Raw genomic sequence first — 115,343 nt, 5'->3', positions numbered from 1 at the left:
AACTCATTGGGATTATCGGCTATTTATGACTACGCTGAATGTCAGCGCCTCTCATTTGGGCAGCAGGAGTTGTCCCTCAATAAGGAATTGAATATCATGAAAATACGCCACACACTCTTATTGGTCACACCATTGTTGGCCTATGCAACCCTCTCTTCAGCGGCCAACACCGATGGCTGTGCCCAAAAAGCACAGGCGATTCAAGCACAGGTTGATTACGCCAAGCAGCACGGCAACCGCCACCGCGTGGAAGGTTTGGAAAAAGCACTCCGCGAGGTACAAAACCACTGTACTGAGGCCAGTTTAGCCACAGAACGCCAACAGAAAATCGCTGATAAACAAGATAAAGTCGCCGAGCGCGAGCAAGAACTGCAAGAGGCTCGGCAAGCAGGCAAAGCGGACAAAGTGGCCAATAAGCAGAAAAAACTGGCCGAAGCACAGGCTGAGCTGAAAGCGGCTCAGGCGGAATAATTTTTTTACACCAGCGGATTTATCGATGAGAGCCACGCCTGGCGGGATTTTAGCAGCCTATCGCGTAGTTGGTCAGTGAGATCAACCAGACATAAGCCCTTTGCTCCGACGAATAAATCCGCTATGTTGAAAGTCTGTCGACGTTAAGGAGTTATCGAAATGGCACAAGATTCAAATGCAGAAAATTTACGCGCTGAACTGAAGTCTCTGGCCGATACGTTGGAAGAAGTTCTGAACTCTTCCACCGATAAATCTAAAGCCGAGCTGGAAAAACTGCGCGCCAAAGCAGAAGACACGCTGAAAGATACTCGTGCACGCCTGAGCGATGCTGGCGACAAACTGGCCCATCAAACCAAGCAGATGGCCTGCCAGGCCGACGATTATGTGCGTGAAAACCCGTGGACCGGTATCGGTATCGGCGCTGCGGTCGGCATAGTGTTAGGCGTTCTACTCGCGCGCCGCTGATGATGAGCGAAAAACCGCAAACTCGCGCCCAGGGCCCTGCTAAAGGGGTCCTGGATATCGGCCAACGTATCCTCACTATTCTGGTCAAGATGGTGGAAACGCGGGTGCGCTTGGCCGTTATCGAATTGGAAGAAGAGAAAACCAACCTCGTTCAGTTACTGATGATGGCCGGAATCACTCTTCTGTTCACCGCTTTCGGCCTGATGAGCCTGTTGTTGCTGATTTTCTGGGCGATCGACCCCGCTTATCGCCTGATCGCGCTGGGCACCACCACCGCCGTGTTGCTGTCGCTGGCCCTCGTGGGCATCATCTGGACGCTGTCTAAAGCGCGTCGTTCCACCCTGCTGAGCGCCACACGCAAGCAACTGGAGCTGGATCGTTCCACGCTGGAGGGCAACAATGAATCACCGCCAGTACCGTGAATGGAAAAAACAGCAGTTGATTCAACAGATCCAGCAGCAACGCCTGGATCTGGCGGCAAACAAGACGCTATGGCTGGAAAAGACCGAATGCCTCGATCAAGGCTGGCAAACGCTATTTAGCCTGCGTAAATATGTGGCTATTGCTTCCAGCGTTGTTGCTCTGTATGGCATCCGCCACCCCGGCAAATTTATCCGTTGGTCACGCCGCGCTATTGGCGTTTGGAGCACTATTCGTTTGATCCGCAAAGCATTCCCCTCCAAGTAATACCTCCACCTCTCGTTCAATTATCCCGTAGTAAAACCCTATATTTTGTGCAGTTTCTTCGCATCTATCACCAACATTCTGATTCTTCTCACTTTATAAGCAGGCTTAACATTCAATTTTTTTGAAAAAATATGACAGATTTACTTGCTAACAACCGCAATCATTCTCGTCTAGTATTCATTTCATCAACAGGCCATGGGCAGCTCAACGCTACCAGCCGAACAGATGCCAAGATTGGCGAACAACATCACTTTCGGAGTTAATGATGAAAAAATTAGAAGATACAGGTTTGCTGGTTGCACGTATTTTGATGCCAATCCTGTTTATCGTGGCGGGTTACGGCAAAATGGGGGATGCCTATGCGGGCACTCAACAATACATGCAGGCAATGGGTGTACCTGGTTTTCTGCTGCCATTAACTATTCTGTTGGAACTTGGCGGCGGTCTGGCGATTCTGTTCGGCTTCCTGACCCGCACCGTGGCGCTGTTCACCGCCGGTTTCACCATTCTGACCGCACTGTTGTTCCACACTAACTTTGCTGAAGGTGTAAACCAACTGATGTTTATGAAAAACCTGACCATTGCCGGTGGTTACATCGTTCTGGCCGTTGCTGGCCCTGGTGGTTTCAGCATCGATCGTCTTCTGAACAAGAAATGGTAAGTTGAACATCTCAGCCAAAGGCTCGGTTTTCCGGGCCTTTGGGCTTTTCTCATTCGGCTAATGCCGGGCATGGCGGAGATGGTCAATATGGCGCATATCCGCCATCACTATTACCGCAGCCACACTACCCTCAATCCCCATGGCATTATTTCTATTGGGCCGACGCAGGATCTCAATGCACCGCACAGGCGCGATCGGCATTTTGGTTAACGTTTAACCCCATCCACCGGGCGGGGTTACTGATTTTCCTGCCGGGCAAACAGGCGTGGGATCTCGCGCAGGAACCAGGATTTCGCTTCCCCCATGCTGTCACGCCGCCAGGCCATGATGATCTCGACCTCCTGACTGTATTCCGGGCCAACCACGCGCAAGCGCCCGGCTTCGATGTCTTTTTCCACCATGCTGTACGGCAGGGTGGCTACGCCTAATCCGGCCAGCAGAGCGCGACGTTTATCTTCAATGGTGCTGACCGTCAGGCGTTGCTGCTTATCCAGCAACTGTACGGTTAATACCGGCCGCTCGCGCGCAGTATCGGCCACCGCAATGCCGCGATATTTCACCCTGGTGGTTTCCGACAGCGGTTCCGGTTCCTGGTGGATCGGATGATCCGGCGCAGCCACATAGACGCTCATCACTTTGTACAATTTGCGGGTATTGATTTCCGACGAGGCACGAAAGTGCATATCCGGTGCGATCACGATATCGGCACGCCCCTGCTCCAAACGTTCCCAGGCACCGGCCAGCACTTCGGTAAAAATCGACACCTGGGTGTTGGCTTTCAGCGCCAGTTTGTCGATCAGCGGGAACAGTTTAGCCGCCGGTGACAGTGCCTCACTGACGATAGTCAGATGGGTTTCCCAACCGCGCGCCAACGCTTCAGCATCAGTGGTCAGTTTGTCAGCGGCCTCAAGCAAAACGCGCCCACGCTCAAGTAACATCCGCCCGACGTTGGTAAACTTGGTGCGATGTCCTGAACGATCAAACAGCACCACGTCCAGTTCTTCTTCCAGCTTTTGCATGGTATAGCTTAGTGCTGAAGGCACTCGCCCCAGTTCATCGGCAGCAGCAGCAAAGCTGCCACGGCGGTCAATCGCATCCATTACCCTCAGCGCTTCCAGCGTTAATGCACGATCTCTGGCCATCGAATCTCTCTTTCAGGAAATTTGAATATACCGACCAGATTAACTGGCTAACAATCCGGCGTCCAGATGCTTACCATTCGAGTAATGAATATTTAAAGAGCCGATTGCCATGATTACATGCAGAACAGCACAACAATGCGGGCAAGCTGACTTTGGTTGGCTACAGGCTCGCTATACCTTTTCCTTTGGGCATTACTTTGATCCCAAACTGATGGGCTACGCCTCGTTGCGGGTCTTGAATCAGGAAGTGCTGGTACCGGGTGCCTCGTTCCAGCCACGTACCTACCCTAACGTCGATATTCTGAACGTGATCCTGCAAGGGGAAGCCGAATATCGCGACAGCAATGGCAATAGCGTGCGAGCGGCGGCCGGAGAAGCGCTGTTGTTGGCCACTCAGACCGGGCTCAGTTATAGCGAACAGAACATCAGCAGCACAACACCGCTCACCCGTATGCAACTGTGGCTGGATGCCTGCCCGGAACGCAGCAACGAGCGGGTACAACGCTTGAATCTGCCATCACAGCCGCATCGGTTGCTGGCATCGCCCGATGGCACACAAGGCAGTCTGCAACTGCGGCAACAGGTGTGGATCCATCACCTGGATTTACAGGCCGGTGAGCAGCAAACGCTGGCGCTGAACGGGCCGCGCGCTTACCTGCAATCGATCCACGGCACGCTTTCAGCCAGCGGTGAACACCACGACAGCCAAAAGCTGACCTGCGGAGACGGCGCGTTTATCCGCGAGGAAAATCGCCTCACCGTTCGGGCAGAGACAGCGCTGCGCGCGCTGCTGATTGATTTACCGATTTAGGCAGTAATAAGAAAAACCCCGCGCAGCTCAGGCTACGCGGGGTTTTCTATTGATAGAGGGAGTTGACCGGTAAGCCGGGTTCTGTCGTGGACAGTCATTCCTCTAGGCCAGCAATCGCTCACTGGCTCAAGCAGCCTACCCGGGTTCAGTACGGGCCGTACCATGCGAACCCCTATTTGGCCTTGCTCCGGGTGGAGTTTACCGTGCCACGGACTGTTGCCAGCCGCGCGGTGCGCTCTTACCGCACCCTTTCACCCTTACCTGATCCCGCTTGCGCGGGCCATCGGCGGTTTGCTCTCTGTTGCACTAGTCGTAGGCTTGCGCCCCCCAGGCGTTACCTGGCACCCTGCCCTATGGAGCCCGGACTTTCCTCCCCTCCATCTGTCTCCCCCGAAGAGGACGGCAATGAAGCGGCGACTGTCTGGTCAACTCCGGCGCGGATAGTAGCGTCGTGACCCCGGCAGGTCAACAGCTTTACTGTTCCTGATGTTCCAACGCGTGCTTATACAACGCATTTTTCTTCACGCCGTGGATCTCTGCCGCCAGGGCCGCCGCCTTTTTCAGCGGCAGTTCTTTCTGCAACAATGCCAGCGTACGCAGCGCTTCCAAGGGCAGATCGTCCTCCTGCGTCTTGTGGCCTTCAACAATCAGCACCATCTCCCCCCGGCGGCGGACTTCATCTTCCAGCACCCAGGCCAGCAGTTCCCCCACTGGCGCACCGTGGATCGACTCCCAGGTTTTGGTCAACTCGCGAGCCAGCACCACATAGCGCTGCGGCCCCCACACGGCGACCATATCTTGCAGGCTTTCCAGTAAACGGTGAGTTGACTCATAGAAAATCAGCGTGCGTGGTTCCTCTGCCAGCGCCAGCAGAGTATCCTTACGGCCTTTGGTTTTCGCAGGCAGGAATCCTTCGTAGCAAAAGCGATCGGAAGCCAACCCGGCAGCGCACAGCGCCGTGGTGGCAGCACAGGCACCTGGCAGCGGTACGACGCGGATCCCCGCTTCACGGCAACGGCGCACCAGGTGATAACCGGGGTCGTTGATCAATGGCGTGCCAGCGTCAGAAACCAGTGCTATGCTCTGGCCTTCCTGCAGTTTCGCCAGCAATTGGTCCGCCTTCTGCTGTTCGTTATGGTCGTGCAGCGCAAACAACCGCGCGCTAATTGCAAAGTGTTGCAACAGCAACCCGGTATGACGCGTATCTTCCGCCGCAATCAGATCGACGCTTTTCAGTACTTCGAGTGCCCGATAAGTGATATCCCCCAGGTTACCGATGGGAGTAGGCACCACGTACAGCGTTGAGGCAGAAATGACTGATTGTTGCTGTTGATTCATTGTTTCATCCGGATTGCCGATTTAATATTGAGCATCTTGAAAAAAACATCACTGGATACAGTATGCTTTCCTCATCATTCATTCGTACCAAAGCAGGGCGTTTACTCCCTGTTGTACTGGCCGCCCTGCTGTTAGCAGGCTGCCCGAGTCAGGCGCCACAAACTCCGCCGATAAATATACAAGATGAAGCGAGCGCCAACTCTGATTACTATCTGCAACAGTTGCAGCAAAGCAGCGATGATAACAAGGCTGACTGGCAATTACTTGCTATTCGCGCATTAATCCGCGAAGGCCAGTTACCACAGGCCGCTGCGCAGCTGAACGCTCTGCCGCAAGATATGAACAGCCAACAACAGGTGGAACGCCAGTTGTTGCTCGCAGAGCTGCAAGTTGGCAACAAAAGTTATGACGCCGCGCGTAATGCGCTGAGCAGCATCGACAGCAACTTACTCTCGCCTAATCAATTAGTACGCCTGTACCAGACACAGATTGCCGCCTATCAGGGCCAAGCGTCCCTGCCACTGCTCCGTGCCTATATCGCTCAGGAACCGCTGCTGCCGGTTAATGCGCGGCAGGACAACCTTGATCAGACCTGGCAGGCACTGCTCGGCCTCAAACCGGCAGAGATGAATAGCCTGGTAATCAACGCCAACGAAAACGTGCTGCAAGGCTGGCTGGATCTGCTGCGGGTTTATCAGGAAAGCAAGCAGGATCCAGAACTGCTGAAAGCCGGAATCAAAGACTGGCAAAACCGCTATCCACAAAACCCAGCGGCCAAAAACCTGCCAACCCAATTAAGCCAGGTGCAGAATTTCAGCCAAGCGTCCACCTCAAGCATCGCGCTGCTGTTACCGCTGAATGGTCAGGCGAAGGTGTTTTCCGATGCTATCCAGCAAGGCTTTGCCGCCGCCCAAAGTGGCATCACGCTTGCCGCACCGGTCCAAGCAACGCAGCCAAGCAACGATCCGGCTCAAAATGCCGCAGCGCTGCCAAATGCCAACGGTGCAGTGAGCCCTTCCGCATCTCCTGCGGATATCGCCACGGCACAACTGATAGCACTAACCACCGCTCCCACTCCACCTGCGCAGCCCACCAATGCTCAGGTGAAGGTATACGATACTTCCAGCCAGCCATTACCTGCTCTACTGGCCCAAGCCCAGCAGGATGGGGCAACGCTGGTGGTTGGCCCGTTACTGAAGGCCGATGTTGATCAGCTTGCCAGCACGCCCACTGCGCTGAACGTACTGGCACTCAACCAGCCGGAACAGCCGCAAGACAGCCCGAACATCTGCTACTTCGCGCTTTCTCCTGAAGACGAAGCCCGCGATGCAGCACGGCATATCTGGGCACAACAGAAGCGCCTGCCGTTGTTGTTGCTCCCGCGTGGCGCGTTTGGCGATCGCGTTGCCAAAGCCTTTAGCGAAGAGTGGCAGAAACAGGGTGGTCAAACCGTGCTGCAACAGAGCATCGGTTCTACCACCGAACTACGCCAGATGGTTAACAGCGGCGGTATCCGCATGAGCGGTACGCCAGTCTCGGCACCCGCACAAGCGCCACAGTCTGTGACTATCGCTGGTCTGACCATTCCGGCTCAGCCAAGCGAGATCTCTGCCTCTACCGGCGGCGGCGTTGATGCGGTGTACATCGTGGCCACCCAGGACCAGCTGACGCTGATCAAACCGATGATCGACATGACCACCAACTCCCGCAGCAAGCCTGCCATGTTCGCCAGCTCACGCAGCTATCAGGCTGGTGCTGGCCCAGATTTCCGTCTGGAAATGGAAGGCCTGCAATTTAGTGATATTCCTTTGCTGGCAGGCGTCAACCCGGCCTTGCAGCAACAGGCCAGTGCCAAATTCGGCAACGACTATTCCCTGGTACGCCTTTACGCCATGGGGATGGATGCCTGGACATTGACCAACCACTTTGCTGAAATGCGCCAGTTGCCCGGTTTCCAGGTTTCTGGAGCCAGCGGCGTGCTAAGTTCTTCACCCCACTGTGTGATCACCAGGAAACTGACTTGGTTGCAATACCGCCAGGGTTCGGTCGTTCCGGTCTCCTGAGCCAACGCGCCAAAGGGGCGGGCTACGAAATACAGGCCCGCCGCTATCTGGAACGCGCTGGGCTGACCTTCACCGCCGCCAACGTGGCGGTGCGCGGTGGTGAGCTTGATCTCATCATGCGCGATGGACAAACCTGGGTGTTCGTTGAAGTACGCTATCGGCGCAGCGCCGCATTTGGTGATGCTGCCGCCAGCGTCACTTACCGCAAGCAACAGCGGTTGCTGCATGCCGCCGCCGTCTGGCTGGCGGGGCGCGGAGCCAGTTTTGACACATCATCTTGCCGTTTTGATGTTTTTGCCATCACCGGTAGCCAGTTAGAATGGATACCGAATGCCTTCAATGCGGATTAATTATGGTTTACCGGTGTAGGCCGGCCTTTGACTTAGTGGATTAAAAACAACGTGCTGGATCGAATCAAAGTCTGTTTTACCGAAAGTATCCAAACCCAGATTGCAGCGGCGGAAGCCCTGCCTGACGCCATCTCCCGCGCCGCGATGACCCTGGTTCAATCGTTATTGAACGGCAACAAGATCCTGTGCTGTGGCAATGGGACATCAGCCGCCAATGCGCAGCATTTTGCTGCCAGTATGATTAACCGTTTTGAAACCGAGCGCCCCAGCCTGCCTGCCATCGCACTGAATGCTGATAACGTGGTGCTGACCGCGATCGGTAACGATCGTCTGCACGATGAAGTGTATGCCAAGCAGGTGCGCGCGTTGGGCCATGCCGGAGATGTCTTGCTGGCGATTTCCACTCACGGTAATAGCCGTGATATTGTGAAAGCGGTTGAAGCCGCAGTAACGCGAGATATGACCATTGTTGCGCTCACGGGCCACGACGGCGGGGAATTGGCAGGTTTACTTGGCCAACAGGATGTTGAGATCCGTATCCCTTCCCACCGCAGTGCGCGCATTCAGGAAATGCATATGTTTACCGTAAATTGCCTATGCGACCTGATTGATAATACGTTGTTCCCCCACCAGGACGATTAAAGGAACTGAGATGAAGCTGAAAACAACATTGGCAGTGCTGTTCAGCGCTCTGCTGTTACAAGGCTGTGTCGGCGCTGTCGTGGTCGGCAGTGCGGCCGTTGCCACCAAAACTGCCACAGACCCGCGCTCCGTAGGTACTCAGGTCGATGACGGAACCTTGGAGGCTCGGGTTGAAAATGCCCTGAGTAAAGATCAGCAACTGAAAAAAGAAGCCCGGGTGGTCGCAACCGCCTATCAGGGCAAGGTTCTGCTGACCGGTCAATCGCCCAGCACCGAACTTGCCAGCCGTGCGAAACAGATCGCACTCGGCGTCGAGGGTGCCGCAGAAGTGTATAACGAAATCCGCCAGGGCACGCCGGTCAGCCTGGGAACCGCGTCTTCAGATACCTGGATCACCACCAAAGTCCGTTCGCAGCTCCTGACCAGCGATACGGTCAAATCCTCAAACGTGAAGGTAACGACCGAGAATGGCGAAGTATTCTTACTGGGCCTGGTCACACAAAAAGAAGGGCAGTCGGCAGCACAGATCGCCAGCCAGATCGGTGGCGTAAGACACGTCACCACGGCATTTACCTACGTTAAGTAACAGCGCACACCGGGGTAAGAGCGGCGTTATCTGATGCCCTTACCCCGGCCCTCTCCCACGATCGTCAGCAAGTCATCAGCGCGGGAAAAGAACACATAGCCAATCACTTCAGCTCATTCTGTTTAAGAAACTCCGCCCCGCCTAGTTGCCGCATCTGGCGCATAATCCACTGCTGGCGCCCAATCACGTACCCTGAAGGGGCTTTAACCTTAAAGCGATGAGGATTGGGTAAAACCGCCGCCAACAATGCCGCTTCAGATGCCGTCAACCGTTTGGCCGGTTTATTGAAAAAACGCTGGGCCGCGGCTTCTACACCGAATATACCGTCACCGAATTCGACAATATTCAGGTACACCGTCAAAATTCGGCGTTTGGTCCACACCAGCTCAATCCCCGCCGTCAACCCGACTTCAAGCCCTTTACGCACCCAACTGCGCCCATCCCACAGAAACAGGTTCTTTGCCGTCTGCTGAGACAGCGTGGAAGCACCACGAATGCGTGTCGGGCGGCGTTCATTGTGGCTGATCGCCTTTTCGATAGCCGCCACATCAAAACCCCAATGATCGGGGAACTTCTGATCTTCTGCGGCCATCACCGCCAGCACCATATTCGGCGAAATCTCATCCATCGACACCCAATCCGAATGAGCAACATAGCTGAAATCACCGCTCAGCCAGGCGCTGATTTGCCGCTCTACCATCACCGCAGAAAAGGGCACCGGCAGAAAGGCAAACAGGATAATCCCTGCCAACCACAGGCCCGCCACCGCCAACAAAACGCGTTTAAGCCAATACCACAGCCGGGGAATCACCGACTTAACCGTAAATCTGCTCATTCGGTTAAATCCAGCACCCGTGAAACCAGCTTATCAATTCCGCGCGCCGCTTCGCCGATCGATTGAGCCAACATGTAGGCTGGCGTCGTCACCACTTTGTTCTCAATATCGACCACAATATCATCCACAGGGCAAATCACTGGCTCTCCCCCCATGGCATCTATCACCTCGCCGAGATCGGGATCGTTACCAATTGTCAGCCGGATTTGTTGGCCCAAGATCTTGGGTAACAGGACCGGAGCAATGCACATAAAACCAATTGGTTTATGCGCCTTATGCATTTTTTGCGTAATCTCAGCAAAATCTGTATTAACGGAACATTCACTGCCCTCCTCGGCAAAACTGCTGAGATTCTTAGCAGCACCAAATCCACCGGGTACGATCAGGGCATCCAACTGGCTGACATCAGCCTGAGAAAGGGGCTGAATCTTCCCTCGCGCAATGCGCGCAGATTCCACTAACACGTTACGTTTTTCAGGCAAAACATCGCCAGATAAGTGATTAATAACATGGAGTTGTTCCTCATCAGGGGCAAAGCACACCGCCTGTGCACCGGCACGATCCAATGCCAGTAATGTGAGGACAGTTTCATGGATCTCCGCACCGTCATAAACGCCACAACCACTCAGTACCACACCTACCTGTTTCATCGATATTCTCCCAATCAGGACGACCAATGGATAAGCACCTAAAACCAACAAACACTAACTACATCACACATTTTAATGAATCTTCTAACAAGAGCGCTTACATTTGCTATGTTGTTCGCTGTATGATGTATACGAATTTTCTGCAACCTGCTCTACCTGAACATTGAAAACCAATACGCAGGTTCACAATTTCCCTGGTGTTGGCGCAATATTCGCGCACCCCGGCCTAGGTCGGGGTCATTTTTTTTCAGCGTTCTCTACCCATGCCCGCAACGTTGCCACATCGTTACGCCACTCCTGTTTGAGTTCATCCACCCAATCCTGCACGTTATCCCACCATGCCGGTAACGTCGGTGTCTGAATCTGCTGTGCCAGTTGTTGCAGATGTTTCAGCCCCACAGAACCCGCAGCCCCTTTAATCTTGTGGCCTTCTTCCGTGATCCCTTTCTGATCGCGCGCGGTCATATTGGAATCCAACAGCGCCAGATAGCCCGGCATCACCTGTTCGAACATGTCCAGGCTCTGATAAATCAACTGCGGCCCCACCAGGTCCATGTACTGCTCCAGCATGACGGTATCCAGTAACGATTCGTTAATCTGCATTGCCTGTTGCTCCATTTTTTTTGTGGTATGCGAGGGTTGTAGATCCCAGTAATGTTTGATCATCTGGGTCAAGGCCGGTACCGACAAGGGTTTACTCAACACATCATCCATACCCGCTTCAAGATACTCTTTCTTGTCTTTCAGTACGTTGGCCGTCAGCGCAATCAACGGCGGCAGTGCCTGGCCGCTGTAGCGGCTGCGCAGCTCACGGGCAATATCCAGCCCGGTCATATCCGGCAACTGGATATCCAGCAGCACCAGATCGAATTCATCCGGGTCAAACATCGCCAGCGCGTCATGACCATTCATCGCCACTTCCACGCTGTTACCCAGCTTCTCCAGCACCGAGCGCGCAACGATCACGTTCAGCTCAATATCTTCCACCAGCAGAATGTGCAGTGCTGGCAGCGGCAGATCGTCTTCTTGCTCGGCCTCGTTCACCACGTCTTCCACCGCCGGGGCCATGATGGTCAACGTGAAGCAAGAACCCTGCCCCGGTGCGCTTTGCACGGTAATATCACCGCCCATGCTCTGCGCCAGCCGTTTGGAAACCGCCAGGCCGATCCCCGTGCCGGTAGCGGGCCGCCCGCCGTGCTGATCTTTCACCTGGTAATACATGGCGAAGATTTTATCCTGCTCATCCTGTGGAATACCCATGCCGGAGTCTTCCACTTCGAACGTCATCCGTTCGTGATCTTCATGCCGCACGCGCACCACAATCCGGCCCTGCGGGGTGAACTTCACCGCATTGCCGATCAGATTCCACAGGATCTGGCGCAGGCGCGTGCCGTCGGTAATGATTTTCTGCGGCAAGGGGAGCTGCGGTTCCATCACAAATTGCAGCCCTTTTGGCTGCGACAGCAGGCCAGCAAGGTTTTCCAGATCGGCCAGGAAGCCGGTAAAATCCACCGGCTGATTATCCAACTGCACTTTGCGCCGCTCGAGTTTATCCATCTCGATAATGTCGTTGAAAATATTGCCGAGGGTGATGGCGCTGACGTGGATGGTTTTCAGGTAATTGAGTTGCTCACCATTCAGTTCGGTATCGAGCAGGATACGGCTCAGGCCGACAATGCCATTAAGCGGCGTACGAAGCTCGTGGCTGATCGTTGAGATAAAGGTGGTCTTGTCCCTGCTGGCATTCTCCAGCGCGTCCTGGTAGCGCTTACGCTCGGTTATATCGCGCCCAAAACCCATCAGCCCGTGGCGTTTGCCCACGCGATCGTAAAACGGCACCTTGCGCAGCTCAAAACAGGCTTTGCGCCCGTCCGGGTACACCAGCCACTGCTCGTAGGTCAGAGAAACGTTGTGGCGGAATACTTTTTCGTCGGTTTCGATGACTTTCTCGGCGACATCCTGGCTGTAAACATCAAACGGCGTCAGGCCAATCAGTTGCTTTTCGCTCTTGCCGGTCAGCAGTTCCATGGCCCGGTTGCAGCCAGAGAACTCTTTATCTTCGTTGCGGTAATAGACCAAATCCGGTGAGGCATCGAGGAAAGAGCGCAGCAGCACCGATTGCTGGCCGAGTTCGACCTGCGCGCGCTCGCGCTGCTCCATTTCTTCGGTCAGCTTGTCCATCACCTGTTGGCGGCCTTCCTCCGCCTTGATGCGCTCGGCAATTTCCTGATTAAGCTGGGTGATGTTCTCTTTCATCTGCTGGTTCAAGGCGAGATCGCGGTAGCGCATCTCCTCAAGCTTATCCACCAGCCGTGCCAGGCGCTGGCGCGACTCTTCCAGTTGCTCGACCACCACCGAAAGAAAGTAGACCGCCCACGGCGTGATCAACAGGCCAAAAAAGATCGAGCGCACCACATCGATACTTTCCACCTGACCACGCAGCAGCATGGTGACCGCCATCTGCACCACCATCGCCAGCACCACCAACGCAGAAGCCAGCAACAGCGAAAAGCGCACCAGGCCAAGCTTTACCATTAAATCAACGTAGTACTGGGCTAACACCCGGATTTGCTTCATGAGCCATTCCCATCAGACCTAATCGTTTAAATCATACCGTAAACTTTTCCCTTTCGTCTGGGAGTGATATCGAGCTAATAGAAAATAACGGCACTTGTCATGCAGTTAGCGCATACCCAACACCGCATGCTGGTGGCTGACATTCATGAACGAAACCGCTCATCCTTAAGAACTAATCAATTGTTACTAAAGGAATTAATTGTGATTCACCCCACTCTTTCGCCTCTTGAGATCGGCAGTTCATTAATATATGAATGAACTACCGTGTACTGACACTTCTCTGTTCAACCACGGATACCGAGACCTTGGGCCAATTTTCTCTGATGTGAGGATTAACCATATTAACGATCAGCCGATCCGCTCCGTTCGCCCTGTTATTGGTTCTGACCTGGCCGTTGCACGCCAATACCAGCGCACCTGCTGCCTATCTGGCCGCAGATGATTCGAAGATTGCTACGCTGTTGCCACCGCCGCCGCCGAAAGGTAGCCCGCAGGATCGGGCAGATAGGCAGGCGGTATTAACCATTCAGGCCAACCGCACTCCGGAACAGATTGCCAAAGCCAAAAAGGACGACCATCTGGAAGATGCCGCGTTTCCATTCGCCAAGGATATTTTCGGCCCGGCGTTCACCGTGGAGCGCAATCCGCTGTGCGCCGCCCTGTTCCGCCGGGTTTATCAGGACTTCGTGCAAAAACTGATGCCCGCCAAGGCATTTTATGGCAGACCACGCCCCTATGAGGCTGACAGCAATGTGAAACCTCTGCTGCCGCCACCAGAAGGTGATTCTTATCCTAGCGGCCATGCCATGGACAGCTACCTGACCGCCATTCTGCTGGCCCAGATAGTCCCTGAACAACGGGTAGCCTTGTTTGAACAGGCCGCCAGCAATGCGCAAAGCCGCGTGATTGCTGGCGTTCACTACCCGAGCGATCTGGAAGGAGGCAAGCTGGCAGCCACCGTGCTGGCCGCGCGCCTGTTGTTGAACCCGCAATTTCAGCAGGATTTGCAGCAAGTGCGGGCTGAAGTACGCGCCAATCTGCAGCTATAAAGCGGCCTGATAAGCCTGCTCAACGCCCAACTGGCTGCCCTGACCGCCGTAGCATTGCAGATAACCACCGATCGCCTGCATGCCATTCCAGCGGTTTTCGCACCATAATGGGGCCAGCAGCGTTGGCCGACGTGCGCTGGCAGAAATGCGGTGATAGACAATCTCTTTCGGCGTATGGCGAATCATTTCACCGGCGCTGGCGGCGTAATCGCTCAGCGCCAGCGCCGGTAAACGGCCCGCCTGCCAGGCTCGCGCCATGATGCTGCCGGTAACGATATGCAGCGGGTGCAGCTTGATACCGTCCACGCCGTTCTCAACCACCGCCTGAAGCGTTGCCAAGTGATCTGCCTGGGTTTCCCCCGGCAGGCCAACGATAAGATGGCTACAAACCTTCAGGCCGCGCTCACGCGCCCGCCGGGCGGTCTGCTGATAACAGGAGAAATTATGGCCACGGTTGATGCGCTTCAGCGTTTTATTGTGTGCCGTTTGCAGCCCCAGCTCCAACCAGACTTCAAATCCCTGTTCACGGTAACCCGCCAGCAAATCAAGCGCCGCATCGGGCACACAGTCCGGCCGGGTGCCCACACAGATGCCGACCATTTCTGCCTGCAACAATGCCTGCCGATACATGCTGGCCAGCAATGCCACTTCTGCATAAGTACTGGTATAGGCCTGGAAGTAGGCCAGATAGCGTTTTGCCCGATTGACCTTGCGTGCCTGCACGGCCAGCTGTTCGGCGATGCTCTGCTGCTGCATCTGTTCATCGGCGAACGACGCCACGTTGCAAAACGTGCAGCCACCGCGGCCAAGCGTCCCATCGCGGTTCGGGCAGCTAAACCCGCCATGCAGCGTGAGTTTGTGGATCTTCTCGCCATAGCGGCGCTGAAGATCGCTGCCAAACATATTGACTAATTGCGGCAACTGCATAATCTTGGTGTTTCTCTGCTTTCAAAGCCTATGATGCTAATCAAAGGTGGCTGTTCCCGCGATGACAGAGATCAACGCTTTTCTCCAAAGGCCGCTTTAGACATAACTATTCATTATTACTGCAAATAAAGTCACTTCCATCACGATGAATTTTTCTAATCTGCGCACCGTTATTAACCTCTTTATGACAAAGTGATGAAAAACAGTCATAACCAACAATAAATCAATATTTACTAGAATAAAATTCTGTCATTCCCATCCGTACTAGCATGGTGCAGAGATTCAGGCCTTGCACTACAGTGAGACAGCTCACATTTCACTGGCCTTCTCCTTGCCTTCACACGGCGAGCAAAATGTCTGAAAAATCTTATTTTTCAAAATAATAAGCCTGATTTATCCATCAGAAAACCTGATTAAGCCCATATTTGACCTGCGTATTCTTTCTCGTATAAGTTGGAAGTCCGCTGGAAGCTTTCTGGACGGGCAAACGTCTCGTCATATTTATGCAGTATTTTAAGACTCCCTCTTAAAACAAGTCATTTACCACTTGTGAAAACCGTCACGAGAGGCCATTGATGGAGGGCGGAAAAGCAGTTCGGCGCTATTCACCTCGCCGTTCGGACTTCCGCCTGAAACCAGGAAGCCCCCTCGTGGGTGGTTGTGAGAGTCACGCAGAGCCTGGGGAGGTTCACTGATATGTTGTACGACAAATCCCAAGAGAGGGACAACTGTGGTTTCGGCCTGATCGCCCACATAGAAGGCGAACCTAGCCACAAGGTAGTGCGAACGGCTATTCACGCACTGGCCCGTATGCAGCACCGTGGCGCAATCCTTGCTGACGGCAAGACTGGCGACGGTTGTGGCCTGTTATTGCAAAAGCCCGATCGCTTTTTCCGCATGGTGGCGGAAGAGCGCGGCTGGCGTTTAGCCAAGAACTACGCGGTTGGCATGATGTTCCTCAGCACCAACGAAGAGGAAGCCCGCGCCAGCCGCCGCATTGTGGAAGAAGAGTTGCAGAACGAAACGCTGTCGATTGTCGGCTGGCGTGAAGTTCCCACCAACCCGGACGTGCTGGGTGAAATCGCCCTCTCTTCCCTGCCGCGTATTGAACAGATTTTCGTCAACGCCCCTGCGGGCTGGCGTCCGCGCGATATGGAACGCCGCCTGTTTATAGCGCGTCGCCGTATCGAGAAGCGCGTTCAGGATGACAGCTTCTATGTGTGCAGTTTCTCCAACCTGGTGACGATCTACAAAGGCCTGTGTATGCCTGCGGATCTGCCACGTTTTTATCTGGATCTCGCCGATCTGCGCTTGGAATCCGCCATCTGCCTGTTCCACCAGCGTTTCTCCACCAATACCGTACCGCGCTGGCCATTGGCGCAACCGTTTCGCTATCTGGCGCACAACGGTGAGATCAACACCATCACTGGTAACCGCCAGTGGGCACGCGCCCGTACTTATAAATTCCAGACTCCGCTAATCCCGGATCTGCATTCCGCTGCACCGTTCGTTAACGAAACCGGCTCCGACTCCAGCTCGCTGGACAATATGCTGGAGCTGTTGCTGGCGGGCGGGATGGACTTGATCCGCGCCATGCGTTTGCTGGTGCCACCGGCCTGGCAGAACAACCCGGATATGGATACCGATCTGCGTGCGTTCTTCGACTTCAACTCGATGCACATGGAACCGTGGGACGGCCCGGCAGGCATCGTGATGTCCGACGGCCGCTATGCCGCCTGTAGCCTGGATCGTAACGGGTTGCGCCCGGCGCGCTACGTGATCACCAAAGACAAGCTGATCACCTGCGCCTCGGAAGTGGGCATCTGGGATTATCAGCCGGATGAAGTGGTAGAGAAAGGCCGCGTTGGGCCGGGCGAACTGATGGTGATCGATACCCGCAGCGGCAAGATCCTGCACTCCGCCGAAACCGATAACGATCTGAAAAGCCGCCATCCGTATAAAGAGTGGATGGAGAAAAACGTTAAGCGTCTGGTGCCGTTTGAAGATTTGCCGGACGATCAGGTGGGTAAACGCGAACTGGATGACGCCACGCTCGAAACTTACCAGAAACAGTTCGGCTACAGCAGCGAAGAGCTGGATCAGGTGATCCGCGTGCTGGGCGAGATTGGCCAGGAAGCCACCGGTTCAATGGGTGACGATACCCCGTTTGCCGTGCTTTCCAGCCGCCCACGTATCATTTATGACTACTTCCGCCAACAGTTTGCGCAGGTGACCAACCCGCCGATCGATCCGCTGCGTGAAGCACACGTGATGTCGCTGGCCACCAGCATCGGCCGCGAAATGAACGTGTTCTGCGAAGCCGAAGGCCAGGCGCACCGCCTGAGCTTTAAGTCGCCGATCCTGCTGTATTCGGATTTCAAACAGCTCACCACGCTGGAAGGGGAATATTATCGCGCCGATACGCTCGATCTGACCTTCGATCCGGCCGAGCAGGATCTGGAGCAGACGGTCCGTACCCTGTGCGATGAAGCGGAACGTAAAGTCCGTGACGGTGCGGTGCTGCTGGTGTTATCCGATCGCGCCATCAGCAATCAACGCCTGCCAGTACCGGCCCCGATGGCCGTGGGTGCGATCCAGACCCGTCTGGTAGAAAAAAACCTGCGTTGCGACGCCAACATCATCGTTGAAACCGCAAGCGCACGCGATCCGCACCACTTTGCCGTGCTGCTGGGCTTTGGTGCTACCGCTATCTATCCGTATCTGGCCTACGAAACGCTGGCCAAGCTGGTAGACAGCCAGGCGATCGACAAGCAATACCGCGAAGTGATGCTGAACTACCGCAACGGCATCAATAAAGGGCTGTACAAGATCATGTCCAAAATGGGCATTTCTACCATCGCCTCTTACCGTTGCTCGAAATTGTTTGAAGCCGTCGGCCTGCATCGTGATCTTTCCGATCTGTGCTTCCAGGGCGTAGTCAGTCGCATTGGCGGTGCCAGTTTCAGCGATTTCCAACAGGATCTGCAAAACCTGAATAAACGTGCGTGGCTGAAACGCAAGCCGCTGGAACAGGGTGGCCTGCTGAAGTTCGTTCACGGTGGCGAATATCACGCCTACAACCCGGATGTCGTGAACTCACTGCAAAAAGCGGTGCACAGCGGCGAATACAGTGACTATCAGGCTTATGCCAAGCTGGTCAACGAGCGCCCAATCGCCACGCTGCGCGATCTGCTGGCGATCAAACCGCAAGGCACGCCGATCCCGGTCGATCAGGTTGAACCGGCCGAGTCACTGTTCACACGCTTCGATACCGCCGCCATGTCCATCGGGGCGCTGAGCCCAGAAGCGCATGAGTCGCTGGCGATCGCCATGAACAGCCTCGGTGGTTTCTCCAACTCCGGCGAAGGCGGTGAAGATCCAGCGCGTTACGGCACCCACAAAGTCTCCCGTATCAAGCAGGTGGCTTCCGGCCGCTTTGGCGTGACCCCGGCTTACCTGGTTAACGCCGATGTGATCCAGATTAAAGTCGCCCAGGGCGCCAAGCCGGGTGAAGGCGGTCAGTTGCCAGGGGATAAAGTCACGCCGTATATCGCCAAACTGCGTTATTCGGTGCCGGGCGTCACCCTGATTTCCCCACCGCCGCACCACGATATCTATTCGATCGAAGATTTGGCGCAGCTGATTTTCGACCTGAAACAGGTGAACCCGAAGGCGATGATTTCGGTGAAGCTGGTTTCCGAGCCGGGCGTGGGCACCATTGCCACCGGCGTGGCGAAAGCCTATGCCGATCTGATCACCATTGCCGGTTACGACGGCGGCACCGGTGCCAGCCCGCTGTCTTCGGTGAAATACGCCGGTTGCCCATGGGAACTGGGCCTGGTGGAAACCCAGCAGGCGCTGGTGGCCAACGGCCTACGTCACAAAATCCGCCTACAGGTGGATGGCGGCCTGAAAACCGGCGTCGACATTGTTAAAGCGGCGATCCTCGGTGCGGAAAGTTTCGGTTTCGGTACTGGCCCGATGGTTGCGCTGGGTTGTAAATACCTGCGTATCTGCCACCTCAATAACTGTGCCACCGGTGTTGCGACCCAGGACGAAAAACTGCGCCGCGATCACTATCACGGCCTGCCGGAGCGTGTGGTCAACTATTTCCACTTTATCGCGCGGGAAACCCGCGAAATCATGGCGGAACTGGGCGTCGGCCAACTGGTCGATCTGATTGGCCGTACCGAGTTCCTGACCGAACTGGATGGGATCTCTGCTAAACAGAACAAGCTGGATCTGTCGCCGTTGCTGAAAACTGCCACGCCACACGCGGGCAAAGCGCTGCACTGCACCGAAAGCAGCAACCCGCCGTTCGATCAGGGTTTGCTGAATAAAGAGCTGATGGCGCAGGCAAAACCGCACGTTGAAGCGAAGCAGAGCAAGACCTTCTACTTCGATATCCGCAACACCGATCGTTCAGTGGGTGCCACCTTGTCGGGTGCGATTGCGACCCTGCACGGCGATCAAGGCATGGCGGCCGATCCGATCAAAGCGCACTTCTCCGGTACCGCAGGCCAGAGCTTTGGCGTATGGAATGCGGGCGGGGTTGAACTGACCCTGACCGGCGACGCCAACGACTACGTGGGTAAAGGCATGGCCGGTGGCCGCATTGCCGTGCGCCCGCCAGTAGGCTCAGCCTTCCGCAGCCATGAAGCCAGCATCGTGGGTAATACCTGCCTGTATGGCGCAACCGGTGGCAAGCTGTTCGCCGCAGGCCGCGCGGGTGAGCGTTTCGCAGTGCGTAACTCCGGTGCCATTACCGTGGTTGAAGGGATTGGTGATAACGGTTGTGAATACATGACCGGTGGTATCGTCTGCGTGCTGGGCAAAACTGGCATCAACTTTGGTGCGGGCATGACCGGTGGTTTCGCCTATGTGCTGGATGAAGACGGCGAGTTCCGCAAACGCGTCAATCCAGAGCTGGTAGAAGTGTTAGCCGTCGATCAACTGGCAATCCACGAAGAGCACCTGCGTGGTTTGATTACCGAGCACGTGCAGGCAACCGGTTCATCGCGCGCCGAAGAGATCCTGGCCAACTGGCCGGAATGGGCGCCGAAGTTTGCTCTGGTCAAGCCGAAGTCCAGTGATGTCAAAGCATTGTTGGGTCACCGTAGTCGAAGCGCCGCCGAGCTGCGGGTTCAGGCACAGTAAGAGGTCATGAAATGAGTCAGAATGTTTATCAATTTATCGACCTACAGCGTGTTGATCCGCCAAAGAAACCGCTGAAGATCCGTAAAATTGAGTTTGTAGAGATTTACGAGCCGTTTTCGGAAACCCAAGCGAAAGCGCAGGCCGATCGCTGCCTGTCTTGCGGCAACCCGTATTGCGAATGGAAATGCCCGGTGCATAACTACATTCCAAACTGGCTGAAGCTGGCGAACGAAGGCCGCATTATGGAAGCGGCCGATCTGGCGCACCAGACCAACAGCCTGCCGGAAGTCTGCGGCCGTGTTTGCCCGCAAGATCGCCTGTGTGAAGGTTCTTGCACCCTGAATGACGAATTCGGCGCGGTCACCATCGGCAATATCGAGCGCTATATCAATGATAAAGCCATTGAAATGGGCTGGAAGCCGGATATGTCGCACGTGCAGCCGACCGGCAAGCGCGTGGCGGTGATCGGGGCTGGCCCGGCTGGCTTGGCCTGTGCCGACGTGCTGACCCGCAACGGGGTAAAAGCGGTGGTTTTCGATCGCCATCCCGAGATCGGCGGCCTGCTGACCTTCGGCATTCCCGCCTTCAAGCTGGAAAAAGAGGTGATGATCAAGCGCCGTGAGATCTTCAGCGAAATGGGCATTGAGTTCCAGCTTAATACCGAAATCGGTAAAGACATCACCATGGATGCGCTGTTAAGCGAATACGATGCGGTGTTCCTTGGCGTGGGCACTTACCAATCGATGCGCGGTGGGCTGGATAACGAAGAGGCTCCGGGTGTTTATGATGCTCTGCCATTCCTGATCGCCAATACCAAACAGCTGATGGGTTATGACGCTACGCAGCACGAGCCCTATGTCAGCATGGAAGGTAAACGCGTGGTGGTGCTTGGCGGTGGCGATACCGCGATGGACTGCGTGCGTACCTCCATCCGCCAAGGCGCAACGCAGGTAACCTGCGCCTATCGCCGTGATGAAGTCAACATGCCGGGTTCCAAACGCGAAGTGAAGAATGCGCGTGAAGAAGGGGTAGAGTTCAAATTCAACCTGCAACCGCTGAGTATTGAGCTGAACAGCGCGGGTCGCGTGGCTGGCGTGAAGATGGTGCGCACTCAGTTGGGCGCTCCGGATGCCAATGGCCGTCAGGTTGCCGAGCAGGTCGCCGGTTCAGAACACGTACTCGACGCCGATGCGGTGGTGATGGCGTTTGGTTTCCGCCCACACAAAATGGACTGGCTGGCAGCGCACGACGTGCAGCTCGACAAACAGGGCCGGATTGTGGCGCCAGAAACTGTCGATAACGCCTTCCAGACCAGCAACCCGAAGATCTTCGCCGGTGGCGATGCGGTGCGCGGTTCCGATCTAGTGGTGACCGCAATTGCCGAAGGGCGTAAAGCCGCAGAAGGCATCATGAGTTACTTGGAAGTGTAAGCCGTTCCTCTGCGTTATCCCAAGGGCCAGCATGCTGGCCCTTTATTTTTTGGCAAGCGCCCAAGATCCGGGCAACAAAAAAGGCACAGCATGCTGTACCTTTTGATCCTGCTTGCCGCGGATTACTTCACGACGCGCAACGCCGGGCGGCCACCGCGCGGCGGCTGCGGCGGTTCATCATCAGGACCATGATCATCACGGATATCCTGGCGATCGCCGTCGATCACTGACATCAGGTTCTCTGAAGGGCTAGTTTGATTCTCAAGGCCTTCGAAAGTCCCTTCCGCTTCATAGGCGGCTTCAGGTTCGAACATAGTGCCAGCCCCGTTTTCGCGTGCGTAGATCGCCAGCACGGCTGCCATTGGCACCCACACCTGACGCGGTACACCGCCAAAACGGGCGCTGAAACTCACGTCACTATCACCCAGTTGCAGATTACCCACGGCACGCGGCGCGATGTTCAGAACGATCTGGCCGTCGCGGGCAAACTCCATCGGCACCTGAACATCAGGGCGCATCACATCCACCACCAGATGCGGGGTGAGCTGATTATCCAGCAGCCAGTCATAGAATGCCCGCAGCAGATAAGGACGGCGCGGGGTCATCTGAGACATATCCATGACGCTTAGCCCCGAGTCTGCAGGCGCATTTCGCGCTCGGCTTCGGTCAGGGAGGCCAGGAATGCATCACGCTCGAACACGCGGGTCATGTAGCCTTTCAGTTCTTTGGAACCGGCACCGCTCAATTCAATACCCAGTTGTGGCAAACGCCACAGCAACGGCGCCAGGTAGCAATCCACCAGGCTGAATTCTTCACTCATGAAATACGGCGTCTGGCCGAAGATTGGCGCGATCGCCAACAGCTCTTCACGCAGCTGACGGCGTGCTGACTCGGCTTCCTGACCGTTGCTCTGCTCGATTTTGTACATCAGCGTGTACCAGTTTTTCTCGATACGCAGCATCATCAGGCGGCTTTCACCACGTGCAACCGGGTAAACCGGCATCAACGGCGGGTGCGGGAAACGCTCATCAAGGTATTCCATGATGATACGGGATTCATACAGCGTCAGTTCGCGATCGACCAGCGTAGGTACCGTTTGGTAAGGATTGAGGTCAATCAGATCCTGCGGCAGGTTATCCGGTTCAACCTGCTCGATCTCGACGCTGACACCTTTCTCCGCCAGTACGATACGTACTTGATGGCTAAAGATGTCGGTCGGGCCAGAAAACAGCGTCATTACCGAACGTTTGTTGGCAGCGACAGCCATGAAAACCTCCAAGTGTTATCTAGAAAATACTGCGAATAGCCAACTTCCCTAAGTCTTTCAAATTACTCCCTTGAGACAACTTGAAATCTATTGGGTCTATCAGGCTGCTATCCTGAATAATCTTGACCGCAAGCCAGCAGCTCGCAGATAAACCTGGATCGAGAAACGGGCCTCGGAGGTAGACTGACAGCAACTGCACGGCGAACAGGCGCAAAAGTGGGTGATAGTCTACCAGATTTTGACTGTTTTGTGGGGACTATGCGGCAATTTCATGGTGAATTGTCAAGCGGGTTGCAGATTTCCATGGCGTTTCAAGGAATTTCAGGCATAAAAAAACCCGGTGAGGCACCGGGTTTTTCGCGCAAATCGCACTGCCGAAGCAGCAAGAATTAACGCTTGGAGAACTGCGGACGACGACGTGCTTTACGCAGGCCGACTTTCTTACGTTCAACCTGACGAGCATCACGAGTAACGAAGCCTGCTTTACGCAGTTCGCCACGCAGAGTCTCATCATATTCCATCAGCGCACGGGTAATACCGTGACGGATAGCACCAGCTTGACCAGAGATACCACCACCTTTAACGGTGATGTACAGGTCAAATTTACCAACCATGTCGACCAGTTCCAGCGGCTGACGAACTACCATGCGGGCAGTTTCACGACCGAAGTACTGTTCCAGGCTGCGCTGGTTAATAACGATGTTACCACTACCCGGCTTGATAAAGACGCGAGCGGCGGAGCTTTTGCGGCGACCAGTGCCGTAGTATTGATTTTCAGCCATTGCCTATAATCCCGATTAGATGTCAAGAACTTGCGGTTGCTGTGCCGCGTGATTGTGCTCAGTGCCCGCGTAAACTTTCAGTTTACGGTACATTGCACGACCCAGCGGGCCCTTCGGCAGCATGCCTTTAACCGCGATTTCAATCACACGCTCAGGACGGCGGGCAATCATCTCTTCAAAGGTCGCTTCTTTGATACCACCGATGTGGCCGGTGTGATGGTAGTACATCTTGTCTGTACGCTTGTTGCCGGTTACAGCAACTTTTTCTGCGTTCAGAACGATGATGTAGTCACCGGTATCAACGTGCGGAGTGTATTCCGCTTTATGCTTGCCGCGCAGACGACGAGCCAGTTCAGTAGCAAGGCGGCCTAAAGTTTTACCGTCTGCATCAACAACGTACCAGTCGCGTTTTACGGTTTCTGGTTTAGCTGTAAAAGTTTTCATTAAAAGCTTACCCAATAATTAGTTACACGTTGGTGAACACCCAAACGCTCGAAAACAGTTGAGGCTCACACGACCATCAAGTCCAGCAAACCTACCCCTTCGAATAGCCATTGCCGGCACTATAAAGTTTTTGGGAAAAAAACTTTGTTGTAACGTGGGGTCGCAGGATTATAGAGAAGTCGCCCACAAAGGTCGAACAGTTTTTGAGGCAAACAGCGATTTACGGTAAGTGAGGCAGCTTCAGATACTCTTCACTCTGCATCTCCTGCAACCGCGACAGGCAGCGCTGGAACTCGAACTTCAGCCGCTCGCCCTGATAAATCTCGAACATTGATGCCTCTGCGGTCATCACCAGCTTGACATGACGCTCGTAGAACTCATCCACCAGCGCCAGAAAGCGGCGGGCGGTGTTTTCCTTCAGCGGCCCCATAATGCGCACGTTATACAGCATCACGCTGTGATACAGACGCGACAACGCAATATAGTCCAACTGACTGCGCGCCTCTTCGCACAGGGTGTGGAAGTCCACCGCCAGAACGCCTTCTACCGCGCGGATGGTCGGCAATGGCCGATGGTTGATTTGCAGTACCGGTGCATCTTCACCTGCTCTGCCCGCCAGTTTCAAAAAGATCTGATCCATTGCGCCCTGGTTTTGTGGCGTGAGCGGTGTCAGATACAGATGCGCCTGTGTCAAGGTGCGCAGGCGATAATCAATGCCGGCATCGACGTTCATCACCTCACAATGTTCCTTGATCAACGCGATGGCGGGCAGGAATCGCGCCCGCTGCAAGCCGTTGTGATAGAGGTGATCCGGCAGAATATTGGAGGTTGCCACCAAGGTGATCCCACGGGCAAACAGTGCCTGCAACAGCGTTGCCAACAGCATGGCATCGGTGATATCCGAGACGAAAAATTCATCGAAGCACAGCACATCGGTCTGCGCCTTGAAGCCATCGGCCACGATCTCCAGCGGATTTTCCTGCCCTTGCAGTTCTGTCAGTTCTTCGTGTACCCGCAGCATAAAGCGATGAAAATGCAGCCGCAGTTTGCGTTCGCCAGGCAGGCTGTGGAAAAACAGGTCCATCAACCAGGTCTTGCCGCGGCCAACGCCCCCCCACATATAGAGCCCCTGCACCGGACGCTGGCTCAGCGTTTCGCTGTTTTTGCCCCACAAGCGGCTGAGTTTGCCGCGTAGACCGCCCGTGGTTGCCGCTTGAACAGGTCGTTGCAGCAACGCCTGATAGATTTGATCCAACTGCGTAACGGCCTGACGCTGAACCGCATCGGCCTGGTATTCCCCCGCATCCAGCGCCTGCTGGTAGCGTGATAACGGTGACTGTGCCTGCATTTATTCGACGATCCCTAAGAACGCTGAGAATTTATTTAGCCCATTTTCGCGGCGTTTCGCTGCCGCTTCGCACCCTGTTCGCCACATTTACCCGCGCTGTGGCCGGAGAAAAACCCGGCAAACATTCGGTTACGGTTTATCAGGATTCCACTCAGACAAGGTTAACGGTTATAGTGGACATTATTAAGTGAAAAATCCCTGCGGAACAACGAAGTCAAAATAGGAGTCATCATGACCTGGGAGTATGCGCTAATGGGTTTGGCCGTCGGTATCGTGATTGGTGCGGTAGCGATGCGTTTTGGTAACAGTAAACTACGTCAACAACAAGAGTTGCAAAGCGAGTTGGATAAAAGCAAAACCGAGCTTGAGGAATACCGTCAGGAGTTGGTTGGCCACTTTGCTCGCAGTGCCGAACTGCTGGATAACATGGCGCGCGACTATCGCCAGTTGTATCAGCACATGGCGAAAAGCTCCAACAACTTGCTGCCGGATCTGCCGCTCCAGGACAATCCATTCCGTTATCGTCTGACCGAAGTGGAAGCCGATAACGATCAGGCACCCGTAGAAATGCCGCGTGACTATTCCGAAGGGGCATCTGGTCTGCTGCGTGGTGCAACACCACGCCGCGATTAATCTCTCTAATGTAACCCGTGGGCTATCCCACGGGTTTCTTGATTTTGTCCACGCCTTACCCCCCTGCATCTGAGCTATTCTTGCTACTGACGATTAAGTGAACTTTTCACGCAAATTCACACTCTTACATGGGTATCGCTATTGCTTTATCATCAGAACTTCACCGGCAGGTATTGAGAGAGTTATTATCAATGAAGAAAAAATCATTAATTCTTAGCGCGTTAGCCATGAGTATTAGCCTGACGCTGGCTTCTGTACCAGCAGCCAACGCAGTGATGCCGGTTGCCGTTCAGGGACAACCGCTGCCAAGCCTGGCACCGATGCTCGAAAAAGTCCTGCCCGCCGTGGTGAGCGTGCGTGTGGAAGGCACTCAGGTACAGCGTCAGCAGCAATTGCCGGAAGAATTTAAATTCTTCTTTGGCCCCAATATGCCATCACAGCGGCAAAACTCGCGCCCTTTTGAAGGCTTAGGTTCCGGTGTGATTATTGATGCGGAAAAAGGGTATGTCCTGACCAACAACCACGTTATCAATAACGCCGACAAGATCAGCATCCAGCTCAATGATGGCCGTGAATACGATGCCAAACTGCTGGGCCGTGACGAGCAGTCCGACATTGCTCTGCTACAGGTCAGCACTGCCAAAAATCTGACTGCGGTAAAAATGGCAGACTCCGACCAACTGCGCGTGGGTGACTTCGCCGTCGCGGTCGGTAACCCCTTCGGCCTCGGTCAGACGGCAACCTCCGGCATTATCTCCGCCTTGGGCCGCAGCGGCCTGAGCCTGGAAGGGCTGGAAAACTTCATCCAGACCGATGCTTCCATCAACCGTGGCAACTCTGGCGGCGCGCTGGTTAACCTTAACGGCGAACTGATCGGTATCAACACCGCCATTCTGGCGCCGGGCGGCGGCAATATCGGTATCGGTTTCGCGATCCCCAGCAATATGGTGCAGAGCCTGAGCAAGCAACTGATTGAGTTTGGTGAAGTCAAACGCGGTCTGTTGGGTATCAAGGGCAGCGAAATGACCGCCGATATGGGGAAAGCCTTTAATACCGACGTCCAGCGCGGTGCCTTCGTCAGCGAAGTGCTGCCAAAATCTGCCGCCGCCAAAGCAGGTATCAAAGCCGGTGACATTCTGGTGTCTATTGAAGGCAAACCGATCAGCAGTTTCGCTGAACTGCGCGCCAAAGTCGGCACCACCGCACCAGGCACCACCATCAAGGTGGGCCTGTTACGCGAAGGCAAGCCGATGGAGGTTGCAGTAACCCTGGACAACAGCGAGAGTGCCGCCACCAACGCCGAGACGCTGTCTCCTTCGCTGCAAGGGGCATCCCTCAGTAACGGTGCTTTGCCAAGCGGTGACAAAGGCGTGAAAATTGAGAGCATCGAGAAAGGCACCCCGGCAGCACAGATTGGCCTGCAAAAAGGGGATGTGATCATCGGTGTCAACCGTGAACGGATTGAAGACATCACAGCGTTGCGTAAACTGCTTGAAACCAAGCCAGCCGTTACTGCATTGAGCATCATGCGCGGCAATGAAAACATTTATCTGTTAATGCGTTAATTTGTCTTAAAACCGGGTTCGGTAACATACTGCACCCGGTTAACTCATGCTATCCTCCGTTTATCTTCCATTTCCCATATTAAAAATCCATGTTTGCTAAGCTCTTGCGCTCCATTGTTATTGGTTTGATTGTCGCTGGCCTGTTGTTGGTTGCCCTGCCCGTGCTGCGTTCTTCCAGTAATCTTTTCGCAAGCAAACCTGGCAACACCAGTGACGAAACCCCTGCCAGTTACAATACCGGCGTACGCCGCGCTGCGCCTGCGGTGGTGAATATCTATAACCGCAACATGAGTGGCACCGCCAACGTGCTTTCGCTGGGATCCGGCGTGATCATGAACGATCGCGGCTACATCATCACCAATCGCCATGTGATCAAAGATGCTCAGCTGATTACCGTGGTGCTGCAAGATGGCCGCCGTTATGAAGCACTGCTGGTGGGTTCCGACAGCCTGACCGATTTAGCGGTGCTGAAAATCGATCCCGGCAATTTGCCGGTGATCCCGATCAATAGCCAGCGCCCGGCGCATATCGGCGATGTGGTGCTGGCGATCGGCAACCCCTACAATCTGGGGCAAACCGTGACGCAGGGGATTATCAGTGCCACCGGCCGCATCAGCCTGAGCACTACCGGGCGGCAAACCTTCCTGCAAACCGATGCTTCCATCAACCGCGGCAACTCTGGCGGTGCGTTAGTCAACTCATTGGGTGAACTGATGGGTATCAATACGCTCACTTACGACAAAGTGACCGATGGGGAAACGCCTGAAGGTTTGGGCTTTGCCATTCCGACGGCGCTGGCAACCAAGATTATGGATAAGCTGATCCGCGATGGCAGGGTGATCCGTGGTTACTTCGGCATTCAGGGGAAAGAGATTATTCCGGTGCGCACCTCCAATACCGGTATCGATCGCCTGCAAGGCATTATCGTTACCGAACTCACGCCCAATGGGCCAGCCGCCAAAGCTGGTTTCCATATCAACGACATCATTATCAACGTCGATAACAAACCGGCAGTCGCCGTGTTGGAAACCATGGATCAGGTGGCCGAAATTCGCCCAGGCACCGAAATCCCGGTCGTGGTATTGCGTGAAGGTCAACGCCTGACGCTGAAGATGACGGTGGGAGAATTCCCGGAAGATAATAGCTAAAAAGCCCGGTTTCCCAGGCTTCTCTGTAGCGACAAACGGTAGCCTTACGCTTCTTTCACCCGCTCGATATTGGCACCCAGCGCGCGCAGCTTGTTTTCGATACCTTCATAACCACGATCGATATGATAGATACGATCAACCATCGTCACGCCTTCAGCAATACAACCTGCCAGCACCAGGCAAGCGGAAGCACGCAGATCCGTTGCCATCACCTGCGCACCGGAAAGCTGCTCAACACCGTGGCAAATCACGGTATTGCTCTCGATCTCCGCATGAGCCCCCATGCGAATCAGTTCAGGAACGTGCATGAAACGGTTTTCAAAGATGGTTTCGGTGATCACACCGGTGCCTTCTGCCACCAGGTTCAGCAAGCTGAACTGCGCCTGCATATCGGTCGGGAACCCCGGGTGCGGCGCAGTACGCACGGTTACCGCTTTCGGGCGTTTGCCATGCATATCCAGGCTGATCCAGTCGGCACCCACTTCAATGTCGGCTCCGGCTTCACGTAACTTGGCCAGCACCGCATCCAGCGTATCCGGGCGCGTATTGCGACACAGAACTTTGCCGCCAGAAACTGCCGCAGCCACCAGGAAAGTGCCTGTTTCGATACGGTCAGGCAGCACGCGATAAACGCCGCCGCCCAAACGCTCAACGCCTTCAATAGTGATGCGGTCAGTGCCTGCACCGCTGATTTTGGCGCCCAGCGTGTTGAGGAAGTTGGCGGTATCGACAATTTCCGGCTCACGTGCGGCGTTCTCAATGGTGGTGGTGCCCGTCGCCAAGGTTGCCGCGCTCATAATGGTCACGGTCGCGCCTACGCTGACCTTATCCATCACGATATTTGCGCCTTTCAAGCGCCCGTCCACGGAAGCCTTGACGTAGCCCTCTTCCAGTTTGATCTCAGCACCCAATTGTTCCAGGCCGGTGATATGCAAATCAACCGGACGTGCGCCGATGGCACAACCACCCGGCAGCGAAACCTGACCACGACCAAAACGTGCAACCAACGGCCCCAAGGCCCAGATGGATGCACGCATGGTTTTCACCAGATCGTACGGCGCACAGAACTCGTTAACCTCGCTGGCATCAACGAACACCGAGCCATTACGCTCGATTTTGGTGCCTAACTGGCTGAGTAATTTGATGGTAGTGTCAATGTCCTTCAGCTTCGGGACATTCTGCAACTCGACAGGCTCTTCCGCCAACAGCGCGGCAAACAGGATCGGCAGGGCGGCATTCTTTGCCCCGGAAATGGTCACTTCCCCGCTCAGACGGGTCCGGCCCTGCACACGAAATTTATCCATTTGACTATTCTCTGTTATTTGTTCTGAGCTGCCTGCCTGACAGGGCAAACAGCCTTAAAATCCGTTGAGCTTGCGATCCCGCTTCCACTCTTCTGGCGTGAATGTTTTGATCGACAAAGCATGAATGCGATTATCCGCGATGTATTCCATCAACGGCGCATAGACGGTCTGCTGTTTTTTGACGCGGCTCAGGGTGGCGAACAGTTCACCCACCACGATCACCTGAAAGTGGCTACCATCACCGGTAACATGGACTTCATCCAGTACCAACGCGCGCATCAGTACGTCTTTAATTTCGCTATTTTCCATAGTATCCAGTTCTGTATCAAAAGGATCATCATCAGCCTTGTATCTTAGTGGAATCCGACGCTTTCTTAAACTAAAGAAAAAGCCCCTCGGTAATAGGGGCTTTCAGCACGCAGCCAGCCAAAACTGTGGCTAACTGACGGTATCGGCAGGCATTATCGCTTGCAGATTGTAGAGCGTAATCAACGTTTGCAACCGTTCTGTCACGCCGGAAATTTTTAACTCGATACCCTGCTGGTGCTGCTGTTCGCGCAAATGCAGCAACATTGCCAAGCCGGAAGAGTCAACGCGCTGTAACTGCGCTACGTCAAGGGTGGTTTTATCCGCCATCAGCGCCTCGCGCTGTTGCCACAGTGCCAGCAGCGTTTCGCGAGTCAGTACGCCGCGCAGGGTCAGCGTTTGCTGTTGTGATTCCCAGCTTAATGCCTCGGCCATCACTTTTTCTGATCCAGCGTGATCGGCTGCTTGGCAGCAATCAGCAACTGCTGCGTCAGGCCATCAACCCCTTTGGTGCGCAGAGTCGACGCCCACTCGTTCTGCTTGGTGGTGATCATACTGACGCCTTCGGCGATCATGTCATACGCCTGCCAGTAGCCGGTCTTGCTGTTTTTACGCCATTGGAAATCCAGGCGCACCGGTGGGCGGCTGCCGTTATCAATGATCGTCACACGAATAGCGATAATATCAGCATCACCCACAGGCTGCGCCGGTTCGATCTGGTAGGTCTGGCCATGGTACAGCGCCAGTGCCTGGCCGTAAGCCTGCTCCAGATAAGCCTGGAAGGCGGCAAAATAGGCCTCACGCTGCTCAGGAGTGGCTTCTTTGTAGTAACGGCCCAATACCAGCGCACCGGCATATTTCACCTGAACAAACGGCATCAACTCTTCATGCACGATGGTACGCAGATAGTTGGGATCCTGCTTGATTTTCGGCTGTTCGGTTTTCAGCCGTGTGAAGGTTTTATCCGCAGCATCCTGCATCAGGCTATAAGGGTTGGTCTGATCAACCGCAGAAGCCAGCGGTGCAACCACCAGCAGAGCCACCATCAGTAAACGTTTAAACATGCAGGCTTCCTCTCTTAATGACTTGGGGCTGGTTGTGGAACAGCATCGGCTGCGGGCGTTGCCGCGGCCGGTTTGCCCGCACTATCGCCACTCTTATACAAAAACTGGCCGATCAAATCTTCCAGCACCATGGCTGACTTGGTGTCCTGAAGGGTTCCGCCATCCTTCAGAATGGCGGTGCCCATATCAGGATCTTCAAAACCGACGTTCAACGCCAGATACTGCTCCCCCAACAGGCCGGAGGTACGGATCGCCAGAGAACTGGTATCCGGGATCTGGTTGTATTTATTCTGAATATCCAGTGCCACACGCGGGGTGTAGGTTTTTGCATCGAGTGAGATCTCAGCCACCCGGCCAATCACCACACCACCGATTTTCACCGGGGAACGCGCTTTCAGGCCACCGATATTATCGAAGGTGGCATAGATACGGTAGGTCGGCTCATTGCCGATCGACTTAATATTGGCCACCTGGAGACAGAGGAACACGACAGCACACAGTGCAATCAGCATAAACGCCCCAACCCAGATTTCACTCTTCTTCGTTTGCATCGAATTAATTCCCAAACATCAGTGCAGTCAGCACAAAATCCAATCCCAACACCGCCAGTGACGAATGTACCACGGTCCTTGTCGTTGCCCGGCTAATCCCTTCAGAAGTCGGCACCGCATCATAGCCGTTGAAGATCGCAATCCAGGTGACGGTAATAGCAAATACCACGCTTTTGATCAGGCAGTTGAGTAAATCTTTGCGCCATTCCACCGCCCCTTGCATCGCCGACCAGAAGAAACCGCTGTCGATCCCTTTCCAATCCACGCCCACTACCGATCCGCCCCAGATCCCGACGGCAACGAAAATGATCGTCAGCAGCGGCATGCTGATCAAGCCAGCCCAGAAACGCGGGGCAACGATGCGCCGCAGCGGATCGACTGCCATCATTTCCAAGCTCGATAGCTGCTCTGTCGCTTTCATCAGACCAATCTCGGCGGTCAAGGCAGAACCGGCACGGCCAGCGAACAGCAGCGCGGTCACCACCGGCCCCAGTTCACGCAGCAGCGATAGCGCCACCATCATACCCAAGCTGGCCTCTGCGCTGTAGGTGGTTAGTACCAGGTAGCCTTGCAGCCCCAATACCATGCCGATAAACACGCCGGAAACCATGATGATCAATAACGATTGCACGCCCACGCTATAAAGTTGCTTGATCAACAGCGGCCACTGCTTACGCGGTTCTGGCCGCCCGACCAGCGCGTGGAACAGCATCAGCCCGGCGCGCCCAAAGGAAGCGCTGGTGTTGATGCCACGGCGCCCTAACGACGCTAACGCCTGTAAAAACATGAAGTTAATTACTCCCATTCCTTAGAAGCTCAGTCTGGTAATCACTGGCCGGATAGCGGAACGGTACCGGCCCATCGGCAATACCATCCAGAAACTGACGCACGCGCGCATCAGGGTTGTTCTGCAATTGCGGTGCTGTACCCTCGGCAATCACATGGTGATCCGCCACGATATAGGCGTAATCAGCAATGCTCAACACTTCTGGCACATCATGTGACACCACGATGCAAGTGATACCCAGCGCATGATTCAGCTCGTCAATCAGCTTGACCAACACGCCCATGGTGATCGGATCCTGGCCGACAAAAGGCTCGTCGAACATGATCAATTCCGGATCCAGCGCAATGGCCCGCGCCAGTGCGGCACGCCGCGCCATCCCACCAGACAGCTCGTTTGGCATCAGTTCAGCAGCGCCACGCAAACCCACGGCCTCGAGCTTCATCAGCACCGTACTGCGCAAGATCGGCTCCGGCAGGCGGCTGTGTTCACGCAGCGGAAAAGCCACGTTTTCAAAAACCGTCAGATCGGTGAACAGCGCCCCCGATTGGAACAGCATGCTCATTTTTTTACGCGATTCGTACAGTTGATGGCGTGATAATGCAGGAATGTTATCACCATCAAACCAGATCTCGCCGCGATCTGGCGCTAACTGGCCACCGATCAGGCGTAACAGCGTGGTTTTGCCAATCCCCGATGGCCCCATGATCGCCGTTATTTTGCCACGAGGGACCGTCAGATTGATGTCTTCGAATATCAGCCGATCGCCGCGAGAGAAGCTCATACCGCGCACTTCGACCAAATTATCTGCCTTCTGGTGCATGTTTATTGATCCTTTACCGGTCATTCTTGCTAAGAGCCTGCTTCAATAGGGCGACTGGGCAGGCTCTAAATCTATCCGTGATGTTAAAGCAACAGACGCAGTGCGTCTTATCTTTACAAAAACTTATCGCCATTTTGCTACCAATGATGCCATTGGTTTTACTTTTAGGCTTCAGGCAGTCAAAATTAAGAAATAATGCAAAAAAATGAAACTGTTCGACTTTTAGCCGGGAAAATACGTTGTTCTTTGCACAACGATGGGCAAGCAAGATGGCCGAATTTCGGCTTTACCAACGAACCGGGATGATACCCAATGGATTTCAAGTTGTAGCCAGGCGGTCAGTCGGTGCCCCAATCACTGGGGTGAACGTGCATAACCCACAACACTGCAACCTGAAAACCAGGGGATTATACCCAATAAAGGACCCTGCATGTTTCTCGCGATAGTATTGTTAATCGTTGGTTTATTTTTACTGGTGTATGGAGCGGATCGATTAGTTTATGGTGCGGCGGTGATCAGCCGTTCCTTGGGCGTGCCACCGCTGATTATCGGTATGACCATTGTCGGTATCGGCACTTCCCTGCCGGAACTGATCGTTTCGGTAACGGCGGCGCTGAACGGGCAGACCGATATGGCCGTCGGCAACGTTTTAGGTTCCAACATCGCCAATATTTTACTGATCCTGGGGGTGGCAGCCCTGATCCATCCTTTGGCCGCACGTTCAGAGATCCTGCGGCGCGAACTGCCGCTGATGTTAGCCGTCACCGTGCTGTGTGGCTTTGTGCTGATGAACAACAGCCTCAGCAGGTTGGATGGCGTGCTGTTGCTGGCCGCAGCCGCCGGGTTTATTTTGCTGATGCTGAAAATCGCCCGCCAGGCCCAGCGCGAAGGCAATGACAGCCTGACCATGGAACAACTCGCCGAACTGCCACAGGACAGCAGCAACACCGTGGCGGTGCTGTGGCTGGTGCTGGCATTTATCATCCTGCCGCTCTCTTCGAAGATGATCGTCGACAACGCCACGGTGATTGCCCATTACTTCGCCCTCAGCGAACTGGTGGTCGGCCTGACGATTATTGCCATCGGTACCAGCCTGCCCGAACTGGCCACCTCGATTGCCGGAGCACTAAAGGGTGAAGATGATATGGCGATTGGTAATATCATCGGCTCCAATATTTTTAACACGGTGATTGTTCTGGGCGTCCCTGCCCTGCTGTCGCCGGGCAGTATTGATGCTGCCGCTTTCCAGCGCGATTACTGGGTGATGCTGGCGGCCAGTATCCTGCTCAGCGCCTTGTGCATCGGGCGTAAACATCGCATCGGCCATCTGGCAGGTGCTCTGTTATTATGTGGTTTTATTGCGTATCTTGCGGTGTTGTTGTTTAACCCTTTCAGCGCGTTTTTTGGCTAAGTGATGGGAATGAGTATGTCGAACATTCAGTGGCAACCGGGCTTTGATTTTCAGCAGGCGGGCAGAGAAGTGCTTCAGATTGAGCGCGACGGCCTGGCCCAGCTTGATCAGTACATCAATGCCGATTTTACCCGCGCCTGCGAAATGATCGCCGCCTGCTGCGGCAAAGTCGTCGTCATGGGCATGGGCAAGTCCGGCCACATCGGCAGCAAAATTGCCGCCACCTTGGCCAGCACCGGCACCCCGGCGTTCTTCGTGCATCCGGCAGAAGCCAGCCACGGCGATCTTGGCATGGTTTCAGCGCAGGACATCGTGTTGGCCATCTCCAATTCCGGCGAATCCAATGAGATTCTGGCCTTGATCCCGGTGCTGAAACGCCAGCAGATCCCGCTGATTTGCCTGACCAACAACCCGGAAAGTTCGATGGGCAAAGCGGCGGAAGTGCATCTGTGCATTAAGGTGCCGCAAGAAGCCTGCCCGCTCGGCCTAGCGCCCACCACCAGCACCACGGCCACGTTGGTGATGGGCGATGCCCTGGCGGTGTCGCTGCTGAAAGCGCGCGGTTTTACGCCAGAAGATTTTGCGCTGTCGCACCCTGGCGGGGCGCTTGGCCGCCGCCTGTTGCTGCGCGTCAGCGATATCATGCACAGCGGCGATGAGATCCCACAGGTGAGCGCCGATGCCTCTCTGCGCGATGCTTTGCTGGAGATCACCCGCAAAAACCTCGGCATGACGGTGATCTGTAACGATCTGATGAAAATCGCCGGGATCTTTACCGACGGTGACTTACGCCGGGTATTTGATATGGGCATCGATCTCAACAATGCCAAAATCACCGATGTGATGACGCTGGGCGGCATCCGGGTGCGCCCGAACATGCTGGCGGTTGATGTACTCAACCTGATGCAGCAACGCCATATCACCGCCGTGCTGGTTGCTGATGGCGACCAGTTGCTGGGTGTGGTACATATGCATGACATGCTGCGCGCCGGCGTCGTCTAATGAAAGGAACGAAGTGAATGAGCCTGATCGAAACCTGCTACGGGCCGGTAACTGAAAGCGTAATGGCACGAGCCGGGAAGATCCGCCTGCTGATTTGTGATGTCGACGGTGTGCTGTCAGACGGTCTGATCTACATGGGCAACCAGGGTGAAGAGCTGAAAGCCTTCAACGTGCGCGATGGCTATGGCATCCGCTGCCTGAAAACCTCGGGTATTGACGTCGCCATCATCACCGGCCGCTCAGCCAAGCTGCTGGAAGATCGCGCAAAAACGCTGGATATCACCCATCTGTATCAGGGCCAATCCGATAAGCTTTTGGCCTACCGTGAACTGTTGGATAAACTGTCGTTAGCGCCTGATGAAGTGGCCTACATCGGTGACGATCTGATCGACTGGCCGGTGATGGCCGAAGTGGGGCTGGCGGTCGCCGTGGCGGATGCGCATCCGCTGCTGACACCGCGTGCTCATTACGTTACCCGCATTGCTGGTGGGCGCGGTGCCGTGCGTGAACTGTGTGACATTATTCTTTTGGCTCAGAACAAGCTGGAAGGGGCCAAAGGGTTGTCAATATGAGTAAAACCAAACTTTGGATCACCCTGATACTGGCGGTGATCGTCCTGGCGCTGATCGGCTGGAATATGGCTGATTTCAGCGATGATGAGAATTCAACACCGATCAATCATCAGGATCCGACCTACCAGAGTCAACATACCGTGACCGTGGTGTACAGCCCAACCGGTAAGCTGAACTATAAACTGGTGGCCGAAGAGGTGAAGTATTACACCGCTGATGAATTAAGCTGGTTCACCCAGCCGGTGATGACGCTGTTTGATCAGAATGCCGTGGCCACCTGGTCGGTACGTGCCGATCGCGCCAAGCTGACCAAGGATCGTATGCTGTATCTGTACGGCCACGTTGAGGTGAACAGCCTGACCACCACCTCGCAACTAGAAAAAATCAAAACGGACAATGCTCGGGTTAATCTGGTCACACAGGATGTCTATTCCGATGATGAAGTGACCCTGTTCGGGACCAATTTTACCTCTAACGGCATGAGAATGCGTGGGAACTTGCGGGACAAAACCGCTGAGCTGATTGATAAGGTCAAGACCAACTATGAAATTCAGAACCAAAAAACAACTCCGTAATCTGTTGATCGCCAGCCTCGTTTTGACCGCCAGCACTCCGGTTCTGGCGTTGAAATCCGACGCCGATCAGCCGGTGAATATCAATTCACTGAAACAATCGCTGGATATGCAGAGCAACGTCAGCACCTTTACCGACGAAGTGGTGATCAAGCAGGGCACCATTGAGATCAAAGCCGATAAAGTGGTGGTCACTCGCCCTGGCGGCGATCAGAACAAGACCTACATTGAAGCCTTTGGCACTCCGGTCACGTTTTACCAGATGCAGGATAACGGCAAGCCGGTGAAAGGCCATGCGCAGAAAGTTCGTTACGACGTTGCCACCCAGTTAGTCACGCTCACCGGCAATGCCTATCTGGAGCAGCTCGATAGCAATGTGCAGGGCGATCGCATCACCTATCTGGTGCAACAGCAGCAGATGCAGGCGTTCAGCGATAAAGGCAAACGCGTGACCACGGTGCTGGTGCCATCACAATTGCAAGACAAAAACGGTCAAAAGAAGAGTAACTAATCACTTATGGCAACACTCATCGCAGAACATCTGGCGAAAGCCTATAAAGGCCGCAAAGTCGTTGAAGACGTCAGCCTGAAAGTGAAATCCGGCGAAATCGTCGGCCTGCTAGGCCCAAACGGTGCCGGTAAGACCACCACTTTCTACATGGTCGTGGGTATCGTTCAGCGCGATGCCGGGCGTATCGCCATCGATGAAGAAGACATCAGTATTCTGCCGCTGCATGCGCGTGCGCGCCGCGGTATCGGCTATCTGCCACAGGAAGCCTCGATCTTCCGTCGCCTGAGCGTTTACGACAACCTGATGGCCGTGCTGGAGATCCGTGACGATCTCACCAGTGAACAGCGCGCCGATCGTGCGGTAGAGCTGATGGAAGAGTTTCATATTTCTCATCTGCGCGACAACCTGGGCCAGTCACTTTCCGGTGGTGAACGCCGCCGCGTGGAAATTGCCCGGGCGCTGGCCGCCAATCCGAAATTCATCCTGCTGGATGAACCCTTTGCCGGGGTTGACCCGATTTCCGTTATCGATATCAAGAAAATCATCGAGCACCTGCGTGACAGCGGCCTGGGCGTGCTGATCACTGACCACAACGTGCGCGAAACGCTGGACGTGTGTGAACGCGCCTACATCGTCAGCCAAGGCAAATTGATTGCCCATGGCACGCCAGATGCTATTCTGGCCGATGAGCAAGTGAAACGCGTTTATCTGGGCGAAGAATTCCGCCTCTAGGTTCTAGCTAACGGAAGTAACCTGAAGATTATGAAGCAAGGTTTGCAACTCAGGCTCAGCCAACAATTGGCGATGACTCCCCAGTTACAGCAGGCGATACGTCTGCTGCAACTGTCCACGCTTGAGCTCCAGCAGGAAATCCAACTGGCGTTAGAGAGCAACCCACTGCTTGAACAAACCGACCTGCACGACGAGATCGACACCGAAGAACGGCCCGAGACCGAAGCGCTGGATACCCGTGAAGCGCTGGAACAGAAGGATATGCCCGAAGAGCTGCCTCTGGATGCCACCTGGGACGAAATCTACACCGCAGGGACTCCGTCCGGTAACAGCATCGATTACAGCGATGATGAACTCCCGGTCTACCAGGGAGAAACCACCCAGACGTTGCAGGACTATCTGATGTGGCAGGTGGATTTAACGCCGTTTTCCGATACCGACGCGGCCATTGCCACCTCGATCGTCGACGCCGTTGATGATACCGGCTATCTCACCGTGCCGCTGGAAGATATTCTGGAAAGCCTCGGTGATGACAATGTGACCATGGACGAAGTCGAAGCGGTATTGAAACGCGTACAGCGCTTTGATCCGATCGGCGTTGCCGCGCGCGATCTGCGTGATTGCCTGCTGATCCAGCTTTCTCAATACGCCAAAGACACGCCTTATCTGGCCGAAGCACAATTAATCGTCAGTCATCATCTGGATTTGCTGGCCAATCACGACTTTCGCAGCCTGATACGAACAACTCGCTTAAAAGAAGATACACTGAAAGAAGCGATGGCGCTGATCCAGTCGCTCGATCCGCGCCCTGGTCAGTCGATCAACACCGGTGAATCAGAGTATGTGATCCCGGATGTGCTGGTGCGCAAGGTACAAGATAAATGGCAGGTTGAACTCAATACCGACAGCATCCCACGGCTGAAGATCAACCAGCAGTATGCGGCGCTTGGGAATAACGTGCGCAACGATGCCGACGGCCAGTTTATCCGCAGCAATCTACAGGAAGCGAAATGGCTGATTAAAAGCCTGGAAAGCCGGAACGAGACTCTGCTCAAAGTGACCCGCTGCATTGTCGATCAGCAGGAAGCGTTCTTTGAACAGGGGGAAGAATTTATGAAACCCATGGTGCTGGCCGATATTGCCCAGGTCGTGGAGATGCACGAATCGACCATCTCGCGCGTGACCACGCAGAAGTTTCTGCACAGCCCGCGAGGCATTTTTGAATTGAAATATTTCTTCTCCAGCCATGTGAATACCGACAGCGGCGGCGAAGCCTCCTCCACGGCGATCCGTGCGTTGGTGAAGAAATTGATTGCGGCGGAAAACCCCGCTAAACCGCTTAGCGACAGCAAACTGACCACTATACTTTCCGATCAGGGGATCATGGTGGCACGCCGCACCGTTGCCAAGTACCGAGAGTCTTTGTCCATCCCGCCGTCAAATCAGCGCAAACAGTTGATTTGACCTCAATAGAGAAGGAAGACATTATGCAGCTCAACATTACCGGACACCACATCGAAGTCACTGAACCCATGCGTGAGTTCGTGAACACCAAGTTCGCCAAACTCGAACAGTATTTTGATCGCATTAATCAGGTGTATGTCGTTCTCAGTGTGGAAAAAGTGCAGCAGATTGCTGAAGCAACGGTGCATGTGAATGGAGGCGAGTTGCACGCCACCTCGGAAAAAGAAGATATGTATGCCGCAATTGACTGCCTGATCGATAAACTGGCGCGCCAATTGAACAAGCATAAAGACAAACTCAAGCAGCACTGACATTAAGGCCGCAATCGCCTTAGCGAAAGCAGCCCAAATTGTAGTCATTGGCTACCAGGCAACCCTCGGCGTGTTACCCTGAATGGGCTCGCCGATCAGCCATCAGGGTTACACCGGCGAAAAAAACCGATTCATTAAGCGTAATCGGCACAGGCAGTTTGCACACCACCCGCGGTGGTTTCAAATCGCCAGTCACAGCGTTCGATGAGGTTTTTTAAGTGAAGATGAGATGAACAACGAAATAATGCAATTAAGCTCGGTATTAAACATCGAGTGCACCAAAAGCTCGGTACACTGCACCAGCAAGAAACGGGCGTTGGAAATTATCAGCGAATTGGCCGCCAAGCAGCTCAACCTGCCTTCGCAGGTGGTGTTTGAGGCAGTTCTCACCCGGGAGCGCATGGGCAGTACCGGTATCGGCAACGGTATCGCGATCCCCCATGGCAAGCTGGAAGAGGACACCCTGCGTGCCGTTGGCGTGTTTATCCGTCTGGAACAACCCATCGCCTTTGACGCCATTGACAACCAGCCGGTCGATCTGCTGTTCGCCTTGCTGGTCCCGGCCGATCAGTGCAAAACGCATTTGCATACGCTGTCGCTGGTCGCCAAACGGCTGGCGGACAAAACCGTCTGCCGCCGCCTGCGGGCTGCGCAGACCGACGACGAACTTTATCAGATTATCACCGAATAACCGTTGGCTGGCGTGACTTTCAGCCATGAAAAAGCTACTGTTTTACTGATAATGCATCCAGGCTACGGCCTGGATAATAAAAGATCCTAACGGTGGCGATAAGCGCCATTGAGATGCCAGGGGGAGTTGCCACATGGTGCTGATGATTGTCAGCGGCCGTTCCGGTTCAGGGAAGTCTGTCGCCCTACGGGCGCTGGAAGATATGGGTTTTTACTGCGTTGATAACCTGCCGGTAGTCCTGCTGCCTCAGCTCGCTCAAACGCTGGCTGAGCGTAATACCTCTGCGGCGGTGAGCATTGACGTGCGTAACATGCCCGAATCACCGGAAGTGTTCGAATACGCAATGACTCAGTTGCCGGAGAGCTTTTCGCCGCAGTTGCTGTTCCTCGACGCCGATCGCAATACCCTGATCCGCCGCTACAGTGATACTCGCCGCCTGCATCCTCTTTCTGCCAAAAATCTGTCGCTGGAAAGCGCGATCGATGAAGAAAGTGATTTGCTCGAACCCCTGCGTTCACGCGCCGATCTGATCATCGACACCTCAGAGATGTCGGTGCATGAACTGGCCGAAATGCTGCGTACCCGTCTGCTGGGTAAACGCGAGCGCGAGTTGACGATGGTGTTTGAATCCTTCGGCTTCAAGCACGGTCTTCCTATTGATGCCGACTATGTGTTCGACGTGCGTTTCCTGCCGAACCCGCACTGGGATCCCAAACTGCGCCCGATGACCGGCCTGGATAAACCGGTGGCGTCGTTCCTCGATCGCCACACCGAAGTGCATAACTTCATCTACCAGACGCGTAGCTATCTGGAACTGTGGCTGCCGATGCTGGAAACCAACAATCGCAGCTATCTGACCGTGGCCATCGGCTGTACCGGCGGTAAACACCGTTCGGTGTATGTGGCAGAACAGCTGGCTGATTATTTCCGTTCGCGCGGCAAGAACGTGCAATCACGCCACCGCACGCTGGAAAAACGCAAGCAATGACGGTCAAGCAGACGGTAGAAATCAAAAACCGGCTGGGCATGCATGCCCGGCCAGCGATGAAGCTGTTTGAACTGGTGCAGAGTTTTGACGCCGAGGTGCTGCTGCGCAATGACAGCGGCACCGAAGCGGAAGCCAGCAGTGTGATAGCGCTGCTGATGCTGGATTCCGCTCAAGGCCGCCAGATAGAAATTGAAGCCACCGGGCCGCAAGAACAACAGGCTTTGGCGGCGGTGATTGAGCTGTTTAATTCCGGCTTTGACGAGGATTAATCCCCTTCTCATTTAAGAAAAGGGGTTTTTTATCAGTATCTTATCATCACCGATTTCAGTTCGGTATAATGCTCGATAAACGCGCTGCCAAACTCACGCCCAATCCCTGACGATTTCACCCCGCCGAACGGCAACGCCGGATCGAGGAAGGTGTGCATATTGATCCACACCGTACCGGCTTCGATCCGTGGGATCATGCGCATCGCCTTGCTGAGATCGTTGGTCCACAGGCTGGCGGCCAGGCCGTAAGGTGAATCATTCATCATGGCGATCATCTGTTCTTCGTCTTCATAGGCCAGGAACGTGCCCACCGGGCCGAAGGTTTCCTCGCGCATCAGCAGATCGTTCGGCCCATTGGCGCGGATCGCCGTCGGGGCCACAAAGAAACCGGGGCCAGCGAGCGCATGGCCGCCGCAGACAATCTGGCTGCCTTCGGCACGCGCCTGATCGAACAGACCGAGCACCTTGCGGTAATGGGCTTCGTTGGCCAACGGACCGACTTCGGTAGTTTCATCCAGTGACGACCCTACCTTCATGGCGCCCAAACGCTGCGTCAGCTTTTCCAACACCTCATCAATATGGCTGGCGGGCAGGTAAAAACGCTCGGCCGCCGCGCAGATCTGCCCCTGATTCAGGTAACCGGCTTCGATAATGCCATCGACCATCTTGTCGACAGAGACATCGGCCAGAAACGCTGCGCCATTTTTACCGCCCAACTCCAGCGTGGTGCGCACAATCCCCTGCTCCATGGCGGCTTTACCCACGGCGATGCCGGTCGGCACCGAGCCGGTAAAGGTCACTTTGGCGCAATGAGGGTGAGCGATCAGCGCCGGGCCCAAACGTGCGCCGGAACCGTTGATCACGTTAAGCGCACCGTCCGGGATCCCCGCAGCTTTTGCCAGCTCAGCCACCCGCAGCATGGTCAGCGGCGTATATTCACTGGGTTTCAGCACCACCGTGCAGCCGCAGGTCAGCGCCGCAGCCAGCTTCCAGATGGCGATCATGATCGAGAAATTCCACGGGATAATGCCCACCACCACACCCAGCGGTTCACGCCGGGTGAAGGCGGTATATTGTTCCCCCCGGAAAGAAGGCAATGAAACGTTGAGCGTTTCCCCACTGATTTTGCTCGACCAACCGGCAAAGTAGCGCAGGAACTGCGCGGCCATATCGATTTCCAGGCCACGCGCCAGTTGAATGGTTTTACCGGAACACAGGCTTTCCAACTGGGCCAACTCTTCACGGTGCGTTTGTAACAAATCGGCCAAGCGCGTCAAGCAATTACCACGCTCCATCGGCGAAACCAGCGCCCAGGCACCGTGGAAAGCGGCAAACGCCGCCTGCATTGCGGCATCCACCTCTTCCTGCCCACCTTCAATAACCTGCGCAATGGCCTGCCCGGTGGCCGGGTTAACCACCGCAAACTTTTCCGTTCCTGTTCCAGTCAGTAACTGGCCGTTAATGTAGTGACCATGATCGCGGCCCAGAAATGCCGTCACCTGCGGCAACAGCGTAATGTCAGTCATCGCCTCACCCTCTTTTCAGCGTTAGCCTGCAACAATCGCCAGATAGTGCTTAACAAAGCGATCGGAGGTAATTTCCCAGCGTACCGGGGTGCCTTTTTCCACAAACCAGGAATCACCGGCTTGATAATGCACCGATTCGCCGGTGTTTTCGTTGGTCAGCGTCGCGGTGCCTTCCCACACGGTAGCATGCTCAGTAAACGGATATTCCATCACGAACACGCCACGGGTACAGCTAAAGACGCCGCAGTTCAGGTTGTCCGACGGTTCACCAAAGATCATCGCCACACCAACGTTCGGTTCACCGGCAACGACCGTTGCGCCCAGATTACTGACGCTGCCGATTTGCAGCAGTTCTGGTAATGCTTGCTTAAGCAGTAATGGTTTCATGGTTTTTCCTTTTAAAATCAATGATGGGGTTTTGGTCGAGATTAACGGCGGCCCTTCCAGTAGCCCGAAGTCTGATGCCAGACCTTACCGGCGGTGGTCATCACCCGACGCAGTTTGTCTTTACCGAAGATATTGATATGCGGGATCGAACTCATCAGATCGTAACGATCGGATCCCTCACTCATGCCTTCCGCCAACACCTTGCAAACGATGTGGCTCGGCGTTACGCCAAAGCCGGAATACCCCTGCACGTAGAACACATTGTCGTGCTGTGGCAAGGTACCGATCTGCGGGAACAGATTGGCGCTACAACACAGCGGCCCGCCCCAGGCCAGATCAATCTTCACGTCTTTCAGGTACGGGAATACCTTCAGCATCAGATTGCGGTTCCAGGCTTTCAGATCCGATGGAATGTACTCGACCAAGCGGGTCGTGCTGCCAAACAGCAACCGGTTCTCGTTGGTGACGCGGTAGTAGTCGATCACCGGCCGGATATCGCTGTAAGCGCCGCGGATCGGGCTGATCTGGCGAATCAGTTCGTCAGACAAAGGCTCGGTAGCCAGCTGGAAGGCATAGGTATTAATGGTTTTGCCGTAGATAAAAGGCTCCATGCCGTTAAGGAAACCGTTGCAGGCCCAGAGCATTTTCTTGGCACGCACCGAGCCCATCGCCGTGCGCACGGTAATATGCGAACCGTATTCCACATTCAGCACGCTGCTGTTCTCGAAGATTTTTACGCCATAACCCGTCAGCGCTTGCGCTTCCCCCAGCAGCAGGTTGAGCGAGTGGACGTGGCCGCCGCCCATATGTTTCAAGGCGCAGATATACGCATCGGAACCCACCACCTGTTTCACCTCAGAACCGGTATAAAGTTCGATCTCTTCATCCGGTGAAACCGCCCTGAACTCCTTCAGCCAGCTACGCAGGGTTTTCTCCTGCCGCGCATTACTGCCCAGATAGCCGTAACCGAAGCAGAAATCGGCATTGATATCGTATTTTTTGATCCGTTCACGGATGATCCCGGCCCCCAGGTTGCTGATCTTGAAAATAGTTTCCAGCCCGGCCGGGCCAACGTGGCGTTTGATCTTTTCCAGATCGTGGCCGATCCCGGCCATCACCTGCCCGCCGTTGCGGCCGGTGCCGCCGTAGCCCAGATAGCGGCCTTCCAGAATGGCAATGTTGGTGATGCCTTTTTCCGCCAGTTCCAGCGCGGTGTTAATGCCAGAAAAGCCACCGCCGATGATCACCACGTCAACGTCCAGATCCTCTTCCAGCGTCGGGAAGCGCAGATCGTATTTCTTAGTCGCCGCGTAGTAGGTTAACGATTCGATTTCATTATTCATTCCTGCACTCCCGTTTACCCATTGCCTTAGCTTGGATTATCAGGAGAGTGAGTACAGGCGGCTATGTCCCTTTAGGGATATTTGCAACAGAATTTTAACATTATGCGCTGCGCCGCAGCGGCGTGGTGAGAAACAGGCTGAACAACTCGGCCTGAGAACCGATCTTCAGCTTGCTATAGATATTCTTGCGGTGATTTTTTACCGTACCCAGGCTGATAAACAGCCTTTCGGCAACCTGCTGCGAGCCGTTACCGCTGAGGATCAGATCGACAATCTCACGCTCACGCGGCGTCAATGCATAACGCGCCTGAGCGGCATTATCTGCCAGCGGAGTTGCAGATACCGGCACGTTAGCGGGCACCACCTCGCTGTGCAGCCGCGCGACGCTTTTCACCAGCGTTAACGCCCCGCGTAGATCTGCCAGACGGGGAGCGCGCACCCCTACCGTTTGCCGCGCAGAACCGAAAAATACCCCCAAGCCACGCTCCGGCGTCAGTTGCAGCAACACACCGGCCTCATCATGCCAGCCGGTTTTACGGTAGAAGTTGCGGTAATAATCTGTCTGATAAAAACCGCACGGAGCCAATTGGCGCAGGGTAAACACCTCCCCATGCCCACTGTCGTTCAGCGCGCGGTAAAAAGGATCCTCAAGATAAGCCCCCTGCTGATAAATCTGGTTTACCGCATCACTATTTTCCTTTTCGGTCTTCATCAAGCAACGTGGTGCCTGACCACGCTCGAAGGCATAAACGATGGCATTATCAAAAGCAAAGAACCCTTCCAGGTAAGCCAGCAGATGAGGATAGAACTGACGGGTCGCCACTGCGTCGATCACCGCTGATAATCTTTCGATCTGAATATCCATGCCGTCCCCGAAATCATTAACAAATTAACATTAAGGTTTTTCCCGATCATAACCGGATGATTTGGGCCATAGGCTATAAAAAGCATTCAACCAGCAAGAATGCAAGGCCGTAATTGTTTACATGTTAATCAAATCACAAGTTCGGCCTCTTGGCTCAAGGCTCGGCCAATGGCAGCAATTAACATATTAACAATTAAGGGTTAGTGCAGTAAAAAGCATTGGTTCACTTCCAAGGGCTGAATTATGCTGTGGTTCCCACGCCGACGTGCAACAAGGAGAGAGCATGACCTTTAGCCCAATGATTGCTAACCGGCAGACCTGGTTCGGCAACGGTAGCATCCAGCAACTGATCCCTCTGTTGCAGGCTGAGCCTCAGGCGACGCTGCTGTTCACCTGCCGCTCATTTATTAATAGTCCCATTTACTCTTCGCTGGCGGATGCGCTGACGCCGTTGCTGGTTGGCAGCGAAGTCATTACTCATGAGGCTTCGCCGCAGGAGATCGACGCCTGGGTGGAACGCTGGCGTGGCAAGGTAAAAAGAGTGGTTGCCATTGGCGGCGGCAGCGTGTTGGATGCCGCCAAAGCCTTTGCTGCAATCATCGAGCACCCATTGCCCACGCGGCGCTACATGGAAAAAATCGGTGACAGCCAAATCAGCGGGGCGACGCTGCCGGTGATCGCCATTCCTACCACCGCGGGTACGGGCAGCGAGGCCACGCAAAACGCCGTGATCACCGACACCCGGCTCAGCAAAGTGAAGGCCTCTTTACGCCACCCTAATTTTGTTCCACAGGTAGCGATCCTCGATCCCGATCTGCTGAAAGGGGCACCTGACAACGTGCTGGTCTACTGCGCCATTGATGCTTTCACGCATTTGCTTGAGTCATATCTGTCCAAAACGGCCAGCAGCATGTCACGCGCCATGTCACTGGCCGGTATCCAGCATTTCCTTAGCGCCTGGCCAATGTTGAAACACAGTGATGAGGCACGGGCGGCAATCATGCAGGCTTCCCATCTGGGTGGCCTGACGCTGAGTATGGCAGGGTTAGGGGTGATCCACGGCATTGCTGGCGAGATTGGCGCATTACGTAATTACCACCACGGCCAGGTATGCGCCCGCCTGCTGTTACCTTTCTTGGAACTGCTCAATGAAAGTGAGCACCCACAGCAGCGGGCCTTGATGGCAGAACTTGCCCGGCGCTTGTTCCCTAAGGAACAGGGCAGCCCAGAGCATTTCCTGATCGACTTCATTACCCGCAATGCCATCGTGCCATTCTGGCAGAACGATTTACCGCTCACCCGGCATGAACTGAACATCCTCTTGGAGAAATCCAACAGCAAAAACGCTTGGGTTACCTATTCAGAACAACAGCGGCAGTTGATGATCGAAGGGGCGTTCCCTATTGAATGATTATATAATCAGATCAATAGAATAGTGAGAGAGCAAACATGAGCATTATCGACTGGATTTTAACCGGCATCGCGGTCGGCCTGATCGTTGGCGCGTTGATCAAAATCTTTGGCAAGAAGAAAGAACAATAAACCATCAGACTCCTCTTCTTTCGGAAGAGGAGTCATTCAAATCCGGCTCAGGCAGTCTAACGCCACCGCCTTGAAGCTATCGAAATTATCACTCCCCAGCAGGCGGCTCATCGAGCGTTCGCGCACAAAGGTGACGAACAGATCGTAAATCGCCATCGCTTCTTCGTAATCACTCTTACTGATCGCCAGCAGGAATATCACATGGGCGATCTCCCCCTCCCCCCAGGCAATGCCTTGCGGAGCCAATAAGGTCACCACCACGGTCTTTTTCGCCAGCAGCCCCAGTGAGTGTGGCAAAGCAATGCCCTCGCCCAGCAGGGTGGAAACGATCGCTTCACGCTCAACCACCGAAGGGTAAAAATCGCTGCCCACGTAATCTTCCCGCTCCAACTGGGTACAGACTTTTTTAAACAGCTGCTCCTGCGTCAGCGGTTCGTTGACGATCATGAAATGACCGGCATCGAAGAATTTTTCCAGCATGTACGGCTTGGTGCGATCCACCAGCACCAGCTTGCCCAGTTGTTCGAGCTGATATTCGGTCGGGAACGGCGACATCACCACCACCGGCTTATTCTTCTCGCTGATACGCGCGTTGGAAATCACAAAATCTTCGTCGATCTGGCCGAGGATCTCGTAATCCCGCAGCGAAACGATGCGCGTCATCACCAGTTGCGGGTACTTGCGGGCAATCTGCGCCTGGATCATGCGTACCGTGGAATTACCGGTATCGCACACCAGCATCACCTGCGGATGGCGCTCGTAGCCGATATTGTAATGCCGCTCCAGGCCGACGCCGATATGCAGCACCAGATAGCCGATTTCGTTCTCACTCAGGGTATAAGGCGTATGTTTACCCCAGCTGGATACCGCCGCCAGCGTCACGTCGTAGGCCATTGGGTAGTGCTGCTTGATGTTGGCCAGCAGCGGATTCGGGATGGTGATCTGGTATTTCACCCTGGTTATCATGGTTTTGATATGGGTGAGCAGATCGGCACGCAGCTGTTTGTCGCCCTGTAGATCGTAGTTATAGTGCGCATTGATGTAGGACAGAATGTAATCCACCAGCGCCTCTTCATCATCGGCATTGATTTCCGTCGGCTGCACTTCCTGCACGCGCCGGGCAGCAATATTCACCCGCAAGTAGGCTTCTTCCGCCGCCGAGATCTCTTTGCCTGCCGCTTTGCGCAGTTCGCTTGCCAACCGGCTGGAGACTTTGCGGACCGCATCATCACCGTCCTCAACCTCAAAATCCGGCAGCGGATAGCCGTCGATAATGCGCCGTAGCGCCACCGCACAGTAAAAAATCAGGTATTGCTCGCCTTCATCCGTCAGCCGGATAGCGTACTGCGAAAACAGCGGATGCAGCAGCCCGGCAAAGGCCACTACCTGCGGCTGATGCAGGATCTCGTTGTTCAACAACGGGTTTTCCGCATCGGCAAGATGCAGCTGAAACAACAGATCGGTCAGGCAGGCGCGGATCGCCATTTCCGACCCGAACAGCTTCATGCCATAACGCGGTTTGGTTTCAATGGTTAACTGGTAATGCGCCAGACGCTCTCTCACCTCAGCCATATCGTTTTGCAAGGTGCCTCGGCTGACAAACCATTCGTCAGCTAAATCTTCCAGCTTCAGGGAAAAGGCTGAGGTCAAAAAACGAATCAACAGATAATGCACCCGTTCCTGCCCACTGCGCGGGGTAGCCTGTTTTCTACGTTCCTGATGCTGCAAGGCGTTGAACAGCGCCGCATCATCCACTTGCAGGCGATAGCCCGCCCCACGGTTATGCACAAACCGCGCACCGTATTTTTCCAGAATGTCATTCAGCGCAGTGATATCCGCACGCACGGTTCGCGTAGACACGGCAAAACGCTTCGCCAGTTCTTCCTGAGGCAAAGTCTCAGACTGCAAAGCATCAAACAGATAAGCCAAACGTGGATAGGGGAAGCGCACCATTCTCTTTCCGTTATTAACGTGCCCGCCCGAACACGCCGGACGGGCCACTGGTTATGGCATAAACACCATTTGCGAAGGGCTGCCCACCGGCGTATAGCCTGCAACAAAGCTGAGTTTACCGCTCTGCTTGTCCACGCTGAAACGAGTGATGTTATCGCTGCGCTGATTCAGTGCGTACAGGTAGCGGCCACTCGGATCCAACGTGATAGTGCGCGGATAATCCCCCCGCGTCCAAACCTCGGCCACCGGTTTCAGTTCGCCATCGCCGCCGACGCTGAACTGCGCAATGCTGTTGTGCAAACGGTTAGCGACGTACAGGTTTTTCCCCTCGGCACTCAATGCCAAGCCAGCAGCAAAGCTGGTGCCCCGATAGTCAGCAGGTAGGCTTGAAACAACCTGAAGCTGCTTCAGCGTGCCGTTCTGGCTGTCGAAACGATAGCTGGTCAGTGTCGATGCCTCTTCGTTGATCAACAGCACCGTTTTGCCGTCTGGATGAAATACAAAGTGGCGCGGCCCGGCACCCGCAGAAGAAGCGCTAATCCATGGCGGATCGTTCGGCGTTAACTTGCCGTTACCGTTATCAAAACGCCACTGGTAGATACGATCCAACCCCAAATCGGTAGAGAACACAAATTTACCGCTCGGATCGCTGGCAATCATATGCGCGTGCGGGCCGTTGTGATCGCTGATGGCAAAACTGCCCTCCACCGCGCCTGCGGGTTTAGCCGCACCCGCCGGGCCTGCGCCCTGCTGCACCGAACTGGCCTCACCCAATTTGCCCTCAGCGTCTAGCGGAAAGGCCGCCACGCTGCCGCTGACATAGTTAGCCACCAGCAAATGCCGCCCGTCTGGCAGCAGAGAAAGGTAAACCGGCCCAGCGCCCTGCGAATCCACCTGATTAAGCGGCGTCAGGCTGCCGTCTTGCGGGTTGATGCGATAAGCGACAATGCCGCCGTGCTGAGTGCCGTTAAAATCCGCCACTTCGCTGGCCACGTAGAGCGTTTGCCCTTTGGCATCCACCACCAGTTGCGCCGGATTCGGCAGCTTGCTGACCAACGTTTTGTCGCTCAGCGCACCGCTTTTCGCGTCTACCCGCACCCGGTAAACGCCCTCACCGTTAGGATTATAGGTGCCAATATAGGCAAAATGTGACGATGGGGATTTCATTACATCCTCAGCATGCAGTGCCGGGCTGGCAACCGCCAGCAGCGCCAGGGATAGCGTTGTGATTCGTAAAGAGTTTCGCATAGTTATCCTTTTTAACAGAGAAAGGGGCGCACGATCTCCCCAGCGTCCGTGACCTAGCCCACCAACTTCTTGGTCATCGCCAGCAGGGTTTTCACATCCCGCGGGCGGGTATTGCCGCTGGCGGAATCAATGATGGAACTGTAAATGTGCGGGATCACCTGCTTTACACCAGCAACCAGCGCGATCTCCATAATGGCTTCGTAGTTTTCCAGATCGATCCCCCCGGTTGGCTCCAGCAAGAAGTCATGCTCGGCACAGGCCTGCGCCACATACTGGAATTCTTCTTTATGCTTCAGGCCGCCCATCGGGAAATACTTGATCGAGCTGCCGCCCATGTCTTTCAGCAAAGCAATCGCCGTTTCTACCGGCACGATGCCGTCTGCTGCCTGCGCGCTCAGCGGCCCGGTGGAGATTTTCACAAAACCCACGCGGCCGGTCGGGGATACCAGGCCGTTGACCACGGTTTCGCTCTGCCCCAGCAGCGCACGGCTGGCACCAACGCCGGTAAACACCTGATTCACATGCTGTGGCTGCACCTGCTTGGCGATCAGGCTGACCATATTTGACTGTTTCGGATCGCCTGCGCCCAGCCCGATGGAAAGCGCGTTTTCGATCAAACGGGCATAGCGCACCATATCCGTTACCGCGCTGTCCACATCCAGGTAATTTTTGGACAGCACGCCCACCAGCACATGCCCTTGGGCCGCATCATAAATTTCCTGCGCGTTGCTTTTCGAACCGGCCAACACGTTCAGACACACGCGGTCTTTATAGTAATTCGGCTTCAGCTTCATGCTTATTGCTCCGTAAACAAGTTTTTAATACAGGTGAAGACGGTCATCAGCTGTTGCTCGTTGACGCTGCGAACATCCACTTCGATCTTGCCTTCGTTGGCTTTGTAGCCACGGAAATAGATAGCGATATCACCGGTTTTCAGCCGCTGCACGATATCGACGGTCGACATCCCCAGCACCGCTTCATCAAAGGTGATTTCAGCCCTGGCGATATCGCGCCCTGCGCTGTCCCACACGGTTTTGGCGCTGACGCCGTTCAGGGTATTGAGATGGGTGATAAACGGCGTCATACGCTCTACCATCTGCGCACCGCTGGTTTTCTCCAGAGTCAGATAGCTTTCAATCGCCTGCGTCAGGCCCAGAATGCCCTCTTTGCCGACTTTCATCGCCCGGCCAATACCGTTGGACTGCTGCTTTACCCAGGCAACGTACTGTTTTTTGCCGATCACCAACCCGCTGGTTGGCCCTTCGATCGCCTTGGCACCGCTGTAGATCACCAAATCAGCGCCCATCTGGTAGTAGCACATCAGATCTTCTTCGGCCGCCGCATCGACGATCAGCGGCAGGTTGTGCTTACGCGCCACCACAGCAGCCTGCTCAACGGAGAGAATGCTTTTCTGCACGCAGTGATGGGATTTGACGTACAAGATGGCCGCCGTTTGCGGCGTGATGCAGGCTTCGATCTGCTCGGGGGAACATTCGTTGGCATAGCCCGCTTCCACCACTTTGCCGCCGCCGAGGGCGATCATGGTGTCAACCGGCGCACCAAAGTTAACGTTATGGCCCCGTGGCAACACGATCTCACGCGGTTCATTCACCGTTGCCGAGTGCAGGTTGACCAGCAGGTTAGCGTTATCTTTGACGATCACCGCCGCCACCGACTGAGCGATACCGGCAGAAGCACAGGAAACAATCACCGCATCTTCCACGTTCAGCAGGCCAGCAATATAAGCGCCGGTTTTGTTAACCAGATCTTTGATTTCAAAGTAATGGTTCAGGCCGTAATCCACGGCGTCAATCACCTCCTGGCGCGGCGTGGAAACGCCAAGAATGGTCATGCGACCCGAAGTATTGATCACCTGTTTTAAATTATATTTTTCATAGACTGAAGACATCGACGGCTTTCCCTTCATCGGTTAATAGGATTTCCCCGGCCACCACGGTGGCCAGCGGCACCAGCAACTGCTCACCGTTGACCGATTCCCCTTCGGAATCGGCGAACACCTGTGGCGCGGTGCGAAGCTCAAAAATAGTCAGGTCGGCATCTAAGCCCGGCTGTAAACGCCCTTTGGTGGTCAGGCGCAGCGCCGCAGCGGCGTTTGCCGTGACGCAATCAATCACCTGCGGTAACGAAAGCCCGACGGTGAAGAATTTGGACATCACCGCCGCCAGGCTATAGACCGGGCCGCTGATGCGGTTACGGCAATAAATATCGGAACTGATGGTGTGCGGCAAAATGCCCAGCGCAATCGCCTGTCTGGCGACTTCAAAACTGAAGCTGGCCGTGCCGTGGCCCACATCCAGCAAGACCCCGCGTTTCAACGCACGCTGGATCGACTCACGCAGCGTACCGGCTGGGGTCAGGATGCGATTCGGCTTACCGTTATAGCAGTGGGTAATGATGTCGCCCTGGGTCAGCAGATCGGCAATCTCGTCCAGATCCGGCGGGTTATTACCGATATGCACCATCAGCGGCAGTTGATGGTTTTCCTGCTGGATCTCTTTCGCCAGCACCAGCGGTTGGGTGCCGTTCTGGCCCACCACGCTGCTGCTCATGCGCGCTTTGATGCCGATGATAAAACCCGGCTTGCCGTCGATGGCTTGTTTGACTGCCTGTTTATTGATATCGGCCATATCCGCCAGTTCATTCTGCCGCAGCAGGCCGATACGCGAGATATTCAGGAAGGCAAAAACGTTGGTTTTGGCACTGCGCGTCAGGGCGTAGAACTCATCGATATCGTCAGTGCCGGTGCTGCCTGCATCCACCACCGAGGTGACACCGCTGGCAATGCCAACCCGATCCGGCTCATCATGGTAGATCGGCGAAGAGGGGTAGCAGTGTACGTGCGAGTCGATCCAGCCCGCACTCAGATAATAATTCCCCGCCAGATCCCGTTGCTGATGCGCGCTGGCGTCTGCGGCCACCTGCCCCACGGCGGCAATTTTGCCGTCTTGGACGGCCACATCGGCCAGAGTGCCGTCCACCAGCCTCGCGCGGCGGATGATTAGGTCATACATACTTGACCACTCCTTTCAGCGGGTACGCAGAGCGCGTACCCGTACCACGTTAAGCAATCGCCACCGGGAAAATTGCCCCTAAGAGCATCGCCCCCAAAATAGCGCCACCGGTAATCGGCTTGCCCCAGATGTAGAACAGCAGTGCGCCCAGCAGGGAACCAACGCCGATCGGAATCGAAGCGGCGATAGCAGACAGGATGATCAACGGCCCCAGGAAACGCCCGGAGGAGTTACCTGCACCCATCATCACGTCTGCACCGTAGGTGGAGTTGCTCTGGTTGATGGTGAATTTACGCGCCAGAATAATCAGGTAACCAATCGCCAGACCAACCACCAGGCCGGTGACCAGCGAAGCGGCAAAGTTAGCCACCGGGAAGATGATCCCGGCACCCAGCAACAGCGCCGGAACGCCAAGGCCAACCCCGGTCTGGATCGCCCCGCCGATATCCAGGATCCCCACCAGCGAACCTTCGATGATGCGGGCGAACAGGAAGCTGGCACCGAACGCCGCCACCGCGCCATACACCCCGGTATCCATCCCGGCACGCAGCATGGAGACAAAGGCCACTTCGTTAAACGCGCCAATGCCGTACAGGTAATACATGTGCGTCCCGGCAAACACGCCGGACGACAGCAGGCCAACAAAAATCGGGAACGACCAGTCGGCGTACCAGAAGCCTTTTTGAGTTTGAGTTTCCATCATTCAGCTCCTTATTTACCGCTCAGGGTGTTATGGATGGCATCCAACCAGCCTGGCACGCCAAGGCTAAAGGATTCGAGGAGTTTCATATCAAAGCCGCGGAAGAAGCCGCTCATCACGAACAGCAGCACGATCACCGCCATCATGATCTTGGTGACTTTGTTCCAGCCGCTCTCTTCTACGCCTTTGCCGATCAGGATCCCCAGTACCAACCCCGGTACGGCGTTACCCATAATCAGCTGCGCCAGGCCGCCAAAGATGGTGCCCCAGAAACCGGAACGCTTACCGGCTTCAATCGCTGCCAGCCAGAAGATCACCGGCATCACCGTGTTCACCAGCAGGTTGGCCGCCGGTACCAGCACTTTGATCGCCGTTACCTGCAAGGCCGCAGGCACTGCCGACGCGGTGGTGTTGAGGAAGGTGACCACAAGAATGCCGATAATGCCGCAGGCGATCGCCATTTTTTTCGGATCGTGCAGCGTTTCGGCCACGTTACGGTTCTTGATCATCAAGGCCGCAGCGCCCCAGTTAGGGATAATGCGGTGGTCAACGTCCTGCGTGAAGGCACCCGCCGCCACGGAAGACGCCCAGGCGTTGAAGAAGAAGCCCAGACCAAATGAGAAGTGAGAAGCCGGATCGCCTTCGCAGGAATTCAGCTCACCCAAGGTGCGGAAAGCACCCATACCCTGTGTCGTCGGGGCGTGGAACATACGTGCGGCACCGGCACCTACGCCGACACCTACCAGCCCGCCGATAATAATCGACTTAAATAAGATGATTAAAAACATTCACATCCCCTTTTTATGCTATATCCCGTTGCTTTCACATTGTCAGTAGCCAATAACGCAACCGCTTGAGAAAGGGTGGGTATAACGTTTTATTTCGTGGTGAAGATCACCTTTTCGGTATTGATGATCGTCACGTTCACGGTTATTTCCAAAGAGACGGCATAACTTTTTCTTTCACGCGGCAGAAAGAAGAATAGAAATTTCTCTTTGGTGGTTTTCTCTTCTGCTTTTAATACTTTGACGTCCTGTGGCTCAATGCGCAGCAGAATATTACTGGTGGACTTTAATATTGCGCCCTGCACATTCGCCAAAGCGGAAGCGAAGGCTTTCGCTTTGCTGTCGCCTTTACCTTCCACGTTTACCGAGGTGGTATATTGTTCTTTCATTACGCGTTGCCGTATTTTTTGATATAGGCTTCCACCAGCCGCTGGCCCAACTCCTCTTTATCCATAAAGCCGAAGCCTAATACGTTGTAACCTTCATTAATCGCCGTTACGCCTTCTTCTACAGAGCGCATACCGTATTTGGCTTTATAGCCATGTTTGGTTTGCGCCGTAATGGCACCGGCACCGCCGCTGCCGCAGAAGGAAATGCCCAACTGTGCGTTTTCCGCTTTCATCACGTCGCCCAGTTTCATATCTGCCGCTACGCCTGGGATAACAATGGCTTTTGCGCCTGCACTTTCAATGCCCAAGCCGACTTTCTGGCCCTTGCCCAAACGATCGCCAATCACTACGGTAATTTGACCCATGGTATTCTCTCCTGATTGAATTAAATCCAGCAAAACCTATTGGTTATTATCTTTAGCTACTTCAAAATGCACGGAAAGTAAATAAGCCTCCTCAATAGGTAACGTGGCAAATTTATCCACTACCCGCTCTGCCATTTGCATTGATTCGGCAGAGATTTCGTCAAACAGTGATTTATCCACTTCCGGCAAAGGCTCACCGGTAATCGAGCGCAATACCATGGCGCGAATATGTGACTCCAGCATTTGCTGTTGCACCGCATTGGTAAAAATATTCTCTGCACCCAACATGGCGGTGATATCTGCCAGCACCTGGGTGGTGATGGTTGCCGCCCTGCTGATATCCGCCTGTTCCATTTCATTTACCGAAGCAGTTTCTTCATTCACTTTTCAGTCACCCCTGGTTTCGGACATTAATCTGTTAATCGTAAAGCGCATCATCAATACCATTCACTTTATCGGATGCCCTTACCCTAACCTTAAGAACATTTCGTGTGTAGCCTGTTTTTTTCCAGTTCAAACTGGAAATTGCGTGACGCTTAGGGATCCATTTCGCAAAACGTGGTTTTGGCCAATAAGTTAATGAGATTACAAAAAGATAGCGCAACCGTTTGTTTACAGTGGGCGAAAACGCGGCAAAAAACTTCGTGATCGGGATCTCTTCCTTTTCTATGCTTAACCGCCTACTATCAGTAGGACAAGTCGACATTTCTTACACCCCCGCTCCAAACGGCGCGGGGGTGTTGCTTTGTGTTGTTTTTCCGAATTTATGGGCGCAGAAAGGGTGCCTTTTGATTTGACTGGAGAGTGGAATGACCAAACCAACCATTACCATTAATGAGCTGGATGCGGAACGCCTGGATGCACTGCTGGCACAGCCTGCCTTTGCCAACACTGACGTCGCAACCATGCTGAATGCCGAACTGGATCGCGCTGACATCGTGCCGCCATCACAGATCCCGGCCAATGTCGTCACCATGAACAGCCGCGTGCGTTTCCGCGATCTGCACACCGCAGAAGAACATGTGCGCACGCTGGTGTATCCGGCTTCGCTCAAAGACAGCAACGAACAGCTTTCCGTGATGGCACCGCTGGGTGCAGCGCTGCTGGGTATGCACGTTGGCAAACAGATCAACTGGCAGTTACCGAATGGCGAAGAAGCGCGGATTGAAGTGCTGGAGCTGCTGTATCAGCCGGAAGCCGCGGGTGAATATCACCGCTGATGGCTTATGACTGGAAGGCGGGGCGGAGCTAAACGGGCGGTTGGAAACATCTCCGCCCGCAACGGGCAGTTAGCGGAACTTCTTATGATTGGTATCGCGGGTTTGCTTGAAATCCTGCGCGACTTTACGCGCCTCTTCCAGTTTGCCCTGATTCGCCAACGCCAATGACTGGTCGATCTGCCCGATCAGCGTGGTCATACCGTGACGGAAATCTTTCATCTCGGCGCTGTCAGGCGCTTTACTCTCCAGCTTCGGTGGCGTGCCTTGCTCTGCGCTTACCGCGGCAGCACGCATATTCTGCAAACTCAGCTTGAACGTATCAACAGAATCGGTTTTCAATACGGTTTTGTAATTGCTGGCGATAGTATCCATATCATTGGCCAGATCGGCCGCCATCAACGTCGAACTCGCACCTAGCAGCGTCAACGCGGCTAATACTTTCCATGTTTTTTTCATGCTCACCTTCCAGTTATTGTTTTATTTAACCCATAGATAACATAGGCGAAGAACGATAAATTCGAAAGTAATAGCCCGGTGAACTCACAAATGATTTCAGACAGGTAACCTCTACGGCATCTTTTTACCCCGTGAGATGCCCTGAATGACAACATAGTGCTATAACCCCAGGAAAAAATCCGGCGTTTTGTGGCATCAGGGGTGTTTATCGCACTGAGCAACCTTTCTCCACGCGGGCCGATGCGGGAAAACGGAAACAAGGTAGGGGGCGGTATGTTATCAATTAAACACGCTATGGCATGTGACGTAATTCTACTCGCAGAAATAGGATTAACTGCCTGGCAAAAAGGCTTAATGCCACATGTTCCTCCTCGGGTAAGGGAAAAATTTTTAAGGGATAATCCATTCCTACCCTTCTTAAACACCTTGGGTTCACGTGTTTTAGTCGGGTGCATTGATAACAGTCCAGTAGGATTTGGAGCTTGCGAGGGCTGTGACGATACAATAAGTGATATCTGGGTGGCTCCTGCCTTTGAAGGTATGGGTGTAGGTTCCGCGATTATTAATGCACTTGAAAAGGAAATCATGGATCGAGGTTACAGTCATGCTCACATCCAGGTCGCGGCTGCTAACGAGCGAGCCCACGCGCTTTACCTGCATCTAGGCTATAGAGAGATGTGGAGAAGAACAGAGTTCGACGTTATTTTGGATATCAACCTGGAAAAAGTCGGCCTGACGAAACAACTAAAATATTCATCACAAAAAAACCGGCCACTGCGAGGCGGATTCGGTGCGGTGGGGCAGCCCTGAAACCGTTGGCCCAGGCACTGCATCAGGAGCTATTGCAACACCCGATCCTGCAGACCGATGCCCCCCCGCTGTCCATCCTCGCCCCCGGCAAGGGCAAAACCTAACGCGGTAACCCTTGCCGTTGCTGCCAACCCTGCCATTGCATAACGTTGGCCACTGCTGAATCAGTTGAAAGGCACGATTACTGACCGGCAATCTTCATTTCCGGCAACAGAACGGAACCGCATTGAATATTACTGCGAGTCTCAATATCGCTGCCGATGCTGACAATATTACGCAGCATATCTTTCAGGTTACCGGCAATGGTGATCTCACTGACTGGATACTGGATCTCACCGTTTTCAACCCAAAAACCGGAAGCACCGCGCGAGTAGTCACCGGTAATGCCGCTGACACCCTGCCCCATCAGTTCGGTCACCACCAGGCCGGTGCCCAATTGCTTGAGCATCGCGGCAAAATCGTTACCCTGCCCGGCAATACGCCAGTTGTGGATACCGCCCGCATGCCCGGTGCTGTGCATACCCAGCTTGCGCGCCGCGTAGCTGGTCAGCAGCCAGGTTTGCAATACGCCGTCTTTGACAATATCACGGCGTTCGGTACGTACCCCTTCACTGTCGAACGGCGTGGAGGCCAAGCCCTTCAGCAGATGCGGATGTTCTTCAATAGTCATCCATTCCGGCAGGATCTGTTTGCCCAGTGAATCCAACAGGAAGGTGGATTTGCGATAAACGCTGCTGCCGCTGATGGCCCCTACCAAATGGCCAAACAGCCCGGTTGCCACTTCAGAAGCAAATAAAACCGGTGCCTTCATGGTGGCAAGCTTGCGCGGCGAAAGGCGCGCCAGCGTGCGGCGAGCACACTCCTGGCCAACCCACTCGGGGCTTGCCATATCCTCTATAGCACGGCCAATGGTATAGGCGTAATCACGCTCCATATCACCGTTGTGCTCGGCAATGACGCTGCTGGAGAGGGAATGACGGCTGGAACAATAGCTTTGCAGCATGCCGTGGCTGTTACCGAACACCTTAATGCCGTAATGGCTGTTGAAACTGCCGCCTTCGGTATTGGTAATGCGTTTATCTGCCGCCAGCGCGACCTGCTCAGCGCGCGCCGCCAGCTCAATCCCGCGTTCGGCATCCAGTTCAGCCGGGTGGAACAGATCGAGATCCGGTGCCTCAAACGCCAATAGATCTTTTTCTGCCGGGCCAGCATGAGGATCTGGCGAGGTATAGCGGGCAATATCCAGCGCCGCCTGCACGGTGCGGGAAATAGCATCCGGGCTCAGATCGGTGGAAGAGGCGCTGCCTTTACGCTGTTGGTAATAAACGGTGATGCCCAACGCCCCGTCGCTGTTGAACTCGACGTTTTCCACCTCGCCGAAGCGGGTGCTGACGCTGATACCGGTGGTTTTGGTCACGGCAACTTCTGCCGCATCGGAACCGGCACGCGCCAGTTCCAAAGCCTGTGAAACGGCTTGTTCCAGCGCCTTGCGCTGTTCTGCAACTTGAGTGACTACTTTCATCAATCTGCCATAATTAATCAGGAAATCGCTGAGAAAAGTGCCGTGTCGGCGCAATGCCCGTCAGTTAAGCAGAAAAGTGCATCATCGGCGCAATGCTAACAGCGGCGCCCCCTCTCCCTGTGGGAGAGGGCCGGGGTGAGGGGCTGTAGTCCGGTGATCTTCCCCTCACCCTAACCCTCTCCCCAAGGAGAGGGAATTGGTTAGTCTTAACTGACCTGCATCACGTATCGGCGTGATTTTGCGCGGTATAACGCGCCAGAATAATTTCAGGCTGTACCCACCCGCAGCAGCGCAGAATACCGCCTAATCTGTATTTGAGTCTAACAGGAACTGTGTTGAATTTCGCATAAAGCCAGCAACCTGTTAGGATTAGCCTCTTTTTGACGGAGCCTACCATGAACAAACAGCCTGAAGACTGGCTCGACGATGTCCCTGAGAACGAAAATGAGGACGATGACGAGATTATCTGGGTCAGTAAAAGTGAAATTAAGCGTGATGCTGAAGCGCTGAAAGACTTGGGGACCGAGTTGGTCGAACTGGGTAAAAATGCGCTGGAACGCATTCCGCTGGATGACGATCTGCGTGCCGCCATCGAACTGGCGCAGAAGATCAAAAAAGAAGGCCGCCGCCGCCAGATCCAACTGATCGGCAAAATGCTGCGCGCGCGCGATGTTGAGCCGATTCAGACCGCGCTCGATAAGCTGAAAAACCGCCATAACCAACAGGTATCACTGTTCCACAAGCTGGAGGCGCTGCGCGATCGCCTGGTGGCAGAAGGTGATGATGCGATCCCGTCCGTGCTGGAACTCTATCCAGAGGCCGATCGCCAGCAGTTGCGCGCGCTGGTGCGTAACGCGCAAAAAGAGCAGGCCGCTAACAAGCCGCCGAAATCGTTCCGCCAAATCTTCCAGTACCTGCGCGATCTGGCCGAGGCGCAACAGTGATCGCCAGCAGCATCACTGTGGGATGAACCCCGTTCATCCCCGGTGATGCACCGCTGCACCGCTGGCTTCACGGATATTGAACCGCAGGTCACCCTCCAACTCTTCCTCCGCCTCTTCAAACAGCAGAATAATGGCACCAAAACGGCGTTTGCGGCGGGCGTTGAGATGGGTAAATTCAATCTCGATCGGCAAGCTGATGTCACCGGTCACTACATCCCACAGCGCGTCCAGATTGGCACCAAATCCTTCACCCAACGCGAACTTATCAGCAAATTGCTGATAGAACGCCGGTAGATCGGGTATCTGGTTAAAATCGAACTCTATTTTCCCCATCAACTCACTCCATCCGCATGAAGTTTTTATAGTGGTCACGCGTGACAAAAATCAGACCGTCGCTGGAATACAGCAGGCGATCGGCCCCGCGTCGGCCGCATTGGTAATTGACATCCGCCTCGCGCCATACCCGGTTATTGGCCACCGGTAAACGCCCTTCACGGTTGGAGAAACGATCGCCGCCGATCGCCTTACCCGGCAAGGCCAGACACAGGTTGCCGTCAGCCGCATCCCAACCCTGCTCGCGCGCCTGTTTTTTCGTCAGGTAATAATCCGGTAGCCGTTGATGCTGTTGCAGATAACGGGCAACGCGTTTGGGTTCCGTCAGTTTATCGATACTCTCAGCGGCAGCAGTGGCCGCAGGCACAGGGGCGATCACCCGGTCAGTATCATTACCGCGCAGCGCGCTGAAACCGGCGACCACAATGGCGATCAGCATCGCCACAAGGGTACGTTTATTCATATTTTCCCTGAATAAGGCGAATGCCTCATGATGGCTAAATTTATAGCAAAAAATAATGAATCGAAGATGACTTATATGTAACGTTTTTACCTTCAGAAGCACTATGACTATCAATCATGCCACTTTCCCGCGCCGCTGACACGCGGAACACGCCCCGATTTTCAGCGTAAAAATGCTCAATCGATCAAAGCGTGGCGATAGAGATGCAGCATATCCGCCAGACGTTTGACCGGCCCGGTCACACTGAGTGGCGCGCTGTTATCCACCAGTTTCTGCTGGTATTCGTTCATCTCTTTCAGCAGCCGATCGTAGTAATAAGCACGTTTTCCATCGCTCTTGGCTGACACCACGTGATCGGCGGTATTGCGGATCTGCTTATGGAACACCGACAACTCTTCCTTGGCCGGGATCTCGGTCATCTGCATACGCTGGTGAGCGATAATCAGGTTAAGCCCCAGGCGGTATTTGGCGATATCGTTCGGGAACATCATCAGCAACTGGTTCAAGCGCTGATACAGCGCGGGCAGGTGGTTTTCGCGCCGCCGCGCCGCCTGAGTGGTCAACGCCGACACGGCGCTGCTGACCAGTTGATTCATCAACGTGCGGCCGGTGCGCTCGCGCGAGGTATCACGGATCAGGAACAGCACGATCATCGCAACAAAGCAGCCGATAATCTGGCCGATGGCGCTGTCGATAAAAGTCGTCACCGAGAAATGCATCGGATTGCTCAACACGATGATATTAATGGTGCTTGATAGCGTTCCCAGCGAGCCCAAGCGGCGCTTCTGCACTTCAATACCGGTGAAAAACGCCAGCGTGCCCAAGCTCAGGCACAGCAGGAATATGCTTTGCTGGGTCTGTGGCAAGATAAACATATAGAACAGCGCCCCCATCGGAAAGGCGATCAGCACCCCCACCAGGAAATCAAACGCCATCATTTTCGGGTTCGGCGTACGCATCGCCAAGGCGGTTACGATGGCGATCATCATCATACAGCCGCTGCCGGAGGTCCAACCGGTCCACAGCCAGAACAAACAGCCAATCGAGGTAGCGGCCCAAGCACGCAGGCCGTTAATCAACGCATGATGACCTTCTGCCGAAGGAGTTTTCACCACCACCTCATTGGCAAGCACATCGTTTTCAACGGCGTTGATGCCGCTGTTGGTATGCACCCCTTTCGCCACCAGCAGGTAACGCGTCGCCGTGCCTACCCAGGAACTGACCGTGAGCAGGGTTTGATCGGTCGGGTTGATAGCCAACATCTGGCGCACCACTTTCAGGTGCTTATGCACTTCCTGCGGCGTTTCAGCGGGCCTCAGCAGCAGTTCGCGAATGTTTTCCTGCACCGCATTGGGGTAATTCAGCAGGATCAGGTAGGTTTCACAGGCTTGAGTAATCAGCGTCAGTGAAAGAGTATGCAGCACGCGCACCCGGCGGTTTACCCGCTGCCAACGTGAAGATTCCAGCATCAGGTTGCTGCGCATTCCGTTCAAGGTGGTGGTGCTTTTCACCAGATCGCTCCAGGCACGATCGATATCTTCTTTCTCTGCATTGTTGATGCACATCTGCATCAGCCGGTATTGCCCCACCAGCAGTTGATCTACGACACGATCGATATCCTGTTTGATCGAACGCGGCGAAAACAGCAGATCGGCCAACACCGCGCTGAGAATGCCGAGCACGATCTCGCTACAGCGTTCGAGGGCGAACTGCGGTGCCTGCATCAGCGCAGAGGTGCTGCTGGCCGAGGTGACGATAATAATCAGCGCCGTGTAGCCTGCCAGCCCCCAGGCATAGGAGTTCTCAACTCTGACCAGTGACGAAATCCAGGTGCACACTCCAAGCCAGATGCAGCACAGCATCAGCATCACGACGGGCGCGCGCGCGCAGGTGACAATAATCACCAGGCCGACAAAACAGCCCACAAAGGTGCCGATAATGCGCAGCCAGGCGCGATAACGGATGGCACCGGAAAAGGGTTCACCCCCGGCGGCAAAGGCAGGCCCGGCCACGACGATCGCCGCCGTCAGCACCGACCAGCGCGGGGTTTCCAGATTGAGGTGAAAACCGACAAACAGGGCGAAAACAATCGCAAAGCTGAGTTTGCAGGCAAATCTCAGGCGAATAAAGGTTGGGCTCGTCATTAACCAAACTCACGTAACCGGTGCATCAGCCGGATAAACGGCGAACCGTTGTCGTCGCTGCGGCCATTTTTGCCGGTAATCACCACGGTGGCAGTGGTTCCCGCCGGGTAGGGATGCTGCTGATCCTTCTCATCCAGCACAATTTTCACCGGCACGCGCTGCGCCAGGCGCACCCATTCCAGGTTACTGTCGATCGACGCCAATCCCTTACTGTTAACCGTGCTGCTGCTGTTATTGACCGCCGCCGCCAGGCTGTCGACGGTGCCATGCATAATGCGGTTGCTGCCCAACGGGGTGATTTCCACCCGATCGCCTTGCTGCAGGCCGTTCAGTTTGGTTTCTTCCAGATAGGCCAGAATGTAGAAGGTGTTTTTCTTCACCAGTGCCACGGCGGTGGAACCACGGGTGATAAATTCCCCGGCGTGCACGTTCAGGTTGGTCACCCAACCATCGGCGGGCGCACGAACCGTGGTGCGATCGAGATCCAACTGCGCCAGATCGCGGGCGGCAATCGCCTTGGCCAACTGGTGCTGCACGGTTTGCAATGAGTTGCTCGACTGCTCGATCTCTTCCTGCGACATCGCCTGGATACCCAAACGCACGCGGCGGCCAGCCTCACGTTTCTTCTCTTCGGCCAGCGCCTGATAATAGGCGACATCGGCATTGGCTTGCGCCAGCGCCTGCTGGTAGCGTGGCCGATCGATCACAAACAGGATCTGGCCCTTCTTCACCAGTTGGTTGTCCGTAACCGGTATCTCGGTCAACAGACCGCTGACGTCTGGGGCGATCGCCACCACGTCGGCGGTGAATTTGGCATCACGCGTCCACGGCGATTCGGTGTAAAACGACCAGGACTTAAACACCGCAATGGCGGCCAGCACGACAACAATCAACGTGATCGCGATTCGGGTTATTTGTATTGAAAAAGTTTTCACAGCCACCTCAAACAAAAAGACATGAAACCAGATAAAACAAGCAGCAATACAGCGCAGTATTGAACAGCGCGGGATGCCAGACAAAATCGTAAATCCCGGTCGGCAGCAGTAGGCGGCGCATGACAAAAAACAGCACCAACGACGCCAACAGCTCAAAAAACACCGGCGGGAACGACATCCCAAAAATGACCATAACCGGAAGCAAACTCATCACTTTTTCCTTAATTGCTTACTGCACCGGGGTTTCACATTCTATTTACATTTTGGCCAACGGATGCCAAACGTCGCACCTAGACGGTTGCCAGGTCACGAACCTGAAAAAGGGTTAGACTACGAACATAGACTCATGAAAGGGAATGCATGGCAGACGGCAGTATGCTGCAACATTGCTGACCACGCTCAAGCGCTCAGAAGGATACACCCGACCACATTATATTAGCCTGCTTACTATAAACTCATCTACAATATGTGATCTAAATCACTTTTAAGCCAGAGTGAACAATGGAAAGACTAAAACGGATGTCGGTGTTCGCCAAAGTTATTGAATGTGGGTCGTTTACTGCGGCAGCACGCCAGCTTGGTATGAGCGTTTCGTCCATCAGCCAGACAGTCTCCAAGCTGGAAAATGAATTGCAGGTAAAGCTGCTCAACCGCAGCACGCGCAGTATCGGCCTGACCGAAGCGGGCAAAATCTACTACCAGGGTTGCCGCCGGATGTTGCAGGAGGCCACCGAAGTGCATGAACAGCTTTATGCACTGAACAATACCCCAACCGGCACCCTGCGCATCGGCAGTTCCTCCACCATGGCGCAAAACGTGCTGGCCACCATGACCGCCGAAATGTTGCAAGAATACCCAGGCTTAACGGTGAATCTGGTTACCGGTATCCCAGCTCCCGATCTGATTGCCGACGGCTTGGATCTGGTGATCCGCACCGGCGCGTTGCAGGATTCCAGCCTGTTCTCCAAACAGTTGGGTTCCATGCCGATGGTGGTCTGCGCCGCCAAAAGCTACCTCGGCCAACACGGCACGCCGCAAAAACCGAGCGATATGGTGAATTTCTCCTGGCTGGAATACAGCGTGCGGCCAGACAGCCAATTCGAACTGATGGCCCCAGAAGGCATCAGTTCGCGGATTTCCCCACAGGGGCGCTTCGTGACCAATGATTCACAAACCATGGTCCGCTGGCTGAACGCCGGAGCGGGCATCGCTTATGTCCCATTAATGTGGGTGATCGAAGAAATCAAACGCGGTGAGATCGAAATTCTGTTCAAGCGCTACCACTCCGAGCCCCGCCCGGTGTACGCCCTGTACACCGAGAAGGACAAGCTGCCGCTGAAGGTGCAGGTGTGCATTAATTACCTGACGGAATACTTTAAACGTGTGGCGGCGGTCTATCAGGGTTATCGCTGACCTAATATTTTAGCTACTAGTGAATCGATTAATGGCAGAGCAGCTATCTATTTATTACCCTTTTAATTAACTCAAAAAACTATCACGTAATTAAATTAAAGAATATTCCACCAAACGCCCACCAGGCTGGATTTTGCCGCGCTTGCCTCCGCCCCGGCGGGTGTGATTAATTATTTCAGGCAAGGTAATTTATGCTGCTCTGGCAGATTGAAACTCACGCCTCTCATAAGAAAAACTCAGGACAACATTACAGGAATCACCATGGAAAAAATCCCTCGCACGCACGTGGTTTATGCCATGTCGCGTGATAACGCCCCTGTGGCAAAAATTGCCAGCGGCAGCGACGTTTGCTTTGAAACCTGCGACTGTTTCGAAGATCAGATAGCCTCTGAGCAGGCCGCATTTACCGAACTGGACTGGAACCGCATCAACCCGGCCACCGGACCGGTCTATGTGCAGGACGCGCTGCCGGGCGACGTGCTGCGGGTAGAGATCAAACGCATCACACCACGCAGCCACCAGGCGGTGATGGTGACCGCACCGGGCTTGGGTGTGATCGGCGATGAACTGCAACAGCCACAGATCCGCACCGTGCCGCTGGAAGAGGGTTTTGCCCTGCTGCCGGGCGGCGTGCGCTGGCCCCTCAAGCCGATGATTGGCGTGATTGGCGTGGCACCGGCGGGTGACGCCGTGCCATGCGGCACACCAGATGCGCACGGCGGCAATATGGACTGCAAAATCATCACCGAAGGCTGCACGCTGTGGCTGCCGGTCAACGTGGAAGGCGCGCTGTTTGCGCTCGGCGATCTGCATGCCGCCATGGGCGATGGTGAAGTCTCGGTATGCGGCTTGGAGATCCCCGGTGAAGTGGTGGTGAATCTGACCGTGGTGAAAAATCGCCCGCTGCCTACGCCGATGATCAGCACCGCAGACGCACTGTACACGCTGGCTTCCGCCAAAACGCTGGATGAGGCCGCCCAACTGGCGACCCGCAACATGGCGCACTTTGTTGCCGATCACAGCGCAGTGACGCTGGCCGACGCCATCAACCTGATGAGCATCACCGGCGATTTGCAGATCTGCCAGGTGGTTGATCCGCTGAAAACCTGCCGCTTCGCTCTGCCACGCAGCGTTGCCGCTCAGTTAAACATTCAGCTGGATTAAGGAGCCAAAACAATGTCTGTTGAACAATTTGGCTATAAGCAGGAGCTGCATCGCACCCTCACCCTGAAAGATCTGGTGATTTACGGCATGATCTTTATGGTGCCGATCGCACCGTTTGGCGTCTTTGGCTATGTCTGGGAAGGCTCGCAGGGCATGGTCGCCTTAGCCTACCTGATCGGCATGGTGGCGATGTTCTTCACCGCGATGAGCTACTGGTCCATGTCACGCGCGTTCCCGGTTTCCGGTTCGGTGTATGCCTACGCCCAGCGCGGCATCCATGAAACCGTCGGCTTCTTCGCTGGCTGGCTGATCCTGCTGGATTACATTCTGGTGCCATCGCTGCTGTATATCGTCAGCGCCGCAGCCCTTGGCCCGATTCTGCCGGGCGTACCTGCATGGGTGTGGATCGTGACGTTTATCGCCATTAACAGCGTGATCAACCTGATCGGCATTCAGTTCACCGCCAAAGCCAACCGCTACATTCTGGTGGCCGAGATCGTGATCCTGGCGATCTTCGTGGTGATGGGGCTGATTGCCCTGTACGCCGGTGAAGGTGCGGGCGGTTTGACGCTCAACCCGCTCTACAACGCCGAGAAATTCAGCCTGCCGCTGGTGATGGGAGCGGTGTCGATCGCCGTGCTGTCATTCCTGGGCTTTGACGGTATTTCGACGCTCTCTGAAGAGAGCAAAGGCGGAGCCGATGCGGTGGGCAAAGCCTCGCTGTTTGCCTTGCTGCTGGTCGGATCGCTGTTTATTCTGCAAACCTGGATCGCCGCCGATCTGGCCGCAGGCAACAACTTCACCAACCTGGATACCGCGTTTTACGACACTGCCAACTTGGCCGGTGGCGCCTGGCTGAAGCAGGTGACCATCTGGGCCACGGCGCTCTCTTGGGGTATCGCTAACGCCTTGGTGGCACAGGCGGCGATTTCGCGCATTCTGTTTGCCATGGGGCGCGATCGTCAGTTGCCGAAAATCCTGGCGAAGGTGCATCCTCGTTTCAAAACCCCTTACGTCAGCACCCTGCTGGTGGCGGTGATTTCACTCGGTTCCGGGCTGTATTTCAACGGCAGCATCGACAACCTGAGCCGCTTGGTGAACTTCGGCGCGCTGATGGGCTTTTTGATCCTGCACCTGTCGGTGATTAACCACTACATCATCCGCCAGAAATCCACCGCTTGGGTAAAGCACCTGCTTTTCCCACTGGTTGGCCTGGCGATTATCGGCTTTGTGCTGTACGAAATGGATATGGAAGCCAAAATCCTCGGCCTGAGCTGGCTGGCGGTGGGCATTGTCTATTACTTCGTGCTGCGCGTGGTGCTGAAGCGTAAACCGGTGCTGGAATTGGAAGGTTAACTCTGGCTAAGTGACGAGTGAGTATTCTGGGAAGTGGCCGCTGGTCAGCAAGGCAGCGGCCACTTCTACTTAGCCTTGACAGCTCCCGCGTTATGTTTAATGGCCGGACGGCCAGCAACCCAACCAACAGAGAACACCACGGTTTAACGCTGGCCGGGCAGGTATTGACCCCCGCACACACCGAGGCTGACCAGAGCAGGAGGTGCGCCGCGCAGGGGCGACGAACAGAAGAGAACGGCGCGCCTGCTGCCTGAGCACTCGCCAGCGCACTCACAGAGAACGCGCTAACTTTTGCTGTAATATCCAGCTATTTTACGGGAGGTGTGCAGCACTCGCAGAACACGAACAACACTATCTTCAACTACATATACGATAATGAACGGGAAGCGTGGAACGACCAGTTTGCGCTGTTTCTCCGTATTCCCCGCTTTCACTCCCGCCAACGGATTATCCTGAAGGATGTCTGCCATACTGACGAACTTGTCGTCTGTAGCACTGGCTATCGGCAGACCCGCTTCTCTGTACAGATAATGGAAGATTGCTTTTCGGTCTGCCTGGGCCTGTTTTTCCCACTGAACGACTGATGTCACAGTTTGCCCCGCGCTGCCTGCATTTTTAGCTCATTCATGTGGCTATTCATTTCATCGTTGCTGATAAAATCACCTTCACCATCATCATAGCGACTGAACGCATCCATTATCTGCTGCTCCAGCCAGCTTTCATGTTCACTGTTTTGATACCGACGCTCATCCGCAGCCAGTTCCTCTGCCCGCTGGCGCATCATTTCTGTCAGACTCATTCTCTGTCTTTCTGCTGCCTGCATCGCTAGACGCTTGGTCTCTTCATCTATTCTGAAGTGGATTGTGCTCATTATTAACTCGCTTATGTGGTGTCACTTGTGTTGTCATTATGCAAGCTATTTTCCGGATTGTCACTTTCAACCTCCCGCTGCTCCGCCGGATGGGTCGATGCATGAACCGCCTGCAACGCACGGATGCTCACTTGCGTGTAGATTTGGGTCGACTCGATACTCGCATGGCCCAGCATCGCCTGTAGTCACTGCTGAGGAAATTGTTCTTGTTGGCAAAACGCGGGTCGGTCACCACCAGGAACGGGCTGTTGGCCGCCGGTTGCTGGCGGAACAGGCCATTATTGGGAAGGGTCGTCGCCACGCTGACCAGATGCTGTTTGTCGGTTAACGCCAGTTCACCCGGCGTCAGCGGCCTGCTATCCGAAAGCGGATATCGCGGAGTTGTATGGGCATAGATGGGAAATAGAACACGGCTTCAGGGAAATGAAACAACATCTGCTGAAGAATGAACTGACAGTGAGGAGTAAGAAACCGGAGCTGGTGCGGCAGGAGTTGTGGGGGGTTGTCCTGGCCTATAACCTGCTGCGTTTTATGATGGCACAGATGGCCTACAGCCTGAGAGGCGTGGAGCCGTATCAGATAGGGTTCAAACAGGCGACGCTTTACCTGACAAGTCAGCTAAAGCAGCTCCCCGCGGTGGCAGCGGGAAAAATGCCGAAAATAATGAATGAGATATTGGAGATGGCAGCAAGCTTCGTGCTGCCTATACGTCGACAGCGGCATTATCCAAGAGCGGTAAAAAAGAAGCCGCAACGTTATCCGCAGCGGCCTTCTTCAAAAGCTTAACTGACAAGCATTACGGCCAGTTGGCCGGGATCTTTCAGTTCATTTGTTTATATATATGCTTCAACCATTCCTCAGATGAAGACCATTCATTAGGGTAATAATAACTGCAATCAATTTTGTTAAGCAGGATATCCTGTAATTCATCATCTGGTAGAGAAAGTGCCAACAGATAATCTATTTCAGCTTTCATCTGCAACCGCTCTTCCACAGTCTCAGTTGCTTTATAAGCTGCCAATGTTTCATCTGCATTACCAAACAGCACCTCAAAATCCTGGTTAAAATAACACCTTAGCAGATATGACAGAGACGGACATTTTTCGTTAATACTCATGGTGTTGGATATCCAGTAATGATTTTATACCCTGTTGGCATTGAAGGATCTCTCGCAATGATAATTCTAGCATTAGTCACTGAAGAGACGTTTGTAGAACCACGAGAGACACTAATACCAATCGGTACATTGGATTGATAATCAATCTCTAAATATCCTTTCTGGCTACCAGAAAGATAACTATCGATTTTAGCCTGATTACTATCAATGGCCTTGCTTGTGACTGCTTCAGCAGTAGCCCTATCTGTGAATGAGGACGCTGATTTAACATTACCCGTTGACACTCTATTTAATAACTCCGCTTCTGTTTTTCCAACATGCCTATCGATTAGGTGTCCACCTGCCGCTTCATGAGCAGCTAATCCCCCACCAGGAACTATTGAGCTACTCGATCCGCTTGGTAACTTAGTAACCTCACTATCAGGTATTTTTTTGCCCGGCAGGAACAGTCCCGCCAACATCCCACCTGTGGCTTCCAGTGCAAGCTGGTTACCTTGAGCAGCTTCTTTCACCTGCCCAGCAACCGCTTCCCAGGTTTCACTCTTCATCAGAGCTTTCAGCGTATCTGCCGCAGCCTGATTTTTACCCGCCAGATCGTTTAATGCCTGGGTGCAGTAACTGTCGCCCATCGCGCAGGAGGTAAGCGCCATCGCCGCATCAGCGCCATAATCTGCCCCACCTAATACCGCATCACCCGTATCTGCCGCCGCACCGATAATGCTGTTAACAATAGCAGAGAGTGTCCCTTCGCCAAGTTTATCCCTGACCTGATCCTTCATATTTCCAGCAATCTGCTTAACAGAGTCGCGGGCTTGATCTCCACTCAATGAGTTGTTGGTAACCACCACCTGCCCGGTCTGGGCACCCGCAATAACATCCGCTGTGCTGTTACCCATCAAGCCACCCGCTAACCCTGCCGCCAATGTCGCCAGGGCCGTGATCGTCTGTTTCTCTGTCTCGCTCAACTCGCTAACCGGTTTACCGTAGGCATTGATTGCAATCATACCCATCAGTTCACCCGTGACTGCACCACCCGCACCCACCAACGCATTATTGCCTTGGGCAGCCGCGAGGGCAGCGTTCACAGCAGCATGAGCCAGGGTTCGTGCCGCAGGATCATCCCGCAGGCTATCGGCAATGATATTGGTGATGTAAGGTGCGCTCGCACCCGCCAACGCTTTCGACAGGTCTCCCCCGGCCAAGCCCTGCACCGCTGCCGTCGCCGCCTGTACCACGCGCTGGATTTTACCCCCTGTCCCAAAGCCAGACTCATTAAACGCCTGGTTATACGCCGTCTGGTAGATGTGGCCGTTGATATCCTCTGCGGTCGCCGTCTTGCCTGGGTTCGCTTTCTCCCACTGCGTTTTGGCCGTTTCGCGATCTTTAGCCGTCACGTTCTGCATCTTCTCGTTCGCCGCTCTGGTGGCTTCGATCTGCCCCTGCGTCCGCACGATATCACCGACCTGATTGCCGATTTCGCCAATGAGCTGCGCTTCTTTCAGCCGGTTTTGTTCTTTTTCGAGGTCGAAGATTTTGTCCAGACCCGGATTCGCATTCTCGACATCCCGGCTCAGGTCGCCAACATCCTGAGTCTGCTTGTCTTTGTCACGGATGGTGATCGTACCATCACTCACCGCCGACTGGGTCGTTGAACTCGCGCTGCCGCTGCTGTTCACCCCGGTCAGCAGACCGTTCGCCATATTCCCCGCGAACTGTGAACCTATCGGGCCAGCGCTGCTGATGCCCACGCTCTGGTGCTCGGTCTTGAACTCCGCCTGGTTCTCGATATTCCCGAACCCCAGCGTGCCGGTATCCAGTGTATTCTTGTCCGCCGTCGCCGTCGAGCCAATGACCGCCCCGTTGAGCTGGGTATGCTCACCCACGGTAATGTCGAACCCGCCTTTTCCCGCGAACACCCCGGTCTGCTCCTGCACCGAGTCATAATTGCTGCGCAGTTTGTCACGGCTCAGGTTCACACTGCCTGACCCCGTCATCGAGCCGAACGTGAAACTCCCGCCAGCACTGGCGTTCTGCTGCTTCGCATCGTAGTTGTCGCTGTCCTGTTCACTGGTTAGAGTCAGGTTGCGTCCCACATCCATCGTTACCTTCTCGCCGCTCACCTGCGCACCCGTCAGGGTGGTGTCGCGCCCGCTGGTGATGTTCAGGTTGTTACCGGCGTTGAGCGTGCTCTCGCTATGCGTCACTCCGTTACCCGTTTCGCTGCCCTTGCCTTTGTTGGCACTGGCCGACACGCTGATACCCCAGCCCCCCTGACCCGCACCAATGCTGACACCAACGCTCCCCCCCTTACTCTCGTTTTTACCCTCAAGCTGAGAGGTGTTCTCGGCAGAAACCAGGTTGACATCCCGTGCCGCATTCAGCGTGATGTCTTTTCCGGCCTGCAGTTGGCTACCTTGGACGTTGATATCGCTCCCAGTGGCCTGAATGTTCAGATTGTTGCCCGCCGTCAGGGTGCTGCCCTGTCTCTGCGTCTGGCTGGCGTGCTGTTCTGATTTTGATGATTGGCTGCCATAGGATAGGCTGACACCTATGGCGTTCTGGTCTGCGGCATTTTCTGAGGCCAGAACACTGCCCTGTGCCGCCTGGACACCGCTCAATGCCGCTTTCATGCCCTGCAACGCCGCCAAGCGGCCATCGGTCTCCTTGGTCGCCTCGTTGGCAGTTGTCGCTGCCGTATTTAACGCACTGCCCACCGTACCCGACAGCGCCAACGTCAACCCGCTCTGTTTCTGTTCAACGCTGTGGCTCTGGCTACTCTGGTTCTCAACCGCCAGAATATTCACTTCTTTACCCGTCAGGCTGATGTCTTTCCCTGCCAGCAGGTCCGAGCCTTTCACCGTCAGAGCATTGCCTGCGTTTAACGTCACGTTACCCTGGGTGCTGCCTATCGTACTGCCGGTGTGGCTGATGCTGTTCTCGGTGTCGGTGGTTTTCAGGCTTTGCGTACCATAGCTGAAACCAATCCCACCGGTGCCGGAGAGGCCGGATTTCTTGCTCTGGCTCGCCGCACTCGACTGATACTGGTTTTCTGCCGTATCTACAGTGATGTTGTTCTTCGCCGTCAGTGAGATATCGTCGGTAGCCACAATACTGCTGCCTTGCACATTGATATCCTTGCCACTGTGCAGGATCACTTCCTGGCCGCTCAGCAGGCTGCCATTGGCCGTACTGCTGTGCTCTTCACGCTGATAGGCACTCTGTTTGCTGCTGAGGAACCCTTTACTGCTGCCGCTGCCCTGCTGCGTCAGATGCTGTTCATCCTGACTGGCATTCAGCGAGATATCCCCGGCGGCCTTCAGCCCTATCGTCCCTTTCTCACTTTGCAACGTGCTGCCTTGTAACAGGATGTCCCCCTGTTCAGCGATCACCGTTACCCCCTCTTTGGCGCTGAACAGGCTACCGTGAGAAGTATCGCTGGTGATCTCGCTCTGGCGCTGACTTTGCGATTTGCCCACCTTGTTCTGTTCGCTGTCGATGTCGCTTACCTGCTGGCGGGCTTCTTTAATCGTCACCTGCTGTGCGCTCAGCCCAATACCGCCTGATGCACTTTCCACCTGTGCCCCTTCGGCCACAACGTTGCCGCCCGCCAGGAGTGTGACGCCATTGTCACCGCGTAATCCGCTGGTGTGCAGCGTGTCCGCCTGGCGACTGTTGCTCACCGTCGAGGTGCGGCTATTGGCGTCCAGATGCGTGCTGTTGGTGGTGGTGTCTGCCAGTAACGAGACATTGCCTCCCGCCTGCACCTGCGTTTTGCCCCCGGCACTGGCCTGGCTGCCTTGCAGAGTAATGTCCTGGCCCGCTTTCAGGCTGAGATTGCCGCCCGCCGTCAGGCTGCTGCCCAACGCCTGCTGCCATTCACCGCTGACCTGGGCCTTCCGCTCCCCGGCCTCTTCCATCCCTTCGCGTTTACGGTTGCCCATCGCCCCGGAGATCACGCTCACATCTGCCGTAGTGCTGCTGCGCGCGGTGGTGATGTTAATGCTATTGCTGGCACTCAGGCTGAGGTTTTCGGTGGCGCTCAGCTTCGCGCCTTGCAGGCTGATATCGCCACCGCTCAGGCTGAGTTCACGCGCACTCATGCTCGCCTGGCGCAAGGCATCTTGCAGGTTGGTACTCAGGCTGATGCTGTCGGCCTGCACATTGATGGTGTCTGCACGAAGTTCGCCCCCTTGGTGCAGGAACGTGCCGGTATCAATACTCATGGCTTTGTCGGCAAACAGGTTGCCCGCATTGCTGAGGCTGCCGGTGGATAACTGGAGGTTGCCCCCGGCAATCACTGCGCCATCGCCCGTCACACGGATCGTACTGTTGGCCAGATAGACTTTCGGTACCCACACAGTCTGCGGCCCCTCGGCCGTCTCTACCGTTTCGCTCACCAGCCAGACGATATCCTGCTGCAAGGCGGCAATCTGTGACGGCGTGAGCGCGACACCAGGCACCAGATGGAAATCTTCCGCCACCAAGGTAGCGTTATTCATCAGCGCCTGGTATTGCGCCATCGCATCGTCACCCTTCAACGATGGGCGGCCGGTCAGCATCAGCAATTGCTCACGTACCACCCGTTGCTCGTAGTAACCGTCTCCCAGGCGTTTGTGCACCTGGCTTGGGTCATACCCCACGCGTTGCAACAGATAGTCGCTGCTGAGGAAATTGTTTTTGTTGGCAAAACGTGGGTCGGTCACCACCAGGAACGGACTGTTGGCCGCCGGTTGCTGGCGGAACAGGCCATTGTTGGGAATAGTCGTTGCCACTCTGGCCAGATGCTGTTTGTCTGTTAACGCCAATTCACCGGGCGTCAGCGGCCTGCTACCTGCGGCCAAACCGGTATCCGCAGCCTGCCAAGCTCCACCATCAACGTTCACCGCCAGCGGGTTGCGTTCCCATTCGGCTCGCTCGGCCGCCGCAGCATTCTGCGCGGCTTCTACAGTGCTGATTTGTGCCTGGTTGACCGTGGTGTTTTCCAGATGTGCACCGCCGATCGTCACGTTGCCGTAGCCGCTGATGACGCCGTCAATGGTCATCAGGGCGGTGGTTTCATCCAGATTATAGGTTGGGTACCAGTGAGTTTCCGCTCTGTCGTAGTGATCGACGATAAACTCCTGCCGCCGCTCATTCACCGAATAGCCGCGGTTGATGATGTTGGCAGTGCCATCAATCGTCAGGTTCCCATTGGAACTGAGGGTGCTGGCGTCATTCAGCAATTGCTCACCAATATGCAAAGCCATGTTACCGCCGGAGAGCAGGGTCGCCCCAACGCCAGCCGAGACCAATTTGTCGCGGGTCACGGTGCCGGTCGCCGTGCGCTCGCGGAGGTTGTTGTAGTCGGTCACAAACGGCGCGGCGGCGATATCGATATGCAACTCAGGGCTCCACTGCTCCACCCGGCCCCGATCATGCTCCCGCCATACCGTGTTGTGATAAGGGGTCGGCACCGTATTCTGCCGGAAGCCACGCGTTTCATAGAACGTCATGGCATAACTGCCATCAGCATTCGGGATCAGCGCCAGGTAGTTGACCCACAGGCTGACCAGTTGGCCCTGATTGTCCTTCACCTGAACTTCCGCTCGCTGGGTGGCAGCGTCAATATTGAGCAGGGTGCCATACGGGTTGCTCGCTGCTGCGGCATCATCGCGGAAGGTCAGTTGCTGAGTGGTCGGGGCCATAGAGGCCAGATCGGTATTCACTCCGGAGCCATAAGAACGCCAATAGTAGTTGTAACGGTGCCAACTGTACTCACTGCTCTCCGCGTCACGTGCTATCTCCAGCCCTTCACGCAGGTTGTCGACGCGTTTAGCGGTCAGAGTCAGGTCCCCTTCCGCTTCAATATTGCTGGCACGGTTTTCAATCCAATCGCCGCTGGCCAGTTGCAACGTTCCGGCGCTGTAAATCAGTGCGCCGTCGCGGTTGGTCAACCGCTCGCCGGTTATCAAGCTGATGTTTTCCGTGGCGGCCATCAGCGCTGTGCGGCCATGGTTGTCGATGATCCGGCTATTGACCGCCAGATTATCCGCCATCAGCGTGGTCTGGTTATCCAGGCTATCGGCATTAAGGGTCAACGTATCGGCTTCGATGCGCCCCTGATTGGTCAACGCCCCGGTGGTCAGATGCAGTTGGTTACCCACCAGGCTGGCCAAGTTGTTTAAATGAGCGCTGTAAAGCGTCAGATCGCCCGGCAGTAACCAATCCGCCAGGTTGGTGAACACGCCTGCGACGCTGAAGATCACTGCGCTGTTGCTGCTAATGGTGTCCCCGGCGCGGTGGGTGTAATCCTGCTGCACGCTCAGTTGCAACGCCTGCTGGCTGAGCAACGTGCCCCATTGGTTATCCAGCCAGTGGGTCGCGACCGTTAATGCTCCGCCGCTCTGGATATTACCGCCCTGGTTAAACAGCGACAGAGATCCGCCGCTGATGCTCAGCGCGTGATTGGCGAGCAGAGTTCCCTGGCGGTTATCCAGTGAATCCAGCTGCGACAGAGTCAGGGTTCCTGCACTCTGCACGCGTCCGGCGGTGTTATCCAGCGTGCGCGTATTCACGTCGGTCTGCGTGGTGCCGATCAGCAGGCCTCCGTCGCGGTTGTTCACCTGTTGGGCATTCACGGTCAATGCACCCTGGCTGCTGATAATTCCTTGGTAGCGGTTATCCACGCTATCGCCGTTGAGCGTCAGCGCCTGGCTGGAGACCAGTTGGCCCGCCTGGTTATCCACGCTGCCACCGCTCAGGGTAAGGGCACCGCCGCTGTGGATTTTCCCCTGCTGATTATTGAGGGTGCTGAAATGATAATCGCCTGCGCCTTGGCTGATCACCATACCTGTGGCGTTGTCCAACTGGTTGGTCGTAAGCTGGAGGCTCCCCAGGCTGCTGATCACCCCTTGAGCGTTCAATAAACGATCGGCCGAGATCTGTTGCGCCTGATTGGCACGCAGCGTGCCCTGGGTATTATCCAAAACGCCAGAAAGCTGCAGATTGAGCTGCTGCTGGCTGTCAATCACACCTTGGGCGTTCAGCAGTTGTGCAGCGGTGATCTGCATCCCTTCGCCACTTTGCAGTTTGCCCAGGCGGTTATCCAGCGTGTCGTTTAGCGTTAATTGCAGCTGTTTCTGGCTATAGAGCAGGCCATGTTGCTGGTTATCAATGCCCTGAGCCTGGATCCATAACTGCTCCCCCGCCAGCAGTTGCCCACCCGCGTTGTGTAGCACCCCGGCAGGCGTAGCGTTGGTGAGCCCTTGCAGCCACAGGCGAGCTTGCGCACTGATCTTCCCACCCTGGTTGGTGATGTCTTGCGCCGTGTGCAGCACCAGATTGGCAGCAGATTGCAATGTGCCGTATTGGTTATTCCACGTGGTAACGGTTAAATCAGCATCCTGCTGGCTAACGACTTCACCCTGTTGGTTATCAAAACCTTGGCTGATTGCCGTCAGCGTGCCCAGGCTGCCAATCCACCCTTGGGTGTTAAAGATATTCTCGGCCTGCAAGCGCTGTGCCCACTGGCTGATGATGTGGCCGTTGCGGTTAAAGGTGTCGCAGATAACTTGGGTGAAAAGCAAGCTACCGCACTGCTTTGACAGCCTTGTCTGCACGTTTTTATAGTACCAGTAAGGTCATCCTCTTCCATTAGCTGTTTGCCAAACAACCTTGTAATACCGATGGCCCTCAGCACGGCCTTGAGCAAACATATTCAAATGGCTACTGGCAATAAAATCTCGATAATGCGAAGTGCCTCCAGACTTTCGCAAATAGTCTCCATAAACATTAAACCAACGTAAAAAACACCTTATAATGTTTACTCACTACTAAAGGGAACGAGCTATAGTGTGCTGAACATACTTGACCAATGGTTCCCTCACGATGAGTTTCCCTGACCAACTTTTATTACTACGCAAGGCGGCCAACCTGACACAACAGCGGTTAGCCGATAGTGCGTGCATACATGTGAACCAGATACGCCGCTATGAAGCTGGAATAGCGCAACCTACCTTAGACGCCCTGATACGGTTAGCTAAAGTGCTACATGTTTCACTGGATGAGCTGGTGTTTGGCAGGCATGAAGGCAGCCTGTTTGATGATTTACATCAACAGTTTGAAGCCGTCTGCCATATGCCAGAAAAAGAGCGCGAAGTTATCAAGGCCATATTAGATGGCATGATCCTGAAGTATCAGACAACGAGATAAATAAGCGCGGCTGAAACGGGAGGCAACCCGCAACAGCCGCTAACCACCGCAACTAAAAGGAGTAGTTACCATGGCTAGAGCAGATTCTACGTCAGAACCCGCCACACCCCAAGCGCGTAAAAGCGTGGTCGGTTACCGCACCAACGGCGGCAGGCCGAACCCGCTGCCGCAACTGACCATCAAGGGAAGATGGCTGGAACAGTGGGGTTTTACGCGCGGTCAACCGGTGAGCATTACCGCCGAACACGGCCAGTTGATTATCCGCACCACGCCCGCCATGGAGGGGAGCGCATGAACATCACTTTTACCCCTCAACCGACCCCGGAACTGACGCTGGCAGGCGGCACGTTGGCCGCATTGGGATTTACCCCCGGCACGCCGTTACAACTGACGCTCCAGGATCACCGGCTGTGGATCACAGTCGTCACCGATGACGATACCTGGGAAGCGCTGTGCGAAGCCAGCCAAGACCGTCCCGACTTGGGCGCGGATTGGGTGAGAGATAACGGCGAGCTGATTATCGGCGGCGACTGGCTCACCGAGTCCGGCATTGCCAACGCTGAACAACTGGAGGTGACCGCTGCGCCGGGAGTGATCCGGTTGCAACGGCGAGAAATGGATATTTTCAAAGCGTAAAAAGCGAAAACCCCGGCCACTTGGCCGGGGTTAGAAGAACTACGGATCAATAAAAATCCTGATCTATGTGACCTTCTGCTTTCAGGATCTCAAGGAACCTTTTATAGGCGGTTTCATCACGTTCAATAAGATCATCCAGCAATTTTTCTTTTATCAAAGCCCAATACTGAATGCTCTTCGCATTATTTTCAAAATATATTGCGCTGAAGTTTATTTCTGGATCAATTATAGATACTTTGCTTGCTCTATATGCAAGCAAACCACCATAGTTTTGTGGAAGTCCATAGAAATATGTCTCGTCACCAAACCAATAAATAGCAAAAACATTTATGATAGTCCCATCTGGCTCTTTTATTTTCATTTAACCTGCCCTTTAATATTCTCGATCACATCTGCCGGGTTAGAGTTAACCCTCTGAGGAGTATCAATTTTCATATCGTAGGCTTTACCAGTAGTAGAGTTGTACTGATAATGAACAGTAATTGATTCTCCCTTAGCATTTTTCTGGACTACCTGCATTTTTTGGAATCCTGCACTTGCAGGAAAACGAGGGTCATTATTCATACCGATCAGCTTTTCACCTGCTGCCGGATTTTCCTGCACCTGCTTCCAAACTATTTGTTCATTTAGATCCCTTGGTATTGCTGATTGTTTACCCGGCTTGGCCGTCGATATTTTCTCCGCAGCACTGATCAGGATCTTATTCGAGATAACACCCGTTGCCTTACCAACCAGCGATAAAGCTTTTTCTGCCGGGATCGACGTCAACAGCGCCAGTGCATAATCCTTCGCTTCTTCCGCTGTCAGCAATGCCATGATGGTATCGGAGCCAGGGTTGTTGCTCAGAATGGCTTTGATAATATCAGCCCCTTCCGGCAAATCACCTTTTACCATCCGGGCCAGATCGGCCTGTATTTGCTCTGGTGGCAGGTTCTTGTCCTGAGCATACTGCACGTAAGAGGCAACGGATTGAGTGTAATCAGCCATGCCTTTGCCGAACCCTTCCAGACCGCTCAACGCATTATTTTCCGCAACAACGTGCTCCGTCGTGAAGTTGACTGCCGCAACCACTTTTTCCCTGTGCCGTCAGTCAGTTACAACAACTTTTCGCCAGTACATTTTCACACCGCCAACTTTTTGCCCCGACGCGACTTTTACGCCCGGTATCACACTTTTCCCAGCACTGTTAAAGAGCAACTGCTCCCACATCATAGCAGCGGCGTCAGCCGCTGCCATTACCGCTTTTCCGGTTTTCTCCGCGGCGGGAGGCGGCGCACAGCGGCCTTTGGCTGTGCGACGCCGAACCGCCTGCCAGGTGCGGGGCGGCGAGCCTCCGCAAGGGCCGGAACGGCGCTCTGTTGCACACCTGCCCAAGCCGGGTTTTGACTTTGTATGACCACACAGAACCGGGGCGGGCGCGGAAGCTGGCGAGGCGGGAACGAGCAAGGAGGAACGACTGCGAGCCGCCGCAGCCAGACGCAGCCGGGCGGGCATAAAGCCCTTCAAGCGGAGGCCGCCAGGCCGACAACCCTGTTGACGTTGACCTTGATGTTGAAGAAGAACACTGTCGCCAACAGCGGCGGGAGCCTGCGAGCGGCGCGCCACACCGAGCTTGCCGTTAACGATGCCAAGGAAGATTGCCCAGCCCGCAACCGACGCCGAACCTGCCCGCTGCGGGGGCGCACGACATAACGCAGATTATGCGTATACGGCCCGCTGGCTGGGCTTTAGATAGGGTTTACTGCCCGTCGGGACGGGTGCGCATAATCTCCCGCGTTATGTTTAATGACCGAACGGCCAGCAGCGTGATCAACAGAGAGCACCGCCGCTCAACGCTGGCCGGGCGGGCATTGACCCCCGCACACACGGAAGCCGAACAGGGCAGGAGGTGCGCCGCGCAGGCGCCGAGGGAACACACAGAAGAGAACGGCGCGCCTGCTGCCTGAGCACTCGCCAACGCACTCACAGAGAACGAGCTAGCTTTGCAGGCTGTCCGGCGGCACCGTTGCCGCGTCCGGCTCCAGGCTCTCCGGCGGCTCCACTGCGTCCGCCTGCTCCGCCGGATGGGTCGACGCATGAACCGCCTGCAACGCACGGATACTCACTTGCGTGTAGATTTGCGTCGATTCGATACTCGCATGACCCAGCATCGCCTGTATCCACCGGATATCTGCGCCATTCTCCAACATCTGCGTCGCCATCGCATGCCGGAACAGGTGACAACTGCCCCAACGGCTGATCCCCGACGCCACGATATATTCCTTGGTCACGATAGTGACGCCGTTCGGCGTCAGCCCGGCCACACCGTCCAGCGCCACGAACAGCGCCGTCACCTCGGGATTGACCAACAACTGCGGCCGCACCTGGTGCTGATAATGCAGCACCCACTTTAGCGCCCGTTCCCCGATGGGGATAACCCGGTCTTTCTTCCCCTTGCCCTGCCGGATGGTCACTGTTCTTCGGCTGCCGTCCACCGCGTGCTGGTCAAGCCCGGCCACTTCCATGCGCCGCATCCCCGTTGACCACAACAGCTCCAGCAACGCCCGGTCACGTATCCCTTTCAACGTGCCGATATCCGGCAACGCCAACACCTGCTCCACTTCTTCTACGCTCAGGATATGGCGCGGCAGCCGCTTCTCCAGCCTCGGCAACACCAGACCCGATGCCGGGTCGGCCAACAGCAGATGGCTGCGCGTCATCCAGGCGAACCACACCACCAACGGCCCCAACTGGCTCCGCTGCGTCCGGCTGCTCAACGGCTCGCCGTCCGGTTTGCGGTAGGTGAACAGATACCGCTGATAACGTTCCAGGATGGGCAAGGTGATTTCTTGCGGATAGTGCAGCCCGCGTTCAGCGGCCCACAGGATAAAGCGGTATTGATGATGGGTTTGGGTCTTCAGCGTGGTTTCCGACCAGTTACGCTCTCTGCGCCACTTCACGAACCGCAGCAGCAGCGCATACAGGCTTTTGGGGTCATGCGCCGGGCCAACCGGCTTACGGTAGACTTCATCCACGGTCAGCAGCGCATCGGCGCGGGGTCTGCGGTAGGCCATTACTCACCTCCAACAGCAGGGGCAACAGTCCGTTTATTTTTTCCCTTTATTACGGTGTTTGAGGCAACCCCGACCGCTTCCACCACCAAGCCTTGTCCTGCCTGGCTCGAAGCCACTTTTTCACCTGCCGACTGACCACCGACCCCACCCCGACCAGAGGCCGACCGTTCTACCTCAGACCCCGACCGGTTCTCTTTGCCCTCATCCACGCCGTTTAGGGTGGGCGATGGGGAAGCCGCACGTTTATTTTTTCCCTTGATTACTCTATCCGGCGCAACCCCAACCACTTCCGCCGCCAAGCCTTGCTCTGCCTGACATGAAGGCACTTTTTCACTCTCCGACTGACCGCCGACCCCACCCCGACCAGGGGCCGACTGTTCTACCTCAGACCCCGACCGAGACGCTTCGCACACCTCCAACAAGCCGCACAGATGCGCCGCGCCGTTGTCTTCACCGTCCCACAACAGCCCGTATTCATAGGTTAAGCCACGCCGGAACACGACCAGGTACTCCATCTCCAGCAGCCGCGCCAGATGCACCTTGAGCTGTGTATCACCCCACTGTAACGCCGCCCGCACATCCCGCCGCGTGAACCGCACCTCGTCCGCTTGCAGTGCCTGCTGTTCGGCGCGGCCCTTTATCCAGTCCCGCAGCAACACCAACAGCTTGCGGGTTTGTGGTGGCATTTCGTCCAGCGTCCGCCCCAGCACCTCATGCGCCAACCGGTTCGCCAGCGCGATATCTGACCGCGCCACCTCGATATATTCCAGCCATTCACCGCGATGCTGTACCCGCTTCACCTCCCGTTGGTATTGGTGCAACAGCGCGATGCTCTGTATCAACGTCAGATACTTCATATGGTCGCGCCGGGTGCGGGTTTTGTCCGATAAGAACGTCAGTTGTTCCGCATACGGATTCACCACCTTCAGCGGCCGCAACAGCCGCTGTGCATTCTGGTGCAACCGCGTCAGATAGCCTTTTTCATTCGCCGCCAGCAACCCTTCCAGCGTTTGATGATGCCGCTGCAAGGCGTGGATGGCCTGCGTCTGCTCCCGCGATTCGTTCACCGTCAGCACCAGACAGCGATTCAACAGTTCTTCATCCACATCGATAGCCGTGGTGGTCAGCATCAGCATCACCGGGCCTTGCACCTTGTATTCCCGCGTCACCAGTTCGCCGCTCTGCTCGTTCTTCCCGGTGGAGGCGATTTTCAACTCCCCGTCCGACTGCAACAGCTTCAGCGCATACGCCGCCTGGCGAACACCTTCTTCCTCTGCAATGGCCAGTATCTTGTGCGAGAGCGAGGTTTCCCCCAGGTAATACAGGCTCTGCCCGGTCATGGCCGAGTACTGGACGCGCTCTTCTTCCGGCATCAGGTTCAGCACCGCATCCATCAACGACGATTTCCCCGCCGCCGAGCTGCTCTGTATCAGCACCGCCAATGGCCTGTCCAGTTTGCGACTCACCGCCGCCAGATACCCGGTCAGCAGGTTGGAGGATTCGCCCACCACACCACACGATGCCAGGTCATTCACCACCCGTTCAGCCAGCCGTGCATCTTTCAGCAGTGCCAGCGCCGCCGCTTCATCCTCAGTACTCAACGCCACCCCGGCAGGTGCGGCCAACTCTACCGCCTGCCGCGCCTCGTCCTGTTTCTGCTCCAGCAACAGCAGCAACCGGCCAGCCTCGCGCTTGATAACCGCCAACTCACAGCCCAGCTCAACCACGGCCACGTTGATAAAGCCCTGCCGCTGTTTGGCGTGGTACATGTCCAACTGGTCAACATGGAACGCGCCGCTGGCTTCATCTCGCACCTGGACGTTCACCTTCATCACGTCCGGCACCGTATTCTTTTGCCAGCCGCGCACCCGCCACACACGCGGGCCGCAGCGCATCAACAGCTCACCCGCTGCCGTGACTTCGCCGGGGATAGGCGCGGTTTCAGCCGACAACGGCGCAACCTGCACGCCCGGCAAGGCGGCTAAAGAAGAAGGGGTGTCCGGCCCCGGTGTTTCCTGCACGAACACCGCCCCCGGCCCGGTTCCATGGCCCATCCACGCGGCTTGTTCCAGTGCCAGCCCCAGCGCCTTTTCAGGATTGCCGCTTTTCAGCGCATACGCATTCGCATCCAACCCTTGCGGGAACCGTACCCGCCACGCTTCGATCCCCAGCTCCAGCAGTTCACCGGCGACGGCTTCCGCACCCCGATCCCCGGCCTCGTCCCGATCGAAGGCGATCAACACCCGCTTCACGCCGTGATACTGCAACGCCGCCAGATGATCTGCCGTAAAGCCGTTGCAGCCATAGGCCGCGATCACATTGCGGAACCCGGCACACCAGAAGGTCATGGCGTCGATCAGCGCTTCACACAGGATCACTTCTGACGAGGCTTTCAGCGCCGGTTCATTCCACACCCCGACCAGCGGCGACGGCAGATACAGGTGTTTGGGATTACCCTTGATGATCTTGTAATCCGGTTGGGTGCGACGGCCATACAGTTGCAGCACCCGGCCACGGCTGGCAACGTTCGCCGACTCCGCCCAGCCGATCACCGGCATCACCACGCAGCCCCGGAAGTGATCCTGACGCGTAGCCTCGCGCAAGATCCCTACCTGCGCCAGCCGTTCCCGCAGCCGCTGACCGTCTTTGCTGTTTTTCGAGGGCAACACCCCGGCACTGCCGCCGATACCGTGATTACCCGCGAACCCCAGCCGGAAGTGGCTCACCAGTTCAGGGTGATCCAGCCCACGGCTCACCAGCCATTCTTGCGCCTCCGGCGACTCAAGTAACTGCTGGTGATAGAAGTCGATCACCTGGTTAAGCAGCGCCTGGCCATCATCATCCAGATCGGCCAGTTTGGGGCGCACCACAGGCGGCGAAGCAGGAGAAGGGGCTACGGCCTTCACCGCAGCGACAGTAAACGGCGACAGCCCCGCCAGCTCTTTTAGCCGCAGCAGCCCACTCAGGAAGTCCAGATATTCGGTTTTCATCAACCAGTCCAGCACCGAACCCGCTGCGCCGCAGCCGAAGCAGTGATACAGGTTCTTTTCAGGCGAGATCACACAGGACGGGGTTTTCTCCCGGTGGAACGGGCACAACGTCACATAGTCCTTGCCCTGGCGTTTCAGCTCACGCCGCTGGCTTTGTGCCACCTTCAACAGCGACACATCACGCTTCAACTGCTCCAGACCTTCCGGGGTGATCCTGCCCATTTCGCTGCTCCTGTAAAACCCGTCAAGACTTATTTAATATACTTTTAAAGTACACTATAATATACTTTCGTCAAGTCTACTTAACGAGGGGGGTTAGTATCATGGGTAACATTCATTACTGGTTAACCACCATGAGCTTCTCCCAACGTATTGTTGCCTTGCGCAAGCAGCGCGGATTGACCCAGCAAGGTCTGTCTGATGCTACCGGCATCCATGTTCAACAGATTAAGCGCTACGAAGCCGGTAGCTCTTTACCTACTGCCGATGCCCTTAAGAAGCTGGCGATTGTCCTGCATGTCACCTCGGACTTTTTATTGTTTGAACCCGGAGAACGTGAGCCAGAAGACGATATGAAGCTGCGTTTTGAGGCCGTGGCCGCCATGTCTGAGGAAGATCGGGAGGTCGCTAAAGCGGTGCTGGATGCGATGATTGTGAAGAGCCAGGTCACGCAGACCGTGGCGCGAGTCGGTAAAACGGCGGCTAAAGAGAAGGGATAAGTGATTTAACGCGGGGCTGAGGTGTTACGAGCACCCCAACCCCGCTCACCACCGCAACTAACAGGAGTAGTTACCATGGCTAGAGCAGATTCTACGTCACAACACGCCACACCCCAAGCGCGTAAGAGCATTGTGGGTTACCGCACCAACGGCGGCAGGCCGAACCCGCTGCCGCAACTGACCATCAAGGGGAGATGGCTGGAGCAGTTGGGCTTCACCACCGGACAGAGGATCGAAGTGATCACTGAGCCAGGGCAGTTGATCATCCGACTCGCAGTAGAAGCATAACTCGCTGACTTATAAATTAAAATCCCGGCACCAAGGCCGGGATTTTACTTCTATATAGCTTCTTGATTAGGAAGTTTGTCGAGCACGCTGTTGACAGTTCCTTTCTTTAAAATAGTTTTTTTAGCAGTGCTGCCATAATCTGAACTATATACCAAACACTCTTCATCGTTATCTTTAGGATAATAAAATAGATAAAAGCCGGCGTCTGATATCTCAAGAGGGCTTAAAAACACACCTAATGCTTCAGAAGCAGGTAGTTCCAGATCATCAGGATCACCATTAAGAAGTATTCCATGTGAATGAGCCAACTGTGTTATCAGCTCAGAAGCACTTCCTGATAAAGCTAATCCGGTACTCTTACAACTATTTATTTCTTGCTGACTATCTTTTAAATAATTCATAGCCATATGTAACGTATAGTTTGATCCTTTCGATGGATATATTTCATCCTCGATAAAAAAACCAAAAAGTCCGTACTTCCAGTAATTATCTTCTGTTTTTTCCAAAAGCTCATAAAAAACAGCAAATTCAAAAGGTTGTCCAAAGATCATTTTTTAGCCTTTAATTCTTTGATTTCTTTATTAAAACTACCAAGCTCTTTGTTACCCAAAGCATTTTTACCATCACCAGTGCTGCCGCTCCAATGATAAGTACCAGAGCCATCTTTGCTAGTGTTAAAGAATCGATGAATATTTCCATCACTATCAATTGATAGTCTTATCTTGGGATCTTTTGTAGCAATCGAATTCTCGAAGAGCACTAAAGAATTCTTTGGTTCTACACCTGCACTAGGTCTAGAACCAGCCGCACCTGGTGTATGTTTAGGATTTGATTCAATTTTAAATCCATTTTTTGCAACTGTTGCTGCGGGGATTGGCAATCTATTATCTGCTTTACCCAGGCCACCTGTAACAGCAGCCATCGCTGCACCAGCCAGTATTTCGGCTTTCTGACTATCCAGGCCATACAAGGTCTGAAGCCGTTGAGCAAATTCAGTGCTGTTGACGATCCCTGATTCATCCATCTGCTGCATCAGCAAGACCGATAAATCGTTCTTCATTGCCCACGGAATATCTTCACCCAGCGCTCTATCGATCGCTTCATGAACCAGCATACTGTTAGCCGGGATATCACCGTATTTCTCTCTACAGGCCGCTGCATCCGAAGCACAGGTAACAATTAACTCATTACGTTGCTTCAGACTCAGATCTTCCATTTCCTTCACGATCTGACCGCAGTCACCGCGAGCTTCACACCCTTTCGCTCTCGCTGCAAAATCATCTATCTGTTTGGCGCTCAGATAGTTATTCTCCACAACAACGTGCTCCGTCGTGAAGTTGACCGCCGCAACCACTTTTTCCCTGTGCTGTCAGTTAGTTACAAGCCCATTTCGCCAGTGCATTTTCACACGCGCAACTTTTTGCCCCGACGCGACTTTTACGCCCGTGACGCCATTTTCCCCAACCTGTTAAAGAGCAACCGCACCCACATCATAGCAGCGGCGTCAGCCGCTGCCATTACCGCCTTTCCGGGTTTTCATCGCGGCGGGAGGCGGCGCACAGCGGCCTTTGGCTGTGCGACGCCGAACCGCCTGCCAGGTGCGGGGCGGCGAGCCTCCGCAAGGGCCGGAACGGCGCTCTGTTGCACACCTGCCCAAGCCGGGTTTTGACTTTGCATGACCACACAGAACCGGGGCGGGCGCGGAAGCTGGCGAGGCGGGAACGAGCAAGGAGGAACGACTGCGAGCCGCCGCAGCCAGACGCAGCCGGGCGGGCATAAAGCCCTTCAAGCGGAGGCCGCCAGGCCGACAACCCTGTTGACGTTGACCTTGATGTTGAAGAAGAACACTGTCGCCAACAGCGGCGGGAGCCTGCGAGCGGCGCGCCACACCGCACTGGCCGTTAATGATGCCAAGGAAGATTGCCCAACCCGCAACCGACGCAGAACCTGCCCGCTGCGGGGGCGCACGACATAACGCAGATTATGCGTATACGGCCCGCTGGCTGGGCTTTAGATAGGGTTTACTGCCCGTCGGGACGGGTGCGCATAATCTCCCGCGTTATGTTTAATGACCGAACGGCCAGCAACCCAACCAACAGAGAGCACCACGGTTTAACGCTGGCCGGGCGGGTATTGACCCCCGCACACGTCGAGGCTGACCAGGGCAGGAGGTGCGCCGCGCTGCGGCTTAGGAACGTACAGAAGCGAACGGCGCGCCTGCTGCCTGAGCACTCGCCAACGCACTCACAGAGAGCGAGCTAGCTTTACAGGCTGTCCGACATCACCGTTACTGCGTCCGGCTCTTGACTGTCCGCCTGCTCCGCCGGATGGGTCGACGCATGTACCGCCTGCAACGCCCGGATACTCACCTGTGTATAGATTTGCGTGGACTCGATACTGGCATGGCCCAACATCGCCTGTATCCACCGGATATCTGCGCCATTCTCCAACATCTGCGTCGCCATCGCATGGCGGAACAGGTGGCAACTGCCCCAACGGCTGATCCCCGACGCCACGATATATTCCTTGGTCACGATGGTGACACCGTTCGGCGTCAACCCGGCCACACCGTCCAGCGCCACGAACAGCGCGATAACCTCCGGGTTCACCACCAGGTGTGGCCGCACCTGGTGCTGATAGTGCAGCACCCACTTTAGCGCCCGTTCTCCTATCGGGATCACCCGATCTTTCTTCCCCTTGCCCTGCCGGATAGTGACGGTTCTTCGGCTGGCGTCAACTGCGTGCTGGTCAAGCCCGGCCACTTCCATACGCCGCATCCCCGTTGACCACAGCAGCTCCAGCAACGCCCGGTCACGCAACCCTTTCAGCGTGCCGATATCCGGCAACGCCAGCACCTGCTCCACTTCTTCTACGCTCAGGATATGGCGCGGCAACCGCTTCTCCAACCTCGGCAACACCAGACCCGATGCCGGGTCGGCCAACAGCAGATGGCTGCGCGTCATCCAGGCGAACCATACCACCAACGGCCCCAACTGGCTCCGCTGCGTCCGGGTACTCAGTGGTTCGCCATTCGATTTACGGTAGGTGAACAGATACCGCTGATAACGTTCCAGGATCGGCAAGGTGATCTCCTGCGGGTAGTGCAACCCGCGCTCATGAGCCCACAGGATGAACCGGTATTGATGATGAGTCTGGTTTTTCAGCGTGGTTTCCGACCAGTTACGCTCTCTGCGCCACTTCACGAACCGCAGCAGCAGCGCATACAGGCTTTTGGGGTCATGCGCCGGGCCAACCGGCTTACGGTAGACTTCATCCACGGTCAGCAGCGCATCGGCGCGGGGTCTGCGGTAGGCCATTACTCACCTCCAACAGCAGGGGCAACAGTCCGTTTATTTTTTCCCTTTATTACGGTGTTTGAGGCAACCCCAACCGCTTCCACCACCAAGCCTTGTCCTGCCTGGCTCGAAGCCACTTTTTCACCTGCCGACTGACCACCGACCACACCCCGACCAGAGGCCGACCGTTCCACCTCAGACCCCGACCGATTCTCTTTGCCCTCATCCACGCTGTTTAGGGTGGGCGATGGGGAAGCCGCACGTTTCTTTTTTCCCTTGATTACTCTATCCGGCGCAACCCCGACCACTTCCGCCTCCAAGCCTTGCTCTGCCTGACATGAAGGCACTTTTTCACTCTCCGACTGACCGCCGACCACACCCCGACCAGGGGCCGACTGTTCGACTCCAGACCCCGACCGAGACACTTCGCCCACCTCCAACAAGCCGCACAGATGCGCCGCGCCGTTATCTTCACCGTCCCACAACAGCCCGTATTCATAGGTTAAGCCACGCCGGAACACCACCAGGTACTCCATCTCCAGCAACCGCGCCAGATGCACCTTAAGCTGCGTGTCACCCCACTGTAACGCTGCCCGCACATCCCGCCGCGTGAACCGCACCTCGTCCGCTTGCAGTGCCTGCCGCTCGGCGCTCTCCTTTATCCAGTCCCGCAACAACACCAACAGCTTGCGGGTTTGTGGTGGCATTTCGTCCAGCGTTCGCCCCAGCACCTCATGCGCCAACCGGTTGGCCAGCGCGATATCGCTTTTGGCCACCTCGATATATTCCAGCCATTCCCCCCGGTGCTGCACCCGCTTTACCTCCCGCTGGTACTGGTGCAACAGCGCGATGCTCTGTATCAACGTCAGATACTTCATATGGTCGCGCCGGGTGCGGGTTTTATCGCTCAGGAACGTCAGCTGTTCCGCATACGGATTCACCACCTTCAGCGGCCGCAACAGCCGCTGTGCGTTCTGGTGCAACCGGGTCAGATAGCCTTTTTCACTCACCGCCAACAGCCCTTCCAGCGTTTGATGATGCCGCTGCAACGCATGGATGGCCTGCGTCTGCTCCCGCGATTCGTTCACCGTCAGCACCAGGCAGCGGTTCAACAACTCTTCATCCACATCGATGGCCGTGGTGGTCAACATCAGCATCACCGGCCCCTGCACCTTGTATTCCCGCGTCACCAGTTCGCCGCTCTGCTCGTTCTTGCCCGTCGACGCTATCTTTAGCTCCCCGTCCGACTGCAACAGCTTCAACGCATACGCCGCTTGCCGCACCCCTTCTTCTTCTGCGATGGCCAGTATTTTATGCGACAGCGAGGTTTCACCCAGGTAATACAGGCTTTGCCCGGTCATGGCTGAGTATTGGATACGCTCTTCTTCCGGCATCAGGTTCAACACCGCATCCATCAACGAGGATTTTCCCGCCGCCGAGCTGCTCTGTATCAACACCGCCAACGGCCTGTCTAGCTTGCGCGACACCGCCGCCAGATACCCGGTCAGCAGGTTGGAGGATTCACCCACCACGCCGCACGACGCCAGGTCATTCACCACCCGTTCAGCCAGGTTAGGGGATTTCAGCAGTGCCAGCGCCGCCGCTTCATCCTCGGCACTCAACGCCACCCCGGCAGGTGCGGCCAGCTCTACCGCCTGCCGCGCCTCGTCCTGTTTCTGCTCCAGCAACAGCAGCAACCGACCTGCCTCACGCTTGATAACCGCCAACTCACAGCCCAGCTCGACCACGGCCACGTTGATAAAGCTCTGCCGCTGTTTGGCGTGGTACATGTCCAACTGGTCAACATGGAACGCGCCGCTGGCCTCATCCCGCACCTGAACATTGACCTTCATCACGTCCGGCACCGTGTTTTTCTGCCAGCCCCGCACCCGCCACACACGCGGGCCGCAGCGCATCAACAGCTCACCCGCTGCCGTGACTTCGCCGGGGATAGGCGCGGTTTCAGCCGACACCGGCGAAGCCTGCACGCCCGGCAAGGCGGCTAAAGAAGAAGGGGTGTCCGGCCCCGGTGTTTCCTGCACGAACACCGCCCCCGGCCCGGTGCCGTGGCCCATCCAGGCCGCTTGTTCCAGCGCCAGCCCCAGCGCTTTCTCCGGGTTACCGCTTTTCAGCGCATAGGCATTCGCATCCAGCCCTTGCGGGAACCGTACCCGCCACGCTTCGATCCCCAGCTCCAGCAGTTCACCGGCGACAGCTTCCGCACCCCGATCCCCGGCCTCGTCCCGATCGAAGGCGATCAACACCCGCTTCACGCCGTGATACTGCAACGCCGCCAGATGATCTGCCGTAAAGCCGTTGCAGCCATACGCGGCGATCACATTGCGGAACCCGGCACACCAGAAGGTCATGGCGTCGATCAGCGCTTCACACAGGATCACTTCTGACGAGGCTTTCAGCGCCGGTTCATTCCACACCCCAACCAGCGGCGACGGCAGATACAGGTGTTTGGGATTACCCTTGATGATCTTGTAATCCGGTTGGGTGCGACGCCCATACAGTTGCAGCACCCGGCCACGGCTGGCAACGTTCGCCGACTCCGCCCAGCCGATCACCGGCATTACCACGCAGCCCCGGAAGTGATCCTGACGCGTAGCCTCGCGCAAGATCCCTACCTGCGCCAGCCGTTCCCGCAGCCGCTGACCGTCTTTGCTGTTTTTCGAGGGCAACACCCCGGCACTGCCGCCGATACCGTGATTACCCGCGAACCCCAGCCGGAAGTGGCTCACCAGTTCAGGGTGATCCAGCCCACGGCTCACCAGCCATTCCTGGGCTTCTGGCGACTCAAGGAGTTGCTGGTGATAGAAGTCGATCACCTGGTTAAGCAGCGCCTGGCCATCATCATCCAGATCGGCCAGTTTGGGGCGCACCACAGGCGGCGAAGCAGGAGAAGGGGTTACGGCCTTCACCGCAGCGACAGTAAACGGCGACAGCCCCGCCAGCTCTTTCAGCCGCAGCAGCCCACTCAGGAAGTCCAGATATTCGGTTTTCATCAACCAGTCCAGCACCGAACCCGCTGCGCCGCAGCCGAAGCAGTGATACAGGTTCTTGTCAGGCGAGATCACACAGGACGGGGTTTTCTCCCGGTGGAACGGGCACAACGTCACATAGTCCTTGCCCTGGCGTTTCAGTTCACGCCGCTGGCTTTGTGCCACCTTCAACAGCGACACATCACGCTTCAACTGCTCCAGATCTTCCGGGGTGATCCTGCCCATTCCGCTGCTCCTGTAAAACCCGTCAAGACTTATTTAATATACTTTTAAAGTACACTATAATATACTTTCGTCAAGTCTACTTAACGAGGGGGGTTAGTATCATGGGTAACATTCATTACTGGTTAACCACCATGAGCTTCTCCCAACGTATTGTTGCCTTGCGCAAGCAGCGCGGATTGACCCAGCAAGGTCTGTCTGATGCTACCGGCATCCATGTTCAACAGATTAAGCGCTACGAAGCCGGTAGCTCTTTACCTACTGCCGACGCCCTGAAGAAGCTGGCGATTGTCCTGCATGTCACCTCGGATTTTTTATTGTTTGAACCCGGAGAACGTGAGCCAGAAGACGATATGAAGCTGCGTTTTGAAGCGGTGGCCGCCATGTCTGAGGAAGATCGGGAAGTCGCTAAAGCGGTGCTGGATGCGATGATTGTGAAGAGCCAGGTCACGCAGACCGTGGCGCGAGTCGGTAAAACGGCGGCTAAGGAGAAGGGATAAGTGATTTAACGCGGGGCTGAGGTGTTACGAGCACGTCAACCCCGCTCACCACCGCAACTAACTGGAGTAGTTACCATGGCTAGAGCAGATTCTACGTCACAACCCGCCGCACCCCAAGCGCGTAAAAGCGTGGTCGGTTACCGCACCAACGGCGGCAGGCCGAACCCGCTGCCGCAACTGACCATCAAGGGCCGCTGGCTGGAACAGTTAGGTTTTACCCAGGGCCAGCCGGTGAGCATTACCGCTGAACATGGCCAACTGATTATCCGCACCACGCCCGCCACGGAGGGTAACGCATGAACGTCACCTTTACCCCTGAACCGATCCTGGAGTTGATGATTGAAGGCGCTACGTTGGCCAGGCTCGGATTTACCGCTGGCACCCCGCTGCAACTGACGCGCCAGCATCACCGGCTCTGGATCACTGTCGTCACCGACGAAGCCACCTGGGAAGCACTGTGCGAAGCCAGCCAAGACCGTCCCGACTTGGGCGCGGATTGGGTGCGGGATAACGGCGAAGTGATTATCGGCGGCGACTGGCTCACCGAGTCCGGCATTGCCAACGCTGAACAACTGGAGGTGACCGCTGCGCCCGGTGTGCTCCGGTTGCAACGGCGGGAAGTGGAAGTTTTTAGGGCATAAAAGCAAAATCCCGGCCAGCTTGGCCGGGGTTCCTAAAGCCAAGGGTTAAGAAATAGACATTTTATCCAAGATTTTACCTATTTTTTCCAACAAAACAGCTACTTCCTCTTTTCCTGAACCAATCCTGGTTTCAAATTCAGCTATATCAATTCCATTGCAAATTTCATTAAGCGCTGCGTTTAATATCAACAACTCACTTTCCGTGATGTTTAACTCGGCGTAATCTTTTGCTACTGATAATAAATCCATTACTTACCTCAAATTATCAAAATAAGCCCGACCATTAACTGGCCTAAAAGCCGTACCGCCATCACCAGGCTTAGGATTACGTATAACGACTGTTCCAGAAGATTGATCCCAATAAGCCGCTCTTCCTCCACTTAGCTCTTTAATTGATGTTGGATTTTTAACCACACTTTCAATGTGTTGGGCAAATTGCTCTTTTGTTTTTATCCCTAAATCGGCAAACTCATTTTGCTGAATAACATGTTTTTCATAAGCATGACCATTAGCAATCTCTTTTCCTGTTAATTCTGCATTAAGATTTTTGCTGTTAGTAGCGTTATTAGCCTCATTATTCCTCGCATTCTCCTCATCCTGAGGCTCCCAGCCGCCAGGCGTTCCAGATCCCGAACCACCCAGCTCTTTCTTCTGTTCATCCGTCAGATCTTTGCCGATATTCGGAGTCTGGCTACCATTCGAGCCTGATTCACTCTGCGCCGCAACTATCGCCATCAGCACACAGCTTGCATTTTGCAGACACGTCGCGTCTAACCCTTCCTTCACTTTCTTCGTCAGGGCCAGTGCCGCCTGCTCATTGGCTCCGCCTTTACCGGCTTCGGCCATCGCTGCGGCGTTCAACGTTTCCTGCGCCAGCATTTGTGACAACATGCCAGCACCCGCCATATTATTGCTCAGTTCGTTCTTGCCTGCCTGTGCTCCCGCCATCGCGCCAGCGGTATCACCTCCGGCCAACCCGCCAGCCAGACCCGCCGCCAGGCTACCCAGCGCGACCAGCGTTTGCTTCTGCTCTTCGCTCAGTTGGCTTACCGGGATATCACCGTACAGCGATTTCTTCAGGCTTTCCCCGATCAGTGCCGAGGTTGCTGCCCCCGCCGCCCCAGCCGTTGCACTGTTACCACTGGCCTGCGCCACTACTGCGCCTAATACCGCATGCGCCATCACCCGGCTGGCTTCATCCGGGGCGGTCTGTTTGATGATTTCCGCCAGATACGGCGCAGCAGCGCCAGAGAGTGCCTGGGCCAGATTGCCACCGGCCAAGCCTTGCAACGCCGCCGTCGCCGCCTGGATACCCTGCTGGATCGCGCTGCCGGTGCCCCATTCCGCTTGCGCGGTTTTGTAGGCTGAAGAGCTGGTCAGTAACGTATCATACGCCGCCCGTTCCTCTGGCGTCGCGTCCTGACCGGGTGCCTTGATACCTTTCGCTTCCAGCTCGGCACGACCGGCGTTTGTCGCCAGGATCTTGCCTTGCGTCGCCGCAATGTCTATCGCCTGCGCACCGATTTCGCCCAGCAGTTGGGCTTCCCTTAACCGGTTCTGCTCCTTCTCCTTATCAAAGATCGGCGCAATGCTGCCGTTGGCATTCTCCGTATCCCGGCTCAGGTCGGCGACATTTTGTTGCTGGTTGTCCTTGTCACGGACAGTGATGCTGCCTTCGCTCACCGCCGCCTGCGTGGTACCGCTAGCATGACCGCTGCCATTCAGCCCCGACAGCATGCCACCCGCCAGGTTGCCCTGGAACTCCTTACCCCCAAAGTCGCCGCCGCCGCTTATCCCGACCCCAACATGTTCAACGTTGTAGTCCGCCTGGTTATGTAAGTCACTGAACCCCAACGTCCCCGTATCCAGGCTGTTTTTGTCCGCCGTCGCCGTGGAGCCGATAACCGCGCCATCCAGTTGGGTATGCTCGCCGACCTTGACGTCAAAGCCGCCCTTACCCGCATAAATCCCGGTCTGCTCCTGCACGCTATCATAGTTGCTGTGCATCTTGTCCTGGCTCAGATTCAGGTAGCCGGAACCACTCATCGAGCCCCAGGTGAAGCTGCCTCCGGCACTGGCGTTCTGCTGCTTCATGTCGTAGAGGTCACTGTCTTGCTGGCTCGACAGAGTCAGGTTACGTCCGACGTCAACCGTCACCTTCTCGCCACTGACCTGCGCGCCAACCAGCGTAGTGTCACGCCCGCTGTTCAGGGCCAGCGTATTGCCACTGTCTATGGTAGTTTCTGTCCACTGCGTGCCAGTGCCTTTCTCACTGCCTTTGCCAGCATTGACGTTGGCAAAAACCTTGATGCCCGTATCTTTACCCAGGCTGAGACCAATACCGATTTCACCGCCGCTGCTCTTGTTACTCCCCGTCTGCTGCTGGGTGTTGGCCGCTCCGGCCAACAAGATGTCACGCGCGGCATCAATCGTGGTATCGCCACCCGCCTTCAACTGGCTACCCGCAATCAACACATCGCCACTGTTGGCACCGTTGCCCTTACCCGTCGCAGTCACCGACAGATTATTACCCGCCGTCAGCGTCGAACCGGTGACATGATCAGAGACCTGTTTTTGCGTGGATGACGACTTCTGCGCTCCGAGAGAAAGGCTGATACCGACTGCATTACCCACATCACCCTTGGCATCCTCCTGTACCACGGCCTGGCCTGCCTGCACCCCAGACAATGCCGCCTTGGTGCCCTGCAATGACGCCAGACGGCCATCGCTTTCACTTTTGGCACTCTGCGCCACCGCTATCGCCGAGTTGGCTGCCGCGCCTGCCGCACCGGACAACGCCACCGTCAGGCCACTCTGCTTCTGTTCAAACCGCTCTTCGACCGTACGCAGGTCATGTCCCGGTTCTATAATGACGCTGTCGCCGGTGATGGCGAGATCTTTCCCGGCAATCAGATCCGCGCCGCCGATATGTGCCTGGTTGCCCGCAACGATATTCACATCGCCACCGGTCGAGCCAATGGTGCTGACACTCTGGCTCTGCGTGGTGCCGTCTTCGTTCACCTGATGGCGCGAGCTGGCGCTACCAATCGTCACCCCGATACCGCCGGTGCCCATCAGCCCGCTCTTTTTCTTCTCGTCCAGCCGGTAGCTGGACTGCTCTTCCGTCGCCGCCACTATCTCGACGTTATTCCCTGCTTGCAGGTTGACCTTGCCGTCACCGACAACGGAAGATCCTTTCACCGTCAGATCGTTGCCTGCAGACAGCGATACGTTGTCGCCGCTCAGCAGCGAGCCTTTTTCCTGCGTGGCGTAATCTTCACGCACCGTGTGAGTGGTAGTCTTCGACAGGAACCCTTTCTTGGTTTTGGTTTCCTCGAAGAAGTGGTAGTCGCTTTCGGTGGCGCTGTTGAGCGTCAGATCACGTCCGGCGCTCACGGCTACATCGCCGCTGGCCTGCACTTGGGTCGCATTCAAGGTGGCATCTCTGCCCGCGCGGATCGTCGTATCACCGCCGCTGGCAATCTCAGTGCTCTGCTGACGAATAGCGTCGTCAACCTGCTGCTGCCCCCCGCCCCGACTCTCGCTGTACTCGCGAGTCTGCTGGGTATTGAGATTCACGTCACGTCCGGCGCTCAGGCTGACGTCATTGCCCGCCACCATCGCAGCCGCCTGCGAGTTCAGATCGCGTCCAGCCTCCAGGATCAGATCTCCGCCGCTAGCCAAAGTACTGCCCGTTGCCGTATTACTTAGGGCCTTTTTACTACCACTACTCCCCTGCTGCGTCAGATGCTGTTCATCCTGACTGGCATTCAGCGAGATATCCCCCGCCGCTTTCAACCCGATGGTGCCCTGCTCACTTTGCAGCGTGCTGCCTTGCAGCAGGATATCCCCCTGCTCCGCAATCACCGTGACCCCCTCTTTGGCACTGAACACACTACCGTGACCTGTGTCGCGGGTGATCTCGCTCTGGCGCTGACTTTGCGATTTGCCCACCGTGTTCTGTTCGCTGTCGCTGTCGCTCACCTGCTGGCGGGCTTCTTTAATCGTCACCTGTTGTGCGCTCAGCCCGATGCCGCCTGATGCACTTTCCACCTGTGCCCCTTCGGCCACAAAGCTGCCGCCCGCCAGGAGGGTGACGCCATTGTCACCGCGTAATCCGCTGGTGTGCAGCGTGTCCGCCTGGCGACTGTTGCTCACCGTCGAGGTGCGGCTGTTGGCGTCCAGATGCGTGCTGTTGGTGGTGGTGTCTGCCAGTAACGACACATTGCCACCCGCCTGAACCTGCGTTTTGCCCCCGGCGCTGGCCTGGCTGCCTTGCAGGGTGATGTCCTGGCCCGCCTTCAGGCTGAGATTGCCCCCGGCCGTCAGGCTGCTGCCCAATGCCTGCTGCCATTCACCGCTCACCTGCGCCTTCCGCTCCCCGGCTTCTTCCATCCCGGCGCTCTTGCGGTTGCCCATGGCACCGGAGATCACGCTCACATCTGCCGTAGTAGTGCTGCGCGCGGTGGTAATGTTAATGCTATTGCTGGCACTCAGGCTGAGGTTTTCTGTGGCGCTCAGCTTCGCGCCTTGCAAGCTGATATCGCCACCGCTCAGGCTGAGATCGCGCGCACTCATGCTCGCCTGGCGCAAGGCATCTTGCAGGTTAGTACTCAGACTGATGCTGTCGGCCTGCACGTTGATGGTGTCTGCACGAAGTTCGCCCCCCTGGTGCAGGAACGTGCCGGTATCAATGCGCATGGCGTTGTCGGCAAACAGGTTGCCCGCATTGCTGAGGCTGCCGGTGGATAACTGGAGGTTGCCCCCGGCAATCACTGCGCCATCCCCCGTCACACGGATCGTACTGTTGGCCAGATAGACTTTCGGTACCCACACGGTCTGCGGCCCCTCGGCCATCTCTACCGTTTCGCTCACCAGCCAGACGATATCCTGCTGCAAGGCAGCAATCTGTGACGGTGTGAGCGCGACACCAGGCACCAGATGGAAGTCTTCCGCCGCCTTGATACCGTTATTCATCAACGCCTGGTATTGCGCCATCGCATCGTCACCTTTCAGCGACGGCCTGCCGGTCAGCATCAGCAATTGTTCACGTACCACCCGTTGCTCGTAGTAACCGTCTCCCAGGCGTTTGTGCGCCTGACTGGGGTCATACCCCACGCGCTGCAACAGATAATCACTGCTGAGGAAATTGTTCTTGTTGGCAAAACGCGGGTCGGTGACCACCAGGAACGGACTGTTGGCCGCCGGTTGCTGGCGGAACAGGCCATTATTGGGAATAGTCGTTGCCACGCTGGCCAGATGCTGTTTATCGGTTAACGCCAGTTCCCCCGGCGTCAGCGGCCTGCTGCCTGCGGCCAAACCGATATCCGCAGCCTGCCAAGCTCCACCCTCCACGTTCACCGCCAACGGGTTGCGTTCCCATTCGGCTCGCTCGGCCGCGGCGGCATTCTGCGCCGCCTCTACCGCGCTGATTTGTGCCTGGTTGACCGTGGTGTTGTCCAGGTGAGCACCGCCGATCGTCACATTACCGTAACCGCTGATCACCCCGTCAATGGTGGTCAAGGCGGTGGTTTGATCCAGATTATAGGTTGGGTACCAGTGATTGGTATTTCTGTCGTAGTGATCGACCATAAACTCCTGCCGCCGTTCATTCACCGAATACCCTCGGTTGATGATGTTGGCGGTGCCGTCAATCGTCAGGTTCCCATTGGAACTGATGGTGCTGGCGTCATTCAGCAGTTGCTCGCCAATATGCAGGGCCATGTTACCGCCGGAAAGCAGATATGCCCCGACACCGGCCGACACCAGCCTGTCGCGGGTCACCGTGCCGGTCACCGTGCGCTCGCGGAGGTTGTTGTAGTCGGTCACAAACGGCGCGGCGGCGATATCGATATGCAACTCAGGGCTCCACTGCTCCACCCGGCCCCGATCATGCTCCCGCCATACCGTGTTGTGATAAGGGGTCGGCACCGTATTCTGCCGGAAGCCACGCGTTTCATAGAACGTCATGGCATAACTGCCATCGGCATTCGGGATCAGCGCCAGGTAGTTGACCCACAGGCTGACCAGTTGGCCCTGATTGTCCTTCACCTGCACTTCCGCTCGCTGGGTGGCAGCGTCAATATTGAGCAGGGTGCCATACGGGTTGCTCGCTGCTGCGGCATCATCGCGGAAGGTCAATTGCTGAGTGGTCGGGGCCATAGAGGCCAGATCGGTATTCACTCCGGAGCCATAAGATCGCCAGTAGTAATTGTAACGGTGCCAACTGTACTCACTGCTCTCCGCCTCGCGCACAATCTCCAGCCCTTCGCGCAGGTTGTCGAAGCGTTTAGCCGTCAGGGTCAGATCCCCTTCGGCTTCAATATTGCTGGCACGGTTTTCAATCAGATCGCCGCTTGCCAGTTGCAGCGTTCCGGCGCTGTAAATCAGCGCGCCATCGCGGTTGGTTAACCGCTCGCCGGTTATCAGGCTGATGTTTTCCGTGGCGGCCATCAGCGCTGCGCGGCCATGGTTGTCGATGATCCGGCTATTGACCGCCAGATTGTCCGCCATCAGCGTGGCCTGGTTATCCAGGCTGTCGACGTTGAGGGTCAACGTATCGGCTTCGATGCGCCCCTGATTAACCAACGCCCCGGTGGTCAGATGCAGTTGGTTACCCACCAGGCTGGCCAGGTTGTTTAAATGAGCGCTGTAAAGCGTCAGATCGCCCGGCAGCAACCAATCCGCCAGGTTGGTCAACACGCCTGCGACGCTGAAGGTCACTGCGCTGTTGCTGCTGATGGTATCCCCGGCACGGTGGGTGTAATCCTGCTGCACGCTCAGTTGCAACGCCTGCTGGCTGAGCAAAGTGCCCGATTGGTTATCCAGCCATTGGGTCGAGACCGTTAATGCCCCGCCGCTCTGGATGTTACCGCCCTGGTTAAACAGCGACAGAGATCCGCCGCTGATGCTCAGCGCATTATTGGCGAGCAGATACCCCTGGCGGTTATCCAGCGAATCCAGCTGCGACAGCGTCAGGGTGCCTGCGCTCTGTACCCGTCCGGCGGTGTTATCCAGCGTGCGCGTATTCACGTCGGTCTGCGTGGTGCCAATCAGCAGGCCACCGTCGCGGTTGTTCACCTGTTGGGCATTCACGGTCAATGCACCCTGGCTGCTGATGATCCCTTGGTTGCGGTTATCCACGCTATCGCCGTTGAGCGTCAGTGCTTGGCTGGAGACCAATTGGCCCGCCTGGTTATCCACGCTGCCACCGCTCAGCGTGAGCGCGCCGCCGCTGTGGATTTTACCCTGCTGATTATTGAGAGTGCTGAAATGATAATCGCCTGCGCCTTGGCTGATCACCATACCTGTGGCGTTGTCCAACTGGTTGGTCGTAAGCTGGAGGCTCCCCAGGCTGCTGATCACCCCCTGGGCATTCAGTAAACGATCGGCCGAGATGTGTTGCGCCTGATTGGCACGCAGTGTGCCCTGGGTATTATCCAGAACGCCAGAAAGCTGCAGATTGAGCTGCTGCTGGCTGTCAATTACCCCTTGGGCGTTCAGCAGTTGTGCAGCGGTGATCTGCATCCCTTCGCCACTTTGCAGTTTGCCCAGGCGATTATCCAGCGTGTCGTTTAGCGTTAATTGCAGCTGTTTCTGGCTATAGAGCAGGCCATGTTGCTGGTTATCGATGCCCTGAGCCTGGATCCATAACTGCTCCCCCGCCAGCAGTTGCCCGCCCGCGTTGTGTAGCACTCCGGCAGGCGTAGCATTGGTGAGCCCTTGCAGCCACAGGCGGGCTTGCGCACTGATCTTCCCACCCTGGTTGGTGATGTCTTGCGCCGTGCGCAGCACCAGATTGGCGGCAGATTGCAATGTGCCGTATTGGTTATTCCAGGTGGTAACGGTTAAATCAGCATCCTGCTGGCTAACGACTTCACCCTGTTGGTTATCGAACCCTTGGCTGACTACCGTCAGCGTGCCCAGGCTGCCGATCCACCCTTGGGTGTTAAAAATGTTCTCGGCCTGCAAACGCTGTGCCCGCTGGCTGATGATGTGGCCGTTGCGGTTATCCAGCGCACGAGTGAATTGCATATCCAGCGAGTCTAACGCCTGGATCTCACCCTGCGCATTGAGCAGGCTGAGCGCACGCAGCGTGCTGCTGCCCCCGCTGGCCAGCTTCCCTCCCTGGTTGTCCCACGCCCCGGTAAGGTTCAATGTCAGCGCTTGCTGGCTTTGTATCACACCTTGCTGACGGTTGTTCAGTTGCCCACCATTCAGTGACAACGCTCCGCCGCTTAACAGCTTGCCCTCATCATTATTAAACAGGCTGAGCACACCACCTTGCCAATAGAGGTTCTGCTGCGCCGTCAGGATGCCCGATTGGTTGTTGATATTGCCGGTGGTGTTAAGTGTTAACTCACCACCCGATTGCAGCTTGCCTGCGGTGTTATCCAGGCTGCCTGCCGTGATCTTGACCTGCTTTGCCCCCTGCGCGGTACCTTTGCGGTTATCCCAGTTCCCTGCGGTGCTGGCATCCAGCACATCGCCCGCTTCGATCAGCCCTTGCTGGTTATCGATCGACTGGCGAGCGTCAAGACGAATTCCCCCTTGACTGATGACTTGGCCTTGAGCGTTATTCAGTGCTTGCGCAGCGAGTTGCAGGTTCTGACCACGGATCTCACCCGCACTGTTATTCAGAGTACCTTGGCTGTTCAGGGTTAAATTCGCCCCCGACAGTAACTTGCCCTGGCGGTTATCCGTGCCTTGCTGTGTGGTGATCGCCAGATGTGACTGGCTTTGCAGCGTGCCCTGCTGGTTATCCAACGCACCGAGATCCAGCTGCAAACTGCCGTTGCTGCCTATGATCCCTGACTGGTTAGCCAGCAGACCACTAACACGCCAGTGCTGCGCGGTACCGTCCAACGCCACCAGCCGGCCACGCAGGTTGTTGAGGGTGGCGCTATTCAGGCTGAGCTGTTGGGTTTCAATGCTGCCATCGGTATTATCCAGCGCACCGGTCAGGGCAAAGCGGCTTTCACCGGCCCCCACCTGTGACCAAATACCCGCCTGGTTGAACAGGCTATCTGCGGTGATTTGCCAACTGCCCGAACGGATTTGCGCCTGCTGCGAGTAAACATTGTTCTGGCTGTTCACCGTGAACTGCTGGCTATCAACCTGTGCCTGTTGCAGGGCAACATCCCCGGCAAACGCCGTCAACACCGCCTGATCGGCCGCCACGCGGCTCTGGCTGATATCCACCTTACGGCCGGTAACGCTCACCTTCTTCTGGCTCATCAGGCTGCCGCTGGCACGAACATCCGCCTGGCTCTCGAGCGTTAAATCTGCTGGGTGGATCAGGGTGCTGTTCGCGTCACTGCCCGCTAAAAGATGCCCGCTGCTCTGGATCGCCTGTGCGGCTTGCAACGTGACATTGCCCGCGGCTGCCAAAGTGCCAGATTGCGTGATCTCACCCTGGCGGCTTTGCACGCTAAGCTGGCCACCGCTGTACAGTTTGCCATGATGCTCAACGCTGTCTCTGGCGGTGAGGGTGATATCACCCCCGGCCTGCGTGTAAGGCTCTGCCGTGCCAGCCTGCCAGGTGAGTTTGCCTTCGCTGTTCACCACCAGAGTCTTTTCGGCCTGCAAATGCCCGCCCTGATTGCGCACGCCCACCCCGGCCTCGGTGCCGACCATGCGGATATGGCCGCTGTACATGCCGCCCATCTGGCCCATGTCGATCGCCAGTTCAGGGGCGTTGCCATCACTGCCTGCCAGTGCGGTGGCCGTTTTGCCATCGGCGCCGATCTGGTTGCGCCCTGCCACCACAGAGACACCTTCTTTCGCCCAGACCCCGGCGTTCACCTGCACCGCTCGCGCCAGAATATCGACATATTCGGTGTCGTGACGCGAATCGCCATTCAGGCCGCCGCCCTGAACCTGGATCACCCCACGCTCAACGCGGTAACCCGCCACACTGCCATCGGCATTCAGCTGCGGTTTACCGGTGGTCAAGGTCATGCGCCCGGCATTGATGGTGCCACAGCCGTCACACATAATGCCTGATGGGTTGGCCACCACCACTTGCGCTTTGCCGCCCGCGACTTCCAGAAAACCACGCAGTTGGCTAGGGTTGTTGCTGTTGACTTCATTGATGATGACTTTGGCGGGTGCCGCATTTGGGTTGAGCTTGGCGTTACCCTGGATATAGCCAGCCAGTTGGGTAGAGGTCATCACCGCAGAGTTATTGAGGATTGCCCCTTGCTGGCCGACATCAAACTGTTGGTACTGGTTGTGCGATACCCCGGCCTGATTCGGCGCATTGATATTGACCTGCGGCAAACCGTTCTGGGTGTTGATCACTTCCGGGCGCTGCGCGGGTGCCAGTTGGCCATCGGCCACAATGCCGTTGGCCAGCACCGGCTCGGTACACAAGGCCAATCCAATCAGCCACAAGGAACGGCGCACGGTGACCCACAGGCGAGCGCCCCCGGCACTGCGGCTTTGCCCAGGCTGGGTGCTGCAACTGCGGGCCAGTTCTGACACCACCCTCAACTCACCTTGAGTACGGCTGAAAATGATGCGGTAGCAATGTTTGTTCATGAAGCGAATTCTCTAATAAAATCAGTAAAAAGGCGTCTACGAGTGCTTTTGGCAGCGATCGCTAGAGTTGCAGGTTGATGCTGAAACCGGTGGTCACACCCGAGGTGTGGAAACTTTCCGGTTTGTCGATCGGCACGCCAGCAAACAGGTCGTAGCTGAAGCGCTGCCACAATGCACCGCGCAGGCCGATGGCGCTGCCCGTTAACTGTTGCCCGGCCAAATTGCGGGCCCCTGGGCCATCCACCCGGCCAGTGTCCACACCCCAATAAAGCTCATGGTCGCTCGCCAATACCTTCCAGGCCAATTCGTTACGCCAGATCAGGCCTTTTTCACCGGATAAGTTCTGCTCGCCATCAAACCCGCGCACCGTGTAGCGCCCAGCAATTGACAGCCGATCCTGTGGGATCAGCGGTTGGTTGCTCCATTGCCCACGCAGGCTGGTGTTGTAACGCCAGGATTGACCAGCCCACTGGAAAGGCTGGTTCAGGCTGATATCCCCGGTGACCAGGCTGGGGCGCGATGTGCCCTCGTTATTGTCTTCTTCCGGTACACGCAGGGCACCAAAAGCACCTATACCACGCCGCCAATTGAGGTTGGCATCCAACGTGGCGTCACCGAGATAGCTGTGCTGGTTGAGCCCCAGTTCCCAGCCTGTTGCACGCCGTTCCTGTTGCGTAAGTTCAATGTCGTCAACTGAGTTGGTCGAATGGCGGCGGTAACCACGCAGATTCAGCGTGGTTTTATGTACCTGATTGCGGAACAGCAAACGGGAAACCGTGAATTGCGCGTTTTCGCTTTTGCCGCTGTAAGTGAGGATCTCGTTGGCGTTAGCGATATTCTGGTGATAGTTGTAATCGCTGTAGTTGGCGGAGAAACTCCAGTAGCCCACAGGAAGGGTGTAGTTCACCGTATGGGAACGGCTGTCATAGGGTCCATCACGGAACAGGCTTCTGCCAAGGTTGACATAGAAAAGGTCGTTCTGGGCAAAAGGCGCATCGATCGACAGGGTGGTTGAACCCTGGTACTTGCCAGTACTGTCAGAACCGCTGTCATCCAACCCGAAGCTAAGATGGAACGGGCGGCTCTCTTTCCAGGTAATCAGCAGATCGCTGGTCGCTTCTTGTGCTCCCGGCACAATCTGGATATCAGCCTCAACATTCGGAACACGTTTGAAGTTCTCTAAAGCCTGCTCGATATCACGCAGGCTAAGGATGTCCCCTGAACGCGCTGGCACGGCATTCCACAGTCTGGCGCGGTAAGAGACTGGCTCAGCAAAGTGAATGTTGGCAATACGGCCGGGCTGGAGCGTGAGCGTAAAGACGCCTTTAGTAAGATCCTGCTCCTGCGCCATCACACGCGTGGTAACGTAGCCTTGTTCCAAAATGGCATTCTGGACTTTGTTGATCACCAGCAGGATCCCTTGCGACCCTAAGCAGCGGCCTTTCGCGCCATCGGCAGCGTCCAGCGCCCATTGGAAACGGCTGGCTTCGTCCCCGACCAACGTAAAGGTATTAATGGTAAAACACGGCGATTCATCAACCGGGTAATCAGGCAATGAAGCCGTTGGTCGGGTGAGACGCACATCGGTTTGCGGGGTATTTTGCTGCTGTAAAACCCGTTCCCTTTCTTGCTGCCGGTTTTGTTCTTGGGCATCGATAGCCGCCGCATTCTGTGGCGCGGCAGGTGAGAGCATATTGGCTGACACCAGCGACACAGGCTGTGTCGCCAAACAGAAGAGGCTGGCCTTGAATAACAGCGCCAGAGGGTTACCGTAATTGTGGTTCATCTTATCCCTTGATAAATTTAACTAAAAACAACTCACTGTTTTTGTAATAGAACTATCCGCAGGATCCCAAGTTGCCAGCCAACGCAAACGCTGGCCCGCAGGGCGAGCCGCAAAAATGAGGCGTATTTATCCCGCTGAGCTTAATCAATTAATCGATTTGGATGACAACACTGCCAGAAGCCAGTTAAAGGCCGCTCACAGCGACACCGAAGGGAGTAGGCTGAGCATGCTGATGCACGCGCCAGAGGAACAGGATAAACACAGCAATATTGCTGCGATCCGTTGAAGTACCGAGTCCGTTCAGATAAGTCACTTTAATGATTTGGGCGCATTCTAACCAAGTCTCTCTGTGTCAGACAAGCCTCTACTTTTTCTATTGATGACTGATAACGATCAAAAAACAAGGTTATTCCTATAATTTAAAGAATAAATATCTTATAAATACGGTTTATTCTTGATTTAATTCCAATAAAATAATAAAGATGCTGAATTATACCATTACGTAAATTTTTACCCTTACATAAAAAAGGGGGCTTTCGCCCCCATGGATGCAGAAAACGCATCCCATCGTTTAAATCGAGTTACGCTGTGCCGCCGACGGTCAATGAATCCAGCTTCAACGTTGGCTGGCCGACGCCGACCGGCAGGCTTTGCCCTTCTTTGCCGCACACGCCGACGCCTTTATCCAGCGCCAGATCGTTACCGACCATCGAGATTTGCTGCATCGCTTCAATGCCGGAGCCAATCAGCGTCGCGCCTTTCACCGGTTTGGTGATGCGGCCGTTTTCGATCAGATAGGCTTCGGAGGTGGAAAACACGAACTTGCCGGAGGTGATATCCACTTGGCCACCGCCAAAATTGGGCGCATACAGGCCGTATTCCACGCTGGCAATGATATCTTCCGGCGTCGATTGGCCCGCCAGCATATAGGTGTTGGTCATGCGCGGCATCGGCAGGTGGGCATAAGACTCACGACGGCCGTTGCCGGTAGGCGCAACGCCCATCAGGCGCGCGTTGAGTTTATCCTGCATGTAACCTTTCAGAATGCCGTTTTCGATCAGCACGTTGTACTGGCCCGGCACCCCTTCGTCATCAATCGCCAGTGAACCACGGCGGCCCTGAAGCGTGCCATCATCCACCACGGTACAGAGTTCGGAAGCCACCAGTTGGCCCATCTGGCCGCTGAATACGGATGTGCCACGGCGGTTGAAGTCGCCTTCCAGCCCGTGGCCGACCGCTTCATGCAGCAGCACGCCCGGCCAACCGGCACCCAATACCACTGGCATGGTGCCAGCGGGGGCGGCAATGGCCGAGAGATTGATCAGCGCCATGCGTACCGCTTCTTTGGCGAACGCATCGGCACGCACTTCACCGTCAACCACTTCCAAGAAATAGTCATAGCCAAAACGGCCACCGCCGCCGCTGGCACCACGCTCGCGCTTGCCGTCTTCTTCCACCAGCACGCTGACGGAAAAACGCACCAGCGGGCGAACGTCCGCCGCCAGCGTGCCGTCGGTGGCCGCCACCAGTATCTGCTCATACACGCCGGTGATACTGGCCGTCACTTCCTGTACCCGCTTGTCTGCGGCGCGCGCCACTTTATCCACCCGGTGCAGCAAGGCGATTTTCTCTTCGCGCGGCAAACTTTGCAGCGGATCGAGCAGTGGATACAGCGCCTGATGGCTGATTTCACCCAAGGTATGAACTTTACCGTTGCCGCTTTCGCGCACAATACTGCGTGCAGCATGGGCGCTCTGATTCAGGGCATTCAGGGTGATCTGATCTGCATAGGCAAAACCGGTTTTCTCACCGCTGACGGCGCGCACGCCAACGCCCTGATCGATATTGTAAGAGCCATCTTTGATAATGCTGTCCTCAATCACCCAGCTCTCATGGTAGCTGGACTGAAAATAGAGATCGGCATAATCGAGGCGGCGTTCGGCCAGTTGACCCAATACGGAGAACAGGTCTTGGTGACTCAGCTTATTTACAGCGAGTAATTGCTCACTGACAAACGTCAGGCTCATAGTTTTTCACTCTTTATGTGAGGAGGAGGGTTCAACCGGCGCAATCAGCGACGGCTGGAATCGGTTGTGCTGCATCACCGGCATCTGGGCGCGGATGGTTTTCAACGCGCCAATATCCACACGCACTTTCAGCGCGGAAACTGCATCGGCGTTTTCTGCCAGCACGTTGCCCCAACCGTCAACCGCCATGGAATGGCCCCAGGTGCGACGGGTAGCACCATGGCGGCCCACCTGTGCCGGGGCCAGGATCACGCATTGGTTCTCGATCGCTCGTGCACGCAGCAAAATTTCCCAGTGCGCCTCGCCGGTAAGGCGGGTAAATGCCGCTGGCACCGAGATCAGCTCCGCCCCCTGCGCCCGCAGTGCCTGATACAAACCTGGGAAACGTAGATCGTAGCATATCGTCATCCCCAAGCGCCCCACCGGGGTATCGACCACCGTCAACTGCTGGCCATGCTGATAGGTATCCGACTCGCGATAATGTGCATGCATATCGTTGATATCCACATCGAACATATGCATTTTGTCGTAACGGGCACGAATCTCGCCTTGGCTATCAAATAACAGGCTGCTGGTGGTAATACGCTGCGGATCTTCACGGCTTACCAGCGGCATGGAACCCACCAACAGCCAGACGCCGTAACGTCGAGCCATGTCGCGCACCGCCTGTTGCAGCGGCCCGTCACCTTGCTGTTCTGCATGTTCTCGATAGGCAGCCGAGTTGGCAAACAGCAAAGCATTCTCCGGCGTCATGACCAGTTTTACCCCGGCATTGAGCTGCTTGATTTGCTGTTCAATCTGAGCCAGGTTATCCCGCACCTGGTCACCGCTACACAGTTGTAACAACGCAACGTTAGCATTTTTCATGGCGCCTTATCCTCTCTTGGCTTACGCAACACCTCATTGATACTTGGCTGATCCAGACTACCGCTGATGTCATAGCGAATAAACGAGATCTTGCTCCACAACGGCCCCAGCACTTTGGTGGCGGCAAACACCGCCGCACCGACAATCGGGTTAATCACAAACGCCGTAGCGACGCCCACCGTGGCCGAAAGTTCCGGCGCGACCACCGCCTGCATCTCAATCTGGCGGCGTACCAGATCGATCTGGCCGCTCATGGCAATATCGGCCGCCAAGCCATCAATGAATAAATTATCTGTATGCATTATGCCATCTTTCGTCAAGATGTTGCCGCGAATGGAGTCAAAGTAGAAACCATTACCAAAAGTATCCCTGAAATCGAACTGCAACTTGCGCAGCAGAGCGTCAAAACTCACCAGCCGCAACAACTGGCCAGCCCGGCCACCGCCGATGTTGTCAATCTCGCCTTTGCCCAGATCGATCTTCATGGTGCCATTCAGCGTATCGAGCCGCGGTTTCCACGGCTGACCGCGCCAGTGCAGATCAAAATCAATCGTATAAGGTGCCTCTTTCAGCGGGATAGTGACGCCAAAGAAGCTGGCCGTCTGATCGATCTTGCTGCCCAACAGTTTGCCTTCCAGCGCGCTGCGCTCTTCATGGCCGTTCTGTTTCCACAGGCCAGTCACCGTCATCCGCCCCTGGCCGGTATCCACCAGGCCGTGCGTCAGCACCAGAGAATCACCGTCATGCTTAATATCGGCTTCAACTTTGCCCAGCTTCTGCCCTAATACCCAGCACGACTCACAGCGCAACATGACCGAAGGCCAGCCCTGGAACGAAATCTTGTCAGATGCCAGCGGATTAGTAGTGCCTGGAGCGTTCTTATCGTCAGAAAACTGCGGATTGTAATAAAGAAAGCTGAGATCCAGCCGCCACGGGCCGTGATCCGGCATCTTCAGGCTACCATCAATTTCGTTCCCCTTGGCAGTGATGCTGCTCATGCCCCCAAGCTGTTTTTCCACCGCCAGTTGGAGGTTGTGCCACGCCTGCCCGCCTAATAAAAGCTGCGGCGTATTTAGCGTAACCTTGGCTGGGAAACTGACATTGCCCACCTTACCGGCTTCGCCGCTCTGTTTGAGCGCCGGTGCCAAGAGCGCCAGCCATTGTTCACCATCCAGCGGCGGCAGATTCAGCATCAGCGCGGGGTCTTTCGGCAGAGAAGGAACCGCACTCGCGCCGGTTTGCCACGCTGCACGCGCCAACGCCACCTGCTGATCGGCCAGCAACCATTCGCTGTTAAAGTGGTTTTGCTTGCCCGCGTTACCGCTGAGAAGGAAACCATGCAGGCCACCTTTGGCTTTCACGCTGACAGGCAAAGCGACCCCCGCCGGTTTATCAAGCGGCGCAGGTAAGTTACTGCTCACTTTTTTCAGATCGGCGTTCACCGCCACTTCATAGCTGGGTTCGCCTTTATGCGGCAGATGGATCGCCACCTCGCTTTGCCACGCGGCGCTGCCCTTGAGGGATTTTGCCACCTCTGGCGGTATGCCTTCGAGCTTGGCCGGTTGCCAATCGCCCTTCAGCGCCACATTCACCTTATAATCCTGCGGCTGTTCCTGAGTGGTGAAGTTGATGGCCAGCGGTTGGCCGAACCAGTTGGCCGCCAGCGTATCGCTATCCAGATTGCCGTTGTTAAAACGGAATTTACCGGTCACATTCTCCAACTGGCTGGCCAGTGGTTTCACCAGCAGTGAATTGTTGTGCAGCGCCACTTCACCTGTCGCCGTCACCAGTTCCCCGTTCAGCGGGATATCAAGGTGTAAGCGCCCACTGACATTGCCGCCCACCTGCAATTCATCCAATGCCGCCCCTATTGAGTGATCCAGCGGCGTCTGTTGGAAATAGTCTTGTATATCCTGCCCGGCCCCGGCGATATCCGCATCGACAAACAGCTTTTGCTTCAGATAATCCGGGATCACGGCGGTGACATTCCTGCCCGCCACGTTGCCCAACCGGGTCTGCGGCGCATTCATCCACAAACCATCGTTGACGAAATCAAGATCGATCGCAAAATCCTCCAACGCTGGCCATTCCGGCTGGAATTCGAAGGTGGCGTGCCGCAGCGGAACATAAACCTGGAACTGGCCGTCATTTTGTTTGTACGGGAACTGATGCGGGTTACCGGCGTAAATCAGTGAAGCATTGTCTACCTGGCCGCCCTGAATGGCACCACTGAGGTAATCCACCAGATGTTTACCCATCAGCGGTTCAGGGAAATAACGCCAGGCATCGGCACCATCATAGAGGCGGATGCCTGCAAGAATATCCAGCCAAGGCTCGCCGTTGGCCGGTTGCTGGTAGCGGAAATCGCCGTTAATCCACAGCGATTTGGCTTTTATATCCAAATCTCTACCGGCTAACTTCCAGCCTTTATCACTGTTCTGCCAGGTCAATGCCCCCTGCGCACGGCTGATTTCCAGCGGTGCGCGGAACATATCGCCGTAAGGCAGCGTGCTGTCACGCAAGCCCAGCGTCAAACGGCCATGCTCCACACTGCCCGATAACGCACCCGAGAAATGATTCACCCCCGGCAGCAGTTTCCAATGCTGCCAGCTTAAATCCTGCCACAGTGCCTGAAAACGGGTTTTTTCTGGCTGTTTCAGCGGAATATCCAGCGCCAGCGCGCGGAGTTTGCCCTGCGGTTGCAGGTCTTTCCAGCGATCCAGCGTGTCCGGGCTGAGGAAAGAAAAAGTCGGCAGCAACGCGTCGAGCCGCTCAAGCTGGATACCGGCCGCACGGATCCGCAGCTCTTCACTCTGGCTTGGCCCGATAAACTGATTATTTTCCGGCAACCACAGCGCCGCCAAGGTTCCCGGCGGCCAAGCCTGGCCGTCGGTTTTCAGGTTCAGCTGCGGCACGTTAACCTGCCAACCGTTACCTTCGCGCTTTAACGCCAGCGCCAGATTGTCCACATCCAATTGATGTGGCGCATTCGCTGCCGACCAACGGGCAACCCCTTGCTTGAGCAGGACATTGCCGCCATAAATTTCGCCATTCTTCAGTTGTAACCAGGCCGCCAGACTGAAGTCAGCACTTTCCAGACCAGTATTGGTTTTCAGCCAGCGGCTAAACCAGGGTTTCATATCGATATCGTCGGCCTGCATATAGACCATACCGGTATTCAGCAGCCCCTGTTCATCGCGCAGATCCAGGCGCAGCTGCACCGCACCGTGCTGCCCATTGAGGGTCGACAGGCTAATCTGCCCTTCGGCGCGGTGGCGATTCAGGCTGTTCAACCAGGTAAGCTGCGGGATGTGGAATTCGGCACGCGAGCCTGACGGCGTAAGAAAAGAGATGCGGCTATCGCGCAGATCGAAATGATCCAGTTGGTAAAGGAACAGATCGCTGATCCGGCTGGGGGTGAGGGTATTACCATTATTGCCATCGCCGCCAAGCGTGGCGTTGAGATCGAGTTGCAGTTGGTAGAAGGTCAGATCGCGGAACTGCCAGCGCCAACGCAGCAGGGATTGCCACACGTCCAGCGCCAGCGTCACCCGCTCAATTTGCAGGGTGCTTTTTGGCAAGGTCAGGCGGATATCGCGGACTTCCAGCGTTGGCCCAAACGTTTCCCAACTGCCCTGAACAAAATCAGCCTCAATAGGAACGCCGGAGATCGCTTGCACTTTCTCCAGCAATTGAGGGCGATAGTTGTTCAGCTCAGGCAGCAACAGACGCAACCCGCTGATCAGCAACGCCACAATAACAATCAAAATGGCGCCTGTTGCTAGCAGGATCCCGGGCAGTCGCCTCACGCATTTCTCCTTGCATCCGCTGCCTGGCAACGGGAATTTCTTAACTGTTGCCCCTCCCCCGGCCCGATAAAGCAGCGGGCCTGGCGGAGTTCAACGCCACTCATTGCCCCCATTGGGCGGAGAGACGCTTACATCATGACGACATCAAACTGTTCTTGGCTGTACAAAGGTTCGATCTGCACTTTAACCTGCTTGCCGACGAAGATCTCCACTTCGGCCAGCGCATGCGACTCTTCGCCCTTCAACGCTTCGCCTACCGCCGCAGATGCATACACCAGGAAGCGATCGGAATCGTAAGCATGATGTACGCGCACAATCTCGCGCATGATCTCATAACAGACGGTTTCCACCGTTTTTACCGTTCCGCGGCCATTGCAGGTTGGGCAATCGTTGCACAGCACATGTTCAATGCTTTCACGCGTGCGTTTACGCGTCATCTCAACTAATCCTAGCTGAGAGAAACCGTTGATCGTAGTTTTCACGCGATCTTTACTCAGCGCCTGCTCCAGCGAGTGCAATACCCGGCGGCGATGTTCTTCATTGTTCATGTCGATGAAATCAATGATGATGATACCGCCCAGGTTGCGCAGCCGCAGTTGGCGGGCGATCGCCTGCGTCGCCTCGATATTGGTATTGAAGATGGTTTCATCAAGGTTACGATGGCCAACGAACGCGCCGGTATTGATGTCAACGGTGGTCATGGCTTCGGTTTGATCGATGATCAGATAACCACCGGATTTTAGCTCGACCTTGCGCTCCAGCGCCCGCTGGATCTCGTTTTCTACATCGTATAGATCGAAAATCGGCTGGCTGCCGGTGTATAGCTCCAGCTTGTTGGTGATATCAGGGATATATTCGCCGGTGAATTCCAGCAGTTGGTCGTGCGTCAGGCGGGAATCGACACGGATCCGATCCAGCGCGGAACCGGCGAAATCACGCAAAATACGGTGGGCCAGTGCCAGTTCGCCATACAGCTTGTATTTGGTCTGGTTGCGTTTTTTACGCTCCATCACCTTGGTCCACAAACGTTTGAGAAAGGCCGCATCCTGCGCCAACTCTTCTTCGCCGATCCCTTCCGCGGCGGTGCGGATGATAAAACCGCCCAGATCGTCGCAATAGCCCACCACGGCGCGTTTCAGGCGCTCACGCTCGGCTTCGCTTTCAATACGTTGGGAAACACCCACATGAGCAGCGCCTGGCATAAACACCAAATAGCGTGAAGGCAGGGTAATATCGGTGGTGAGGCGCGCGCCTTTAGTACCCAGCGGATCTTTCACCACCTGCACCATCAGATCCTGCCCTTGGCGCACCAGTTCAGCAATATCCCGGACATGGAAGTTTTTTTGCTCATCGCCCGCAACGCACTCGGTGTGCGGCATGATATCGGAGGCGTGCAGGAAGGCCGCTTTATCCAGGCCGATATCGACAAAAGCCGCCTGCATCCCCGGTAATACCCGGCTGACACGCCCTTTATAGATATTGCCGACGATGCCGCGTTTGGCT

The 115,343-nt window shown here is 55.6% G+C and carries 102 protein-coding genes, 1 other RNA gene and 3 pseudogenes (1 of these 106 only partly in view); 46 read left to right on the top strand and 60 right to left on the bottom strand.

What is annotated here, in order from left to right:
- Positions 1 to 96: 96 nt before the first annotated feature.
- The 6 genes and pseudogenes from ACX9GT_RS02995 to ACX9GT_RS02970 all read left to right on the top strand — a co-directional run.
- A complete protein-coding gene (locus tag ACX9GT_RS02995; protein WP_473189747.1) occupies positions 97 to 471 on the top strand; it encodes a DUF1090 domain-containing protein in 375 nt (124 codons plus the stop codon).
- A 159-nt stretch (positions 472 to 630) separates the two neighbouring features.
- Positions 631 to 936 (top strand): ElaB/YgaM/YqjD family protein, encoded by a 306-nt coding sequence (locus ACX9GT_RS02990; RefSeq protein ID WP_473189746.1) that lies wholly within the window; start codon positions 631 to 633, stop codon positions 934 to 936.
- 2 nt (positions 937 to 938) lie between these two features.
- Positions 939 to 1,358 carry a phage holin family protein gene (locus ACX9GT_RS02985; RefSeq protein WP_473191492.1) on the top strand — a complete coding sequence of 140 codons (420 nt, stop codon included), beginning with the start codon at positions 939 to 941 and terminating at the stop codon, positions 1,356 to 1,358.
- Positions 1,336 to 1,623 carry a YqjK-like family protein gene (locus ACX9GT_RS02980; protein WP_473189745.1) on the top strand — a complete coding sequence of 96 codons (288 nt, stop codon included), beginning with the start codon at positions 1,336 to 1,338 and terminating at the stop codon, positions 1,621 to 1,623. Before ACX9GT_RS02985 ends, ACX9GT_RS02980 begins: the two co-directional genes overlap by 23 nt.
- A 265-nt stretch (positions 1,624 to 1,888) precedes the next feature.
- Positions 1,889 to 2,284 (top strand): DoxX family protein, encoded by a 396-nt coding sequence (locus ACX9GT_RS02975; protein WP_473191491.1) that lies wholly within the window; start codon positions 1,889 to 1,891, stop codon positions 2,282 to 2,284.
- A 36-nt stretch (positions 2,285 to 2,320) separates the two neighbouring features.
- Positions 2,321 to 2,494 (top strand): annotated as a pseudogene (locus ACX9GT_RS02970) (glutathione S-transferase family protein); the annotation flags it as partial.
- Between the two features lie 26 nt (positions 2,495 to 2,520).
- On the opposite strand, the gene ACX9GT_RS02965 reads toward ACX9GT_RS02970, so the two are convergent.
- The gene (locus tag ACX9GT_RS02965) at positions 2,521 to 3,426 is read right to left on the bottom strand and encodes a LysR family transcriptional regulator (RefSeq protein ID WP_473189744.1); all 906 of its coding nucleotides are present in this window, start codon (positions 3,424 to 3,426) and stop codon (positions 2,521 to 2,523) included.
- Positions 3,427 to 3,535: 109 nt separating this feature from the next.
- On the opposite strand from ACX9GT_RS02965, the gene ACX9GT_RS02960 reads away from it, so the two are divergent.
- Entirely contained in the window at positions 3,536 to 4,237 is a 702-nt protein-coding gene (locus ACX9GT_RS02960; protein ID WP_473189743.1) for a pirin family protein, read from the top strand.
- Between the two features lie 54 nt (positions 4,238 to 4,291).
- Here ACX9GT_RS02960 and rnpB read toward each other — a convergent pair.
- Positions 4,292 to 4,670, bottom strand: an RNA gene (gene rnpB / locus ACX9GT_RS02955) — RNase P RNA component class A.
- A gap of 41 nt (positions 4,671 to 4,711) precedes the next feature.
- Positions 4,712 to 5,575: a 16S rRNA (cytidine(1402)-2'-O)-methyltransferase gene (gene rsmI, locus ACX9GT_RS02950; RefSeq protein ID WP_473189742.1), complete on the bottom strand. Its 864-nt coding sequence runs from the start codon at positions 5,573 to 5,575 to the stop codon at positions 4,712 to 4,714.
- Positions 5,576 to 5,637: 62 nt separating this feature from the next.
- Between rsmI and ACX9GT_RS02945 the strand changes: the two genes are divergently transcribed.
- The 4 genes from ACX9GT_RS02945 to dolP are packed head-to-tail and all read left to right on the top strand — an operon-like array spanning position 5,638 to position 9,216.
- The gene (locus ACX9GT_RS02945) at positions 5,638 to 7,638 is read left to right on the top strand and encodes a penicillin-binding protein activator (RefSeq protein ID WP_473189741.1); all 2,001 of its coding nucleotides are present in this window, start codon (positions 5,638 to 5,640) and stop codon (positions 7,636 to 7,638) included.
- Positions 7,635 to 7,988, top strand: coding sequence for a YraN family protein (locus ACX9GT_RS02940; RefSeq protein ID WP_473191490.1), 354 nt, complete (start codon positions 7,635 to 7,637; stop codon positions 7,986 to 7,988). Before ACX9GT_RS02945 ends, ACX9GT_RS02940 begins: the two co-directional genes overlap by 4 nt.
- A 51-nt stretch (positions 7,989 to 8,039) precedes the next feature.
- Positions 8,040 to 8,630, top strand: a complete 591-nt coding sequence (diaA, locus tag ACX9GT_RS02935) for a DnaA initiator-associating protein DiaA (protein WP_459400157.1) — start codon at positions 8,040 to 8,042, stop codon at positions 8,628 to 8,630.
- 10 nt (positions 8,631 to 8,640) lie between these two features.
- Positions 8,641 to 9,216, top strand: coding sequence for a division/outer membrane stress-associated lipid-binding lipoprotein (gene dolP, locus ACX9GT_RS02930; RefSeq protein ID WP_473189740.1), 576 nt, complete (start codon positions 8,641 to 8,643; stop codon positions 9,214 to 9,216).
- Between the two features lie 103 nt (positions 9,217 to 9,319).
- Here the strand turns inward: dolP and mtgA are convergent, their stop codons facing one another.
- The 3 genes from mtgA to arcB form a co-directional block, all read right to left on the bottom strand.
- Positions 9,320 to 10,051 (bottom strand): monofunctional biosynthetic peptidoglycan transglycosylase, encoded by a 732-nt coding sequence (mtgA, locus tag ACX9GT_RS02925; RefSeq protein WP_473189739.1) that lies wholly within the window; start codon positions 10,049 to 10,051, stop codon positions 9,320 to 9,322.
- Complete coding sequence (gene elbB / locus ACX9GT_RS02920) at positions 10,048 to 10,701, bottom strand: isoprenoid biosynthesis glyoxalase ElbB (RefSeq protein WP_473189738.1); 654 nt, start codon at positions 10,699 to 10,701, stop codon at positions 10,048 to 10,050. The genes mtgA and elbB overlap by 4 nt, the downstream gene beginning before the upstream one ends.
- A gap of 237 nt (positions 10,702 to 10,938) precedes the next feature.
- Positions 10,939 to 13,278 (bottom strand): aerobic respiration two-component sensor histidine kinase ArcB, encoded by a 2,340-nt coding sequence (gene arcB / locus ACX9GT_RS02915; RefSeq protein ID WP_473189737.1) that lies wholly within the window; start codon positions 13,276 to 13,278, stop codon positions 10,939 to 10,941.
- A 377-nt stretch (positions 13,279 to 13,655) separates the two neighbouring features.
- Between arcB and ACX9GT_RS02910 the strand changes: the two genes are divergently transcribed.
- Positions 13,656 to 14,327, top strand: a complete 672-nt coding sequence (locus ACX9GT_RS02910) for an acid phosphatase (protein WP_473189736.1) — start codon at positions 13,656 to 13,658, stop codon at positions 14,325 to 14,327.
- Here the strand turns inward: ACX9GT_RS02910 and mnmL are convergent.
- Positions 14,322 to 15,254: a tRNA modification radical SAM protein MnmL/YtqA gene (gene mnmL, locus ACX9GT_RS02905; protein ID WP_473189735.1), complete on the bottom strand. Its 933-nt coding sequence runs from the start codon at positions 15,252 to 15,254 to the stop codon at positions 14,322 to 14,324. The two genes, ACX9GT_RS02910 and mnmL, sit on opposite strands and share 6 nt — an antisense overlap.
- A 696-nt stretch (positions 15,255 to 15,950) precedes the next feature.
- Between mnmL and gltB the strand changes: the two genes are divergently transcribed.
- Positions 15,951 to 20,411, top strand: a complete 4,461-nt coding sequence (gene gltB, locus ACX9GT_RS02900) for a glutamate synthase large subunit (RefSeq protein ID WP_473189734.1) — start codon at positions 15,951 to 15,953, stop codon at positions 20,409 to 20,411.
- An 11-nt stretch (positions 20,412 to 20,422) separates the two neighbouring features.
- Positions 20,423 to 21,841: a glutamate synthase small subunit gene (locus ACX9GT_RS02895; RefSeq protein ID WP_473189733.1), complete on the top strand. Its 1,419-nt coding sequence runs from the start codon at positions 20,423 to 20,425 to the stop codon at positions 21,839 to 21,841.
- A gap of 122 nt (positions 21,842 to 21,963) precedes the next feature.
- On the opposite strand, the gene sspB is transcribed toward ACX9GT_RS02895, so the two are convergent.
- From sspB to zapE, 5 genes are all read right to left on the bottom strand, one after another.
- Positions 21,964 to 22,461 carry a ClpXP protease specificity-enhancing factor gene (gene sspB / locus ACX9GT_RS02890; protein ID WP_473189732.1) on the bottom strand — a complete coding sequence of 166 codons (498 nt, stop codon included), beginning with the start codon at positions 22,459 to 22,461 and terminating at the stop codon, positions 21,964 to 21,966.
- A 5-nt stretch (positions 22,462 to 22,466) separates the two neighbouring features.
- Entirely contained in the window at positions 22,467 to 23,108 is a 642-nt protein-coding gene (sspA, locus tag ACX9GT_RS02885) for a stringent starvation protein SspA (protein WP_142016661.1), read from the bottom strand.
- A 389-nt stretch (positions 23,109 to 23,497) separates the two neighbouring features.
- On the bottom strand, positions 23,498 to 23,890 hold the full coding sequence (gene rpsI / locus ACX9GT_RS02880) for a 30S ribosomal protein S9 (protein ID WP_076942061.1): 393 nt from the start codon (positions 23,888 to 23,890) through the stop codon (positions 23,498 to 23,500).
- A 15-nt stretch (positions 23,891 to 23,905) separates the two neighbouring features.
- Entirely contained in the window at positions 23,906 to 24,334 is a 429-nt protein-coding gene (rplM, locus tag ACX9GT_RS02875; RefSeq protein ID WP_459400174.1) for a 50S ribosomal protein L13, read from the bottom strand.
- Positions 24,335 to 24,554: 220 nt separating this feature from the next.
- A complete protein-coding gene (gene zapE, locus ACX9GT_RS02870) occupies positions 24,555 to 25,682 on the bottom strand; it encodes a cell division protein ZapE (RefSeq protein ID WP_473189731.1) in 1,128 nt (375 codons plus the stop codon).
- 231 nt (positions 25,683 to 25,913) lie between these two features.
- On the opposite strand from zapE, the gene zapG reads away from it, so the two are divergent.
- From zapG to degS, 3 genes are all read left to right on the top strand, one after another.
- Positions 25,914 to 26,315, top strand: a complete 402-nt coding sequence (gene zapG / locus ACX9GT_RS02865) for a Z-ring associated protein ZapG (RefSeq protein WP_473189730.1) — start codon at positions 25,914 to 25,916, stop codon at positions 26,313 to 26,315.
- A gap of 191 nt (positions 26,316 to 26,506) precedes the next feature.
- Entirely contained in the window at positions 26,507 to 27,880 is a 1,374-nt protein-coding gene (gene degQ, locus ACX9GT_RS02860; protein WP_473189729.1) for a serine endoprotease DegQ, read from the top strand.
- A gap of 89 nt (positions 27,881 to 27,969) precedes the next feature.
- Positions 27,970 to 29,028: an outer membrane-stress sensor serine endopeptidase DegS gene (degS, locus tag ACX9GT_RS02855; protein ID WP_473189728.1), complete on the top strand. Its 1,059-nt coding sequence runs from the start codon at positions 27,970 to 27,972 to the stop codon at positions 29,026 to 29,028.
- Between the two features lie 44 nt (positions 29,029 to 29,072).
- Here degS and murA read toward each other — a convergent pair whose 3' ends face one another.
- The 7 genes from murA to mlaF form a co-directional block, all read right to left on the bottom strand.
- Positions 29,073 to 30,332, bottom strand: a complete 1,260-nt coding sequence (gene murA / locus ACX9GT_RS02850) for a UDP-N-acetylglucosamine 1-carboxyvinyltransferase (RefSeq protein WP_473189727.1) — start codon at positions 30,330 to 30,332, stop codon at positions 29,073 to 29,075.
- Between the two features lie 54 nt (positions 30,333 to 30,386).
- Complete coding sequence (gene ibaG / locus ACX9GT_RS02845) at positions 30,387 to 30,641, bottom strand: BolA family iron metabolism protein IbaG (RefSeq protein ID WP_473189726.1); 255 nt, start codon at positions 30,639 to 30,641, stop codon at positions 30,387 to 30,389.
- Positions 30,642 to 30,770: 129 nt separating this feature from the next.
- Positions 30,771 to 31,073 (bottom strand): lipid asymmetry maintenance protein MlaB, encoded by a 303-nt coding sequence (gene mlaB / locus ACX9GT_RS02840; RefSeq protein WP_473189725.1) that lies wholly within the window; start codon positions 31,071 to 31,073, stop codon positions 30,771 to 30,773.
- A complete protein-coding gene (gene mlaC / locus ACX9GT_RS02835; RefSeq protein WP_473189724.1) occupies positions 31,073 to 31,702 on the bottom strand; it encodes a phospholipid-binding protein MlaC in 630 nt (209 codons plus the stop codon). The genes mlaB and mlaC overlap by 1 nt, the downstream gene beginning before the upstream one ends.
- Before the next feature lie 14 nt (positions 31,703 to 31,716).
- A complete protein-coding gene (gene mlaD / locus ACX9GT_RS02830; RefSeq protein ID WP_473189723.1) occupies positions 31,717 to 32,253 on the bottom strand; it encodes an outer membrane lipid asymmetry maintenance protein MlaD in 537 nt (178 codons plus the stop codon).
- A 4-nt stretch (positions 32,254 to 32,257) separates the two neighbouring features.
- Positions 32,258 to 33,040: a lipid asymmetry maintenance ABC transporter permease subunit MlaE gene (gene mlaE, locus ACX9GT_RS02825; protein WP_473189722.1), complete on the bottom strand. Its 783-nt coding sequence runs from the start codon at positions 33,038 to 33,040 to the stop codon at positions 32,258 to 32,260.
- A gap of 4 nt (positions 33,041 to 33,044) precedes the next feature.
- Positions 33,045 to 33,860 (bottom strand): phospholipid ABC transporter ATP-binding protein MlaF, encoded by an 816-nt coding sequence (gene mlaF, locus ACX9GT_RS02820; RefSeq protein WP_473189721.1) that lies wholly within the window; start codon positions 33,858 to 33,860, stop codon positions 33,045 to 33,047.
- Positions 33,861 to 34,290: 430 nt separating this feature from the next.
- On the opposite strand from mlaF, the gene ACX9GT_RS02815 reads away from it, so the two are divergent.
- From ACX9GT_RS02815 to npr, 11 genes are all read left to right on the top strand, one after another.
- A complete protein-coding gene (locus tag ACX9GT_RS02815; RefSeq protein ID WP_473189720.1) occupies positions 34,291 to 35,271 on the top strand; it encodes a calcium/sodium antiporter in 981 nt (326 codons plus the stop codon).
- A gap of 15 nt (positions 35,272 to 35,286) precedes the next feature.
- Positions 35,287 to 36,273 carry an arabinose-5-phosphate isomerase KdsD gene (kdsD, locus tag ACX9GT_RS02810; protein ID WP_473189719.1) on the top strand — a complete coding sequence of 329 codons (987 nt, stop codon included), beginning with the start codon at positions 35,287 to 35,289 and terminating at the stop codon, positions 36,271 to 36,273.
- 17 nt (positions 36,274 to 36,290) lie between these two features.
- Entirely contained in the window at positions 36,291 to 36,845 is a 555-nt protein-coding gene (gene kdsC / locus ACX9GT_RS02805; protein WP_473189718.1) for a 3-deoxy-manno-octulosonate-8-phosphatase KdsC, read from the top strand.
- The gene (gene lptC / locus ACX9GT_RS02800) at positions 36,842 to 37,420 is read left to right on the top strand and encodes an LPS export ABC transporter periplasmic protein LptC (RefSeq protein ID WP_473189717.1); all 579 of its coding nucleotides are present in this window, start codon (positions 36,842 to 36,844) and stop codon (positions 37,418 to 37,420) included. Before kdsC ends, lptC begins: the two co-directional genes overlap by 4 nt.
- A complete protein-coding gene (gene lptA, locus ACX9GT_RS02795) occupies positions 37,389 to 37,928 on the top strand; it encodes a lipopolysaccharide ABC transporter substrate-binding protein LptA (protein WP_473189716.1) in 540 nt (179 codons plus the stop codon). The genes lptC and lptA overlap by 32 nt, the downstream gene beginning before the upstream one ends.
- A 6-nt stretch (positions 37,929 to 37,934) precedes the next feature.
- On the top strand, positions 37,935 to 38,660 hold the full coding sequence (gene lptB, locus ACX9GT_RS02790; RefSeq protein WP_473189715.1) for an LPS export ABC transporter ATP-binding protein: 726 nt from the start codon (positions 37,935 to 37,937) through the stop codon (positions 38,658 to 38,660).
- 30 nt (positions 38,661 to 38,690) lie between these two features.
- The gene (gene rpoN / locus ACX9GT_RS02785) at positions 38,691 to 40,124 is read left to right on the top strand and encodes an RNA polymerase factor sigma-54 (protein WP_473189714.1); all 1,434 of its coding nucleotides are present in this window, start codon (positions 38,691 to 38,693) and stop codon (positions 40,122 to 40,124) included.
- Positions 40,125 to 40,147: 23 nt separating this feature from the next.
- Complete coding sequence (hpf, locus tag ACX9GT_RS02780) at positions 40,148 to 40,435, top strand: ribosome hibernation promoting factor (protein ID WP_411753371.1); 288 nt, start codon at positions 40,148 to 40,150, stop codon at positions 40,433 to 40,435.
- Positions 40,436 to 40,664: 229 nt separating this feature from the next.
- Positions 40,665 to 41,126: a PTS IIA-like nitrogen regulatory protein PtsN gene (gene ptsN, locus ACX9GT_RS02775; RefSeq protein WP_473189713.1), complete on the top strand. Its 462-nt coding sequence runs from the start codon at positions 40,665 to 40,667 to the stop codon at positions 41,124 to 41,126.
- Positions 41,127 to 41,259: 133 nt separating this feature from the next.
- Entirely contained in the window at positions 41,260 to 42,114 is an 855-nt protein-coding gene (gene rapZ, locus ACX9GT_RS02770; protein ID WP_473189712.1) for an RNase adapter RapZ, read from the top strand.
- Entirely contained in the window at positions 42,111 to 42,383 is a 273-nt protein-coding gene (gene npr, locus ACX9GT_RS02765; RefSeq protein WP_459400196.1) for a PTS phosphocarrier protein NPr, read from the top strand. The genes rapZ and npr overlap by 4 nt, the downstream gene beginning before the upstream one ends.
- A gap of 32 nt (positions 42,384 to 42,415) precedes the next feature.
- On the opposite strand, the gene ACX9GT_RS02760 is transcribed toward npr, so the two are convergent.
- The 4 genes from ACX9GT_RS02760 to ACX9GT_RS02745 form a co-directional block, all read right to left on the bottom strand.
- The gene (locus tag ACX9GT_RS02760; RefSeq protein ID WP_473189711.1) at positions 42,416 to 43,909 is read right to left on the bottom strand and encodes an aldehyde dehydrogenase family protein; all 1,494 of its coding nucleotides are present in this window, start codon (positions 43,907 to 43,909) and stop codon (positions 42,416 to 42,418) included.
- Positions 43,910 to 43,930: 21 nt separating this feature from the next.
- On the bottom strand, positions 43,931 to 44,296 hold the full coding sequence (locus ACX9GT_RS02755; protein ID WP_473189710.1) for a cupin domain-containing protein: 366 nt from the start codon (positions 44,294 to 44,296) through the stop codon (positions 43,931 to 43,933).
- A gap of 41 nt (positions 44,297 to 44,337) precedes the next feature.
- Complete coding sequence (locus tag ACX9GT_RS02750) at positions 44,338 to 45,639, bottom strand: NAD(P)/FAD-dependent oxidoreductase (protein ID WP_473189709.1); 1,302 nt, start codon at positions 45,637 to 45,639, stop codon at positions 44,338 to 44,340.
- Between the two features lie 100 nt (positions 45,640 to 45,739).
- Positions 45,740 to 46,504 carry a helix-turn-helix transcriptional regulator gene (locus tag ACX9GT_RS02745; RefSeq protein ID WP_473189708.1) on the bottom strand — a complete coding sequence of 255 codons (765 nt, stop codon included), beginning with the start codon at positions 46,502 to 46,504 and terminating at the stop codon, positions 45,740 to 45,742.
- Between the two features lie 283 nt (positions 46,505 to 46,787).
- Here ACX9GT_RS02745 and ACX9GT_RS02740 point away from each other — a divergent pair, with 283 nt between their 5' ends.
- The gene (locus tag ACX9GT_RS02740; RefSeq protein WP_473189707.1) at positions 46,788 to 47,915 is read left to right on the top strand and encodes an iron-containing alcohol dehydrogenase; all 1,128 of its coding nucleotides are present in this window, start codon (positions 46,788 to 46,790) and stop codon (positions 47,913 to 47,915) included.
- Positions 47,916 to 48,082: 167 nt separating this feature from the next.
- Here the strand turns inward: ACX9GT_RS02740 and ACX9GT_RS02735 are convergent, their stop codons facing one another.
- The 10 genes from ACX9GT_RS02735 to ACX9GT_RS02690 all read right to left on the bottom strand — a co-directional run bounded on the left by ACX9GT_RS02735 (position 48,083) and on the right by ACX9GT_RS02690 (position 56,872).
- Positions 48,083 to 49,999: a BglG family transcription antiterminator gene (locus ACX9GT_RS02735; RefSeq protein WP_473189706.1), complete on the bottom strand. Its 1,917-nt coding sequence runs from the start codon at positions 49,997 to 49,999 to the stop codon at positions 48,083 to 48,085.
- Between the two features lie 51 nt (positions 50,000 to 50,050).
- Positions 50,051 to 51,247 carry a lactonase family protein gene (locus tag ACX9GT_RS02730; RefSeq protein WP_473189705.1) on the bottom strand — a complete coding sequence of 399 codons (1,197 nt, stop codon included), beginning with the start codon at positions 51,245 to 51,247 and terminating at the stop codon, positions 50,051 to 50,053.
- 53 nt (positions 51,248 to 51,300) lie between these two features.
- Positions 51,301 to 52,041, bottom strand: a complete 741-nt coding sequence (dagF, locus tag ACX9GT_RS02725) for a 2-dehydro-3-deoxy-phosphogluconate aldolase (RefSeq protein WP_473189704.1) — start codon at positions 52,039 to 52,041, stop codon at positions 51,301 to 51,303.
- A 2-nt stretch (positions 52,042 to 52,043) separates the two neighbouring features.
- Positions 52,044 to 53,156 (bottom strand): DgaE family pyridoxal phosphate-dependent ammonia lyase, encoded by a 1,113-nt coding sequence (locus ACX9GT_RS02720; protein WP_473189703.1) that lies wholly within the window; start codon positions 53,154 to 53,156, stop codon positions 52,044 to 52,046.
- Complete coding sequence (locus ACX9GT_RS02715; RefSeq protein ID WP_473189702.1) at positions 53,140 to 54,279, bottom strand: amidohydrolase/deacetylase family metallohydrolase; 1,140 nt, start codon at positions 54,277 to 54,279, stop codon at positions 53,140 to 53,142. Before ACX9GT_RS02715 ends, ACX9GT_RS02720 begins: the two co-directional genes overlap by 17 nt.
- A 49-nt stretch (positions 54,280 to 54,328) precedes the next feature.
- Positions 54,329 to 54,979 (bottom strand): DUF4310 family protein, encoded by a 651-nt coding sequence (locus ACX9GT_RS02710; protein ID WP_473191489.1) that lies wholly within the window; start codon positions 54,977 to 54,979, stop codon positions 54,329 to 54,331.
- Positions 54,980 to 54,990: 11 nt separating this feature from the next.
- Positions 54,991 to 55,767, bottom strand: a complete 777-nt coding sequence (locus ACX9GT_RS02705) for a DUF4311 domain-containing protein (RefSeq protein ID WP_473189701.1) — start codon at positions 55,765 to 55,767, stop codon at positions 54,991 to 54,993.
- Positions 55,768 to 55,856: 89 nt separating this feature from the next.
- Positions 55,857 to 56,153 carry a DUF4312 family protein gene (locus ACX9GT_RS02700; protein ID WP_473189700.1) on the bottom strand — a complete coding sequence of 99 codons (297 nt, stop codon included), beginning with the start codon at positions 56,151 to 56,153 and terminating at the stop codon, positions 55,857 to 55,859.
- A complete protein-coding gene (locus ACX9GT_RS02695) occupies positions 56,153 to 56,518 on the bottom strand; it encodes an SFCGS family glycine-rich protein (protein ID WP_473189699.1) in 366 nt (121 codons plus the stop codon). Before ACX9GT_RS02695 ends, ACX9GT_RS02700 begins: the two co-directional genes overlap by 1 nt.
- Positions 56,519 to 56,554: 36 nt before the next feature.
- Positions 56,555 to 56,872 carry a glycine dehydrogenase gene (locus ACX9GT_RS02690; protein WP_473191488.1) on the bottom strand — a complete coding sequence of 106 codons (318 nt, stop codon included), beginning with the start codon at positions 56,870 to 56,872 and terminating at the stop codon, positions 56,555 to 56,557.
- Between the two features lie 455 nt (positions 56,873 to 57,327).
- Here ACX9GT_RS02690 and rnk point away from each other — a divergent pair, with 455 nt between their 5' ends.
- Positions 57,328 to 57,738 carry a nucleoside diphosphate kinase regulator gene (gene rnk / locus ACX9GT_RS02685; protein WP_473189698.1) on the top strand — a complete coding sequence of 137 codons (411 nt, stop codon included), beginning with the start codon at positions 57,328 to 57,330 and terminating at the stop codon, positions 57,736 to 57,738.
- A 69-nt stretch (positions 57,739 to 57,807) separates the two neighbouring features.
- On the opposite strand, the gene cybC is transcribed toward rnk, so the two are convergent.
- On the bottom strand, positions 57,808 to 58,194 hold the full coding sequence (gene cybC / locus ACX9GT_RS02680; protein WP_473189697.1) for a cytochrome b562: 387 nt from the start codon (positions 58,192 to 58,194) through the stop codon (positions 57,808 to 57,810).
- Positions 58,195 to 58,467: 273 nt separating this feature from the next.
- Here cybC and ACX9GT_RS02675 point away from each other — a divergent pair, with 273 nt between their 5' ends.
- Positions 58,468 to 59,004: a GNAT family N-acetyltransferase gene (locus ACX9GT_RS02675; protein WP_473189696.1), complete on the top strand. Its 537-nt coding sequence runs from the start codon at positions 58,468 to 58,470 to the stop codon at positions 59,002 to 59,004.
- A gap of 181 nt (positions 59,005 to 59,185) precedes the next feature.
- Here ACX9GT_RS02675 and pmbA read toward each other — a convergent pair whose 3' ends face one another.
- Positions 59,186 to 60,526, bottom strand: coding sequence for a metalloprotease PmbA (gene pmbA / locus ACX9GT_RS02670; RefSeq protein WP_473189695.1), 1,341 nt, complete (start codon positions 60,524 to 60,526; stop codon positions 59,186 to 59,188).
- A gap of 395 nt (positions 60,527 to 60,921) precedes the next feature.
- On the opposite strand from pmbA, the gene yjgA reads away from it, so the two are divergent.
- The gene (gene yjgA, locus ACX9GT_RS02665) at positions 60,922 to 61,470 is read left to right on the top strand and encodes a ribosome biogenesis factor YjgA (RefSeq protein ID WP_473189694.1); all 549 of its coding nucleotides are present in this window, start codon (positions 60,922 to 60,924) and stop codon (positions 61,468 to 61,470) included.
- 33 nt (positions 61,471 to 61,503) lie between these two features.
- On the opposite strand, the gene ACX9GT_RS02660 is transcribed toward yjgA, so the two are convergent.
- From ACX9GT_RS02660 to aaeX, 5 genes are all read right to left on the bottom strand, one after another.
- On the bottom strand, positions 61,504 to 61,803 hold the full coding sequence (locus tag ACX9GT_RS02660; protein ID WP_473189693.1) for a barstar family protein: 300 nt from the start codon (positions 61,801 to 61,803) through the stop codon (positions 61,504 to 61,506).
- 4 nt (positions 61,804 to 61,807) lie between these two features.
- Positions 61,808 to 62,266, bottom strand: a complete 459-nt coding sequence (locus ACX9GT_RS02655; RefSeq protein WP_473189692.1) for a ribonuclease domain-containing protein — start codon at positions 62,264 to 62,266, stop codon at positions 61,808 to 61,810.
- Positions 62,267 to 62,442: 176 nt separating this feature from the next.
- Positions 62,443 to 64,410 carry a p-hydroxybenzoic acid efflux pump subunit AaeB gene (gene aaeB / locus ACX9GT_RS02650; protein ID WP_473189691.1) on the bottom strand — a complete coding sequence of 656 codons (1,968 nt, stop codon included), beginning with the start codon at positions 64,408 to 64,410 and terminating at the stop codon, positions 62,443 to 62,445.
- Complete coding sequence (aaeA, locus tag ACX9GT_RS02645; protein WP_473189690.1) at positions 64,410 to 65,345, bottom strand: p-hydroxybenzoic acid efflux pump subunit AaeA; 936 nt, start codon at positions 65,343 to 65,345, stop codon at positions 64,410 to 64,412. Before aaeA ends, aaeB begins: the two co-directional genes overlap by 1 nt.
- Before the next feature lie 7 nt (positions 65,346 to 65,352).
- Positions 65,353 to 65,556 carry a p-hydroxybenzoic acid efflux pump operon protein AaeX gene (aaeX, locus tag ACX9GT_RS02640; RefSeq protein ID WP_459400219.1) on the bottom strand — a complete coding sequence of 68 codons (204 nt, stop codon included), beginning with the start codon at positions 65,554 to 65,556 and terminating at the stop codon, positions 65,353 to 65,355.
- A 290-nt stretch (positions 65,557 to 65,846) separates the two neighbouring features.
- Here aaeX and aaeR point away from each other — a divergent pair, with 290 nt between their 5' ends.
- The 3 genes from aaeR to ACX9GT_RS02625 all read left to right on the top strand — a co-directional run bounded on the left by aaeR (position 65,847) and on the right by ACX9GT_RS02625 (position 69,278).
- Positions 65,847 to 66,758 carry an HTH-type transcriptional activator AaeR gene (gene aaeR / locus ACX9GT_RS02635; RefSeq protein WP_473189689.1) on the top strand — a complete coding sequence of 304 codons (912 nt, stop codon included), beginning with the start codon at positions 65,847 to 65,849 and terminating at the stop codon, positions 66,756 to 66,758.
- Positions 66,759 to 67,019: 261 nt separating this feature from the next.
- Positions 67,020 to 67,922 carry an acetamidase/formamidase family protein gene (locus ACX9GT_RS02630; RefSeq protein ID WP_473189688.1) on the top strand — a complete coding sequence of 301 codons (903 nt, stop codon included), beginning with the start codon at positions 67,020 to 67,022 and terminating at the stop codon, positions 67,920 to 67,922.
- A 12-nt stretch (positions 67,923 to 67,934) separates the two neighbouring features.
- A complete protein-coding gene (locus ACX9GT_RS02625; protein WP_473189687.1) occupies positions 67,935 to 69,278 on the top strand; it encodes an APC family permease in 1,344 nt (447 codons plus the stop codon).
- Positions 69,279 to 69,562: 284 nt separating this feature from the next.
- Here the strand turns inward: ACX9GT_RS02625 and ACX9GT_RS02620 are convergent, their stop codons facing one another.
- From ACX9GT_RS02620 to ACX9GT_RS02610, 3 genes and pseudogenes are all read right to left on the bottom strand, one after another.
- Positions 69,563 to 69,868 (bottom strand): type II toxin-antitoxin system RelE/ParE family toxin, encoded by a 306-nt coding sequence (locus tag ACX9GT_RS02620; RefSeq protein WP_473189157.1) that lies wholly within the window; start codon positions 69,866 to 69,868, stop codon positions 69,563 to 69,565.
- Positions 69,865 to 70,149: a damage-inducible protein J gene (locus ACX9GT_RS02615; RefSeq protein WP_473189158.1), complete on the bottom strand. Its 285-nt coding sequence runs from the start codon at positions 70,147 to 70,149 to the stop codon at positions 69,865 to 69,867. The genes ACX9GT_RS02620 and ACX9GT_RS02615 overlap by 4 nt, the downstream gene beginning before the upstream one ends.
- Before the next feature lie 11 nt (positions 70,150 to 70,160).
- Positions 70,161 to 70,334 (bottom strand): annotated as a pseudogene (locus tag ACX9GT_RS02610) (site-specific tyrosine recombinase XerC); the annotation flags it as partial.
- A gap of 172 nt (positions 70,335 to 70,506) precedes the next feature.
- On the opposite strand from ACX9GT_RS02610, the pseudogene ACX9GT_RS02605 reads away from it, so the two are divergent.
- Positions 70,507 to 70,935: pseudogene (locus ACX9GT_RS02605) on the top strand (transposase); the annotation flags it as partial.
- A gap of 34 nt (positions 70,936 to 70,969) precedes the next feature.
- Here ACX9GT_RS02605 and ACX9GT_RS02600 read toward each other — a convergent pair.
- Positions 70,970 to 71,197, bottom strand: a complete 228-nt coding sequence (locus ACX9GT_RS02600; protein WP_050087915.1) for a contact-dependent growth inhibition system immunity protein — start codon at positions 71,195 to 71,197, stop codon at positions 70,970 to 70,972.
- Between the two features lie 65 nt (positions 71,198 to 71,262).
- On the bottom strand, positions 71,263 to 78,831 hold the full coding sequence (locus ACX9GT_RS02595) for a hemagglutinin repeat-containing protein (RefSeq protein WP_473189686.1): 7,569 nt from the start codon (positions 78,829 to 78,831) through the stop codon (positions 71,263 to 71,265).
- A 301-nt stretch (positions 78,832 to 79,132) separates the two neighbouring features.
- Here ACX9GT_RS02595 and ACX9GT_RS02590 point away from each other — a divergent pair, with 301 nt between their 5' ends.
- From ACX9GT_RS02590 to ACX9GT_RS02580, 3 genes are all read left to right on the top strand, one after another.
- A complete protein-coding gene (locus ACX9GT_RS02590; RefSeq protein ID WP_473189685.1) occupies positions 79,133 to 79,456 on the top strand; it encodes a helix-turn-helix domain-containing protein in 324 nt (107 codons plus the stop codon).
- Positions 79,457 to 79,526: 70 nt separating this feature from the next.
- Entirely contained in the window at positions 79,527 to 79,751 is a 225-nt protein-coding gene (locus ACX9GT_RS02585; RefSeq protein WP_473189684.1) for a SymE family type I addiction module toxin, read from the top strand.
- The gene (locus ACX9GT_RS02580) at positions 79,748 to 80,092 is read left to right on the top strand and encodes a SymE family type I addiction module toxin (protein WP_473189683.1); all 345 of its coding nucleotides are present in this window, start codon (positions 79,748 to 79,750) and stop codon (positions 80,090 to 80,092) included. Before ACX9GT_RS02585 ends, ACX9GT_RS02580 begins: the two co-directional genes overlap by 4 nt.
- Before the next feature lie 46 nt (positions 80,093 to 80,138).
- Here ACX9GT_RS02580 and ACX9GT_RS02575 read toward each other — a convergent pair whose 3' ends face one another.
- The 4 genes from ACX9GT_RS02575 to ACX9GT_RS02560 form a co-directional block, all read right to left on the bottom strand.
- Positions 80,139 to 80,453, bottom strand: coding sequence for a hypothetical protein (locus ACX9GT_RS02575; RefSeq protein ID WP_473189682.1), 315 nt, complete (start codon positions 80,451 to 80,453; stop codon positions 80,139 to 80,141).
- Entirely contained in the window at positions 80,450 to 81,163 is a 714-nt protein-coding gene (locus ACX9GT_RS02570) for a hypothetical protein (protein ID WP_473189681.1), read from the bottom strand. The genes ACX9GT_RS02575 and ACX9GT_RS02570 overlap by 4 nt, the downstream gene beginning before the upstream one ends.
- A 905-nt stretch (positions 81,164 to 82,068) precedes the next feature.
- Positions 82,069 to 83,145: a site-specific tyrosine recombinase XerC gene (gene xerC / locus ACX9GT_RS02565; protein ID WP_473189680.1), complete on the bottom strand. Its 1,077-nt coding sequence runs from the start codon at positions 83,143 to 83,145 to the stop codon at positions 82,069 to 82,071.
- Complete coding sequence (locus tag ACX9GT_RS02560) at positions 83,145 to 86,357, bottom strand: CHC2 zinc finger domain-containing protein (RefSeq protein ID WP_473189679.1); 3,213 nt, start codon at positions 86,355 to 86,357, stop codon at positions 83,145 to 83,147. Before ACX9GT_RS02560 ends, xerC (ACX9GT_RS02565) begins: the two co-directional genes overlap by 1 nt.
- Positions 86,358 to 86,488: 131 nt before the next feature.
- Here ACX9GT_RS02560 and ACX9GT_RS02555 point away from each other — a divergent pair, with 131 nt between their 5' ends.
- Together ACX9GT_RS02555 and ACX9GT_RS02550 are read left to right on the top strand one after the other, a co-directional pair.
- Entirely contained in the window at positions 86,489 to 86,854 is a 366-nt protein-coding gene (locus ACX9GT_RS02555; protein WP_473191487.1) for a helix-turn-helix domain-containing protein, read from the top strand.
- A gap of 75 nt (positions 86,855 to 86,929) precedes the next feature.
- A complete protein-coding gene (locus tag ACX9GT_RS02550) occupies positions 86,930 to 87,142 on the top strand; it encodes a SymE family type I addiction module toxin (RefSeq protein WP_473189678.1) in 213 nt (70 codons plus the stop codon).
- Positions 87,143 to 87,192: 50 nt separating this feature from the next.
- Here the strand turns inward: ACX9GT_RS02550 and ACX9GT_RS02545 are convergent, their stop codons facing one another.
- Both ACX9GT_RS02545 and ACX9GT_RS02540 read right to left on the bottom strand, forming a co-directional pair.
- Entirely contained in the window at positions 87,193 to 87,693 is a 501-nt protein-coding gene (locus ACX9GT_RS02545; RefSeq protein ID WP_473189677.1) for an immunity 42 family protein, read from the bottom strand.
- Complete coding sequence (locus tag ACX9GT_RS02540) at positions 87,690 to 88,457, bottom strand: hypothetical protein (RefSeq protein ID WP_473189676.1); 768 nt, start codon at positions 88,455 to 88,457, stop codon at positions 87,690 to 87,692. Before ACX9GT_RS02540 ends, ACX9GT_RS02545 begins: the two co-directional genes overlap by 4 nt.
- Positions 88,458 to 88,817: 360 nt before the next feature.
- On the opposite strand from ACX9GT_RS02540, the gene ACX9GT_RS02535 reads away from it, so the two are divergent.
- Positions 88,818 to 89,117: a hypothetical protein gene (locus ACX9GT_RS02535; protein WP_473189675.1), complete on the top strand. Its 300-nt coding sequence runs from the start codon at positions 88,818 to 88,820 to the stop codon at positions 89,115 to 89,117.
- Positions 89,118 to 89,406: 289 nt separating this feature from the next.
- Here ACX9GT_RS02535 and xerC (ACX9GT_RS02530) read toward each other — a convergent pair whose 3' ends face one another.
- Together xerC (ACX9GT_RS02530) and ACX9GT_RS02525 are read right to left on the bottom strand one after the other, a co-directional pair.
- A complete protein-coding gene (gene xerC / locus ACX9GT_RS02530) occupies positions 89,407 to 90,459 on the bottom strand; it encodes a site-specific tyrosine recombinase XerC (protein WP_473189674.1) in 1,053 nt (350 codons plus the stop codon).
- Entirely contained in the window at positions 90,459 to 93,671 is a 3,213-nt protein-coding gene (locus ACX9GT_RS02525; RefSeq protein WP_473189673.1) for a CHC2 zinc finger domain-containing protein, read from the bottom strand. Before ACX9GT_RS02525 ends, xerC (ACX9GT_RS02530) begins: the two co-directional genes overlap by 1 nt.
- Before the next feature lie 131 nt (positions 93,672 to 93,802).
- Here ACX9GT_RS02525 and ACX9GT_RS02520 point away from each other — a divergent pair, with 131 nt between their 5' ends.
- The 3 genes from ACX9GT_RS02520 to ACX9GT_RS02510 all read left to right on the top strand — a co-directional run bounded on the left by ACX9GT_RS02520 (position 93,803) and on the right by ACX9GT_RS02510 (position 94,809).
- Positions 93,803 to 94,168: a helix-turn-helix domain-containing protein gene (locus ACX9GT_RS02520; protein WP_473191487.1), complete on the top strand. Its 366-nt coding sequence runs from the start codon at positions 93,803 to 93,805 to the stop codon at positions 94,166 to 94,168.
- A gap of 75 nt (positions 94,169 to 94,243) precedes the next feature.
- Complete coding sequence (locus ACX9GT_RS02515; RefSeq protein ID WP_473189672.1) at positions 94,244 to 94,468, top strand: SymE family type I addiction module toxin; 225 nt, start codon at positions 94,244 to 94,246, stop codon at positions 94,466 to 94,468.
- Entirely contained in the window at positions 94,465 to 94,809 is a 345-nt protein-coding gene (locus ACX9GT_RS02510) for a hypothetical protein (RefSeq protein ID WP_473189671.1), read from the top strand. Before ACX9GT_RS02515 ends, ACX9GT_RS02510 begins: the two co-directional genes overlap by 4 nt.
- A 45-nt stretch (positions 94,810 to 94,854) precedes the next feature.
- Here ACX9GT_RS02510 and ACX9GT_RS02505 read toward each other — a convergent pair whose 3' ends face one another.
- The 3 genes from ACX9GT_RS02505 to ACX9GT_RS02495 form a co-directional block, all read right to left on the bottom strand.
- Positions 94,855 to 95,058, bottom strand: coding sequence for a hypothetical protein (locus tag ACX9GT_RS02505; RefSeq protein ID WP_473189670.1), 204 nt, complete (start codon positions 95,056 to 95,058; stop codon positions 94,855 to 94,857).
- A 3-nt stretch (positions 95,059 to 95,061) separates the two neighbouring features.
- Positions 95,062 to 105,351: a hemagglutinin repeat-containing protein gene (locus tag ACX9GT_RS02500; RefSeq protein ID WP_473189669.1), complete on the bottom strand. Its 10,290-nt coding sequence runs from the start codon at positions 105,349 to 105,351 to the stop codon at positions 95,062 to 95,064.
- Between the two features lie 61 nt (positions 105,352 to 105,412).
- Positions 105,413 to 107,137, bottom strand: a complete 1,725-nt coding sequence (locus ACX9GT_RS02495) for a ShlB/FhaC/HecB family hemolysin secretion/activation protein (protein WP_473189668.1) — start codon at positions 107,135 to 107,137, stop codon at positions 105,413 to 105,415.
- 115 nt (positions 107,138 to 107,252) lie between these two features.
- Here ACX9GT_RS02495 and ACX9GT_RS02490 point away from each other — a divergent pair, with 115 nt between their 5' ends.
- Positions 107,253 to 107,423, top strand: coding sequence for a hypothetical protein (locus ACX9GT_RS02490; RefSeq protein WP_473189667.1), 171 nt, complete (start codon positions 107,253 to 107,255; stop codon positions 107,421 to 107,423).
- Positions 107,424 to 107,718: 295 nt separating this feature from the next.
- Here the strand turns inward: ACX9GT_RS02490 and tldD are convergent, their stop codons facing one another.
- The 4 genes from tldD to rng all read right to left on the bottom strand — a co-directional run.
- On the bottom strand, positions 107,719 to 109,164 hold the full coding sequence (gene tldD, locus ACX9GT_RS02485; RefSeq protein WP_473189666.1) for a metalloprotease TldD: 1,446 nt from the start codon (positions 109,162 to 109,164) through the stop codon (positions 107,719 to 107,721).
- Between the two features lie 6 nt (positions 109,165 to 109,170).
- Positions 109,171 to 110,031 (bottom strand): deaminated glutathione amidase, encoded by an 861-nt coding sequence (gene nit1 / locus ACX9GT_RS02480; RefSeq protein ID WP_473189665.1) that lies wholly within the window; start codon positions 110,029 to 110,031, stop codon positions 109,171 to 109,173.
- On the bottom strand, positions 110,028 to 113,840 hold the full coding sequence (gene yhdP / locus ACX9GT_RS02475; RefSeq protein WP_473189664.1) for an AsmA2 domain-containing protein YhdP: 3,813 nt from the start codon (positions 113,838 to 113,840) through the stop codon (positions 110,028 to 110,030). Before yhdP ends, nit1 begins: the two co-directional genes overlap by 4 nt.
- A 128-nt stretch (positions 113,841 to 113,968) precedes the next feature.
- Positions 113,969 to 115,343: the 3' portion of a ribonuclease G gene (gene rng, locus ACX9GT_RS02470; RefSeq protein ID WP_473189663.1), read on the bottom strand. It continues 95 nt past the right edge of the window; 1,375 of the gene's 1,470 nt are visible here — the last part of the coding sequence; its start codon lies beyond the right edge, outside the window; the stop codon is at positions 113,969 to 113,971.

This window comes from Serratia sp. YWN4 (genome assembly GCF_055790845.1).
Note: the sequence above shows the minus strand (reverse complement) of the source record. Positions and strands in the feature narration are given on the sequence as shown.

Bases quoted from the DNA above. Each gene is read 5' to 3' on its own strand.
- tldD (WP_473189666.1), bottom strand. From the start codon at position 109,164: ATGAGCCTGACGTTTGTCAGTGAGCAATTACTCGCTGTAAATAAGCTG.
- dolP (WP_473189740.1), top strand. From the start codon at position 8,641: ATGAAGCTGAAAACAACATTGGCAGTGCTGTTCAGCGCTCTGCTGTTA.
- ACX9GT_RS02625 (WP_473189687.1), top strand. From the start codon at position 67,935: ATGTCTGTTGAACAATTTGGCTATAAGCAGGAGCTGCATCGCACCCTC.
- xerC (WP_473189680.1), bottom strand. From the start codon at position 83,145: ATGGCCTACCGCAGACCCCGCGCCGATGCGCTGCTGACCGTGGATGAA.
- degQ (WP_473189729.1), top strand. From the start codon at position 26,507: ATGAAGAAAAAATCATTAATTCTTAGCGCGTTAGCCATGAGTATTAGC.
- ACX9GT_RS02535 (WP_473189675.1), top strand. From the start codon at position 88,818: ATGACCACACAGAACCGGGGCGGGCGCGGAAGCTGGCGAGGCGGGAAC.
- sspA (WP_142016661.1), bottom strand. From the start codon at position 23,108: ATGGCTGTCGCTGCCAACAAACGTTCGGTAATGACGCTGTTTTCTGGC.
- ACX9GT_RS02720 (WP_473189703.1), bottom strand. From the start codon at position 53,156: ATGTCTTCAGTCTATGAAAAATATAATTTAAAACAGGTGATCAATACT.
- ACX9GT_RS02630 (WP_473189688.1), top strand. From the start codon at position 67,020: ATGGAAAAAATCCCTCGCACGCACGTGGTTTATGCCATGTCGCGTGAT.
- ACX9GT_RS02735 (WP_473189706.1), bottom strand. From the start codon at position 49,999: ATGGTGCGCTTCCCCTATCCACGTTTGGCTTATCTGTTTGATGCTTTG.
- ACX9GT_RS02705 (WP_473189701.1), bottom strand. From the start codon at position 55,767: ATGTTTTTAATCATCTTATTTAAGTCGATTATTATCGGCGGGCTGGTA.
- ACX9GT_RS02580 (WP_473189683.1), top strand. From the start codon at position 79,748: ATGAACATCACTTTTACCCCTCAACCGACCCCGGAACTGACGCTGGCA.
- ACX9GT_RS02750 (WP_473189709.1), bottom strand. From the start codon at position 45,639: ATGAATAATGAAATCGAATCGTTAACCTACTACGCGGCGACTAAGAAA.
- mtgA (WP_473189739.1), bottom strand. From the start codon at position 10,051: ATGAGCAGATTTACGGTTAAGTCGGTGATTCCCCGGCTGTGGTATTGG.
- aaeB (WP_473189691.1), bottom strand. From the start codon at position 64,410: ATGACGAGCCCAACCTTTATTCGCCTGAGATTTGCCTGCAAACTCAGC.
- rapZ (WP_473189712.1), top strand. From the start codon at position 41,260: ATGGTGCTGATGATTGTCAGCGGCCGTTCCGGTTCAGGGAAGTCTGTC.
- mlaB (WP_473189725.1), bottom strand. From the start codon at position 31,073: ATGGCCGAGGCATTAAGCTGGGAATCACAACAGCAAACGCTGACCCTG.
- ACX9GT_RS02525 (WP_473189673.1), bottom strand. From the start codon at position 93,671: ATGGGCAGGATCACCCCGGAAGATCTGGAGCAGTTGAAGCGTGATGTG.
- cybC (WP_473189697.1), bottom strand. From the start codon at position 58,194: ATGAAAAAAACATGGAAAGTATTAGCCGCGTTGACGCTGCTAGGTGCG.
- ACX9GT_RS02515 (WP_473189672.1), top strand. From the start codon at position 94,244: ATGGCTAGAGCAGATTCTACGTCACAACCCGCCGCACCCCAAGCGCGT.
- gltB (WP_473189734.1), top strand. From the start codon at position 15,951: ATGTTGTACGACAAATCCCAAGAGAGGGACAACTGTGGTTTCGGCCTG.
- ACX9GT_RS02985 (WP_473191492.1), top strand. From the start codon at position 939: ATGAGCGAAAAACCGCAAACTCGCGCCCAGGGCCCTGCTAAAGGGGTC.
- ACX9GT_RS02975 (WP_473191491.1), top strand. From the start codon at position 1,889: ATGAAAAAATTAGAAGATACAGGTTTGCTGGTTGCACGTATTTTGATG.
- ACX9GT_RS02990 (WP_473189746.1), top strand. From the start codon at position 631: ATGGCACAAGATTCAAATGCAGAAAATTTACGCGCTGAACTGAAGTCT.
- yjgA (WP_473189694.1), top strand. From the start codon at position 60,922: ATGAACAAACAGCCTGAAGACTGGCTCGACGATGTCCCTGAGAACGAA.
- ACX9GT_RS02945 (WP_473189741.1), top strand. From the start codon at position 5,638: ATGCTTTCCTCATCATTCATTCGTACCAAAGCAGGGCGTTTACTCCCT.
- mnmL (WP_473189735.1), bottom strand. From the start codon at position 15,254: ATGCAGTTGCCGCAATTAGTCAATATGTTTGGCAGCGATCTTCAGCGC.
- npr (WP_459400196.1), top strand. From the start codon at position 42,111: ATGACGGTCAAGCAGACGGTAGAAATCAAAAACCGGCTGGGCATGCAT.
- mlaE (WP_473189722.1), bottom strand. From the start codon at position 33,040: ATGTTTTTACAGGCGTTAGCGTCGTTAGGGCGCCGTGGCATCAACACC.
- ACX9GT_RS02895 (WP_473189733.1), top strand. From the start codon at position 20,423: ATGAGTCAGAATGTTTATCAATTTATCGACCTACAGCGTGTTGATCCG.
- ACX9GT_RS02505 (WP_473189670.1), bottom strand. From the start codon at position 95,058: ATGGATTTATTATCAGTAGCAAAAGATTACGCCGAGTTAAACATCACG.
- ACX9GT_RS02500 (WP_473189669.1), bottom strand. From the start codon at position 105,351: ATGAACAAACATTGCTACCGCATCATTTTCAGCCGTACTCAAGGTGAG.
- xerC (WP_473189674.1), bottom strand. From the start codon at position 90,459: ATGGCCTACCGCAGACCCCGCGCCGATGCGCTGCTGACCGTGGATGAA.
- ACX9GT_RS02585 (WP_473189684.1), top strand. From the start codon at position 79,527: ATGGCTAGAGCAGATTCTACGTCAGAACCCGCCACACCCCAAGCGCGT.
- mlaD (WP_473189723.1), bottom strand. From the start codon at position 32,253: ATGCAAACGAAGAAGAGTGAAATCTGGGTTGGGGCGTTTATGCTGATT.
- ACX9GT_RS02980 (WP_473189745.1), top strand. From the start codon at position 1,336: ATGAATCACCGCCAGTACCGTGAATGGAAAAAACAGCAGTTGATTCAA.
- zapG (WP_473189730.1), top strand. From the start codon at position 25,914: ATGACCTGGGAGTATGCGCTAATGGGTTTGGCCGTCGGTATCGTGATT.
- rpsI (WP_076942061.1), bottom strand. From the start codon at position 23,890: ATGGCTGAAAATCAATACTACGGCACTGGTCGCCGCAAAAGCTCCGCC.
- lptA (WP_473189716.1), top strand. From the start codon at position 37,389: ATGAAATTCAGAACCAAAAAACAACTCCGTAATCTGTTGATCGCCAGC.
- ACX9GT_RS02490 (WP_473189667.1), top strand. From the start codon at position 107,253: ATGAGGCGTATTTATCCCGCTGAGCTTAATCAATTAATCGATTTGGAT.
- mlaF (WP_473189721.1), bottom strand. From the start codon at position 33,860: ATGCACCAGAAGGCAGATAATTTGGTCGAAGTGCGCGGTATGAGCTTC.
- ACX9GT_RS02745 (WP_473189708.1), bottom strand. From the start codon at position 46,504: ATGGATATTCAGATCGAAAGATTATCAGCGGTGATCGACGCAGTGGCG.
- ACX9GT_RS02730 (WP_473189705.1), bottom strand. From the start codon at position 51,247: ATGCGAAACTCTTTACGAATCACAACGCTATCCCTGGCGCTGCTGGCG.
- ACX9GT_RS02690 (WP_473191488.1), bottom strand. From the start codon at position 56,872: ATGGAACAGGCGGATATCAGCAGGGCGGCAACCATCACCACCCAGGTG.
- ACX9GT_RS02960 (WP_473189743.1), top strand. From the start codon at position 3,536: ATGATTACATGCAGAACAGCACAACAATGCGGGCAAGCTGACTTTGGT.
- rplM (WP_459400174.1), bottom strand. From the start codon at position 24,334: ATGAAAACTTTTACAGCTAAACCAGAAACCGTAAAACGCGACTGGTAC.
- lptC (WP_473189717.1), top strand. From the start codon at position 36,842: ATGAGTAAAACCAAACTTTGGATCACCCTGATACTGGCGGTGATCGTC.
- lptB (WP_473189715.1), top strand. From the start codon at position 37,935: ATGGCAACACTCATCGCAGAACATCTGGCGAAAGCCTATAAAGGCCGC.
- ACX9GT_RS02715 (WP_473189702.1), bottom strand. From the start codon at position 54,279: ATGTATGACCTAATCATCCGCCGCGCGAGGCTGGTGGACGGCACTCTG.
- pmbA (WP_473189695.1), bottom strand. From the start codon at position 60,526: ATGAAAGTAGTCACTCAAGTTGCAGAACAGCGCAAGGCGCTGGAACAA.
- murA (WP_473189727.1), bottom strand. From the start codon at position 30,332: ATGGATAAATTTCGTGTGCAGGGCCGGACCCGTCTGAGCGGGGAAGTG.
- ACX9GT_RS02700 (WP_473189700.1), bottom strand. From the start codon at position 56,153: ATGAAAGAACAATATACCACCTCGGTAAACGTGGAAGGTAAAGGCGAC.
- rsmI (WP_473189742.1), bottom strand. From the start codon at position 5,575: ATGAATCAACAGCAACAATCAGTCATTTCTGCCTCAACGCTGTACGTG.
- kdsD (WP_473189719.1), top strand. From the start codon at position 35,287: ATGTCGAACATTCAGTGGCAACCGGGCTTTGATTTTCAGCAGGCGGGC.
- ACX9GT_RS02545 (WP_473189677.1), bottom strand. From the start codon at position 87,693: ATGATCTTTGGACAACCTTTTGAATTTGCTGTTTTTTATGAGCTTTTG.
- ACX9GT_RS02815 (WP_473189720.1), top strand. From the start codon at position 34,291: ATGTTTCTCGCGATAGTATTGTTAATCGTTGGTTTATTTTTACTGGTG.
- ACX9GT_RS02575 (WP_473189682.1), bottom strand. From the start codon at position 80,453: ATGAAAATAAAAGAGCCAGATGGGACTATCATAAATGTTTTTGCTATT.
- sspB (WP_473189732.1), bottom strand. From the start codon at position 22,461: ATGGATATGTCTCAGATGACCCCGCGCCGTCCTTATCTGCTGCGGGCA.
- elbB (WP_473189738.1), bottom strand. From the start codon at position 10,701: ATGAAACAGGTAGGTGTGGTACTGAGTGGTTGTGGCGTTTATGACGGT.
- aaeX (WP_459400219.1), bottom strand. From the start codon at position 65,556: ATGAGTTTGCTTCCGGTTATGGTCATTTTTGGGATGTCGTTCCCGCCG.
- rpoN (WP_473189714.1), top strand. From the start codon at position 38,691: ATGAAGCAAGGTTTGCAACTCAGGCTCAGCCAACAATTGGCGATGACT.
- degS (WP_473189728.1), top strand. From the start codon at position 27,970: ATGTTTGCTAAGCTCTTGCGCTCCATTGTTATTGGTTTGATTGTCGCT.
- arcB (WP_473189737.1), bottom strand. From the start codon at position 13,278: ATGAAGCAAATCCGGGTGTTAGCCCAGTACTACGTTGATTTAATGGTA.
- ACX9GT_RS02550 (WP_473189678.1), top strand. From the start codon at position 86,930: ATGGCTAGAGCAGATTCTACGTCACAACACGCCACACCCCAAGCGCGT.
- kdsC (WP_473189718.1), top strand. From the start codon at position 36,291: ATGAGCCTGATCGAAACCTGCTACGGGCCGGTAACTGAAAGCGTAATG.
- ACX9GT_RS02655 (WP_473189692.1), bottom strand. From the start codon at position 62,266: ATGAATAAACGTACCCTTGTGGCGATGCTGATCGCCATTGTGGTCGCC.
- ACX9GT_RS02755 (WP_473189710.1), bottom strand. From the start codon at position 44,296: ATGAAACCATTACTGCTTAAGCAAGCATTACCAGAACTGCTGCAAATC.
- hpf (WP_411753371.1), top strand. From the start codon at position 40,148: ATGCAGCTCAACATTACCGGACACCACATCGAAGTCACTGAACCCATG.
- ACX9GT_RS02710 (WP_473191489.1), bottom strand. From the start codon at position 54,979: ATGGAAACTCAAACTCAAAAAGGCTTCTGGTACGCCGACTGGTCGTTC.
- ACX9GT_RS02555 (WP_473191487.1), top strand. From the start codon at position 86,489: ATGAGCTTCTCCCAACGTATTGTTGCCTTGCGCAAGCAGCGCGGATTG.
- ACX9GT_RS02660 (WP_473189693.1), bottom strand. From the start codon at position 61,803: ATGGGGAAAATAGAGTTCGATTTTAACCAGATACCCGATCTACCGGCG.
- mlaC (WP_473189724.1), bottom strand. From the start codon at position 31,702: ATGTTTAAACGTTTACTGATGGTGGCTCTGCTGGTGGTTGCACCGCTG.
- ptsN (WP_473189713.1), top strand. From the start codon at position 40,665: ATGAACAACGAAATAATGCAATTAAGCTCGGTATTAAACATCGAGTGC.
- ACX9GT_RS02520 (WP_473191487.1), top strand. From the start codon at position 93,803: ATGAGCTTCTCCCAACGTATTGTTGCCTTGCGCAAGCAGCGCGGATTG.
- ACX9GT_RS02615 (WP_473189158.1), bottom strand. From the start codon at position 70,149: ATGAGCACAATCCACTTCAGAATAGATGAAGAGACCAAGCGTCTAGCG.
- ACX9GT_RS02965 (WP_473189744.1), bottom strand. From the start codon at position 3,426: ATGGCCAGAGATCGTGCATTAACGCTGGAAGCGCTGAGGGTAATGGAT.
- aaeR (WP_473189689.1), top strand. From the start codon at position 65,847: ATGGAAAGACTAAAACGGATGTCGGTGTTCGCCAAAGTTATTGAATGT.
- ibaG (WP_473189726.1), bottom strand. From the start codon at position 30,641: ATGGAAAATAGCGAAATTAAAGACGTACTGATGCGCGCGTTGGTACTG.
- ACX9GT_RS02495 (WP_473189668.1), bottom strand. From the start codon at position 107,137: ATGAACCACAATTACGGTAACCCTCTGGCGCTGTTATTCAAGGCCAGC.
- dagF (WP_473189704.1), bottom strand. From the start codon at position 52,041: ATGAAGCTGAAGCCGAATTACTATAAAGACCGCGTGTGTCTGAACGTG.
- zapE (WP_473189731.1), bottom strand. From the start codon at position 25,682: ATGCAGGCACAGTCACCGTTATCACGCTACCAGCAGGCGCTGGATGCG.
- ACX9GT_RS02995 (WP_473189747.1), top strand. From the start codon at position 97: ATGAAAATACGCCACACACTCTTATTGGTCACACCATTGTTGGCCTAT.
- ACX9GT_RS02695 (WP_473189699.1), bottom strand. From the start codon at position 56,518: ATGGGTCAAATTACCGTAGTGATTGGCGATCGTTTGGGCAAGGGCCAG.
- ACX9GT_RS02760 (WP_473189711.1), bottom strand. From the start codon at position 43,909: ATGACTGACATTACGCTGTTGCCGCAGGTGACGGCATTTCTGGGCCGC.
- nit1 (WP_473189665.1), bottom strand. From the start codon at position 110,031: ATGAAAAATGCTAACGTTGCGTTGTTACAACTGTGTAGCGGTGACCAG.
- ACX9GT_RS02590 (WP_473189685.1), top strand. From the start codon at position 79,133: ATGAGTTTCCCTGACCAACTTTTATTACTACGCAAGGCGGCCAACCTG.
- ACX9GT_RS02740 (WP_473189707.1), top strand. From the start codon at position 46,788: ATGACCTTTAGCCCAATGATTGCTAACCGGCAGACCTGGTTCGGCAAC.
- ACX9GT_RS02510 (WP_473189671.1), top strand. From the start codon at position 94,465: ATGAACGTCACCTTTACCCCTGAACCGATCCTGGAGTTGATGATTGAA.
- ACX9GT_RS02560 (WP_473189679.1), bottom strand. From the start codon at position 86,357: ATGGGCAGGATCACCCCGGAAGGTCTGGAGCAGTTGAAGCGTGATGTG.
- ACX9GT_RS02675 (WP_473189696.1), top strand. From the start codon at position 58,468: ATGTTATCAATTAAACACGCTATGGCATGTGACGTAATTCTACTCGCA.
- rnk (WP_473189698.1), top strand. From the start codon at position 57,328: ATGACCAAACCAACCATTACCATTAATGAGCTGGATGCGGAACGCCTG.